Origin of the sequence: Paraburkholderia sp. J11-2 (assembly GCF_905220185.1) — a bacterium.
Classification (GTDB): Bacteria; Pseudomonadota; Gammaproteobacteria; order Burkholderiales; family Burkholderiaceae; genus Paraburkholderia.
This window is the reverse complement of sequence record NZ_CAJMYY010000036.1, coordinates 1-86,376: the sequence shown is the minus strand read 5'-3', so window position 1 is coordinate 86,376 and position 86,376 is coordinate 1. Positions and strand designations below refer to the sequence as shown.

At 65.3% G+C, this 86,376-nt stretch carries 74 protein-coding genes and 1 pseudogene; 35 read left to right on the top strand and 40 right to left on the bottom strand.

Annotated elements, in window-relative coordinates; all coding sequences use genetic code 11:
- Window positions 1-615 precede the first annotated feature (615 nt).
- The gene (locus tag U5A57_RS35780) at window positions 616-1,830 is read left to right on the top strand and encodes a mechanosensitive ion channel family protein (protein ID WP_321916453.1); all 1,215 of its coding nucleotides are present in this window, start codon (window positions 616-618) and stop codon (window positions 1,828-1,830) included.
- A 105-nt stretch (window positions 1,831-1,935) separates the two neighbouring features.
- Here the strand turns inward: U5A57_RS35780 and U5A57_RS35775 are convergent, their stop codons facing one another.
- Entirely contained in the window at window positions 1,936-2,787 is an 852-nt protein-coding gene (locus U5A57_RS35775; RefSeq protein WP_321916451.1) for a 3-hydroxybutyryl-CoA dehydrogenase, read from the bottom strand.
- A gap of 37 nt (window positions 2,788-2,824) precedes the next feature.
- Window positions 2,825-4,012 carry a beta-ketothiolase BktB gene (bktB, locus tag U5A57_RS35770; protein WP_321916449.1) on the bottom strand — a complete coding sequence of 396 codons (1,188 nt, stop codon included), beginning with the start codon at window positions 4,010-4,012 and terminating at the stop codon, window positions 2,825-2,827.
- A gap of 370 nt (window positions 4,013-4,382) precedes the next feature.
- On the opposite strand from bktB, the gene U5A57_RS35765 reads away from it, so the two are divergent.
- A complete protein-coding gene (locus U5A57_RS35765; RefSeq protein ID WP_321916448.1) occupies window positions 4,383-4,985 on the top strand; it encodes a phosphatase PAP2 family protein in 603 nt (200 codons plus the stop codon).
- A 49-nt stretch (window positions 4,986-5,034) separates the two neighbouring features.
- On the opposite strand, the gene U5A57_RS35760 is transcribed toward U5A57_RS35765, so the two are convergent.
- Window positions 5,035-5,781: a carbonic anhydrase family protein gene (locus U5A57_RS35760; protein WP_321916446.1), complete on the bottom strand. Its 747-nt coding sequence runs from the start codon at window positions 5,779-5,781 to the stop codon at window positions 5,035-5,037.
- A gap of 331 nt (window positions 5,782-6,112) precedes the next feature.
- Between U5A57_RS35760 and U5A57_RS35755 the strand changes: the two genes are divergently transcribed.
- Complete coding sequence (locus U5A57_RS35755; protein WP_321916444.1) at window positions 6,113-7,819, top strand: site-specific integrase; 1,707 nt, start codon at window positions 6,113-6,115, stop codon at window positions 7,817-7,819.
- Window positions 7,820-7,843: 24 nt separating this feature from the next.
- Here the strand turns inward: U5A57_RS35755 and bfr are convergent, their stop codons facing one another.
- Entirely contained in the window at window positions 7,844-8,320 is a 477-nt protein-coding gene (bfr, locus tag U5A57_RS35750; RefSeq protein WP_254336224.1) for a bacterioferritin, read from the bottom strand.
- A gap of 282 nt (window positions 8,321-8,602) precedes the next feature.
- On the opposite strand from bfr, the gene chrA reads away from it, so the two are divergent.
- Window positions 8,603-9,838 (top strand): chromate efflux transporter, encoded by a 1,236-nt coding sequence (gene chrA / locus U5A57_RS35745; RefSeq protein WP_321916439.1) that lies wholly within the window; start codon window positions 8,603-8,605, stop codon window positions 9,836-9,838.
- A 10-nt stretch (window positions 9,839-9,848) separates the two neighbouring features.
- Here chrA and U5A57_RS35740 read toward each other — a convergent pair whose 3' ends face one another.
- From U5A57_RS35740 to U5A57_RS35695, 10 genes are all read right to left on the bottom strand, one after another.
- Window positions 9,849-10,472, bottom strand: coding sequence for a DAK2 domain-containing protein (locus U5A57_RS35740; protein ID WP_321916438.1), 624 nt, complete (start codon window positions 10,470-10,472; stop codon window positions 9,849-9,851).
- A complete protein-coding gene (locus U5A57_RS35735) occupies window positions 10,469-11,497 on the bottom strand; it encodes a dihydroxyacetone kinase subunit DhaK (protein ID WP_321916436.1) in 1,029 nt (342 codons plus the stop codon). The genes U5A57_RS35740 and U5A57_RS35735 overlap by 4 nt, the downstream gene beginning before the upstream one ends.
- 57 nt (window positions 11,498-11,554) lie before the next feature.
- The gene (locus U5A57_RS35730; protein WP_233271699.1) at window positions 11,555-12,559 is read right to left on the bottom strand and encodes an ABC transporter permease; all 1,005 of its coding nucleotides are present in this window, start codon (window positions 12,557-12,559) and stop codon (window positions 11,555-11,557) included.
- Window positions 12,556-14,094, bottom strand: a complete 1,539-nt coding sequence (locus tag U5A57_RS35725; RefSeq protein WP_321916461.1) for a sugar ABC transporter ATP-binding protein — start codon at window positions 14,092-14,094, stop codon at window positions 12,556-12,558. The genes U5A57_RS35730 and U5A57_RS35725 overlap by 4 nt, the downstream gene beginning before the upstream one ends.
- Before the next feature lie 91 nt (window positions 14,095-14,185).
- On the bottom strand, window positions 14,186-15,295 hold the full coding sequence (locus tag U5A57_RS35720) for a sugar ABC transporter substrate-binding protein (protein ID WP_321916434.1): 1,110 nt from the start codon (window positions 15,293-15,295) through the stop codon (window positions 14,186-14,188).
- 135 nt (window positions 15,296-15,430) lie between these two features.
- A complete protein-coding gene (locus U5A57_RS35715) occupies window positions 15,431-16,066 on the bottom strand; it encodes a class II aldolase/adducin family protein (protein WP_321916459.1) in 636 nt (211 codons plus the stop codon).
- 71 nt (window positions 16,067-16,137) lie between these two features.
- Window positions 16,138-17,214 carry an S-methyl-5-thioribose-1-phosphate isomerase gene (gene mtnA / locus U5A57_RS35710; protein WP_321916432.1) on the bottom strand — a complete coding sequence of 359 codons (1,077 nt, stop codon included), beginning with the start codon at window positions 17,212-17,214 and terminating at the stop codon, window positions 16,138-16,140.
- 70 nt (window positions 17,215-17,284) lie between these two features.
- On the bottom strand, window positions 17,285-18,544 hold the full coding sequence (gene mtnK, locus U5A57_RS35705; protein ID WP_321916430.1) for an S-methyl-5-thioribose kinase: 1,260 nt from the start codon (window positions 18,542-18,544) through the stop codon (window positions 17,285-17,287).
- A 35-nt stretch (window positions 18,545-18,579) separates the two neighbouring features.
- A complete protein-coding gene (locus U5A57_RS35700; RefSeq protein WP_321916428.1) occupies window positions 18,580-19,293 on the bottom strand; it encodes a GntR family transcriptional regulator in 714 nt (237 codons plus the stop codon).
- 126 nt (window positions 19,294-19,419) lie between these two features.
- Window positions 19,420-20,100, bottom strand: a complete 681-nt coding sequence (locus tag U5A57_RS35695) for a MarC family protein (RefSeq protein ID WP_321916427.1) — start codon at window positions 20,098-20,100, stop codon at window positions 19,420-19,422.
- 183 nt (window positions 20,101-20,283) lie between these two features.
- Between U5A57_RS35695 and U5A57_RS35690 the strand changes: the two genes are divergently transcribed.
- Window positions 20,284-21,387: a serine hydrolase gene (locus tag U5A57_RS35690; RefSeq protein ID WP_415774699.1), complete on the top strand. Its 1,104-nt coding sequence runs from the start codon at window positions 20,284-20,286 to the stop codon at window positions 21,385-21,387.
- 20 nt (window positions 21,388-21,407) lie between these two features.
- Here the strand turns inward: U5A57_RS35690 and U5A57_RS35685 are convergent, their stop codons facing one another.
- The 6 genes from U5A57_RS35685 to cyoA all read right to left on the bottom strand — a co-directional run bounded on the left by U5A57_RS35685 (window position 21,408) and on the right by cyoA (window position 26,499).
- Entirely contained in the window at window positions 21,408-22,025 is a 618-nt protein-coding gene (locus U5A57_RS35685) for a histidine phosphatase family protein (protein ID WP_321916425.1), read from the bottom strand.
- Window positions 22,026-22,292: 267 nt separating this feature from the next.
- The gene (locus U5A57_RS35680) at window positions 22,293-22,490 is read right to left on the bottom strand and encodes a CsbD family protein (protein ID WP_321916424.1); all 198 of its coding nucleotides are present in this window, start codon (window positions 22,488-22,490) and stop codon (window positions 22,293-22,295) included.
- A 136-nt stretch (window positions 22,491-22,626) separates the two neighbouring features.
- Window positions 22,627-23,001 carry a cytochrome o ubiquinol oxidase subunit IV gene (gene cyoD, locus U5A57_RS35675; protein ID WP_321916422.1) on the bottom strand — a complete coding sequence of 125 codons (375 nt, stop codon included), beginning with the start codon at window positions 22,999-23,001 and terminating at the stop codon, window positions 22,627-22,629.
- A complete protein-coding gene (gene cyoC / locus U5A57_RS35670; protein ID WP_321916420.1) occupies window positions 22,998-23,597 on the bottom strand; it encodes a cytochrome o ubiquinol oxidase subunit III in 600 nt (199 codons plus the stop codon). Before cyoC ends, cyoD begins: the two co-directional genes overlap by 4 nt.
- Before the next feature lie 3 nt (window positions 23,598-23,600).
- Window positions 23,601-25,610 carry a cytochrome o ubiquinol oxidase subunit I gene (gene cyoB / locus U5A57_RS35665; protein ID WP_321916419.1) on the bottom strand — a complete coding sequence of 670 codons (2,010 nt, stop codon included), beginning with the start codon at window positions 25,608-25,610 and terminating at the stop codon, window positions 23,601-23,603.
- A gap of 7 nt (window positions 25,611-25,617) precedes the next feature.
- Window positions 25,618-26,499 carry a ubiquinol oxidase subunit II gene (gene cyoA / locus U5A57_RS35660; RefSeq protein WP_415764732.1) on the bottom strand — a complete coding sequence of 294 codons (882 nt, stop codon included), beginning with the start codon at window positions 26,497-26,499 and terminating at the stop codon, window positions 25,618-25,620.
- A gap of 316 nt (window positions 26,500-26,815) precedes the next feature.
- Here cyoA and U5A57_RS35655 point away from each other — a divergent pair, with 316 nt between their 5' ends.
- The 4 genes from U5A57_RS35655 to U5A57_RS35640 all read left to right on the top strand — a co-directional run bounded on the left by U5A57_RS35655 (window position 26,816) and on the right by U5A57_RS35640 (window position 31,517).
- A complete protein-coding gene (locus tag U5A57_RS35655) occupies window positions 26,816-28,210 on the top strand; it encodes a PLP-dependent aminotransferase family protein (protein ID WP_321916417.1) in 1,395 nt (464 codons plus the stop codon).
- Window positions 28,211-28,343: 133 nt separating this feature from the next.
- A complete protein-coding gene (locus tag U5A57_RS35650; protein WP_321916415.1) occupies window positions 28,344-29,462 on the top strand; it encodes a porin in 1,119 nt (372 codons plus the stop codon).
- Window positions 29,463-29,754: 292 nt separating this feature from the next.
- Window positions 29,755-30,651 (top strand): fructose bisphosphate aldolase, encoded by an 897-nt coding sequence (locus U5A57_RS35645; protein WP_321916413.1) that lies wholly within the window; start codon window positions 29,755-29,757, stop codon window positions 30,649-30,651.
- A gap of 161 nt (window positions 30,652-30,812) precedes the next feature.
- Window positions 30,813-31,517: a transglycosylase SLT domain-containing protein gene (locus U5A57_RS35640; protein ID WP_321916412.1), complete on the top strand. Its 705-nt coding sequence runs from the start codon at window positions 30,813-30,815 to the stop codon at window positions 31,515-31,517.
- A 23-nt stretch (window positions 31,518-31,540) separates the two neighbouring features.
- On the opposite strand, the gene U5A57_RS35635 is transcribed toward U5A57_RS35640, so the two are convergent.
- The 6 genes from U5A57_RS35635 to U5A57_RS35610 all read right to left on the bottom strand — a co-directional run bounded on the left by U5A57_RS35635 (window position 31,541) and on the right by U5A57_RS35610 (window position 40,051).
- Window positions 31,541-32,902, bottom strand: coding sequence for a DUF1254 domain-containing protein (locus U5A57_RS35635; protein ID WP_321916411.1), 1,362 nt, complete (start codon window positions 32,900-32,902; stop codon window positions 31,541-31,543).
- Between the two features lie 56 nt (window positions 32,903-32,958).
- Window positions 32,959-34,263, bottom strand: coding sequence for a DUF1254 domain-containing protein (locus tag U5A57_RS35630; protein ID WP_321916410.1), 1,305 nt, complete (start codon window positions 34,261-34,263; stop codon window positions 32,959-32,961).
- Window positions 34,264-34,329: 66 nt separating this feature from the next.
- Window positions 34,330-36,444 (bottom strand): acetate--CoA ligase family protein, encoded by a 2,115-nt coding sequence (locus tag U5A57_RS35625; protein ID WP_321916408.1) that lies wholly within the window; start codon window positions 36,442-36,444, stop codon window positions 34,330-34,332.
- Between the two features lie 32 nt (window positions 36,445-36,476).
- On the bottom strand, window positions 36,477-37,817 hold the full coding sequence (locus tag U5A57_RS35620; RefSeq protein WP_321916407.1) for an MFS transporter: 1,341 nt from the start codon (window positions 37,815-37,817) through the stop codon (window positions 36,477-36,479).
- 136 nt (window positions 37,818-37,953) lie between these two features.
- A complete protein-coding gene (locus tag U5A57_RS35615) occupies window positions 37,954-38,871 on the bottom strand; it encodes a LysR family transcriptional regulator (RefSeq protein WP_321916405.1) in 918 nt (305 codons plus the stop codon).
- 232 nt (window positions 38,872-39,103) lie between these two features.
- Window positions 39,104-40,051 (bottom strand): ProQ/FINO family protein, encoded by a 948-nt coding sequence (locus U5A57_RS35610; RefSeq protein ID WP_321916403.1) that lies wholly within the window; start codon window positions 40,049-40,051, stop codon window positions 39,104-39,106.
- A gap of 211 nt (window positions 40,052-40,262) precedes the next feature.
- Between U5A57_RS35610 and U5A57_RS35605 the strand changes: the two genes are divergently transcribed.
- On the top strand, window positions 40,263-41,039 hold the full coding sequence (locus tag U5A57_RS35605) for an SDR family oxidoreductase (protein WP_321916401.1): 777 nt from the start codon (window positions 40,263-40,265) through the stop codon (window positions 41,037-41,039).
- Window positions 41,040-41,109: 70 nt separating this feature from the next.
- On the opposite strand, the gene U5A57_RS35600 is transcribed toward U5A57_RS35605, so the two are convergent.
- A complete protein-coding gene (locus tag U5A57_RS35600; protein ID WP_321916400.1) occupies window positions 41,110-42,198 on the bottom strand; it encodes an OpgC domain-containing protein in 1,089 nt (362 codons plus the stop codon).
- A gap of 539 nt (window positions 42,199-42,737) precedes the next feature.
- Between U5A57_RS35600 and U5A57_RS35595 the strand changes: the two genes are divergently transcribed.
- The 9 genes from U5A57_RS35595 to U5A57_RS35555 all read left to right on the top strand — a co-directional run bounded on the left by U5A57_RS35595 (window position 42,738) and on the right by U5A57_RS35555 (window position 52,386).
- The gene (locus U5A57_RS35595) at window positions 42,738-45,098 is read left to right on the top strand and encodes a bifunctional salicylyl-CoA 5-hydroxylase/oxidoreductase (RefSeq protein ID WP_321916398.1); all 2,361 of its coding nucleotides are present in this window, start codon (window positions 42,738-42,740) and stop codon (window positions 45,096-45,098) included.
- A 2-nt stretch (window positions 45,099-45,100) separates the two neighbouring features.
- Window positions 45,101-45,880, top strand: coding sequence for an SDR family NAD(P)-dependent oxidoreductase (locus U5A57_RS35590; RefSeq protein ID WP_321916396.1), 780 nt, complete (start codon window positions 45,101-45,103; stop codon window positions 45,878-45,880).
- Entirely contained in the window at window positions 45,877-46,440 is a 564-nt protein-coding gene (locus U5A57_RS35585; RefSeq protein WP_321916394.1) for a MarR family transcriptional regulator, read from the top strand. The genes U5A57_RS35590 and U5A57_RS35585 overlap by 4 nt, the downstream gene beginning before the upstream one ends.
- 35 nt (window positions 46,441-46,475) lie before the next feature.
- Window positions 46,476-47,330, top strand: coding sequence for an enoyl-CoA hydratase family protein (locus U5A57_RS35580; RefSeq protein ID WP_321916392.1), 855 nt, complete (start codon window positions 46,476-46,478; stop codon window positions 47,328-47,330).
- A gap of 1 nt (window position 47,331) precedes the next feature.
- Window positions 47,332-48,519 (top strand): acyl-CoA dehydrogenase family protein, encoded by a 1,188-nt coding sequence (locus U5A57_RS35575; protein ID WP_321916390.1) that lies wholly within the window; start codon window positions 47,332-47,334, stop codon window positions 48,517-48,519.
- Window positions 48,520-48,559: 40 nt separating this feature from the next.
- Entirely contained in the window at window positions 48,560-48,976 is a 417-nt protein-coding gene (locus U5A57_RS35570) for a RidA family protein (protein ID WP_321916388.1), read from the top strand.
- Window positions 48,977-49,025: 49 nt separating this feature from the next.
- Entirely contained in the window at window positions 49,026-50,663 is a 1,638-nt protein-coding gene (locus U5A57_RS35565; protein ID WP_321916387.1) for an AMP-binding protein, read from the top strand.
- A gap of 107 nt (window positions 50,664-50,770) precedes the next feature.
- Window positions 50,771-51,154: a helix-turn-helix domain-containing protein gene (locus U5A57_RS35560; protein ID WP_321916386.1), complete on the top strand. Its 384-nt coding sequence runs from the start codon at window positions 50,771-50,773 to the stop codon at window positions 51,152-51,154.
- A complete protein-coding gene (locus U5A57_RS35555) occupies window positions 51,151-52,386 on the top strand; it encodes a type II toxin-antitoxin system HipA family toxin (protein WP_321916384.1) in 1,236 nt (411 codons plus the stop codon). Before U5A57_RS35560 ends, U5A57_RS35555 begins: the two co-directional genes overlap by 4 nt.
- Window positions 52,387-52,424: 38 nt before the next feature.
- Here U5A57_RS35555 and U5A57_RS35550 read toward each other — a convergent pair whose 3' ends face one another.
- Window positions 52,425-55,115, bottom strand: coding sequence for an ATP-dependent Clp protease ATP-binding subunit (locus U5A57_RS35550; RefSeq protein WP_321916383.1), 2,691 nt, complete (start codon window positions 55,113-55,115; stop codon window positions 52,425-52,427).
- Between the two features lie 198 nt (window positions 55,116-55,313).
- The gene (gene ydiK / locus U5A57_RS35545) at window positions 55,314-56,396 is read right to left on the bottom strand and encodes an AI-2E family transporter YdiK (RefSeq protein ID WP_321916458.1); all 1,083 of its coding nucleotides are present in this window, start codon (window positions 56,394-56,396) and stop codon (window positions 55,314-55,316) included.
- A 174-nt stretch (window positions 56,397-56,570) separates the two neighbouring features.
- On the opposite strand from ydiK, the gene surE reads away from it, so the two are divergent.
- On the top strand, window positions 56,571-57,359 hold the full coding sequence (surE, locus tag U5A57_RS35540; RefSeq protein ID WP_321916381.1) for a 5'/3'-nucleotidase SurE: 789 nt from the start codon (window positions 56,571-56,573) through the stop codon (window positions 57,357-57,359).
- Between the two features lie 23 nt (window positions 57,360-57,382).
- Here the strand turns inward: surE and U5A57_RS35535 are convergent, their stop codons facing one another.
- Window positions 57,383-57,820: a thioesterase family protein gene (locus U5A57_RS35535; protein WP_321916379.1), complete on the bottom strand. Its 438-nt coding sequence runs from the start codon at window positions 57,818-57,820 to the stop codon at window positions 57,383-57,385.
- 35 nt (window positions 57,821-57,855) lie between these two features.
- Window positions 57,856-58,446: a YSC84-related protein gene (locus U5A57_RS35530; RefSeq protein WP_321916377.1), complete on the bottom strand. Its 591-nt coding sequence runs from the start codon at window positions 58,444-58,446 to the stop codon at window positions 57,856-57,858.
- A 445-nt stretch (window positions 58,447-58,891) separates the two neighbouring features.
- On the opposite strand from U5A57_RS35530, the gene U5A57_RS35525 reads away from it, so the two are divergent.
- The 3 genes from U5A57_RS35525 to U5A57_RS35515 all read left to right on the top strand — a co-directional run bounded on the left by U5A57_RS35525 (window position 58,892) and on the right by U5A57_RS35515 (window position 63,477).
- Window positions 58,892-59,290: a hypothetical protein gene (locus tag U5A57_RS35525; protein WP_321916376.1), complete on the top strand. Its 399-nt coding sequence runs from the start codon at window positions 58,892-58,894 to the stop codon at window positions 59,288-59,290.
- Window positions 59,291-59,473: 183 nt separating this feature from the next.
- Entirely contained in the window at window positions 59,474-60,136 is a 663-nt protein-coding gene (locus U5A57_RS35520; RefSeq protein ID WP_321916374.1) for a response regulator transcription factor, read from the top strand.
- Window positions 60,136-63,477, top strand: a complete 3,342-nt coding sequence (locus U5A57_RS35515) for a hybrid sensor histidine kinase/response regulator (protein WP_321916373.1) — start codon at window positions 60,136-60,138, stop codon at window positions 63,475-63,477. Before U5A57_RS35520 ends, U5A57_RS35515 begins: the two co-directional genes overlap by 1 nt.
- A gap of 23 nt (window positions 63,478-63,500) precedes the next feature.
- On the opposite strand, the gene U5A57_RS35510 is transcribed toward U5A57_RS35515, so the two are convergent.
- Window positions 63,501-63,755, bottom strand: coding sequence for a hypothetical protein (locus U5A57_RS35510; RefSeq protein WP_321916372.1), 255 nt, complete (start codon window positions 63,753-63,755; stop codon window positions 63,501-63,503).
- A 279-nt stretch (window positions 63,756-64,034) separates the two neighbouring features.
- On the opposite strand from U5A57_RS35510, the gene U5A57_RS35505 reads away from it, so the two are divergent.
- The 4 genes from U5A57_RS35505 (at window position 64,035) to U5A57_RS35490 (ending at window position 68,942) form a co-directional block, all read left to right on the top strand.
- Window positions 64,035-64,406: a DUF2946 domain-containing protein gene (locus U5A57_RS35505; RefSeq protein ID WP_321916370.1), complete on the top strand. Its 372-nt coding sequence runs from the start codon at window positions 64,035-64,037 to the stop codon at window positions 64,404-64,406.
- 194 nt (window positions 64,407-64,600) lie between these two features.
- Window positions 64,601-66,901, top strand: coding sequence for a TonB-dependent receptor (locus tag U5A57_RS35500; protein WP_321916456.1), 2,301 nt, complete (start codon window positions 64,601-64,603; stop codon window positions 66,899-66,901).
- Window positions 66,902-66,968: 67 nt separating this feature from the next.
- Window positions 66,969-68,492: a PepSY domain-containing protein gene (locus U5A57_RS35495; RefSeq protein ID WP_321916369.1), complete on the top strand. Its 1,524-nt coding sequence runs from the start codon at window positions 66,969-66,971 to the stop codon at window positions 68,490-68,492.
- Between the two features lie 102 nt (window positions 68,493-68,594).
- Window positions 68,595-68,942 carry a hypothetical protein gene (locus U5A57_RS35490; protein WP_321916367.1) on the top strand — a complete coding sequence of 116 codons (348 nt, stop codon included), beginning with the start codon at window positions 68,595-68,597 and terminating at the stop codon, window positions 68,940-68,942.
- A gap of 61 nt (window positions 68,943-69,003) precedes the next feature.
- On the opposite strand, the gene U5A57_RS35485 is transcribed toward U5A57_RS35490, so the two are convergent.
- On the bottom strand, window positions 69,004-69,714 hold the full coding sequence (locus tag U5A57_RS35485; RefSeq protein WP_321916365.1) for an SDR family NAD(P)-dependent oxidoreductase: 711 nt from the start codon (window positions 69,712-69,714) through the stop codon (window positions 69,004-69,006).
- Window positions 69,715-69,830: 116 nt separating this feature from the next.
- Window positions 69,831-70,757, bottom strand: a complete 927-nt coding sequence (locus tag U5A57_RS35480) for a sterol desaturase family protein (RefSeq protein WP_321916364.1) — start codon at window positions 70,755-70,757, stop codon at window positions 69,831-69,833.
- Window positions 70,758-71,091: 334 nt separating this feature from the next.
- Here U5A57_RS35480 and U5A57_RS35475 point away from each other — a divergent pair, with 334 nt between their 5' ends.
- The 5 genes from U5A57_RS35475 (at window position 71,092) to U5A57_RS35455 (ending at window position 75,617) form a co-directional block, all read left to right on the top strand.
- Entirely contained in the window at window positions 71,092-72,096 is a 1,005-nt protein-coding gene (locus U5A57_RS35475) for a hypothetical protein (protein WP_321916362.1), read from the top strand.
- Between the two features lie 114 nt (window positions 72,097-72,210).
- The gene (locus U5A57_RS35470; RefSeq protein ID WP_321916360.1) at window positions 72,211-72,534 is read left to right on the top strand and encodes an EF-hand domain-containing protein; all 324 of its coding nucleotides are present in this window, start codon (window positions 72,211-72,213) and stop codon (window positions 72,532-72,534) included.
- A 16-nt stretch (window positions 72,535-72,550) separates the two neighbouring features.
- Window positions 72,551-73,264, top strand: coding sequence for a response regulator (locus U5A57_RS35465; RefSeq protein WP_321916358.1), 714 nt, complete (start codon window positions 72,551-72,553; stop codon window positions 73,262-73,264).
- On the top strand, window positions 73,264-74,661 hold the full coding sequence (locus tag U5A57_RS35460) for an ATP-binding protein (RefSeq protein WP_321916356.1): 1,398 nt from the start codon (window positions 73,264-73,266) through the stop codon (window positions 74,659-74,661). The genes U5A57_RS35465 and U5A57_RS35460 overlap by 1 nt, the downstream gene beginning before the upstream one ends.
- A 188-nt stretch (window positions 74,662-74,849) precedes the next feature.
- A complete protein-coding gene (locus tag U5A57_RS35455; protein WP_321916355.1) occupies window positions 74,850-75,617 on the top strand; it encodes a DUF4410 domain-containing protein in 768 nt (255 codons plus the stop codon).
- Window positions 75,618-75,699: 82 nt separating this feature from the next.
- Here U5A57_RS35455 and dld read toward each other — a convergent pair whose 3' ends face one another.
- The 5 genes from dld to U5A57_RS35430 all read right to left on the bottom strand — a co-directional run bounded on the left by dld (window position 75,700) and on the right by U5A57_RS35430 (window position 82,727).
- Window positions 75,700-77,442 carry a D-lactate dehydrogenase gene (dld, locus tag U5A57_RS35450; RefSeq protein ID WP_321916354.1) on the bottom strand — a complete coding sequence of 581 codons (1,743 nt, stop codon included), beginning with the start codon at window positions 77,440-77,442 and terminating at the stop codon, window positions 75,700-75,702.
- A 125-nt stretch (window positions 77,443-77,567) separates the two neighbouring features.
- On the bottom strand, window positions 77,568-78,467 hold the full coding sequence (locus U5A57_RS35445) for a LysR family transcriptional regulator (protein ID WP_321916352.1): 900 nt from the start codon (window positions 78,465-78,467) through the stop codon (window positions 77,568-77,570).
- Window positions 78,468-78,545: 78 nt separating this feature from the next.
- Window positions 78,546-80,090, bottom strand: coding sequence for a hopanoid C-3 methylase HpnR (gene hpnR, locus U5A57_RS35440; RefSeq protein WP_321916350.1), 1,545 nt, complete (start codon window positions 80,088-80,090; stop codon window positions 78,546-78,548).
- Window positions 80,091-80,181: 91 nt separating this feature from the next.
- A complete protein-coding gene (locus U5A57_RS35435) occupies window positions 80,182-81,672 on the bottom strand; it encodes a GntP family permease (protein ID WP_321916349.1) in 1,491 nt (496 codons plus the stop codon).
- Window positions 81,669-82,727, bottom strand: coding sequence for a patatin-like phospholipase family protein (locus U5A57_RS35430; protein WP_321916347.1), 1,059 nt, complete (start codon window positions 82,725-82,727; stop codon window positions 81,669-81,671). Before U5A57_RS35430 ends, U5A57_RS35435 begins: the two co-directional genes overlap by 4 nt.
- Before the next feature lie 249 nt (window positions 82,728-82,976).
- On the opposite strand from U5A57_RS35430, the pseudogene U5A57_RS35425 reads away from it, so the two are divergent.
- Window positions 82,977-83,558: pseudogene (locus U5A57_RS35425) on the top strand (uracil-DNA glycosylase family protein); the annotation flags it as partial.
- Between the two features lie 42 nt (window positions 83,559-83,600).
- Window positions 83,601-83,966 carry a DUF488 domain-containing protein gene (locus U5A57_RS35420; RefSeq protein WP_321916455.1) on the top strand — a complete coding sequence of 122 codons (366 nt, stop codon included), beginning with the start codon at window positions 83,601-83,603 and terminating at the stop codon, window positions 83,964-83,966.
- A 33-nt stretch (window positions 83,967-83,999) separates the two neighbouring features.
- On the opposite strand, the gene U5A57_RS35415 is transcribed toward U5A57_RS35420, so the two are convergent.
- Entirely contained in the window at window positions 84,000-85,322 is a 1,323-nt protein-coding gene (locus tag U5A57_RS35415; protein WP_321916345.1) for a TIGR00366 family protein, read from the bottom strand.
- A gap of 271 nt (window positions 85,323-85,593) precedes the next feature.
- On the opposite strand from U5A57_RS35415, the gene U5A57_RS35410 reads away from it, so the two are divergent.
- On the top strand, window positions 85,594-86,376 hold a 783-nt coding region (locus U5A57_RS35410; protein ID WP_321916343.1), incomplete at its 3' end, for an SH3 domain-containing protein.

Genomic DNA, 86,376 nt, shown 5'->3' with positions numbered 1-86,376 from the left:
CTTATCGGCTGTAAATTTTTAAAGAGCAATTCGTCTTAATCGCTTCGTTTTCGTTCGCAGCGATCAGCGAAGGAGGCGAATTATGCAGGCCCAAGAACCACTCGTCAAGAGAATCTGGAATATTTATTTCTGGGGCCGCTACACTGATTATTCGACGCGAAGTCAGCGAGTGGTTTCCCTCTACAGAAATAGCGTTGTCGATCTCGTCCCGGTGCAGCCCGCCTGCGCTGATTTTGCAACGCAAGCGCTGCTCGCCAGCTTCCTGCTGCAATCACGAAAAACCCGCGAGCGGAAACGCGAGATGCCGGCATCCGGACGTCGGGATACGAAAGCGCCCTTGTCGGCCGACGCTGCCACAGGTGATGGCGACGGTCTGCCAAGGGGATCCGGGCCATGCCGGTGGATCGTACAAACCATGAAATGTATGATGCCGCTTAGCACGACAAGGCGACGTCACTACATTGACGCTCGGACAACGCGCTAGCCGAGCCAGACCGCGTACGCACTGGACCCTCCCCTCCGGCAGGCTTCGCGCCGCAGCCGCTGTGTCGTCCTGTATTACCGGTTTGAACGGGGCTTGTCCGCAGAAACGGCTTACCGGCACTGGAGGGATCCATGTTCGACAAGGCGCTACGTATCGAGGGCGGTCCGGACTGGCATCACTTCCACATTTACACCGACAGCACGCTTGTGGCGGTGCTGCTAATCGCAGCCTTGCTGCTCGCGATCCTGCTGGCGAGCGCGATCTGCTACTACGTCACGCGCTCGATCATGCTGATGATCGTTGGCCGCCTTGCGCGCGAGCCGCAGCGCAAGTGGCTCCGTGCCGCCGAATCCCACAAGGTATTCCATCGGCTCGCGCCGCTAGTGCCCGCCTTGATCCTCTATGTTTCCGCCCCGCTGATCTCGGGGCTCACGTTCCCGCTGGTTGCGGCGCTCGGCCATCCGCTGGCCGTGCTCGCGGCGTGCTTCATGGTGTATACGCTCCTGCGCGCCGCGCTCGCGTTCCTCGAAAGCGTGGGTGAGCGCTACAGTCACTTCCCATCCGCAAGCGAGCGCCCGATCAAAAGCTTTTTGCAGACCGCAACCATCGCGCTCTACGTGATCGCGTTGATCGCGGGGATTTCGGTTTTGCTGGAACGCTCACCGGCCTACTTCCTCACCGGCCTCAGCGCAATGACGGCGCTTCTGATCATCATTTTCCGCGACTCGCTGCTCGGCTTCGTGGCCAGCATCCAGCTCACCGTCTACGACATGGTGCGGGTGGGAGACTGGATTGAAGTGCCCGGCTTCGTCGCCGATGGCACCGTGATCGACATTGCACTGAACACGATCAAAGTCCAGAACTTCGACAATTCGATCGTCATGCTGCCAAGCTACGTCCTTCTCACGAACAGCGTGAAGAACTGGCGTGGGATGACCGAGTCCGGCGCTCGGCGCGTCAGGCATGCGATACATTTCGATGCCGACACCGTCTGCTTTCCAGGCGAGGCACTGCTCGCCCGGCTAGGCAACGCCCCCGAAGGGCCACTTGTGCGAGTGGCGCCCGGCCACACCCAGCGCCGCACGAACCTCGGCCTGTACCGCCTCTATCTGGACGCGTATTTTCGCGATCATCCGTCGGTCCACAAGGACATGCCGATCGTTATCCGGCAGGTGCAGTCGAGCCAGCCCGTCATCGCACTTGAAATATTTCTCTATGTCGACGAAACGCGCTGGGAACCGTACGAAAACCTGCAGTCGGACATGCTCGATCATGCCTACGGGGTCGTGTCGCAGTTCGGCTTGCGCTGCTGGCAGGAGCAGCGCGCGTCACCGCGGCAACTGTAATCTGCCCGACGCGACCTGCCGCTCCTGACCGTGCATTGGAATCCGGCGACACCGGTCATCGACTGTCTTGATGCCGACCGCGACGCCGATTCCTTCAATGCCCTCCTAGTCGTAACTGTAAACGCCGCGCCCAGTCTTGCGGCCCAGACGTCCGGCGGACACCAGTTCGCGAAGCAGCGGGCACGCGCGGTATTTCGAATCGCCGAAGTCCTTGTAAAACACGTCCAAGACCGAAAGGACCACGTCGAGCCCGACGAGGTCGGCCAGCGCCAGCGGGCCAATTGGCTGATTCGCGCCAAGACGCATGCCGGTGTCGATATCCTCGGCTGGCGCGACACCTTCGGCCAACAGGAAGAAAGCCTCGTTGATCATCGGCACGAGAATGCGATTGACCACGAAACCCGGCGAATTGCGCACACTGATTGGCGACTTGCCGAGCCGCAATGTCAGTTCGCGAACCGCCTCCGCGGCGGCGCTACCGGTTTCGAGGCCCTCGATGATTTCAACAAGCGGCATCAGCGGCACTGGATTGAAGAAGTGCATGCCGACGAGGCGCGACGGGTCGGCGAGCGCCGCGCCAAGCGTGGTGATCGAGATTGACGACGTATTGGAAGCGAGAAAGGCGCCGGGGCGCGCAACCGCTTCGATCTGCTTCAAGATGCGCAACTTCAGATCGAGGCTTTCGGTGGCCGCTTCGATAATGAGCCCGGCAGCACCGAGCCGCTGATAGTCCGTAGACGTCTCGATGCGCGCAAGCGCGGCGTTGCCCGCCGCTGCGTCCAGCTTGTCTTTCGCTACGAGCCGATCGAGGCTTCCCCTCACCGCGGTGAGGCCTCTGTCGAGCGCCGCGTCGCTAACGTCGACCACGATCACGCGCAGGCCAGCGAGTGCGGCGACCTGCGCGATGCCGGAGCCCATCGTCCCGGCGCCGACGATTCCCAATGTTTCGATTTGCATTGCGTTTTTTTCGCGCGACCGAAGTCGCTTTCAACGATTACTGCAAGTTTTCGAAAATGGCGGCGATACCCTGCCCGCCTCCAATACACATCGTGACGAGCGCATAGCGGCCACCAATGCGCTTGAGTTCGTGCAGCGCCTTCACGGCAATCAGTGCGCCCGTCGCGCCAATGGGATGGCCGAGTGAAATACCCGAACCATTCGGGTTGACCTTTTCAGGATCGAGGCCCAGTTCCTGCGTGACCGCGCACGCCTGAGCGGCGAAGGCCTCGTTCGACTCGATCACGTCCAGGTCCGCGACGGTCAATCCCGCGCGCTGCAACGCAAGACGCGTAGCCGGCACCGGGCCAATGCCCATGTAGAGCGGATCGACGCCTGCGTGCGCGTACGCGACGAGTTTCGCCATCGGCGCGAGGCCGCGCGCCTCGGCCGCTGCGCGCGACATCAGCAGGACGGCTGCGGCCGCGTCGTTGATGCCCGAAGCGTTGCCCGCCGTGACCGTACCGTTCTCTTTCGCAAATACGGGCTTGAGTTTCGCGAAGTCGTCGATCGTTACATCGTGGCGCAAGTGTTCGTCGGTGTCGAAAACGCTCTCGCGCCCCTTCACCGTGCGCTTGACCGGCACGATCTGGCTGGCGAACCGGCCTTCGGCGATAGCGCGCGCAGCACGGCGATGCGACTCGAGCGCGAGGTTGTCCTGGTGTTCACGCGTAATGCCATAACGGCCCGCGACATTTTCGGCGGTGACACCCATCGGCACCGTGTGGAACGGGTCGTTGAGCGCACCCAGCATCATGTCGATGAGCCGTGCATCGCCCATCCGTGCGCCGAAGCGCGCCTCGGTCGTGATGTAGGGCGCGCGGCTCATGTTCTCGGCGCCGGCGCCGATCGCTACCTCAGCGTCGCCTAGCAAAATGGTTTGCGCCGCGGAAACGATCGCCTGCAAACCCGACCCGCACAGCCGGTTGACGTTGAACGCAGGCGTCGATTCCGGAATGCCGGCGTTGATCGCGGCGACGCGAGACAGGTAGAAGTCCCGCGGCTCTGTGGCGATCACATTGCCGAACACCACGTGCCCCACGTCCTTTGCTTCGACGTGGCTGCGCGCGAGCAGTTCACGCACGACGATTGCACCGAGTTCGGTTGGCGGCACATCTTTCAGGCTGCCGCCGAATTTTCCGATCGCGGTCCGCACACCGCCCACCACCACGACTTCCCTGCTCATATGGATTCCTTAGTGATCTGTTAGCTGCCCGTGAAGCGGCGGCGTAGCGCGTTGCTACGCCTCGCCCCGACCTGTTTTGCAGGTATTCAAGGCACGGCACGCGAATCGTAGCGCCAACAGAAGCTGGACAGACTGATGAAACCGGCCGACATACTGACAAAACTGGCCATGTCATACCGTCAACGGCGGCCACGCGATGGACCTCGGGCGCGCCTGTCTGTTAGAGCACTCGTGGAGCGCGTGATTTCGTCAAGGCCGATCCGGCACCGGTTAAGGTTTCGTTAAGCGGCCCGTGCGTAGAATCGATTTCGCCAACCGGAACCGCTCTCCAGCGGTGAGACAACAACGCACGTGTAAGCAAAGGGCTCTTATGGATGCAGTCGAAACATTGAACCGAACCCTCTTTCTCATACTCAATGCCACACCCGCGACGCCGCACTGGCTTGTCGTTTCGGGCATCCTGATTGCCGACTATGCGATCCTGCTTGTCCCCGCCATGCTCGTGGCACTATGGCTGACAGGCGCAGACGAGCGTCGCGCGTTGGCCGTGCGCGCTTGCCTAGCAGGCTTGCTTGCCCTCGGCGTCAACCAGTTGATCGGTCTGACGTGGTACCATCCGCGCCCTTTCGCAAGCGCAACGGGTCATACGTTCCTCGCCCATGCGCCAGATTCTTCGTTTCCTAGCGATCATGTGACGTTGCTGTCCGCCGTTGCGTTCACGTTCCTGTATGGCCGAAAGCGAGGAATCGGCTTGCTTGCCGTGTTCGTCGATATCGCCGTTGCCTGGGCTCGCATATTCGTCGGGGTGCACTGGCCGCTCGACATGATCGGTGCGGCGATCGTTGCGTGGTCGACCTACGTCGTTAGCAGTCCCCTCTGGCGACTCGGGGGCATGGCACTGACCCGCGCGCTGATCGCGCTCTACAGGAAGGTTCTCGCCGTGCCGATTGAGCTGCGGTGGTTACGGCCGTAGCGAGACGCACTGGCCGCGAGCGCGGCCATCGACGTGCCCGTTCGAATTCTCACAGGAAGGTTAGCTTGCCGTTCTTGATGTCATACATCGAGCCCGCCATCTTTACGCTCCCTTTGTTTTCCAGATCAGACAGAATCTGGCTTCCGCTGCGGATTGCGGCTATCGCACCCTGAACATTCGATCGCGCGACGGCATCGACAAACGCCTCGTTTTTACTGGTTCGTTCTCCAGAATATTGTGTTGCCGTGATCGCCGGCTGAATCTTCTGGAGCAAACCCGTCAAATTTCCTAGCTGAACGTTATCGATTGCCCCCTTTATCGCTCCGCACGCGGTGTGCCCCATCACCAGAATCACCTTTGCGCCAGCGACGGCACAAGCGAACTCCATACTCCCGAGTATGTCCTGGTTTGCGATGTTTCCCGCGATCCTGGCATTGAAGGTGTCGCCGATTCCCATATCCAGAATGATCTCGGCTGGCGCGCGCGAGTCGATGCAACTGAGGACGATCGCAGCAGGATACTGCCCGGCCGCGCTCGCTCGTTTCTGCGCGAGAAAATCCTGTTTTTTCATCTTGCCGGTGCGAAACCGCTCGTTGCCGGCCTTCATCATTTCGATGATTTGATCTGGAGTCAGCGCGTTGCGCTGCGATTCGGACAGCGCCGCCGCCTGCACATCGCCCGCGGCGAACTGGGCACCTGCAACGAGCGTAGCCACACTGATGCCGGCCTTGATCCACTTGCGCCTGCCGCCATCCTCCGGGTCGTCCGGGACATCAATCGCCGTGTTTGCAGACATTGGAAATCTCCTTCATTTGCGGGGCTCGAGCCGTGGCTCGGGGAGAAGTCTGGGCCGATGTTCGCTAACAGCCTGAAATCAGCACGTAGGCAATGTGAAGACGGCTGGTCAGCAGTATAGGCGGCACGTGAAATCGTGATAGTTGGCTGCGCCTGCGCCGGGAGGGTTGCGCTTCCTTCCAGCGCCCGATTTCAGCGGCCGCGAAACGCCCCCCGTAATCGACGTCGGCCCGGAACACCCCCCGTTTTCCGTGAAAAATTGCCATGGTTTGCAGCTATAAAGATAATCCTTCTTATCATAAGGTGCTAATTTTTACGCTAAACTACGAGACATGAAAACGCGCCACACGCCCTTGCCAAACCCCGCACCCAGCGCACCGCCCGGGTTCCCCGACGCCGACGAACTCGCCATGCTGCGCGCGTGGTACGCGGGCCTCGCCGTGCGCCCGGCCGTAGAGCGCTATCTGCCCTCGGCACTCGGCGACGGAAAATCGGCACGTGGCGTGCTCGGGCGCATCCGGCGCAGGCTGGTCGCCATCGCGCGCGCAGCGCATCGCGACGATCTGGTGGCGCTGTTCGAGCATCCGGTTGAAGAGCGCGAGCGCCACGCCAAGGCTGTCGCGCAGGCAATCGACAGCCTGCGCACCGCCCGCCCCCCCGAACCCCAGATCGCCGACGACATCGCACAGTGGTTCGCCCCGCGCGCCGTGCGGGTGCTGTACGCGCAAGGCATTACCACGCTCGCCGACCTTACCGTGCGCATTCCGCGCCGCCGCCAGTGGTGGAAGGCCGTGGCAGGACTCGGCATGGCGAGCGCCCGCGCAATCGAAGCGTTCTTTGCGGCGTGGCCCTCACTCACGGAAAAGGCGCGCGCGCTCATCGTGGCGAGCCAGCGCGGCGACATCGCGCCATGGGAAACCCTGAAGCTGCCGCACGAAGTCGATGGCTCCGAAGGCGCGTTCCGTGCGCCGCGCGCGACCTGCACGCTGGACGCCTCGAACGACTATGAAGCCGTGCAGACCTGGCTTGCGTTGCATGAATCGCCCGCCACGCAGCGCACCTACAAGAAGGAAGCCGAACGCCTGATCCTCTGGGCGATCGTCGAGCGCGGCCGCGCGCTCTCTTCGCTCACGACCGAAGACGCCATCGCCTACCGCGCGTTCCTGCGTCATCCCTCGCCGCGCGGCCGCTGGGTCGGCCCCGTGCGTGCGCGCACCTCGCCAGACTGGCGGCCTTTCAACGGCAGCCTCTCGGCGCGCTCGGTCGCGCATGCGCTGTCGATCCTTGGCGCGCTGTTTCGCTGGCTCATCGAGCAGCGCTACGTGCTCGCCAATCCGTTTTCCGGCGTGAAAGTGCGCGGCGCGAGCGGCGCGCAGGTTCTCGACACCTCACACGCATTCAGCGAAGGGGAATGGGCGCTCACGCGCACGATCGCGGACGGCCTGGAGTGGTCATACGGCTGGTCGGCGCCGGCGGCGCAGCGGCTGCGCTTCCTGCTGGATTTCGGTTATGCGACCGGCCTGCGCGCGAGCGAGCTGGTTGGGGCCACGCTCGGGCACGTCGAGACGGATGCGCGCGGCGATCACTGGCTGCGCGTCACGGGCAAGGGGAAAAAGCTCGCACGCGTCGCCTTGCCGCCGCTCGCCTGGGATGCGCTCGCGCGCTATCTGGCCGAACGTGACCTGCCGGTCGTGCCCCAGCGCTGGAATCCGGCCACGCCAGTCATCGGCAGTCTGGAGGCCGACAGCGACGCCACGATCAGTAGCGCGCGCTTGTGGGGCGTGCTTCGGCGTTTCTTCGTGCTGGCCGCAAAAGCCATCGAGGCCGATCACGCGCCGCTCGCGGACAAACTGCGCCGCGCGAGTCCGCACTGGATGCGCCACACGCATGCGACGCACGCGCTCGGGCGCGGCGCGGAACTCACGACGGTGCGCGACAACCTGCGGCACGCTTCTGTCTCGACCACCTCGATCTATCTGCACAGCGACGAGGTCAAGCGTGCACGGCAAATCGCAGACGCATTCGCCAAGCCAAAGTAAGCACGATCCACGCAAGCTTGCGTATCAGCTGACTGACCCCATTGCCGACTGTTGATAGTTTTCAAGGCCGATCTTGTCGATCAACCCAAGCTGGATTTCGAGCCAGTCGATGTGGTCCTCCGTGTCGTCCAGGATCTCGACGAAAATCTCTCTCGACACGAAATCCCGCACAGATTCGCAGTACGCAACGGCTTCCTTGCACTGTGCCTGCGCGGTACGTTCGAGCTTGAGGTCGCACTCGAGCACCTCGCGTACGTCCTCGCCAATCAAAAGTTTGCTAAGGTCCTGCAGATTAGGCAGGCCGTCGAGCATGAGAATGCGCTCGATCAGTTTGTCGGCATGCTTCATTTCCTCGATCGACTCGTCGTATTCGTGTTTGCCGAGTCCTGCGAGGCCCCAATGGCCGTACAGCCGCGCGTGCAGAAAATACTGATTAATCGCCGTCAGCTCGTTCTTGAGTTCCGCATTGAGATATTCGATAACTTTTGGATCTGCTTGCATGACTCCCTCCTGGGTGCTGCGCCGCTGCCGCGTCGACACAATTAGAACGAGCATAGACATTCGGCGCGCGCGACGCACGAACGAGAGTGTCAATGAGAAGGATTCCGCGTTTTATCGGCCCGATTTAAGCAGAGGAATGACGTTTTGAACCTCGTCCTCAATCGGAGATCATGTTTGCGAACAACGGGATCAGCGCGGGACTTTCTCGACGCGGCCTGGTCGCTGTCGGCACGATCGGCGGCGGCATCGAATACTATTCGTATTCCTTATAAATAAATTGCCATGGAAACAAGGATGTCGACGTCACAGCCGGCCCGTGCGGGATCCGCGTTTGAAGTCCTGCGAGTCTTTCTGATACTCGGCCTGACGTCCTTTGGCGGCCCCATCGCCCATATCGGCTATTTTCGTCGTGAGTTCGTCGAGCGGCGGCGTTGGCTCGACGACGAAACCTTCACGGATCTGGTCGGCCTCTGCCAATTTCTCCCGGGTCCGGCCAGCAGCCAGACCGGATTCTCAATCGGTCTGCTGCGCGCCGGCTGGCTCGGCGGCCTCGCAGCCTGGTGCGGATTCACGTTGCCATCCGCCGCGCTGCTGATCGCCTTTGCCGTCGTGGCGCCCGAACTCGGTGGCCCTGCGGGAAGCGGGCTCATTCATGGGCTGAAACTCGTTGCCGTTGCCGTCGTCGCGCAAGCCGTCTGGGACATGGCGCGGCGCTTATGCTCCGACTACCGCCGCGCCGGCATTGCACTCGTTGCGCTCGTGCTTCTCGCTGTGATGACGACGGCCTATGCGCAGTTGATCGTTATCGTGCTTGGCGCGGTGCTCGGTATCGTGCTGTGCCGGTCCACGCCCTCGGGAACCGTCGTCGGCACGCGTGGGCATACGCAGGAATTTCATGTTTCGCGTACCACAGGTCTGTTCGCGCTTGCCCTCTTTTGCGCGCTGCTTTTCGGGCTTCCGGCGCTTGCCGCATTCGACACGACTCACACCATCCGCGTGTTCGACGCCTTCTACCGCTCGGGCGCTCTCGTCTTCGGCGGCGGTCACGTCGTACTGCCGCTGCTGCAGCGTGAGACCGTAGCGACCGGCTGGGTATCGCCTACCGATTTTCTTGCTGGCTACGGCGCTGCGCAAGCTGTGCCTGGTCCGCTTTTCACGTTTGCCGCTTTCCTTGGATGGATCATGAGCGGCCCATCCACTCACGCGCTGGGTGCGACGGTGGCCCTGGCAGGCATCTTTCTGCCAGGCCTGCTTCTCGTGCTCGCCGCGCTGCCATACTGGCTAGCGCTGCGCGCCCACCCGTCGATGGCGGCCATGCTTGCGGGCGTCAACGCAGCCGTGGTCGGCCTGCTTGCCATGGCGCTCTACTCGCCCGTCTGGACGAGCGCCGTCCAGACGCGAATCGACTTTGCGATCGCGGCCATCGGCTTCTTGTTGCTCACACGCTGGAAAGTGCCGCCACTCGCTGTCGTGGTGCTTTCAGCAGTGGCTGGCGTCGCTGAGACGCTGTTGCGGTAAGCGGCAAACCTCAACCTCGCCAGGCTTGAAGAAACCTGAGCCACGCGGTCGCGCCAGGATCGGCGTGACCGATACTGCGTTCCTGCACCCACGCCGCGCGCCCCTTCTTCGACTGCAACGCGGCAGTCGCACGAACCTGTCGATCAGCCGTGTCGATCATCGCGTCGAGGAGCGCGCGCTCGTCAACACTGCCTGATTCAAACGCTTCAAGCGTATCGAGGCTCGGGACGAGTGCGTCGAGCAGCGTCTTGTCACCGAGCTGCGACTTGCCCCGCTCGGCAATGCGCGCGGCCACCGCGCGCCCCATGGCGAGCGCTTCGGCCCTGCCCGCCTCCTGCCGGCCCGCCACGGTCTTCGCAGCCGCGAGCAGCCCGCCGCCCACGAGCGCGCCGAACGTCGACGGGTTCGCCGTAGAGAACGCCTTGCCCACGGCCATCAGCACGTCGCCCAGCGCGGCGTCGGGGGGCAGCTTCGCGATGGCATCGGCCGCCGCGAGCGAGCCCGCCTTCACGGTCACGCCCAGGTCGCCGTCACCGAGTGCGGCGTCGAGTTCGCGCAATTCGTCCGCGCTCGCAGGCATGGCGTTCAATGCGCCAATGAGCCGCGCCTTGATTTCGCTTACCGAAAGAGTCATCGCTGACCTCCCTCGTCAACGCGCCATCCTTCGCGCCAGAACGGCGAACACACCGGTGCGTCGAGCAGCGTGTCGAGTTCTTCGTCGAGTTGCATCACGGAGATCGAGGCGCCCGCCATTTCGAGGCTCGTGACGTACTCGCCCACGTAAGCGCGCGCCACGCGCAGCCCTGCTGCGGCAACGGCCTGTTCGGCGCGCCGATACAGCAGATACAGTTCTTCGAGCGGTGTCGCACCGAGTCCGTTGACGAGCAGCGCCACGCTCGCGCCCGCCTCGGCCCGCAGGTCGCCCAGGATCGCCCCCGCGAGCCGCTCGGCTATGGCATTTGCGCTCTCGAGCTTGCCGCGATGCGTACCCGGCTCACCATGAATGCCAATGCCGATCTCCATCTCGCCATCGGGCAGCGTGAAGGTGGGCTTGCCTGCCGCCGGCAGGATCGTTGGCGAGAGGCCCACGCCCATGGTGCGCGTCGCGCCGTTCGCCTTCGCGGCAATGCGCGCGACTTCGTCGAGCGTGTCGCCGCGTTCGGCCGCCGCGCCCGCGCACTTGAAGCCGAACACCATACCCGCCACACCGCGGCGATCCGAGGCCCGTTCGGGCGGCGCAGACGCCACATCGTCGGCCACGAGCACAGTGCGGGTCTCGATGCCGTCTGCGTCTGCAAGATCCGCGGCGAGATCGAAGTTGAAGACGTCGCCACCGTAGTTGCCGTACAGATAGAGCACGCCCGCGCCGCCGTGAACAGCCTTGGTGGCTTCGTAGATCTGCTCCGACGATGGCGAGGAAAACACGTTGCCCACGGCCACGCCGCTTGCGAGCCCCTTGCCTACGTAGCCCAGAAAGGCCGGCAGGTGCCCGGACCCGCCGCCCGTCACAATCCCGACCTTGCCGGCGTTCGGCGCATCGGCGCGCACGAGCGCGCGCCGGTCTGCGGTGACCGGCTTGAGCCAGCCCGGATGGGCGAGCAGCAAGGCGTCGATCATCTCGTCGACAAAATGATCAGGATGATTAATGATTTTTTTCACGTGTCGCGTCTCCTGTATGGATGGCCTTCGCACCACCGCTAACGTTGACTTCTGCGTTCAAAGCTTGCGCCGTTGGCTCAGCGCGTCGAGCAAAACGGCTGCGAGAATCACGCCGCCCTGGATGAACTGCGTCCAGAACGGATTGACGCCAAGCAGCGAGAGCCCGACATTGATCACGCCGATCAGCACGACGCCGATGAAGGTGCCGACGATCGAGCCGCGGCCGCCCGCGAGCGAGGTTCCGCCAATCACCACGCCTGCGATCACCTGCAGCTCCAGCCCGTTGGCGGCCGACGGCAACGCCGAATTGAGGCGCCCCGCGAGCACGATGCCCGCAATCGCGGCGGTCACGCCCGCGAACATGTAGGTCAGAAAGATCACGCGGCTGACCGGAATACCCGCGAGCCGCGCCGCTTCCTTGTTGCCGCCCACAGCGAACACCTGGTGACCAAATTCGGTTTTTCGCAGCAATACGTGCCCAATGACGAATACGGCCAGCATCACGAGCATCGGCGCGGGCAAGCCTGCAAACGTCTTGGCGCCGAACGCGGTAAACACATTGGGGAAGTCGAATTTCGTGCGGCCGTCCGAAATGGCAAGCGTGAGGCCGCGCCCCATCGCCATCATCGCGAGCGTGACGATGAACGGCACGAGCCGTAGCCACGCAATGCCGAAGCCGTTGAGTGCGCCCACGGCCGCACCGGTTACGAGCGCGATGACGAGGCCCGCCACGCCAAGGCCAACGGCGTCGGGGCTCGCCCCGGCCATCACCGTCGCCGCCACCATGCCGCTCAGCGCGACGAGCGAGCCCACGGAAAGATCGATGCCCGACGTGATGATCACGAACGTGCCGCCCACGGCAGCGATGCCGACCACGGACACCTGCACCATGATGTTGGTGAGCGTGCTCGTGGTGAGAAACTCCGGCGAGGCCAGCGAGAGCGCAACGCAGATCAGTACGAGCGCCGCAATGAGCGGTCCGAGGCCGCTGCGCATCTGGCGCAGCACGCGCTGTTGCAGGGTGGGTGTTTCTTCACGCGGTCGAACCGTGGTGGACGTCATGCTGCAACTCCGGTGGTAGCCCATTGAATGATCGTCTCCGAGCTGGCGTGCTCGCGCGCGACCTCGCCGACGATGCTGCCGCGATACATCACGAGCACGCGGTCCGACATGCCGAGCAGTTCGGGCAGTTCGGAGCTGACGAGCACGACGGCTGCGCCCGCGCGCGCCATCGCGACGATATGCGCATAGATCTCGGTCTTCGCGCCGACGTCGATGCCGCGGGTGGGCTCGTCGAGCAGGATGACTGCCGGCGACGTGGCGCTCGCGCGCCCGAGAATCACTTTCTGCTGATTGCCGCCCGAAAGATTGCCCGTGAGCGACGTGACCGACGGCGCGCGCACCGCGAAGCGCTCGACCGCCTCGCGCGCGAGCCGGCGCTTTTTCGCGGCGCTAACAAAGCCGCCGCGCACCAGCGCGCGCAAGCTCGAAAGCGCGACGTTTTCCTCGATGCTCGCTTCGAGCACGAGTCCTTCGAGCTTGCGGTCCTCGGCGGTGTAGACAATGCCTGCGCGCATGCCTTGCGCGGGCGAGCGCAGCGCGATCCTGCGCCCGCGCAGCCGCAGTTCGCCACCGGTGAGCGGCAGCGCGCCGCATAACGTTTTCAGAAGCTCGGTGCGTCCCGCGCCCGCAATGCCGCCTATGCCCACGATCTCGCCCGCGCGAATGCTGAAACTCGCGTCGCGAAGAACAGGCGCGCTCGCCAAGTTGTGCGCTTCCAGCACCACGTCCCCATAGGGACGCGCCTCCCATGGATAGAACGAGTCGAGATTGCGCGCGACCATGGCCTGCACGAGCGCCGGTTCGTTCCAGTCGGACATCGGCCGTGCGCCGACCGTTGCGCCGTCACGCATCACCACGGCCGAATCGGCGAGTTCGAACACCTCTTCGAGATGGTGCGAAATGAAGATGATGCCCATGCCCGACGCGCGCAGGCGCCGCACCACGGCGTAGAGATGTTCGATATCGTGATGCTGGAGCGCGGCCGTGGGCTCGTCCATCACGAGAATGCGCGCCTCGCGCGCGAGCGCCTTCGCCACCTCCACGAGCTGACGCTTGTTGAGCGGCAGATCGCCCAGGCGCATGGTCGGCGGCACGCCTTCCAGCCCCACCTGGGCGAGCGCTTCGCGCGCCATGGCGTTCGCGCGGCGATGATCGACGAGGCCATGGCGCCGCGGCATGCGGCCAAGAAAGAGGTTTTCGGCCACCGTCATGTCGTTGACGAGCGAAAGCTCCTGATAGATCACGGCCACGCCGGCGTCGATCGCGGCCTGTGTGCCGCGCGCGAGACGCACGCCGTCGATCTCGATCGTGCCTTCGTCCGGCTCGTAAGCGCCGGAAAGCGTCTTGATGAGCGATGACTTGCCCGCGCCGTTCTCGCCGACGATCGCCATCACGTGCCCCGCATGCAGTTCGAGGCTCACGCCTCGCAGCGCCTTCACGCCGGGAAAACTCTTGACGATGCCGCTCATGCGCAAAAGCGGCGGCGCGCCTGTCCTGCCGTCCGCGCGAGTGTTCTCTTGCTGCGATACGTGCATTGCGTGCATTGCCGAACCTGATTCGCGTTTCATCCGTTCATCCCGGGCGCCGGCGCACGCAACGCATGCGGCCGGCGCTTAAGACCGCCCGTTACTGCTTGACTTCGAGCGCCCACAAGCCGTATTGCTTCACGCCATCCGAATCGATATTCGACTTGTCGATCAGATAGGTCGGCCACGCGTAGTTCGCGGGCACGTCCTTCTTCGTCTCGTAGTCGGTGATGAACGTCATCGCCTTGGCGGACATGCCGATCGGGTTCTGCGAAATCGTCGCGTCCTGCTTGCCCGCACGGATCGCCGAAAGCGCCTGCGCCGTGCCGTCCGCACCGATCACCATGATGTGGCCCGGGTCGCCGAGCGGCTTGTAGCGGCCCGCATTGTCGATGGCTTTTTCCGCGCCCACCGTGTTGTCGTCGTTCGCGCCGAATACCGCATCGATCTGCGGATATTTCTGCAGGATGCTCGTCATCGCGTTGAGCGACTTCTCCTGGTCAAAGCCGCCTTCCTGGCGCGCGACGACCTTGATGTCGGGATACTTCGCGATCTCTTCCGAGAAGCCCTTTTCGCGATCCGTCGCCGCCGTCGTGCCGATGAGGCCGATCAGGTCCACCACATTGCCCTTGGGCGAGCCGTAGCGCTTGCTCAACTGGTCGGCGATCCACTTCGCGCCGGTGGCGCCAAGCGCTACGTTATCCGAAGCGACGAACGAGGTGACCTTCCCGCCGTCCGAGCCCCGGTCGAGCATGAAGACTGGCACGTTCATCGAATTGGCTTTCTCGACGGCCGGGATAATCGCCTTCGAATCGATCGGATTGAGCACGATCGCCTGCACGCCCTGGCTCAGCAGGTTGAGCGTGTCGTTGACCTGCTGCTGGGCGTCGCCGTTTGCGTTGGTCTGCACGAGATCGAAGCCCTGCTTTTCCGCGCCACGCTCCACGCCATTCTTCAGGCCTACGAAGAATGCGTTATTGAGCGTGGCGATCGAGAAGCCCACCTTGATCTTCGTGACCGGCGCCGCCGCGGCTTGCGCCGGTGCGCTCGCGGCAGCGGCGTCGCTTGCCGCCGCCGTGGTCGAAAGCGACTCGCTCTTCGAGCAGCCTGCCAGCATTGCGGCGGCGGCGAACATTGTCACGCCGGCCGTTGCCCCCATGCGCGCGCTGCGCGCCACCCATCTATCGAACCCTGCTGAACTCCACGCCATCACCGTCTCCTGTTTTTGATCTGCTGGTTTTTGACTGACCTGCGAACCGCCAACCGACTGCGTAATCGTTTTTACCGCGTGTGTATCGCGTGTGTTGCATCGCCGCGACTGCACGGGCGCGCGAGCGCCCGCGCATTACTTGCGCGGGCCGTAGCCCTTGAACTTCTCGATGACTTCCTCCATTTGCGCATCCGAAAGCAGCGGCGGCTCGCCCAGTTGGCACGCCAGCAAATACTGCTTCGCGAGCACTTCCACTTCGTGGGCGAGCCACAGCGCCCGCGCGAGATCGCGCCCAAGCGCAATGACCCCGTGATGCGCGAGCAGGCATGCGAGCCGCTCGTGCAGCGCTTCGAGCGCGTGGTCGGAGAGCGCCTGACTGCCGAAGGTCGCATACGGTGCGCAGCGAATCGAATTGCCGCCCGCCGCGGCCACCATGTAGTGATGCGCGGGAATGCCCCGGCTGTGAATTGCAAGCGCCGTGGCGGCTTGCGAATGCGTATGGACCACGGCGTTCACGTCGGCGCGCGCGCGCAGAATGTCGCGATGAAAACGCCACTCCGAAGAAGGGCGTTGTGCTTCGAACAGCAGATCGTCGTCGCGCACATCGAGCGGCATCCACACGATGCGCTCGCGCGTAAGCGCGGCGCTCGGCACGCCACTCGGGGTAATCAGGAGGCCGTCATGCCAGCGCGCGCTCACGTTGCCCGACGTGCCCTGATTGATGCCGAGACGCTCCATCTCGCGCGAGGTGTCGACGATCTGCTGGCGCATTTCGGTCTCCGCCCGCACATCGCGCGCGCGTTGCGCCGTCTCGCCCGCACGGCGCGCTTCGCTCGCGCCGCTCACGCTGCCGCTCCGGTCGCGAAAAGCGCCGCCAGATTCGCCTCGAATGGTGCGCGTACGATGCCGCGCTCCGTCACGATGCCGGTCACGAGCGCATGCGGCGTCACGTCGAACGCCGGGTTGCGCACCTGGATGCCCTCGGGCGCGGTGCGTTGCCCCGCGAGATGCGTCACCTCCGCGGCGCCGCGCTCCTCGATCACGATGTCCGCGCCGCTTGCGGTACGCAGATCGAGCGTGGACGAAGGACATGCCACGTAGAAGGGAATGCCGAAATGCTTCGCAGCGATCGCCACGCCAAGCGTGCCGATCTTGTTCGCGACGTCGCCGTTCGCGGCAACGCGGTCGGTACCGACGATCACGAGGTCGATAAGCCCCTGGGCCATCAATGTGGGCGCCATGCTATCGGTGATCAACGTCACGTCGAGCCCCGCCTGCTGCAGCTCGTAGGCGGTGAGCCGCGCACCTTGCAGGAGCGGTCGCGTTTCGTCCGCATAGACACGAAACGCCACGCCGTCCCGATGCGCGCAGTAGAGTGGCGCGGTCGCCGTGCCGATGCCGGCCGTGGCCAGCGCACCGGCGTTGCAGTGCGTGAGCACGCCGCTGCCGGGTGTAATCAGCGCGCGCCCCGCTTCGCCGATCTGCGCGCACAACTCGATATCCTCTTGATGAATGCGCTTGGCCTCGGCAACGAGCGCTTCGTACTGCGCTGTTCCCGTCGCGCCCGGCGTGGCGCGTGCGCGCGAAAGCATCCGCTCTAGCGCCCAGCGCAGATTCACCGCTGTCGGCCGCGCGCTGTCCAGATACGCGGCGTGCGCTTCGAGCCGCGCGAGAAAAGCATCGCGTGAATCGGCCGGCTCGCGCCGCATCGCCACGCACAGCCCGTAGGCGGCGGCGACACCGATCGCGGGTGCGCCGCGAACGCGCAGTTCGTGTATCGCGCGCCAGACCGCCTCGACCGTGTCCACGGTTTCGACCACGCACTCGCGTGGCAAACGTGTCTGGTCGAGCAGATAAAGGGTGCCGTCGCGCCACTCGATGGTGGGGGGAAGACTCGATTGTTGCGCCTGCAACGTCATACTTTCTCCGTCGATGCGGGTTGTCCGGACTGTTCGGGCTCCGCCGCTCATTGTGGCAGCCGATTTTCGCTTACGCCGATTCCGCGAGTACCTGAGCGGCCAGTGCGGTGACCGCCTCGATCGAAGCCAGCTCGCGACGCCGCACCAGCAGCGCTTCGGCAAGTTTCAGGCAACGCACTTCGATCTGCGCACGCACTGTGTCGTCCTTGATACTGGTAATCTCCGCCACCTTCGCCATGCCCACGATGCGGCGGATCATCTTGCAGCCCGCAAAGCCGAGCGTATCGGCGAAGAGCCGCCTGATAAAAACGTCGCGGAAGGCCTCCGCCGCAGGCGTGCCTGCCGGACCGCCAATGTACGCCTGGCCCGTCTCGCGCTCGTGCGTGCGCCAGATCTGCCCGAACTTCTGCGCGAAAGCGTTCCATACCGCCTCGACTTGTTCGAGCAGCCAGCCCTGGTATGCGGCGGGCTCACGCCCTGCCTTGCGGTCGTGCCAGTCGCGCGCGTAATACGCGAGCAGCAGGTTCGCAATGAACGCGCCGGTATCGAAGCCCATCGGCCCATAAAAAGCGAACTCGGGGTCGATCACATAGGTCTCGTGCTCGTTCGCCATGATCGAGCCCGTATGCAGATCGCCGTGCACGAGCGTTTCCGCATGGTTCATGAAGGCCCACTTCATTTCGGCCGCCGCAATGCGCAACGGCTCGTGCGTGCGCAGCCGTTCGATCGCCGCCGCGGGCAGCGCGGGGCTGTAGACGTTCGAAGGATGATCTTCGAACGGGAACGTGAAGACGAGTTCCTCGGTGATCTTGCACAATTCCGTATTGATGTCGCCGCCCACCGCCGCTTTCTTTGCATCCGGCGCAAGATAGAGGTCGGAGCCATGGAACAGCGTGCGCGCGAGATACGTGGAAATGTGCTCGGCGAGCCGCGGATACACGACGCCGTCGATCAGCCCCCCACGCAGCACGCGATGCGAATCGAGCCGCTGCATGACCATGAGGAACTTCTCGTTGTCCGCGTGAAAAACGCGTGGCACGTGCTCCGGGCACAGTGCGCCGAAGCGCCGCAACGCCGCCACTTCGCGCTCCATGCGCTCGCGCGGCAAGGGCCACGCTTCGCCAACCAGCCGCAGGTACGGCGGCGCCTGCTTCACAACGACGCTCAGGCGCGGGTCGCGCGCGCTGCTCACGAAGTAGACGTAGTTGAGGTTGCCGTCGCCCACTTCGACGACCTGCAATTCGCTGTCGTCGCCAAGCCTTGCGCAAACGGCCGGAATACCCAGCAGGTATTCGGTCAGTTCGGAAGAGCTGAAAGCTTCGAAGTGCATACGTTTCCTGTCGGGAAAATGGGCCGCTGGCCCGCCTAACGTCGCTTGCGCACGAGATCGAACTTGAAAATGCTGGCGTTGTAATAGTCGTTGCTGTAGCAGACCGCGCGACCGGTCTCATCGAAATCAACTTCGTCGATCAGCAGAAACATGCCGATGTTCTCCTGCAATTCCGGCAAATCGCGCGGGGTGAGAATGGTCGGCTGGATCGAACTATGGGTGTGGGAAAGCCGCACGCCCGCGCGCTCCAGCGTGCCGAACAGCGACTCGCCCAGTTCATGCCCTTCCAGCAACGCCTTCGGCACGATATCGATGCAGTACGCGGCAATCGCGTCGTCGGCGCGACGCACGCGCTCGAACCGCACGCAGGGATCGCCTTCGGCGAGGCCGAGTTTTAGCGCGAGACTGCCGGAAGCCGCGATCGTCCTCACCTGCAAGCGGCTCGTGGAAGGCACCGCCCCGACACTGCGTATCATGTCCGTCACAGACATCAGATCATCCAGACCGCCTTGCAGCTTGAGCGTAATTTGTCTGACGAAGGTCCCCTTGCCGTGCACACGCGTGAGAAGACCGTGGGAAATCATCTGCGCGACCGCCTCCCGCAGGCTGGAGCGGCCCACGCCCAACAGCTCGCAAAGTTCGGGCTCCGGCGGGATTTGATCGCCCGGCTTGAGCGAGCGCTCGCGGATCATTTCCAGCAGCGAATCCTGGATTCGCTCGCACATCGACTGATCGACGCTCAGGCGCATGTTTGCCGCATCGTTGCGTGGGTTGGGTACATAGGGCTCCAATCTACATCAGACGTCTGATGTCTTGGCTCGTGGTTTTCCCTCTCATGCGGCGCAACATGACGATGGCCGCGGCGGCGCGCGGCGTTATTTGATACTGACCGAAAGCGCCGCGGACTCGAGCAGTTCTTCGAGCCCGAGCCACAAAATCTGCAGGCCGATGCACAGCAGCACGAATGCGAGCAGCCGCATCAGCACTTCGGTGCCAACCGGCCCGAGCCGCTTGCCCACGTGCCCCGCGAAACGCACGCACAGATAAATGCAGCCGCAAAGCACGATCAGCGCGAGCAACACGCCCACGACATTGACGAGTTGCACGTGACCGCGCGGCCGGCCGGTGCCCAGCGCAATCGCGACCGCAATCGACCCCGGCCCAACGGTGACCGGCAGCGTGAGCGGATAAAACGCCGTGGCGCGCAGCGTCGCTCTGCGCACCGGGTCCGGCGGCGCCTGCGAGGCCGAGCTATCCCCGCCATCGGACGACTTGTGAAGCAGATTCCAGCCCGCGAACGCAATGACCAACCCGCCCGCGACCCGCAAAACCGGTATCGATATGCCGAAAAACGAGAGCACATAGGCCCCCATGATCAGCGAGCCGAGCAGGATGAACAGGCTGTTGATGGCGATGATGCGCGCGAGAAATGCGCGGTCGCTGGCGCTCGCATGCGGCAGCATGCTCAGCACGATGAACCCCGCCGCCGGCGGATTGAGCACAGGAAAGAGCCCGGCGAAGACGAGGAGGAACGTGTCGGAGAGTTGATTGAGCATCTCTGCGCTCCCTTGGCTTCGCGAAGTATATGGGCCCGCTCGAGGCCCGTTCCATACGACGATGGTCCCACTGAACGATCATTATGGAGCCGGAATGGAACTTCATCGTCCAATGTGGCTCGAACAAAGCCGCCAAAATCCCAAAGCACGCTGCGCAAAGCCGGCGTTCAAGCCCATTTGTCGATGCCTCTCGTTTCCCGACTTCGGTTGCTGCCCAGTCTGCTCGTGCTGATTGCCGCAGGCCTCGCGGCTGGCGCGTCTCCCGCTTCGGCTCGCGCTACCGTTCATCACACGGCGGCCGAAGGAACTGCCCACGCACCGTCCAAAAAGAAAAAGAGAGTCGCGCACAAGACGAAACCGGCACATCGCTCGATGCCTGCCGATGCGCCCGCCACCAGACTCTCGGGACCGAAGCGCCGTACCAAACGTGCGAAACCGAAGCTCAGCTCGCCGCCGGTTCCTCAACACACGGCATACGCGAGCGCCAAGAACGCGCACACCCCTCGCCTGCTCGCGCGCTGCGGCTTCACGCCGGCGTCGCGCAAGCAGCTCTTTTCGCATGCGATCTACGTTGTCGACGAAAACACCCACACGCCGCTCTACGCGCGCAACGCCGACGCAGTCGCGCCGATCGCGTCGGTGTCGAAACTCATGACGGCGATCGTCTGGCTCGACAGCGCGCATGCGCCGCTGCAACAACAACTCTCGGTCACGACCGCCGATCTCGACACGCTCAAATTCACGCATTCGCGCCTTGACGTCGGAGCCTCACTCACGCGTGCCAACATGCTGCACGTCGCGCTGATGTCCTCGGAGAACCGTGCGGCTGCGGCGCTCAGCCGCGACTATCCGGGTGGGCGGCCTGCGTTCATCGCGGCGATGAACGCAAAAGCACAGCGTCTGGGCATGACGCACACGCATTTCGTCAACGGGACCGGGCTTTCGCCGCAGAACGTTTCAACCGCGCGCGAGTTGGCGAGCCTCGTGCGGGCGGCCAATGGCTATCCACTCATTCGCCGCTATTCGATCGACCATGAGGAACGCGTGCCCACAGGCCACGGACAATTGCAGTACGTGAACAGCAATCGGCTGGTGCGCTACGGTCAGGTGCGCGCGAGCGTGCAGAAAACCGGCTTCATCAACGAGTCCGGCCACAATATGGTGATGCGCGTGATGGTGCACGGGCGGCGGCCCGTGATCGTCACACTCCTCGGGAGCGCCACGCCGGAGGGTTCGCGCCTGGACGGCGTGCGTGTTGCGCATTGGCTGTCGTGTTCCTTGCGCTGAGCAAACGCGCCAGGGCTACTTCACATCAACGCCCTGCGTTCGCCGAGCGCATTCCAGCGGCGTATGGCGCGGCTTTCGTGGTCGAAGCCGAGAATGCTCACCGAAGCCGTGTCGAGATACAGATGCTCGCCTAGCGCCGCCGAACCCGAAATCCAGCAGCCCCCCAATGCGCGCAGGAAATGCGCGTGCGAAAACAAGGCCACGCGGCCATGCATGGCCAGCAAGCCGTCGATCACCGCCGCGGCGCGCGCCTGAACGCGCGCGAGATCCTCGCCCTGCGCGATGGGCGAATGCCACACGCTCCAGTCCGGTTCGGTCTTGCGGATGTCGGCGGTCTTGAGGCCTTCGTAGATCCCGTAGTCCCATTCGTGCAGGTCGGCCGAAATTCTCATCTCGCCGCCAAGGCCCGCGAGCTGGCACGTCTCGATGGCCCGTGCCATCGGGCTGCAAAGCACCGCGTCGAAGCGCTGCGTGGCGAGCGACGGCGTCAGCGAGCGCGCCTGCTCGCGTCCGTGCTCGGTGAGCGCAATATCGGTGCGCCCGGTGTGCTGCCCAGATAGGCTCCACTGCGTTTCGCCATGACGGATCAGCCAGACTTCGCGCAGTCCGGAGGACACGCTGGCAGGATTGGCAGACATCGAAAACTCCACGTTCGCGCCCCGCGCGGGACACACGGGATGCCTGCAGCATACCTGTTTCGAGGACATTTCGCCGCGCCGCGCGCCGCGCCGCGGCCACCGTGTTTCACACGGAATAATGAAGGCATATCGAAAGCGGCGAGGCCACCGTGCCGCGCCGTCGCACCATCGATTGGCACTCCGTATCGATTCGCTTTCGCCGCATGCGCACAGCATGACGCCGCCGCCTCTTGCGAGACGGCGGCGCCGTGGGTTAGCCATCGTTCATCAGTGATGGCGCTTGATGTCCTTCGCCATGTCCTTTGCGGCCTCCTTCATGTCACCGACGTTCTTGCGTGCCTGGCCGGCTTCCTGCTGGAGGTCGCCCTTCAATTCACGCGCCGGGTTGTCGGTTGCGCGGCCCACGGCCTCGTTGATCTTGCCCTTCACCTTTTCAGCCGTGCCCTTCACCTGGTCCTTGTTCATGGTCCCACTCCACGTAAAAGCGACGGTGTGTCGCGACGCTTCGTATAGCGCATGCACTGTGCCCGAGGTGCCCGGTGGCCGCGCGCTGTCGTATTCCGCAGCGCGCTGATTCAGGGACGCAACGTCAGGTCGGCCGTCAATCGTGCGCCATGGCCCGGTCGATCGAGATCTGCGTGGGCATCATGTTGACGTTCGCGTTGTGCATGACCCACAGCGAAAGCCCGACGATCACCGCAATCAGAAACGCCGTGCAGATAAAGATCGCCGTATTCGAACGCTGCTCGCGCGACGCGCCGATGTGCAGGAAATACACGAGTTGCACGACAAGCTGCGCAATACAGAGCACGACGATGGCGGCCAGCCCGAAGCCCGGCGAAACGACTCGAAACATCACGACGCCGAACGATGCCAGCGTGAGCACGAGCGAGAGCACGGTGCCGATCATGTAGCCCTTGAGGCTGCCGTGCGACGCGTCATGCACGGCGTGATGAGTGGCATGAGATTGGCTCACAGGAAACCTCGCAGATAAACGAACGTAAACACACAGATCCACACGAGATCGAGAAAGTGCCAAAAGAGGCTCAGGCACGCGAGGCGGCGGCGGACCGTGCCGGTCAGGCCGAACTTGAAGGTCTGGTGCATCATGATCGCGATCCACAGCAGACCCGCGGTGACATGCAGTCCGTGCGTGCCGACCAGCGTGAAATACGCCGAAAGGTACGCGCTCGTGCCGGGCCCCGCGCCATCGGCGATGAGTTTGGCGAACTCGTTCAACTCCATCGCGACAAAGCCCGCACCGAACAGGAACGTCACCGCGAGCCACGCAATCACCTGGCCGCGCCGCTGCGCGTAGAGACCCAGCATGGCCATGCCGAACGTGACGCTGCTCGCCAGCAGCAGCAGTGTTTCGCCCAATACGTACGGCAGTTCGAACAGATCCTTCGCACCCGGACCGCCTGCCGTCGCATTCGCGAGCACGCCGAAGGTGGCGAAGAGCGTCGCGAAGATGAGGCAGTCGCTCATCAGGTAGATCCAGAAGCCTAGTGTGGTCTTGGCGCTGTCGTCGTGACCATGACCATGGGCGTGAGTAATAGCAGCGTGAGCCATGGTTTAAGCCATCTCCTCGAGTTGCTCGGATTGATCGAAACGCCGGATGCCGAGTTGCCTGAAGCGCGCATTCTCGATGCGCTCGACCTCGGCGGCCGGGACCCAGTAGTCCACATCCTGGTTGTAGGTGCGCGCGATGAACGTGGCGATCATGCCGACGAGCCCCACCGCCGCGAACAGCCACATGTGCCACACGATCGCGAAGCCGAACAGCAGGCTGAATGCGGCGATGATGAAGCCCGCGCCCGTGTTGCGCGGCATGTGGATGTCTTCGTACTTGCGCGGCTGCACGTAGGCGCGGCCAGCTTCCTTGTTGTCCCAGTGCTGCTCCATCGAGGTGATCTCCGGCAGCACGGCGAAGTTGTAGAACGGCGCAGGCGAAGCGGTCGACCATTCGAGGCTGCGGCCGTCCCACGGGTCGCCGGTCACATCGCGGTTCGCTTCGCGATCGCGCAGGCTCACCACGATCTGCACGATGAACGCAAGAATGCCGAGGCCCACGAACACTGCGCCCACGAGCGCCACCACGAGCCACGGATGCCACTCGGCCACTTCGTAGTGGTTCATGCGGCGCGTCATGCCCTCGAAGCCGAGGATGTAGAGCGGCGTGAACGCGAGCCAGTAGCCGATCAGCCAGCACCAGAACGACACCTTGCCCCAGAACTCATTGAGCGTGAAACCGAACACCTTGGGGAACCAGAAGCTCACGCCTGCGAGGCAGCCGAACACCACGCCGCCGATGATCACGTTGTGAAAGTGCGCAACGAGAAAGAGCGAGTTGTGCAGCACGAAGTCCGCGCCCGGCACGGCCAGCAGCACGCCGGTCATGCCGCCCACCGCGAACGTCACCATGAAGCCGATGGTCCACAGCGTGGCGCTGTGATAGCGAATGCGGCCGCGATACATCGTGAAGAGCCAGTTGAAGAGCTTCACGCCGGTCGGGATCGAAATGACCGTGGTCATGATGCCGAAGAACGCGTTGACGTTCGCGCCCGAGCCCATCGTGAAGAAGTGGTGCAGCCAGACGAAGAACGAGAGAATGCCGATCGACGACGTGGCATAGACCATCGACTTGTAGCCGAATAGCGGCTTGCCCGAAAACGTCGCGATGATTTCCGAGTACGCACCGAACGCAGGCAAGATCAGGATGTACACCTCCGGGTGACCCCAGACCCAGATCAGGTTGATGTACATCATCGCGTTGCCGCCCAGCTCGTTCGTGAAGAAATGCATGTCGAAGTAGCGGTCCATCGTGAGCAGCGCGAGCGTGCCGGTGAGCACCGGGAACACGGCGACGATCAGGATGTTGGTGATGAACGCCGTCCACACGAACACCGGCATCTTCATCATGTCCATGCCCGGCGCGCGCATGCGCAGGATCGTGACGATGAAGTTGATGCCCGAGAGCGTGGTGCCGAGACCCGATAGCTGCAGCGACCATATGTAGTAATCCATACCAACGGTCGGACTATAACCAAGCTCCGATAGCGGTGGATACGCCACCCACCCCGTGGCCGCGAAATCGCCCACGAACATCGAGACCATCACGAGCACCGCGCCCACCACGGAGAGCCAGAAGCTCAGCGAGTTGACGAACGGATAAGCCACGTCGCGCGCGCCGATCTGCAGCGGCACGACCACGTTCATCAAACCGAGAATGAGCGGCGTGGCCACGAAGAAGATCATGATGACGCCATGCGCCGTGAAGATCTGGTCGTAGTGATGCGGCGGCAGATAGCCCGCCGAGTCGCCGTAGGCAATAGCTTGTTGCGCGCGCATCATGATCGCGTCGGCGAAACCGCGCAGCAGCATGACGACCGCAAGAATGATGTACATGACGCCAATGCGCTTGTGATCGACCGAGGTGATCCACTCGCGCCACAAATAGCCCCACTTGCCAGCGATCGTGATCGCGGCGAGCAAGGCGAGGCCGCCGAGCGCGACGACAGCGCCCGTGCCCATGATGATCGGCTCGTGCCAGGGAACGGCGTCGAGCGTGAGTTTTCCGAACATGGTGTGATTACTCCGCTGCCAGGATGGCGCTACGGTTGAGCTTGAGCGCCGAGGCGCTCGCGCCAGGGGGCGCGCTGTGAGCCGCGCTGGGGACCGTGCCGCAAATCGGGTTGCCGTGCACGTCGCGCATGTATTTGCCGACCACGCCGTCGAACAGGCCAGGCGCGACATTCGAATAGAGCGTCACGGGCGTCTTTTCGCCAGGTTGCGCGAGCTGTTCGTAGGCTGCGCGGCTCAGCATCGTGGGCGACGCCTTGGCTTGCGCGATCCACGCGTCGAAATCGGCGCGGCTCTTGGCTAGCGTGTCGAAATGCATGTCGGAGAAGCCCGGGCCGCTGAAGGCCGCCGAGCGGCCCGCATACACACCGGGCTCGTTCGCGATGAGGTGCAGCTTCGTCTGCATGGCCGGCATCGCATACACCTGGCTGCCCAGTTGCGGAATGAAGAACGAATTCATCAGCGACTCGGCGGTGAGGTTGAACTCAACGGGCGTGTCCACGGGAATCGCGAGCTGGTTCACGGAAGCCACACCGTAATCCGGGTAGATGAACAGCCACTTCCAGTTGAGCGCGACCACGTCCACGCGCACCGGCTTCGTTTGCGATTCGATCGGGCGATACGGGTCGAGCGAGTGTGTGGTGCGCCAGATGAGCACGGCGAGCGTGAGCACGATCACGCAGGGAATCGTCCACACCACCACTTCAATGGCCGTGGAATGCGACCAGCGCGGCGCGTAGGTCGCACTCGTATTGGAAGCCCGGTAGCGCCACGCGAACCACAGCGTGAGCGCGATCACGGGAATCACGACGAGCAGCATCAGCCCGAGCGCGATCAGAATCAGATTCTTTTCCTGCACGCCGATATCGCCCTTCGGGGCGAGCAGCGCCATGTTGCAGCCGCTGAGCAGCACGAGCGGCGCGGCCACCGCGACTAGAGCGGCGCGGCGCAGGAAGCGGGCAATCAAGGGGGGACGTGATGAAGAAGGCGGGCCGGCCGTAGCGGCCCGCCCTGAGCGAGGGTCTGGATTGCGCATGTCTGGTTCCAAGGTTGACGTTCGCGCAAACCCATCCATACGTGCTCACTCTGCTGCCGCACGAGCGGCCCCGCAGGGCCGTCACAGAAGCCATACATAGCCTATATGTATGGATTTACGCGCTTCATGCACGCATGCTAGAGTAAGACATGACGCATACATCCGCGACACAATGACACACAACCAACCTGCCGAAGGCGCTGGCGAGATCAATGTATGGGCCACGGCAATGCAGTCCAGCAATGGCCCGCGCTATCTGCGGCTCGCCGAATTCATCGAAGGTGCGGTGGCGCAAGGCACGCTGCGCCCCGGCGAACGCGTGCCCGCGCAACGCAGCCTCGCCACTCTGCTTTCAGTCGATCTGACCACCGTCACGCGCGGCTTCAACGAAGCGCGGCGACGCGGGCTGATCGAGGCGCGCGGGCCACTTGGTACGTTCATCGCCGCGCCACGCGCCGAGTGGCTGCAGCGCGTGGACCTCAGCATGAACATTCCGCCCGCACCCGCTGGCCTCGACATGAACGCGCTGCTGCGCGAAGGCATGGCGCGCGTGCTGGTACGCAGCGACGCCGATCTGCTGATGACCTACCACATGGGCGGCGGCGGCCGCGCCGACTGGCAAGCGGGCGCGAAGTGGCTGCAGCCCATGCTCGGCCCCGTTGCGCCGGAGCGCGTGGTGGTCTGCCCAGGCGCACAAGCGGCGCTCGCCGCGCTCATCCTCGCCTTCACGCAGCCTGGCGACGTCATCCTCGCCGAGCCGCTGCTCTACCCGGGCCTGCCGCACGCGGCGGCGCAACTGGGCCGCCGTATCGAGCCCATTGCCGTCGATGCCCACGGCATGCGGCCCGACGCGCTGGAAGCAGCTTGCCGCGAGCACGCGGCGCGGCTCATCTACCTGAACCCCACGCTGCAGAACCCGACCACGGCGACCATGCCAGAGGCGCGCCGCCTCGAGATCGTGCAGGTCGCGCAGCGCTGCGGCGCGCGCATCGTCGAAGACGATCCTTATTGGCGCTTCGCGCCCGATGCGCCCGCGCCGCTCGCGCGCATCGCGCCCGCTCAGGTCTGCTATCTCGCAACGCTGTCCAAAACGCTCTCGCCTGGTTTGCGCACGGCCTATCTCGCGCTGCCCGATGAAGAGGCACATACGCGCCTCGTGAGCGCGCTGCGCACGTTCTCGCTCATGGCCGCACCGCTTACCAACTCGCTCGCCACGCACTGGATCGAAGAAGGCATGGCCGAGCAAATCTTTGCCGATGTGAAGACCGAGGCGCGCGAGCGCCAGCGCGTCGCGGCGCACACGTTGGGATCGTCGGCGGGCGTGGGAATTCATCTCTGGTACACGCTGCCGCGCTACTGGCAGGCGCGCGAACTGGCCGTCGCCGCGAGCAGCGAAGGCCTCGCCGTCGCGCCCTCCACGGCCTTCCAGCAAGGCCCGGAAACCGCGAACGCGATCCGCATTTCACTAGGCGCGACGGGCGGCCGCGAACCATTGCAGGCCGCGCTGCGCAAGCTCTCGGCACTGCTTGCGAACGACCGCGGCACGCAGACGCAAGTGATCGTGTGACGGCCATGATTCATGCAAAAACTGCAATTTCGCCATGAAAACAATGCAGTAGACAGCTAGTTTTGGTGCCCCTCTAATTAGCACGGCCATGCTTTTTTGATGACTTTTCACACAATTAGAGGAGGAGACTTTCATGCGGGCACGCGTGCATGGAATGTGTGGCATCGCGCTGGCGCTGGCCGCCGGCGGCGCAGCGGCAGCCGATTCGAGCGTCACGTTGTACGGCGTCGCCGACACGTATCTGCAATACCTTGGCAACGGCGGCAGCCATACGTTCGCCATGAAAAGCGGCGGCTCGACGGGCTCGCTGTTCGGCCTGAAGGGCGTGGAGGATCTGGGCGGCGGCCTCACGGCGCAGTTCACCGTGGAGTCGGGCTTCAATATCAACAACGGCGGCCTGTTCGCCGACACCAGCACGCTCTTTTATCGCCAGTCGTGGGTGGGCCTCAAGGACGAGCGCTACGGCTCGCTCACGTTCGGCCGGCAGTACGACGCGAGCTTTCGCGTGGTGTATCCGACCGATCCGTTCAAGGTCGACGAAACGCTCTCGCCGTTCGCCGCTTTCGTGCTCACGCCCGAGCGCAACACGCTCTCCACGCAGTACGACGGCGGCCGCCTGAGCAACTCCGTTCTGTATCAAACGCCCAAATTCTACGGCGTGCAGGCCTACGCCATGTACGCGTTCCCGGCCACGGTTACGCAGCCCGTGACGGCGACGACGGGCAACGTGCTGAACCTCGGCATCAACTATTCGGGCGCGGGTCTTTATGCCGGGTTCGCCTACCTGTATCAGCATCCCGGCCAGGAGACGATCACGGGGCTGCCGGGGCCGCTCACCCTGCTCGGCACCGAGCATTTCATCGGCGCGCTCGCCTATCGCATCGGCATCGTCAATCTTCAGGCGAACTACTCGTACCAGCGCGCGAACGATCCCGCGCCGCACACGCTCGCCGCAGTGCTCGGCACGGCGCATTCGCTGAGCATCGCCGAGGTCGGCGCGACGATCCAGGCCACGTCAGTCGACGAGATCCAGCTCGCGGCGCTGTATCGCAACGTGCGCGGCGCGCATGACAACACGCCGGGCTTCCAGATCGGCGCCGACCACTGGATCTCGAAGCGCACGAGCTTCTACGTGCGGGCGGGCTACTTCAAGAACAATGGCAGCGCCACCGTGAGTTGGCCCGGCGTGAGCGTGACCCAGGCGGGCACGAAGCAGTACATGGCGGCGCTCGGCATGACGCATCGGTTCTGAGGGGCACGGCGGCGCGAGCCACGTCGCGCACTCGCGTGCACCAGCACGCGCCGGCAGGAATCGACACGCGCAAGCGCGGCTCTCACGGCCCGCGCTTGCGCTTTTTTGTGGCTTGCCCTGGCATCGCAATTGCTACGGCCTACCGTTTCGCTTCTTCGGTGCGGCTGCGCGGCCGCACCCACATAATGGCAAAGACGCAGCTTTACGGCGCAAGTACACTCGGCGGAGGAGCCGACGGCCGGATTCGAGTAACCGCGCCCGCAAGGGCGCTCCAATTGCGGGAGAGACGAGAATGGCAAACGAGCAAATGCTTGCGCAGATGCGCGACAAACCGGGCTTCATCGCGGCGCTGGACCAGAGCGGCGGCTCGACGCCTGGCGCGCTGCTTCAGTACGGCATCCCCGAAAGCGCGTATAGCGGCGACGCCGAAATGTTCCGCCTGATGCACGAGATGCGCGTGCGCATCATCAGCGCCCCCGCCTTCACGGGCGAGAAGGTGATTGGTGCGATCCTCTTCGAAGCGACCATGGATGGCAAGGCGCAAGGCAAGCCCGTGCCCGACTTTCTCTGGAACGAGCGCAGCGTCGTGCCGTTCCTCAAAGTCGACAAGGGTCTGGAGGCCGAAGCCGACGGCGTGCGCCTCATGAAGCCGATTCCGGGCCTCGACGCCTTGCTCGAGCGCGCGGTGAAGGCAGGGATTTTCGGCACCAAGATGCGCTCCGTGATCGAGCATGCCTCGGCTTCGGGCATTGCTTCGATTGCCGCGCAGCAATTCGCCTTCGGTGCGCAGATATCCGCTCACGGGCTCGTGCCGATTCTCGAGCCCGAAGTCTCGATCAAGGCCCCCGACAAGGCCAAGGCCGAGAAGCTCCTGCGCGACGAACTGCTCAAGGGTCTCGACGCACTGCCCGCCTCGCAGAACGTGATGATCAAGCTCACGATTCCCGATACGCCCGACTTCTATCTGCCGCTCATCGAACATCCTCGCGTGGTGCGCGTCGTGGCGCTGTCCGGCGGCTATTCGCGCACCGACGCGTGTGCGCGCCTCGCGAAGAACCATCGAATGATTGCAAGCTTTTCGCGCGCGCTCATCAACGACCTCACGAAATCGATGAGCGACGCCGAGTTCGACGCCACGCTCGCCGCGAGCATCGACGAAATCTGGAAGGCATCCGTGCAGAAGGACTGAACCCGGGCTGAACCCGGCCTGAACGCGGCCCGAAGCCACGCCGGGCGCGACGCCCGGCCCTGACGCCGATCGGGTACGTAAAAACGCGATGACACGCAGCCGGCCTCATTAATCGGGGCCGGTTATACTTGCGCCTTCGTTTTTCTTCTTATGCACCGGCCATGAGGCAGTTACTCTGCCTGCTCGCCCTGTTGCCGGCCCTCGTGCAAACCGCGGCCGCGCAGGCGCAGCAGCAGGCGCCCGCTAGCGACACCGTCAGCGCATCGGCGGCGAGCGCGGTTGATGCCGCAAGCTCGCCCGCCGCTTCCAGCGCCGTTTCGAAATACCTCACGCAAAAGTTCGGTCTCGCGAAAGAAAAGGCCGCGCAGATTTCGCTCGCCGTGACCGGCGCCGCCGAGAAGTATTCGCTGCCGCCTGCGGTATTGCTCGCCATCATCTCGATCGAGTCGCGCTTTCGCGAAAAGGCGCATGGGGCGAACGGCGCAACCGGACTCATGCAGGTCGTGCCGTCAGCGCATCGCAATATCCTGCATAACAAGGACCTCACCGACCCCGAGGTCAACATCGACGTCGGCTCGTCGATCCTCTATGGCTACGAGCGGGCCGCGGGCGGCGACCTCAACGCCGCGATGAAGAACTACGGCGGCTCGAAAGCCTATGCGGAAAAGATCCGCACGCGCGCCATCGAGTTCAGCCGGGTACTCGACACGGCGAGCGCCCCTGCCGCAAGCGATGCACCCGTAAGCGCCGGGCTCGCGGCTTCGGCGGCCGGGGCCGCCTCCGCGCCTGTGGCGGCGCCCGCGCCGGTGTCGGCGGCATCGGCTCAGGCTGCCGTGCCCGGCACCGCTTCCGGCAGCGCGCGCTAACACCGCCGCGCGCGCCGCCTGGATCACACGCCCTCGGCCGCACGCTGGATCGCCGGATAGACGAAGGTGCGCGCGAGATGCGTTTCGCGCGGCACATACAAGCGCAGTGCGAGATAGAAGCGCTCCGCCGGCGCAGGCAGCCAGTTGCGGCGCAAGGTCGGCTCGTCCGGCACGCGCGCCGAGATGGCAATGCGCAGGCCGCCGTCGGCGTCGTATTCCAGGCCGCTCGTGCGGTCGCCGATCGAGTAACGCCCAATGGCATTTTCGGCCAGCATGTACGTCGCCTTTTCGTAGGCGGTCAGCGACCAGAAAGCGTCGACTGCTGGCAGGTTGCCCGGCGCGAAGTGCAGTACATACGATGCGTTGCCGTCGAGCACGGCGCCCTGTGCGTCGGTATCGGCGGTGATGTACATCGCCTCCTGAGCCCCTAGCACGCCGATATAGCAAAGCGCCGCCTGGGCGCGCGTGCGGTAGTCCTCGCCAAACGTTGCGCGCACATCCACCGGCAACGCCCACCCTCCGCCCAAGGCGAGTGGTGGCTCGCCGGCAAGCTCATGCGTGACGTGCGCAAGCGCCCTTTCGAGCAACGCGCGCTGTTCTTCATCGAGCGTCTTGTCAACGCAGGCAGCGCCGATTCCGCATGCCTCGAAGCGCGCGACATGCGCGCGCGCCTCACGTGGCGGCGGCTCAACAGCAAGCAGGCGATTCACGACCTGCGCAAAACGGTTCACATCTCCGAGCTTTTCGCCTGGCTGCATAGCGGCGTCGATCAGCTTGGGCACCTGCGCCGCGCTGCCGGGCGCCGGTTCGACCGTGAGCTGGTCCTGCAAGTGGTTGGCCGCCTCGAGATCCGCTTCACCGTCCACCAGAATGCGGCCGATCAGCCACACCGTGCCGGTGGGACACGCTATCGCTTGCATGCCCTCGGGCACGTCTGCGCTCCAGTCCGGTCCATGCAGAAAGAATGCACCCGCGTCGCTGCCGGTGGTGCGCGTGCCGATATAACCAAACGGATTGGTATAGAGGTCGAGCAGGCCCAGCACGTAGTAGCGCGCTTGCATGGCGGGCACGCGGATGACGATTGGCCCGTCGCTCAGATCGAACCACGCACAGGAATAGAGCGTGTCGTTATTGGGCGTCACCACGCGGCGGTTCTGAGGGCCCTGCAGCACACGCGTATGAAACCATTCGTTAGCCCAGCGGTTGGGCGATTCCGGCGACTCGCCCGCGGGGCGCCCCGTGCGATCCACGCGCGGGCCGGTGGCAGAACGCATGCGCGCCATTTCATAAAGCGGAAGCGCGTACTGGACCGCCTCGACGGCCAGATCGAAGCGGGACTGATCGGATGAAAGCGCGGTAATTTCGGGGGATTCGAGTGAAGACATGATATTTCGTATGGCGAATTAATGTGAATCGATGGAAGTGAGCTTTCGGGCCCGAGTCAGGCCGCGACGGCGCGCACCGGCGCAATGGCATAGCGTCCTTCGAGAAACGATGCCTGCGGATGGTAGAACCGCAGGATCAGATAAAAGCCCCCTGCCGGCGCGGGAAGCCAGTTCGACTGCGAGCTCGGCGCTTCATGCTGGATCTGGATGCGCAGGCCTCCGTCCGCGTCGTATTGCAGGCCGGGCGTGCGATCGCCTATTGCGTAGCGGCGTATCGCGTTGTCGGCAAAGTAGCGGTCCGCGCCATAAAGCGAGAGCGACCAGAGCGCGTCGACGGGCGGCAATTCGCCAGGCGGAAAATAGAGTTCATAGCGGCGGCGGCCGGTTAGCCGCTCGCCGGCTTCGTCGAAATCGGCCGTTGCATAGACTGCCTCGTCGGCCGCAAGCGCGCCCAGCCCCTTCATGGCGATGCAGGCGCGCAGCACGTGGGCGTGGCCGTAGCGGCCAAGTCCGAGGCTGTATGTCCAGCTGCGCCGCGCGCGGCTTTCCGTGAAGGCGAGAATCAACCGCTGGGCGTCGGCGTAGGCAAGCCGCAGGCCTTGCTGCACGGTCTCGGGCAACGCCGCCGCGCCGCGCCCGTTCAATGCGCGCACGCCCGCGCGTTCGAGTGCACTGAGCATCGCGGCTTCGTCGTCTTGCGGCGGAAAATCCGCGACCGACTCAAGAACGTTGTCGAAGAAGTCGAGCGCGGCGTCACCGCTTTCGTGCCATTGCCGCACGCAGGCCGGGCCCGCGCCCTGCGCGCCAGCGAGCCGGAAAGCCGCAGCCACATGCTGCGCTCGCGCGAGATCGTCGTCGCCTTGCACGAGTACGCGGCCCAGCATCCACACGAGTTTCGAGGGGCACACGAGCGGGGCTCCGTCGCCAGTCGGGCGCTGTTCCGGCGTGTGCAGAACGAAGCGGCTCCCTCGCGTGCCGGCATTGCGCGGGCTGAGGTTCGTGAAGTTGTTCGTGAAGGCGTCGAGCAGTTCGACCACGTAATAGCGGTCGTCCTCTACGGCTGGAATGTCGAGCACCACCGGCCCGCCGGAAAGATCGATCCACGCATTCAGATAGAGAAAATCGTTGGCGGGCGTCACGATGTCACGGTCTTCATGCGTCCAGCGCTGCATGCTCGCGTGAATCACGTTGAAGGGCCGGCGCAGCGGGCTGGTGGACTGCGCCAGCGTATGCAGCGCACAGGTGCGCATGACCTCGACGACAGGATAACGTGCGATGGCGAGCGGCCCCGCGTACATACGCACCAGTGCGGCGACAGGGTCTTCATGCAGTTTTTCTGGGTTCGCTTCTACAACACTCATTGTTTGGTTGTACATATCAAGATGCCTTGCAAGGATGCTCGCGGAATAAAAATGGCTGCGATTTGTCTACACTGCGCGCGCTAATGTGATGACAGCATCGGCCGCAACGAGGCCCTGCGGCGTCACGATGAGCGGATTGATTTCGAGCGTTTCGAGCGCATCGCCAATTGCCGCGGCGAGGCGTGTGAGCGCGACCAGCGTGGCCGCGGCTGCGTCGAGCGGCAGAACAGGGTTGCCGCGATGGCCGCGAAAGAGCGCGGCCACGCCGCTCGTTTCAAGCATCGCCATGGCGCGCTCGCATGTGAGCGGCGCAAGCCCGAAGGCCACCTTGCGGCACAATTCGACGCCGGTGCCGCCCAACCCGGCCATGGCAACGAGACCGAACACGGGGTCTCGCTTCACGCCGACGATGATCTCGCCCCATCCCTTCACCATGCGCGCGACCACCACGTCGTCGAAGCCGCCCGGCACATCCGCTTGCGCAGCGGCATGCGCAATGGCTTCGAATGCATGACGCACGGCCGCCGCGTCGCGCAGATCGAGCCGCACCCCGCCGATATCGCTCTTGTGCAGCACATGGCGCGAGCGCAGCTTGAGCGCGACGGGAAAACCCAAAGCCTGCGCCGCTTCGACGGCTTCGCTCGCCGTGCGTGCCACGCGATGCGGTGCGACCGCCACGCCGGCTTCACCGAGCAGCGCCATGGCTTCGGCCTCGTCCAGTGAGACGGCGTTCGGCGGCACGCTCGCGGGGAGCGCGACATGCGCCGGCTCGGCCTCGACATGGGTGGATTCGCGTGCGGCGTCATTCTGTTGCGCACGCAACAATGTAGCGATGGCCTCCATGGCATGCGCAGGCTCGCGATAGACGAGCACGCCGCGCGCTTCGAGCCACTGCCGTTTGGCGTCGTCGACAAGGCCCGCGAGGACGAGCGGCGCGCTCGCGCTGCCTTCGGCTGCACGCTCGACCGCCCGCTCGATCGCGGCCCATGTCGCGGGCACGTTTCCCGCGCCGGCGATGAACGCGGCCACGCTGCCGAATGCGCCGCAGGCGGCGGCATCGACGAGCGTGTCGGCAAGCACCTCGGGCTGGGCGACGATCTGGCCGGTCACGTCGATGGGATTAGTCGCGGAAGCGAACGCAATACGCTCGCGCAGCCGCGCGCCGTTCGCTTCGGGCAGCGGCGGCAGTTCGAGGCCGAGCGCTTCGGCGCGGTCGGCCATCATGATGCCAACGCCGCCCGAGACGGTGACAATGGCGCTGGCGGCCGACTGCGGCCGACGGCCTTTCGAGAGCGCGTAGCCGAGACGGAAGAAGGCCTCGAGCGTATCGGCACGGAACACGCCGTATTCGTCGAACACGGCTTGATAAACGGCGTCCTCGCCCGCGAGACTCGCAGTGTGCGACTGCGCGGCGCGCGCGCCCGTCGCCGTGGTGCCGACCTTGGCAACGACCACGGGCTTGCCCGCCGCGCGCGCGGCGGCGAAGGCCCGGCGCAGCTTCGCGCCGTCCGTGCAGCCTTCGAGGTAAGCGAGAATGACCTTCGTATCCGGATCGGCGGCGAGCCACGCAATGGCGTCCGCCACCTGCACACCGGCCTCGTTGCCCGTCGTGATCCAGTGGCTCAGGCCGAGCCCCGCCTCGCGGGCAAGCGCAAACGCGTAGGCGCCGAACGCCCCGCTCTGGCTCACGAGCGCGACGTCGCCTCTGGGCGGCGCGCCTGCGAGCGCCACGGGCGAAAACGTTGCGTAGACCCGCTCGCGCAGATTCATCAACCCGAGGCAATTGGGGCCGAGCAGCGTCACCCCGCCCTGGGCCGCCGTGTGGGCGAGGTCGCGCTGCGCCGCGCGTCCCGCCTCGCCCGTTTCGGCAAAGCCCGCCGTGAACAGGACGGCCGAGCGCGCTCGCCGCCGCACGAGCTGCGCCATCACTTCCGGTACCGCGTGCGCGGGCACTGCGACGATCGCGAGATCGACAGGCTCCGGCACACTGTCGAGCGTGGCGTGGGCGGGTACGCCCTGCACGTGCGCCGCCTTCGCGTTGATCGCGTAGATGCGGCCTGCATAGCCGTGCTCGTGCAGCAGCCGCAAAGGCATGCCGCCAACCTTGGCGGCATCGGCCGAGGCGCCGACGATGGCAATCGATGCGGGACGCATGAGTGGCGTGAAATCGGCGTTTTTCATTGACGTTAGCATTCCTTTCTATTTCAGCAGGTTCATTGCTCGCCCGAAGCCAGCGACCGGGCAACGCAAGCGTCCTCGGTGACATCTGCGAGCGCCGCAAAGCGACGGCGATCGGAAGCGGGATCGATCAGGCAGGCCGCGATCACACCCGCCACGACCGAGAACACGCCGGCCAGCATCATGCCCGTGCGATAGCCGTCGACCTGTGCCGCCGCATGGTCGATCACCTGCCCCATTACCGCCGGCGTCACGAGCCCGGCCAACGTAGTGATGCAGATGTTGATGCCGAGCACGCCGCCGCGCTGGGCGGGCGGCACGATCTCGCCGGCCAGCGTCACGCCGCTCACGAACGTGAACGAGGCGAGCGAGAATGCGATCGACACCGCAACGATGAGGAGCGGCCCCGCCGGCAGCAGCGGCATGACCGCGAGCGCCGCGCCCGATGCCACGACCGACGCCGCCCCAAGCGTGCCGCGCGCATGTCGGCTCGACACGCCGCGCGCCATCAGCCGCTGCGACCACCAGCTGAAAAGCGGCGAAACCACCATCTGCCCAAATGCAGGCAGCACGACAATCCAGCCGACTTCCGTGAGCGAATAGCCCGCCACGCGCACGAGATAGCTCGGCAGCCAGATCGTCGACATCGTGAGGATCACGTAGGCCGCGAAGCCGCTGAGATCGCTCCCGACGCAGGTGCGCGAGAGCAGCAGTGCGCCGAGGGGAATCTTGTGCGGCAACGCAAGCGCAGATGGGTGAGCGCGCAACGAACCCGTATCGCCCACGGTGTGCGTACCAAGCGGCCCCTCCTTGCCGATTAGCAGCCAGATCACGCTCCAGATCATGCCGACCACGGCCAGCATGACGAACGCCGCATGCCAGCCGAAATGCACAATCACGCCGGTAATGACCGGCGCGATCAGGCCGGCGCCGAACGATGCCCCAATAGTGAGCACGGCGGAAGGCACCGCGCGCTCGTGGTCGGGGAACCACTTGTAAAGCGCATGCACGGCCACGGGATACGCGGGCCCTTCGCTCGCACCGAGCAGCACGCGCGAGACGATCAGCGTAAGCGGCGTTGCAAATACGAGCAGCGGCACCTGCGAAACCGACCACGTGATCGCCATCGCCAGCAGCAGCCAGCGCGCCTTCACGCGGTTGGCGAGCAGGCCAACAAGCAGCGCGGAAATGGAAAAAAACGTGAAGAAGCTGGCCGCGATGCGCCCGAACTGGGTGTGCGTGAGCCCAAGCTCGCGCATGATCGGCTCGGCGGCGAGTCCGATGAGCGCCTTATCGGCGAAATTGATCGCGAGAAAGAAAAACAGGCCGACGACGATTACCCATCGCTGGCGCTTGCTGCGTGTCCCTGGTGTCATTGTGTCTCCGTGCGCGGCTATACGTTGGGCGCCGCTACGTGCGGGGCGCCGAAAGCTGCCGCGTTCGGGACATTGAACGACGCAGAAATCAATAAGACAACTGCATAATTTGCATCGAATCGATGCAATCAGCACATCAATCGATTTGCGGCTGAATGGCTTCGGCCGCGTCTTGCACGGCGCGAATGGCTTGTTCCGCCGCCGGCGACAGCGTGCGGCCCGCGAGATGGACGATGCAGAACTGCAGCCAGAGCGGTGAGTGCGCGGGTAGCGAAAGCGGCACGAGACCGGCCATGCGTGCCGGATTCCAGAACGCGTGGCTCGTGAGCAGCAACAGCGCGTCGGTCTTGCGCGCGTACTCCTGCAGCACGTTCACGTCGTTGCAGACGAGATGAAACTCGAGTTCGTGGCCGGGCGCGTAGCGCAGCCATTTGCGCAGCGCGTTGCGCATGGTGTCGGGCAACGGCACGGCGATGATCGGAAACGCCTGCAACTGGCGCGCCTCCAGCGTTTCGAGCTGCGCGAGCGGATGGCCTTCGCGCACATACCAGGCCACGCGATGCCTGGGCAGCGGGATCACGCTGATTTCACTCACGGGCGGCGCGCCGCGAATGTCGACGATCAAAAAATCGAGCGTCTCGCTGGACAGCGCGTCGAGCAAATTTTTCCAGTTGTCGATTCGGGCATCGATGCGCAACTGAGGATGGCGCTGCGCGAGCATATCGAGCACGGCCGGCAAGAGCATGGCCGCGGGATACGGCCCCGCCCCGAAACTCACCGAGCCGATGCAGTGATTGCGCAACAGGTCCACGTCGCGCACGAGGCAGCGGGCCTCGAACAACACCTTCTTCGCCCGGCGCACGACGGTCTCTCCCGCTGGCGTGATCTGCACTTCGCGGGTCGTGCGGTCGAAGAGCACCATGTCGAGCTTTTCCTCGATGGCCTGGATGCTTCGGCTCAGGGCAGGCTGGCTCAGGTGCACGCGCTGGGCCGCGCGGGCGAAACTGCCCTCTTCCGCGAGGGCGACCACGTGTTCGAGTTGGCGTAGGTTCATGGCGGGCGCGCCTGGCGCGACAGGCGCAAAGTGTGCAGATTGCCTGGGGTTCGGCGCAGGAAGACGCTGCGCGGCAACACAGCATAGCCTGGCCCGGCAGGCCGGCAGCGCGCGCAGTCATCGCCCGGCCCTCACCAGGCGGACGCCCTACGCACGCCAGACGTGCAACAACCCTCGCGCGGCGGCACCGCGAGAGGGTTGTTTCTGGCCGGATCGCTCCGGCGCGCGGGCTTCAGGCGCCGGCTGCGGGCGTCTCGCCGCTTTCCGGTTGCTGTACCGCTGCTTCCGGCACGTTGGACGAGGCCTGCGTTTCTGCGCTCTGGGCTTCGGGTTGGGGCGCGGTTTCGGTCTTCGCCTCAGCCTTCACTTCGGGCTTGGCCTCCGGCTGCGCCTTGCCCTCTTCACGCGCCTTGGCTTGCGCTTCGGCCTTGGCCTTTTGACGCGCAAGCGCCGCATTGGCGCGGCCGACGTGCGACGGATCGATGCCCGGGCCTTCCGAGGCCGTGCCGTCGAGTTCGTAGCGCGAGCCGCCCGCTGCCACACGCTCGTGATAGCGCGGATGATTCACGTGGCGCTTGAGCACGGCGACGATCATCGTGCGTTCGTACTCGGGGTGACGCGCAACGAGATCCTCGGCCACGCCGATCTTGAGCGGCAAACGGTCGCGGAAAGCCGGATAGTGCTTCGCGAACACATTCCACACCGTGTTGAGCTGGCGGTTGCGCTCGATGCGCGCCTTTTCGGCCTCGCTCAGATTCGCTGCCGGCGGCTGCTGGGGACGCGCCGGACGGCGCCGCTGCTGCCCCGAACGCTCGCCTGCCTCCGGACCGCGAGCCGGCTTCGGCTGTTGCGGCCGGCGCGGCTGCTGGGCGCGCTGCCCCGGCTCCCCCGGGTTCTGCTCCTGCGCTCTCGCGCCCTGAGGGCGGCCGTGGCGCGAGCGCGAGCGCTCGTCCTTGCCGCCGGCCGCGCCCGCAGCCGCCGAACCGTCTTTCGGAGCACGCGGGCCCTTCGGGGCGTGCGAGCCACCATGGCCCTTCGCGCCCTTGTGAGCGGGCTTGCCTTGCGATTTTTGCGCCTGTTCTTCGGCGGGCTGGCCTGCGCCGCCCCCCATGGACTTCTTGATCTCAAGAAGACCTTCCTTGAAGCTCAGGGTACGGCGTTGTTGCGATGCGGCTTTCACGTCCAGATCTCTTCCATATGGAACCGGACGCTATGATACCGAAAACGCGGCCGACCCAACCGGGCAATCAATTGCCACGGCCGATTTTGAGTCCAATTTCGCACGCCGCGCCGCGCTGCAAATCCATGCGGCGTGCGGCAAAATCCCTCGAATTTCACGCGTCAACCCCTTGCGTGCGCAAGGATCGCATCCCTTTTTTCATCACGACACCATGACGATTTCGACATCCGCCCCCCGTTCTGCCATTCGCGCCATCGTCACCGGCCATACGCGCGGATTGGGTGCGGCGCTCGCGCAATCGCTGCTGCAACGGAACATCGAGGTGCTCGGCCTTGGCCGCGGCGCGCACGAGGAACTGGCCGGCCTCCATCCTGAGCGGTTCTCGCAAGCTGTCGTGGATCTCGCCGATCCCGCCGCGCTCGAGCGCTGGCTGGCCGGCGACACGCTGAATGCGTTTGCGCGCGGCGCGCAATGTGTGCTGCTCTTCAACAACGCGGGCACCGTAGAGCCCATCGCGCCGCTCGGCGAACAGGACGCGCTCGCCATTGCCCGAGCCGTCACGCTCAATGTCGCCGCACCGTTGATGCTTGCAAACGCGCTCGCCGCCACGCAAGCCCTGAGCGCGAATGCGTCGCGCCGCATCGTGCACGTTTCGAGTGGCGCTGCGCGCAACGCGTATCCGGGCTGGAGCGTGTACTGCGCGACCAAGGCCGCGCTCGACCACCACGCGCGCGCCGTCGCACTCGATGCGCCAGCCGGCCTACGCATTTGCAGCGTCGCGCCGGGCGTGATCGACACCGGCATGCAGGAAACGATCCGCGCGACGAGCCTCGACCAGTTCCCGATGCGCGAGCGCTTCGAACAACTCAAGCAGAACGGTCTGCTGTCCACGCCCGAAGCCGCGGCACAGCAATTGGTCGACTATGCGTTGAGCGATGCATTCGGATCGGTGCCTGCGACCGACGTGCGCGAACTCGTCAAGGCATGAGCGCATCGCGCAACGCATGCGTTCATAGGCCTCCCGCAAACCCTCACCTTTGAATGTACGCCGTCGCGCTTCACGTGAGCGCGACGCGCGGCCGTACCGCTTTCAGGCGCCGCACGCTACCCGCGAGCATGAGCAGCGCACCGACCGCAAGCACGTCGCCTGCAAGCCGTGCCGGCAGTGAATCCGTGACATGCGTGGCACGCAGCAGCGTGTCGATGACATTCGAAGCCACCGCGCCACCCACGAAACAAACGAGGCCCTGCTGCCCCACGGTGACGACGGCGGGCAGCCGCTGCGCGAGCCACGCTATCCAGCCTTTGCGCACCGCCTGCGCGGCGAGCCAGGCCACGGCAGCGAAATTCACGATGCGCACGCTCGCGAGGTTCTGCTTCATGTAGCCCGGCTGAGGGTCCAGATCGGCGAACAACTGGATGAACGCGAACGTGGCAACGAGCACCAGCGCGAACGCTGTCACGGTGCGGCCGGCAAACGAAACCTGAAACGCGCGCGACACAGGATAGAGGCGACACAGCAGGCCCAGCATGAACATGGCCTGCCAGGCAAACGGGTTGAAGGGCCATATGGCGCCGGGTGCGGCAGGCAGATACCCCACGAGCCAGCACCCGCCGAACCACAGCACGAAGCTGCCCACGAGCACGAGATCGGGCGAGCGGCGCGCAAACGGCATCACGAACGGCAAGGCCATCACGAGCACGATGTACATGGGCAGCACGCCGGCCAGATAGGGCTGATCGCGAAACACGGCGATATTCGCAAGCATCGTGAACGGATGTGCGGCAAAGCGCAGATAGCCCGACTCGGCAACCAGTGGCGAATCCACACGCAGCATGACCGCTGCGGCGCCCGAAAGCAGCATGAGCGCTGCCGTGCATAGATAGGCCGCGTAGATCTCGCGCCCGCGACGCCAGAAACGGTGGTTGGCCGCGCCCGCTCCGTTGCGCCCGGCGATGGCAAGCCAGCTCGCCGCGCACACATAGCCGCTCACGAACACGAACACCTCCGCTGAGTCACAGAACGCGAAGTTGTGCAGCATCGCATGCGAGAGCACGCTGGACGGAATGTGATCGAGCGCGATGGAAATCAATGCGAAACCCCGGAAAAAGTCGATTTCGATCGATCGCTTCGCTGTTTGATTCATTGGTGACGACTCCCGTTCGTGTCGAAGATTACGATTGAAGGGATACGCGACCTCGACTCGATGAAGCTGTCAGCTTTATCGACCTTTTTGTAAGGATAACTGATCGATTCGTGGCCACACGCGCTACGCATGAAAGGGTTCCGTAAAAGGCTGCGCCCGAGCGCCGCCTCCATAAGCGACTTTAATGCCAGTTCAATACGAAATGGGCCTGCGTAACCCATGGTAAGCAATTCGCGCGCTTGACGCGTTCACGCAGTCGCACGCGCACGCCCGGACGGTGCGCGCCATGCACATCTAGCCAGCGCCCGCCCTTTTCTGGTGCCACATCGCGGAAAGCCGCGCGAAAGCCTGCGCGGTCACTTTTCTTGCGTCATGGCCAGTTGACGCGTGGGGGCGCCAAGGGTTCCGGAAAAATTCAGATGTTTCGCGCTCGCGCGCTGGATGATCCCGGCTTCATCGGCAAAACGCAGCGGCAAATTACTTGACACCTAAAGTAATTAGACCTACATTGCCCTTGCAGACCGAACGAAGGAGCGAGCATGCGCATTGTTTGCATTGGCGGCGGGCCGGCAGGCCTCTATTTCGCCCTCTTGATGAAGCGCCGTCACCCTGACTACGAAATCACCGTGATCGAACGGAACCGGCCGTACGACACGTTCGGCTGGGGCGTGGTGTTCTCGGACCAGACGCTCGGCAACCTGCGCGCGGCCGACCCCGAAAGCGCAGACGAAATTCTCGACGCCTTCAATCATTGGGACGACATCGAGATTCACTTCCGCGGCAGTGCGATCCGCTCGTCGGGCCATGGCTTCTGCGGCATTGGCCGCAAGCGTCTGCTCAACATCCTGCAGGCGCGCTGCGAAGCGCTCGGCGTAAAGCTCGTGTTCGAATCGCAGATCACCGACGACGACGTGACCCACGCCGACCTCATCATCGCGAGCGACGGCCTGAACAGCGCCACGCGCCAGAAGTACGCCGCTACCTATCAACCCGATATCGACTTGCGCAATTGCCGCTTCGTGTGGCTCGGCACGTCGAAACTCTTCAACGCCTTCACGTTCGCGTTCGAAGAAACCGAATGGGGCTGGTTCCAGGCGCACGCCTACCGCTTCGACGACAACACGTCGACGTTCATCATCGAAACGCCCGATCACGTGTGGCGCGCGGCTGGCCTCGACACCATGAGCAAGGAAGACAGCATCGCGTTCTGCGAGAAGCTGTTTGCGCGCTATCTCGACGGCCACGCGCTGCGCTCGAACGCGTCGCATCTGCGCGGCTCGTCGCAATGGATCCGCTTTCCGCGCGTGGTCAATCGCGAATGGGTGCACTGGAAAACCGCGGCCGACGGCAAGGAAATTCCCGTCGTGCTGATGGGCGACGCGGCGCACACCGCGCACTTCTCGATCGGCTCGGGCACGAAGCTCGCACTCGAAGACGCGATCGAACTCGCCAACAGCATGGAAGAACACCCCGCCGATCTGCGCGCGGCGCTCACGCACTACACGAACGTGCGCAGCGTGGATGTCCTGCGTATTCAAAACGCCGCGCGCAATTCCACCGAGTGGTTCGAGCACGTGGACCGTTACGCAAAGTTCGATCCAGAGCAGTTTGCTTATTCCCTGCTCACGCGCTCGCAGCGCATTTCGCATGAAAATCTGCGCGAGCGCGACGCGGGCTATCTGTCCGGTTTCGAAGCATGGCTCGCGCAGCGCGCGGGTGGCGAGGCACGTGCAGTGCCGCCCATGTTCACGCCTTATACAGTGCGTGGCGTGACGTTGAAAAATCGCGTGGTCGTCTCGCCGATGGCCCAGTACTCCGCGCATGACGGCGTAGCCGGAGACTATCACCTCATGCATCTCGGCGCGCGAGCAATGGGTGGCGCCGCGCTCGTCATGACCGAGATGACCTGCGTCTCGCCCGAGGCGCGCATTACGCCCGCCTGCCCCGGCATGTATGCGCCCGAGCATGTGCAGGCGTGGAAGCGTATCGTCGATTTCGTGCATACGAACTCGGACGCGAAAATCGGCATGCAGCTCGGCCATTCCGGCGCCAAGGGCTCGACGCGCGTGGCATGGGAAGGCATCGACCAGCCGCTCGACGATGGCAACTGGCCGCTCGTCTCCGCTTCGCCACAGCAATATCTGCGCGGCGTGAGCCAGTGGTCGCACGAAGCGAGCGCGGAGGAACTGCGCGAGATCCAGGCGCAATTCGTGCACGCCACGCAAATGGCGAACGATGCGGGCTTCGACTGGCTCGAATTGCACTGCGCACACGGCTATCTGCTTTCGAGCTTCCTCTCGCCGCTCACGAACCAGCGTACTGACGAATACGGCGGCTCGCTTGAAAAGCGCCTGCGTTATCCGCTCGAGGTTTTCAAGGCGATTCGCGAGGTGTGGCCCGAGGACAAACCGATTTCGGTGCGCGTCTCGGCACACGACTGGGTGGAAGGCGGCAACACGCCCGACGACGCCATCGAGATCGCGCGCGCCTTCAAGGCGGCCGGCGCGGACATGATCGACGTCTCGTCGGGTCAGGTCAGCAAGGAGGAAAGGCCCGTTTTCGGCCGCATGTTCCAGACACCGTTCGCCGACCGCATCCGCAATGAAGCAGGCATCGCGACGATCGCCGTGGGCGCGATTTCCGAAGCGGATCACGTGAACGGCATCATCGCGGCCGGGCGTGCCGACCTGTGCGCCGTTGCGCGGCCGCATCTGGCCAATCCGTCGTGGACGCTCACCGAAGCCGCACGCATCGGCTACCTCGACATCAAGTGGCCGAATCAGTACACAGCCGCCAAAACGCAACTCGAACGCAATATCGAGCGTGAGCGCGCGGCCGCAGCAGCGGCGGCAGGTCTCTCGCCGCTGGAGCGCGCGCAACGCGCCGAAGGAACCGTGTAAGCATGAACCAGGCAATCCTCAACGATCGTCACGCCGTCGTGACCGGCGGCGGCAGCGGCATTGGCGCGGCGACCGCCGCTGCGCTCCTGCAGGCCGGCGCACGCGTCACGCTGATGGGACGCGACGCCGCGCGGCTCGTGGCGCAGCGCACCGCGCTCGGCGGCGGCGAAAACGTGGCCTGCGTGAGCGTGGACATCACCGACGAAGACGCCGTGAATGCCGCGTTCGCACGTGCAGCCGAAACGCTCGGCGCCATCGATATCCTCGTGAACAATGCAGGCCAGGCCCAAGCCGCACCATTCGCGCAAACCGACCTCGCGCTCTGGAAACGCATGCTCGACGTGAATCTCACGGGCGCCTTCCTCTGCACGCGCGCAGTACTGGCCGCCATGATCGCACGCAAGAGCGGGCGTATCGTCAACGTCGCGAGTACGGCAGGCCAGGTGGGCTACCCGTACGTCGCCGCCTATTGCGCCTCGAAGCACGGCGTGATCGGCATGACGCGCGCGCTCGCGCTCGAAGTCGCCACGCAAGGCGTGACCGTAAACGCCGTGTGCCCCGGCTACACGGAAACGGAGCTGCTGCAGGCGTCGCTCGAGCAGATTACGCGCAAGACCTCGCGCAGCGAAGCCGAGGCACGCAGCATTCTCGTGCGCCACAACCCGCAGCAGCGCTTCGTCACGCCGGATGAAGTCGCGAACGCGGTGCTGTGGCTTTGCGCGCCTGGATCGTCTGCGATCACGGGCCAGTCCATCTCCGTTTCCGGTGGAGAAATCACATGACATCGCCAGCATCCACGCGCAAGAGCGCCACCACGAAAGCCGCAACGAAAGCGCCGCGCAAAGGCGTTGAAAAGCCAGCCGAGAACGTCGTCGACATGGAAATGAGCACGGGCGCCGACAGCCACATGGGCCTGCGCCTCTGGCTGCGCCTGCTCACCACGACGAACCTCGTGCAAGCCGAGCTGCGCCGCCGCCTGCGTGTGGAGTTCGATACGACGCTGCCGCGCTTCGACCTGATGGCGCAGCTCGAGCGCCACCCTGAAGGCCTGCGCATGACGGAGCTCTCGCGCCGCCTCATGGTGACGGGCGGCAACGTCACGGGCATTACCGATCAGCTCGAAAAGGAAGGCCTCGTCGTGCGCGACGTCGCCCCCGACGACCGGCGCGCCTTTGTGGTGCGCCTCACGGCCGAGGGCCGCGCCCTCTTCGACCGCATGGCGGCCGCCCACGAGCAATGGGTAGTCGAATTGTTTGGCGGCCTCTCGCTCGACGAGAAGTCGAAGATGCACGAGCGGCTCGGCAAGCTCAAACAACATCTGCGCAACGGCCTGGAAGGCTGATACCACTGAAATTGCAGAGATCCGGGAGACATATCTTGACGACACGTTCCAGCGCCGAAGCGCTCTTCGCGGGCAACCGCGTGACGCTCGCCGGTTATGAGGCACAACACTTCGGCTGGTCGGTACAAGGCCGCGTGGCGACCATCACGCTCAATCGCCCCGAGCGCAAGAATCCGCTCACGTTCGAATCGTATGCAGAACTACGCGATCTGTTTCGCCAGCTTGCCTACGCGACCGATGTGAAGGCCATCGTGCTGCATGGCGCGGGCGAGAACTTCTGCTCGGGCGGCGACGTGCACGACATCATCGCGCCGCTCATCGATCTGCCGATGCCCGAACTGCTGATGTTCACGCGCATGACCGGCGACCTCGTGAAAGCCATGCGGCACTGCCCGCAGCCGATCATCGCCGCCGTGGATGGCGTATGTGCCGGCGCGGGCGCCATTCTCGCTATGGCCTCCGACATGCGCTACGCCACGGCACGCAGCAAGCTCGCATTTTTGTTCACACGCGTGGGGCTCGCGGGCTGCGACATGGGCGCGTGCGCGATCCTGCCGCGCATCATCGGTCAGGGCCGCGCGGCCGAGCTGCTCTATACGGGGCGCTCCGCGAGCGGAGAAGAAGGCCACGCGTGGGGCTTCTACAACCGCATTTGCGAGCCCGAAGCGCTGCTCGCCGATGCGCAGAAGCTCGCCGCCGATCTCGCTTCCGGCCCGACCTTTGCGCACGGCATCACCAAGACGATGCTGCATCAGGAATGGACCATGAGCATCGACGAGGCCATCGAGTCTGAAGCGCAGGCACAGGCGATCTGCATGGCCACGCGCGACTTCGGCCGTGCCTATGAAGCGTTCGCGGGCAAGACGCGTCCGGTTTTCGAAGGGGACTGAATTGAACGCTGCCGTTGAAACCCATCTCCACGACGCGCTTGCGTGGCCGTTCTTCGAAGATCGCCATCGTGCGCTTGCCGCGGGAATCGAAGCGTGGTCGCGCGAGCATCTCGCGCACGTGCCGCACGATGATGTCGATGCAACCTGCCGCGCGCTCGTGCGCCAACTGGGCGAAGCCGGCTGGCTGCGCTACGGCGTGGGCGGCACCGCTTACGGCGGTCACGGCGACACTATCGATACGCGCGCCGTCTGCCTGCTGCGAGAAACGCTCGCCAAGCACTCCGGCCTCGCCGATTTTGCGCTCGCCATGCAGGGCCTGGGCTCCGGCGCCATCTCGCTGGCTGGCAACGACGCGCAGAAGTCGCGCTATCTGCCGCGCGTGGCGCGCGGCGAAGCAATCGCCGCGTTCGCGCTCTCCGAGCCGGAAGCGGGCTCCGACGTCGCCGCGATGGCGCTCGCCGCTCGCGCCGAGGGCGACGATTACGTGCTCGACGGCGAAAAAACCTGGATCTCGAACGGCGGCATCGCCGACTTCTACGTGGTGTTCGCCCGCACCGGCGAAGCGCCGGGCGCACGCGGCATCAGCGCGTTCGTGGTCGATGCCGGCACGCCCGGGCTCGAAATCGCCGAACGCATCGACGTGATTGCGCCGCACCCGCTCGCGCGCCTGCGCTTCACCGGCGCGCGCGTGAAGCGCAGCCAGATGCTTGGCGCCCCCGGCGAGGGCTTCAAGATCGCCATGCGCACGCTCGATATTTTCCGCACGTCGGTCGCGGCGGCTTCGCTGGGCTTCGCGCGCCGCGCGATGGCCGAAGGGCTCGCACGCGCCGCTTCGCGCAAGATGTTCGGCCAGACGCTAGGCGATTTTCAGTTGACCCAGGCAAAGCTCGCGCAAATGGCGCTCACCATCGACAGCAGCGCCCTGCTCGTCTATCGCGCCGCGTGGCTGCGCGACCAGGGCGAAAGCGTGACGCGCGAAGCCGCCATGGCGAAGTGGCACGCAAGCGAAGGCGCGCAACAGGTGATCGACGCGGCCGTGCAGCTGTGGGGCGGCATGGGCGTGCAAAGCGGCAATATCGTCGAATCGCTCTACCGGGAGATTCGCTCGCTGCGCATTTACGAAGGCGCGACGGAAGTGCAACAGCTGATCGTCGGGCGCGACTTGCTCAAGGCATACCACGCCGCGTAAGCGACTGCTGCGCGACGCTCTCTACGGAACCGGACGAAACATGAAACAAGCCCTTCTTCCCGCAGGCTGGGTCAAGCCGCGCGGTTATGCCAACGGCGTCGCCGCTTCCGGCACGCAGGTCTATATCGCCGGGCAGATCGGCTGGGACGAGAACGCGCGTTTCACGAGCCGCGAATTCGGCGCGCAGGCCGTGCAGGCGCTGCGCAATATCGTCGCCGTGCTCGAAACGGCGGGCGGCAAGCCCGAGCACCTCGTGCGCATGACCTGGTACGTGACCGACAAGAAGGAGTACCTGGCATCGCTAAAGGAAATCGGCGCGGCGTTTCGCGAGCTGATCGGCGACTACGACATCGCGATGAGCGCGGTTCAGGTGGTGGCGCTCATGGAAGACGACGCAAAAGTGGAAATCGAAGCGACGGCCGTGATTCCCGACGGCGCACGCCTCACGCGCCAATAATCCGCCCACGCAACGGAACGATCAGCTCATCTAGCCAGCCGGAGACGCCATGCAACCCACCGCCCATGTCGATACGTTCGCACGCGATCATCTGCCGCCCGAGTCGCAGTGGCCCGACATGCTGCTCGACAATCCCGACGTCGCCTACCCCGCGCGCATGAATTGCGCCGTCGAGTTGCTCGACCGTGCGATCGAGGCCGGTCACGGCGAGCGCCCGGCCATCTGGTCGGATGTCGACGGCAAGCCGCAACCGACCACCTATGCCAAGTTGCTCGCGCTCGTCAATCGCAGCGCGCGCGTGCTGGTGGAAGACATGGGGCTGCAGCCGGGAAATCGTGTGCTGTTGCGCGGACCGAACACGCTGCAGATGGCGGTGGCGTTTCTCGCGTCGCTCAAGGCAGGCCTCGTGGTGATTCCCACCATGCCGCTGCTGCGCGCGAAGGAGCTCAAGCAGATTGCAGCCAAGGCGCAGGTTTGCGCGGCTTTGTGCGACGTGCGGCTCACCGAAGAACTCGCGCGCTGCATGGACCCCGCCGACGAATTCTTTTACCAAGGCATCAAACAGGTCTGCTATTTCCACGACGACTCGCCTGGCACCCTGGAGGCGCTTGCTGCAGGCAAGCCGGCGGACTTCACGGCCTGCGACACGGCCAGCGACGACGTCTGCCTGATCGCCTTCACGAGCGGCACAACGGGCATGCCCAAGGGCTGCATGCACTTTCACCGCGACGTGATCGCAATGTGCGACCTGTTCCCGCGTTATGTGCTGAAGCCCACGGCCGAGGACGTGTTCTGTGGCACGCCGCCGCTCGCGTTCACGTTCGGGCTGGGCGGCCTGCTGTGTTTTCCGCTGCGCGCCGGCGCGTCGACCGTGCTGATCGAAAAGCTCACGCCGGCGCTGCTGCTCGACACGATCCAGCGCTTTCACGCGACGATCGCCTTCACCGCGCCCACGTTCTACCGGCAGATGGCGCCGCTCGTCACGCAGTATGACCTTGCCAGCCTGCGCAAGACGGTATCCGCCGGCGAGGCGCTGCCGCAGGCCACGCGCAACCTGTGGCGCGACGCGACGGGTATCGAGATGATCGACGGCATTGGCGGCACCGAACTGATCCATATCTTCGTCTCGTCCGCGGGGGCCGATGTGCGTCCCGGCTCGATCGGCCGCGCGGTGCCCGGCTACGTCGTGCAGGCGCTGGACAACGACCTGCAGCCTGTGCCGCCCGGCGTGACGGGCAATCTCGCCGTGCGTGGCCCGACCGGCTGCCGCTACCTCGCCGACGAACGCCAGACGGTGTTCGTGCGCGGCGGCTGGAACCTGCCCGGCGACGCGGTTTCTATCGACGCCGACGGCTATGTGTTCTATCAGGCCCGCTCCGACGACATGATCGTTTCGTCGGGCTACAACATCGCGGGGCCCGAAATCGAGACGGTACTCATGCAGCACCCTGCCGTGGCCGAGTGCGGCGTAACGGGCGTGCCCGACGAAGTGCGTGGGCAGGTGGTGAAGGCGTTCGTCGTCTTGCGCCCCGGCTTCAGCGCTGGCGACGCGCTGGTTGCCGAATTGCAGGAGTTCGTGAAGAACGCCGTGGCGGCGTACAAGTACCCGCGCCTGATCGCGTTTATCGACGCGCTGCCGCGCACCGAGACCGGCAAGCTCAAGCGCTCGGCGTTGCGGTCGATGTGAGGCGGCATTGGACCAAAGAAATACTACGTAAACCGTCAATTTCTTAACATCTTTGATCTGTCGCTCGCTCTCAATATGTGCGTTATTTTGCTCATATTGAGAGACGATTGCAGTTTTGCGCAAAATTGCGCGCATTCTTCCTGGTGGACGGCTGCCGTTTCGATGCGCAAAATTATGCGCAAAGAGTCCAGTCCCAACCTATAATGCGCACCATGATGCGCAAAAAAACCACAAATCTCTCGATTTCCAACGTCGAGCGCTTGTCAGAAGGCCTGCGCGCGACGCGCCGCGAGCGCAAGCTGACCCAGCAGGCCCTGGCGGAGCAGGCGGGCGTTGCCCGCCGTACCGTCACGAACGCTGAGCACGCAGGCAACGTCGGCATACGTGAACTCTGCCGTCTCGTCAACGCGCTCGGCTATGAAGTCGTGCTCCGCCCCATGGACACCGTGATCCTCGAGGACCTGAACGACATCTTCAAGGACGACGAATGACCGCCGACGCATCATTCGACCTCGAGCGGCTCCTGCGCGAAATCCGCAGTCTGGAAGTCCATACGCCGCAGGGCCCGAGCGGTCTGCTCGCGCGCGAAAGCCGCTTCGTCTTCAATTACGGCGACGTCGCGGACGTGGCCGCGGTGTCGCTCACCATGCCGGTGCGGCGCCAGAGCTATGCGAGCGGCGACCTGATGGGCGTCTTCGCGATGAACCGGCCAGAGGGCTACCTGCGCTTCGTCATCGAGGAGCGGCTCGCGCGCTACGGCGCGCCAGGCGACATGTTTCTGCTCTTTCTCGCTGGCACCAACCAGATCGGCCGGCTCACCTATTCCGTGCCGGGCGAGCGTGTGCCGCACAGCGACGGCGAGCGTCTGGACGAATTGCTGTCGTCGCCCTCGGGCCGGCTGTTCGAGCGCCTGATCGACCGCTATGCGCTCGGCTCGGGCATCTCCGGCGTGCAGCCAAAGGCCGTTGTGCCGCTCGCCGCCGAGGCCGCCTCGCGCCCCGCGGAACACACGGCACTGCCCCTGCCCACAGTGATCGTGAAGGCCGAAGGCGATGACTTTCCCGGGCTCGCGCGCAACGAATACTTCTGCATGTCGGTGGCGAAGGAGGCGGCGCTGGAAGTCCCCGACTTCTGGCTTTCCGACGACGGCAAGCTCTTCGTGATGTCGCGCTTCGACCGCACGGCGAACGGTACGCCCCTCGGATTCGAGGACATGAGCGTGCTCACCGGCAAGGCGAAGTACGAGGGCAGCTACGAGATGATCGCGAAGGCCGTGGACATCTATACGCGTTCGGACCCGGCGCAAAAGCGGCGCCTGTTCGAGCGCATCGCTCTCTCGTGCCTGTTACGCGACGGCGATGCTCATATGAAGAACCTGGGAATCCTCTATATCGATCCGACCGGGCCGCGCCGTCTTGCTCCGGTGTTCGACGTGGTCTGCACGGACATCTATCCGGATCTCGACGGGCGCATGGCGCTGAGCCTGAACCGCAGCAAGACTTTTCCGCTGCCGGCGGAACTCCATGCCTTCGCCCGGCGCCTCGATCTGCGGCAGACCGAAAGCGAGGAGATCATGAAGCGCCTGCACGACGCCTATCGCACAGTCGCCGAGCGCCTCTCAGACGACCCGCGATTCCACGAGGGCGATCTGCTCGCGAGGATCCGGCGAGCCGTCGAGCGGCCGGGCGTGAAACCCATCTCACGCCCGAAGCTCGTGCGTTAGGCGCGCGAACACGGACATCGACGCGCCGGCCGCCCGCATCAGCTCTTGCCCGCCTCCTGCACCGCGAACGCCATGCGTTTGTCCACGGCGTCGTAGCGGCACACGACTTTGGCGCCCTCCTTCACGCCGCCCTTGAGCATTTCCTTCGCCAGCTCGTTCTCCACCGCCTGCTGCATCTTACGCTTCAACTCGCGTGCACCGAATTCCGGCCGATATCCCTCCGATGCAAGGTGATCGATCACGCTGTCGTCGAACGTCAGGTCGATATCCTGGCTACGCGCCATGCGCCGGACCTGCTCGAGCTGCAGCCGCACGATCGAGCGCAGCTCGTCGCTGTTGAGCGGCTGGAACACGATGATTTCGTCGATGCGATTCAGGAACTCGGGCCGGAAGTGCTGGCGCAGCTCGCCCATCACGGCACTCTGCATCGACCCTTCGGCGCTGGAGAGGAAACCGGGCCCCGAGCGCTTTTGCCCCGAGACCACGTCGGAGCCAAGATTGCTCGTCGCGATCACGACCGTATTGCTGAAGTCGACCACGCGTCCCTTGCCGTCGGTGAGCCGCCCGTCGTCGAACACCTGCAGCAGCACGTTGTAGACGTCGGAGTGGGCCTTTTCGATCTCGTCGAGCAGGATCACGCAATAGGGGCGGCGGCGCACCTTCTCGGTCAACTGGCCGCCTTCGTCATAGCCGACATAACCCGGCGGCGAGCCGATCAGCCGCGACACCGCATGGCGCTCCATGTACTCGCTCATGTCGATGCGCACGATGGCGTCTTCGTCGCCGAACACCACTTCGGCCAGCGCCTTCGCAAGCTCGGTCTTGCCGACGCCCGTCGGCCCGAGGAACAGGAACACCGCCGTGGGCCGCCGCCCGCGCCGCAGCCCGGCGCGCGAGCGGCGCACCGCATCGCTTACCGCGACAATGGCCTGCTCCTGGCCGATCACGCGCTCATGCAGCCGCTGTTCCATTTCGAGCAGTCGCGTGCGCTCCTCGGCGGTCAGCTGCGTGACCGGCACGCCCGTGAGCTTCGAGACGATCTCCGCGACATCTTCGCTCGTCACGTCGGAAGTCACGGTGCCGAGCTGACCTTTCCAGTCATTGGTGGCCTGCGCGAGCGCCTTTTCCTTGTCGGCGATCGGCTCGTCGAGCGTATGCGCCCGCTCGAAATTCTTGCGCGTCGCCGCGTAATCCTGCTCGCGCCGCAACTGCGCCAGTTCGGCTTCGAGCTCGAGAATCGCCGCGGGCCGCGAGGTGGCCGAAAGATGCACGCGCGCCGCCGCCTGGTCGACCAGATCGATCGCCTTGTCGGGCAGGAAGCGCCCCATCACGTAGCGGTCCGACAGCTCGGCCGCCGACACGAGCGCGTCGTCGCGAATGGTGACGTGGTGATGCACCTCGAGCTTGTCGCGCAAACCGCGCAGGATGTTGATCGTCTGATCGACGCTCGGCTCGGAGACGAACACCGGCTGAAAGCGCCGCTCGAGCGCCGCGTCCTTCTCGATGTACTTCTGGTACTCCGAGAGCGTCGTCGCGCCGATCAGGTTCAGTTCGCCGCGCGCCATGGCCGGCTTGAAGACGTTGGCGATGTCGAGGCCGCCTTCGCCGCCGCCCTGGCCCGCGCCGACGATCATGTGCACTTCGTCGATGAAGAGCACGAGGCTCTCGCGCTGCGCCGCGATTTCCTCCATCACGCCTTTCACGCGCTCTTCGAATTCGCCGCGGTATTTCGCGCCCGCAATCAGACCGTTGACGTTCAGCTCGACGAGCCGCCGCCCGCGCAGCGATTCGGGCACGTCGCCGTTGAGCATGCGTTGAGCGAGGCCTTCGGCGATCGCCGTCTTGCCCACGCCCGGCTCGCCGATCAGCACCGGGTTGTTCTTGCGCCGGCGCGCGAGCACTTCCACCACGGTCTCGATCTCGCTCGAACGGCCGATCACCGGGTCGAGCTTGCCCTCGCTCGCGAGCGCCGTGAGGTCGCGGCTGTATTGATCGAGCTGCGGCGTCGCGCTCGGGCCTTTCGCGGCGGGCCGCTCGCGCTTGTCGCCCTGGGCCTCCACGAGCCGCTGCAGCACCTTTTGCGGCGTGACGCCATAGCGGCCCAGCAGATGGCCCGCAAAACTCTCCGGCACCTGCGTGAGGCCGAAGAGCAAATGCTCGGGCGCGACGTAGCTGTGACCCAGTTCGCGCGAAACAAGAAATGCGCGGTCGAGCGCGCCCTTCAGGCGTGGCGAGACGCCGATGCGGCCGTCCTCGGGAACACCCGCGCCTTCGCGCTTTTGCGCATTGGCGTCGATGAACGCGCGCACGTCGTCGGGCTGAATGCCCAGACGCTTGAGGATCGCCGCGCCGGCGTCGTTGCCCGCGAGTTCGTAAAGCAGATGCTCCGTGTCGACCTCGCGCCGCCCGAACTGCACCGCCCGCTCCGCCGCGCGCTGCAGCAATTCGCGCGCCACGTCACTGAAATAGCGCTCGACGATGGCGCCGTCGCCGGCTTCCATCGCCTGCGGCGCGGGTTCGCCCGCCGCCTCGCCGGCGTCGCCTGTGCCGTCGGCCTGCTGCGAGGCGCGAAACAACGCCTCCAGCGGGCTCAAGGTGCGTTGATGCCGTGTCAGTTGCGCGTAGTGATAGTCGCAGACATCGAGAAAACGCCGCCTGCCGTCCTGCAATACGGCGACCCGCACCGTCGCGGGGCGCACGCCGCAGATATCGCAGTTGAACTGAGCCATTTCGTCTCCTTGGAAGCCGTGCGCAGCGCGCGCGGATGCGCCGCCCGCGACCAGAAATGGCACGAGGCATGCCCACGCGAGCGCTGCATAAATGCTCTAACGAATGCCGAAGCGAAGTTCAGACGTCATCGTAACGTCGAATCGAACTGCGCGTCGTCAAGGAGACGTTTGCGAATCGATGAAAGGACTTGCGCCGCCTCAACCGTCCTGGCGGGCTGAGGAGTTGGCCGCATCGCGGGCTTGCGCCGCCGGGTCGCGTATCCATGCGCTCAGCAGGGTGGACGAAACGGCGAGGATCACCGGCCCGATGAAGAGCCCGACGATCCCGAAGGCGAACAAGCCGCCGAGCACGCCGGAGAGAATCAGCAGCATCGACAGATTGACGCCGCGCCGGATCAGCACCGGACGCACGAGGTTGTCGAGCATGGCGACCATCACGGACCACACCGCGAGCAGGATGGCCGCAACATGCGCGTCATGCACGAACAGCCAGATCACGCCGCCGAGCAGCGGCAGCGTCGGGCCGATCTGCGCGAGGCAAAACATGAGCATCACGGCGGTGAGCACGCCCGCTCCCGGCACCCCGGCCACCCACAGGCCAATGCCGCCGAGCGCCGACTGCAGGATCGCCGTCACGACGATGCCCAGCGCCACCGCGCGAACCGAAGCGCCCGCGAGCTTGACGGCCTGCTCGCCATAAGCGGGCGCCACGCGAATGGCGAAGCGCGTGACATAGTCGGCGGCCTGCTCGCCGCTGCTGTACAGAATGCCCGTGATGATGATCGTGATGAACATGTGCATGACGAACACGCCCACCGATGCGGCATGCCCGATCAACCAGTGCGCTGCGATCGAAACGTACGGTTCGAGCTGCGCGAGCAGGCCGCCAGGACCGGCGTCCGAAAACTCCTGCCACTTGCTGGCAATGCGGCCGCCCACCACGGGAATGTCACTAACCCACTGCGGCGGCGCCGTCAACGCGTAGTCGGGCAGCTTGCGGATCAGCTCCATGATCTCGCCGCCGTGCAACGCGAGCGTCGAGATGGCTTCATAGAGCGGCAGCACGATCACGACCAGCAGAATGAGCAGCATCACAAGGGTGGCGAGCCAGCGGCGGTTGCCGCAGCGCCGCTCGATCGCTCTCATGGCGGGCCAGGTCGCGACGACGATCGTCGTCGCCCAGATCAGGCCCGGAAGGAACGGGCGCATGACGTAGAGGCTGCCGGTCGTCAGCGCGCAGAGTATGGCAACAACGAACAGGATGCGTGCCAGGTCAGGCATGGCTTGCGGCTTCACGTACTTCTCCTCACAGCAGGGCGCGCCTCATGGCGCCGACGCGCTAGTCTATATCGGATACGCTACGAATCCCTTTTAAAAGTGCCGCAGCGCTGCCGCCCGGAATGCACTCTGGAATAATGGCCCTTTCCCCGACCTTGCAACGAAGAAGAGCCAGCCATGACCGCAACCGATAGCAAACTGCCCTGCGTGCTCCTGACCAACGACGACGGCATCGACGCGCCCGGCCTCGCCGTGCTCGAAGCCGTGGCCGCCGAACTCGCGCACGAGGTCTGGGTCGTCGCGCCCGAACACGACCAGAGCGGCACCTCGCACTCGATCAGCCTGCATACGCCGCTGCGCGTCTCCCGGCACGGCGAACGGCGCTTCGGCGTGCTCGGCACGCCCGGCGACTGCGTGGTGATGGCCGTGCGCCAGCTCATGGGCGACGTGCGCCCTTCGCTCGTACTCTCGGGCATCAACCGCGGCGGCAACCTCGGCGTGGAGACGATGTTCTCCGGCACGGTAGGCGCAGCCATGACGGGCCTGCTGCTCGGCCTGCCGTCCATCGCGTTGAGCCAGACCTTCCGCGACCGCGAGCGGGTGCGCTGGGACACCGCCCGCGCGCTCGCACCGGACGTGATTCGCCGCCTCGCCGCCGTCGCGCACGATGCGCCGGTCTGCCTGAACGTGAATTTCCCCGATATCGACGCGAGTGCGGCGGGACCGCTCACGGTCACGCGCCAGGGCGTGGGGCTCGTGCAAGGCATCGACGTCGTGCCGCAGATCGACCCGCGCGGCATGGACTACCACTGGCTGCGCTTCAATCGCGGCCCGCGCGAGAACGGCCCCGACAGCGAAACGGCCGTGGTGAACTCAGGCCGCGTTTCGGTCACGCCGCTGCATTTCGAGCGCACCGACGAAAAAACCTTTGTCACGTTGCAGGCGGCGCTCGGCGCTGCCGCCTGAACATGGCTCGATCATCGTGACGATCATGCGCGCGCGGCGGACTCCATCGCCCGCGCGATGGCGTCGCGCATGTCCTCAGGAATGCCAATCGACTTGTGGGTGTCGAGCGAGGTCGTCACGATGGTCTGGCGCGCCGCCATGCGCAGCACGCCGTCCACGCCCGTGCACGCCCACGCGAGCGTGAGCGACGCCCCGCCGAGACGCTCGACGTCGAGCGAAAGCCAGACCTCGTCGCCCATCTTGCTCACCGCCTTGAAATCCACTTCGAGCCGCACGGTCGGCATGCCCACGCGGCGAGCGCCGATCACACCGTGATAACCCTCTTGCGGCAGCAACTCGTCGATCCACGACTCGACGAGATCGTTGAAGAGGACGAAATACTGCGGATAGAACACGATACCGGCGGGATCGCACTCCGAGAAGTGAATCTTGTGTTTGCGGCGGTACGTGGGCGTCGCCATGCGTGGGTCTCCTGTCATGCCTGCTCGCCGCAGCGTCAAATCACGAGCCGCGACACTTTCACGCCTTCCAGCGACACCCCGGCCATGAGGCCTGCATTGGTCAGCACGAACGCCTCCACGGGGCTCGTGGCGGTCGAGGTATCGACGTTGCCGTTCGCGCCTACCGTGACGAGCGCAACCGTGGCGTCCGCGCCGGCCGACCAGCCCTGGCTGCTCGTGAAATCGTTGAGCGCGACCGGGTTCATGAACGCGAAGATGATGGCCTTGGACTGCGCGCCGATCTGCAGACCGAACGAACCCGCAATGGTGCTGTAGTAGCCCGTCGTGCGGCCATCCACGCGCAGCGCGCCGGTGCCGTATTGCCCGCCGATCCAGAAGCCTGCCGACAGCACCTGCGGAAAGACGAGCACGCCGCTCGACTTCGAAATCAGTTCCTGCGACCCGCTCACCGTGTTGTAGAGGCGCGTGAGCGTGGCGTCGACGCCCGCGTCGATCGAATTGCGCTTCGCGGTGTTCTGCGCTGCGCTGCTCTGCGAGCCCGGCGGCGTTGTCGTGCAACCGGCAAGCGCAAGGCCGCTGGCGGCGAGAGCGGCACTGGAGCTGAGAAGAAATTGACGTCGGCGCATGAGAGGGTTCCTGTGCAAATGGGACTTCGAATGTCCGCGCCGGCCCGATCGTGGATATACGTGCCGCGCGCAAAGCGCTACAGGATAGCGCGCATGGCCGTCGCCGGGGCAAACCCGCAATCCGGTGCGTGGACACCCGATCTCCCGGGCGCCCGGCCGGCTGCGGCGGCCATGACCGCTCATCCTTGGGGGTATAGGACCATGCAGCGGGCATCGAGTTCGCACAGAGATGTAAGGAAATGCTCAGCCGCAGGCGTTTCGATGCAACGCAACATCGTCGGGCTTTTCGAATCCGTTCGATATCGGCAGGGCGGCCGCGTCGCTAAATTGTGGACATACCAGGGCGCAAGTTGCGATTCCCCACGCAGCGGCGCCCCGCCTGATCAGAAAGAGTTTCGCCATGCTCCCCACCACGCCAGATCGATCGCCACAACCGCGCACCCCAATGCTCACGCGTGCCTGCGACCGCCTGAGCGGCGCCGGCGTCTATCTGCTGCCGCCGCTGTATGTGGGCTTCGTCGCCATGCTGTTCCTGCTCTGCCGGGCGCCGGTCGGCGCCTTCTGGCTGCTGGCCGCGGCCGGCGCGCTCGCGGGGGCCATGGGCATCTGCGCGCTGGTCTTCTATGCGGCCAGCGCCCTGCACGTCGCCCCGCCCCAGCCGGCGACCACACGCGCCGCCGTTTCCCGCGGCACGGCCCGCCCGATGCCGCAGCGTTTCGTGCAGATGACCACGCGCACGTGCAGCCAGCACTGCGCCGGGACCGATGGCGCTCGCACGCGGTTCACGGTGTCGTGCTTTCACGCACATTGCCACTCAGGCAGCGCAAGCAAAGAGACCCACTGAGCGGTGAATTGAGCGGCGAACTGCGCGGCCACGCCCGACTTCACGGTCAGGCAAACTCCGACAACCATAAGTAATCCCTGACTTATAATGGCCAAAACCATGACAGAGCAACGCGCGCGCTAAATCCGGCTCTGCATGTCTCGCCCTCCGGCTCATCCGATTTCAGGCGACACGCTCACGACCATGACGAAAGCAACGCAAGATGTGCGGATCGTGGTGGCCGACGACCATCCCGTCGTGCTGACGGCGATCAGCGATTATCTCAACACCACGCCGGGCTTCAGGGTAGTCGCGAAAGCCGCCACCGGCGCGGGACTCATCGACGCCTTGCGCGACACCGAGTGCGAGCTGATCATCACCGACTTCTCGATGCAGGGCGACGTCGAAGACGAAGACGGCCTGCGGCTCGTCAGCCGCTTGCGGCGGCTCTATCCCGATACGCCCGTGATCGTGTTCACGATGGTCACCAACGGCGGCATCCTGCACCAGCTTGCGCAGCTCGGCGTGGCGGGACTCATCGGCAAGGATGAGCCGATTCCCGCGCTCGGCGAGGTCTGCCGGCGCGCGCTCGCGGAACCGGGCACGGCGCTTTCCGCGCGGATTGCCGAACGCCTTGCGAAAGAAGGCTCGACCGTCGGCGAATTTCAGCGCAACCAGCCGCTGTCGCCGCGCGAACTCGAAGTGGTGAGGCTCTTCGCACTCGGCCTGAGCGTCACCGAAATCTCGAAGCGCTTGAACCGCTCGGTCACCACCGTCGCCACCCAAAAACGCGCGGCCATGCGCAAGCTCCACCTCGAATCGAATGCCGATCTGATTCGTTACGCCGGCGAACACGGATTCGCGTAATGCCACGCGCCTCCCGCAGGGACGCTTTCACGCAGGCCTCGCCTTATGAAGCGCTCAGGGCGCTCGAGCGCAACCTGAAGCGGGAAAGACGCGTCTTCGCAATGCTCACAGGCCTGCTGATCTTCGCGGCGCTGTGCATGGCGGCCGTCGCGATCGGCAGCCTGGGGTTCGCCGCGCTGCGTGTGCAGGCGCTAGAGGCGATCGCCTTGAGTGCGAACGCCAACGCGCGGCTCGAACGGCAGGTCACGATACTCGGAAGCGCGGCGGTTCTCCTTGTGAGCGCAGACTCGTCCACACTCGCCCAGCCCACGAACGCCACAGCAATGCAGCACTGCTCCCCGGTGTTCAGCAACGGCATGGATGACGCATCGGATCTGAGTGCGGCCTGCGATCGCTTCGTGGCAGCCGCCACGACCGTTGCGCCAGTCGTCCCGGTCATATTGTTGAAGGTCGACGGCAGTGCCGCGTACGGGCACGACATCGCGCCGAAGGGTTTCCAGTTGCCTTCGGGCGACGCCACGCGCCTGCTGGCCGACACGGTGCTCCTGCGCATCGCGGCGCGCGGGCAGGATGTCACCGCCCTGGCCCGCGCGGTAAAAGTCGTCTGGTTCCGGCCGCCGACGACACTCGGTTTTGCTCCCAATCTCGCACTCGGTGCGCTGCCGGTGCTAAGGGACGGCAAGCCCTACGCGTTCGTCATCACGAGCGTGGATGTCGATACGCTCAACCGAACGCCCGCAGGCGCTCCCCCCTTGATTGCCGCCACGCTGTTCAACGTGGACGGCGACGTACTCACCGGCCCGCTGACACCCGCTGCGGCACAGTATCTCGACCGGATCGTCGCGCCACTGCCGCGCAGCACCTTCCACGTCCTGCCGCGCTTCGGCTACGTATGGCGCGAGCCGCCGCTCGCGCATGCCTTCGGGCACTACACCGTGGCCCTCTCGTGGCGCGACTTCTTCACGCTGATCCGCACGCCCGCCCTGATTGTTCTCGCGCTCACGGCGGCACTCATCGCCATGCTCTTCGCGCTCTCGCGCTACTGGAATCGGCGCGTGCTCACGCGCAACTACGACGAAGCCACCCGCGCGCTAGAAGGCGAGCTGCTCAACCATTTGCTCGTTCACGCCACGCCGGTTGGCCTGTGCATCGTCAGGCGCAGCAACTTCGAGATCGTCGTGGCGAATCAGATCGTGCGCAACGTGCTCGGACTCGACGAGCATGCCACGCGTCTGCCGAGCGCCCTGTGCGCGGAATTCGAGAAGCACTCGCCGTGGCCAGAAGCCGCGAGTCACATTGAAAAGACGCCGATGTACGAGTTGCCTTACTCGCTCGAGCGCCCCGATGGAGAGGGCCTGCATCTCGCCATCACCTACGCGCCCGCCACCATGAACCGCGAAGACGTGATGTTCTGCGCAGTCGCCGACATGTCCAAGCACTATGAAGTCGAGCGGCTGCTGCGCGAAGCGAAGCGCCTGAGCGACGAAGCCGCGCGCGCGAAAGTCAGCTTCTTTGCGGCGATGAGCCACGAGATCCGCACGCCGCTCGGCTCGCTCGTCGGCAATATCGAGTTGATGGCGCGCGGTCCGCTCGCGCCGGAACAAGGCGCGCGCGTGCAGGCCATGCAGATTTCCGCGGCCGAACTGCTGCAGATCGTGAGCGACGTGCTCGACTTTTCGAAGATCGATGTCGGCCAGATGAAGCTGGTCGAAGAAGCCGGGTCGATTGCAGGACTGCTCGTGCGTATCGCGCTCGCCCACGCCCCGCTCGCCGTGCGTCAGCGTTTGCCGTTCTATCTCGTGATGGACCGCGCCATTCCGGCTCAGCTTCACTTCGACGCCATGCGGCTCGCGCAGATCGTCAACAACCTGCTCAGCAACGCGTTCAAGTTCACGCGCTCCGGCAAGATCGTGCTGCGGGCGCACTGGCGCGAAAGCGCCCTGGAGATCAGCGTGAGCGACTCCGGCGGCGGCATTGCCGAAGACCTCAAACCGCTCCTGTTCCAGCCCTTCACGCAGGGCGACGCCCACAAGCTCACGCAGGCGCGTGGCACCGGGCTCGGGCTTTCCATCTGCGCGCGCCTGACCGAGTTGATGCACGGACGCATCGCGCTCGACAGCGCGCTCGGCGTGGGCACGCGCGTCACGGTCACGCTGCCGTTGCACCCCGAGGGCCAGGCCACGGCAGGCGAAGCATGGACGCTGCCCGAAGCGCATCCCGCCATCTTGTGCCGTGCGCCCGAAAACCACGAATGGCTCGCCAACCTGTTCGATGTGCGTGTGAGCACGCCGACCTTCCTGAGCCTCGACGAACCGCAGCGCGAGGGCACGTTCGACTATGTGCTCGTGACCGACGAGTTCTCGCGTGACGATGTTGCGCGGCTCCGGCCCGCCGGCATGAAAATCGTGTGGCTGCGCCAGGACGGCCCACTCGTGCCTCTCGAACTCGCCGACGGCGCCGTCGAAGTGAGCCTGTACAGTTTGAGCGGCATCCGCGCGGCGACACAGTTGCTGGGGCGCGGCGCGGCGGCGGCTGAGGCGGCAGCCGTTGAGACGCCGCGCCCCAGCCCCGCCAACAGTGAACGCTTCGCAACCCTGAATGTTCTGATCGCCGAAGACAACCTGCTCAATCGCGGCCTGCTGCGCGACCAGCTGCGCACGCTCGGCGCAAGCGTGGTTGAAGCGAAAGATGGCGAGGAAGCTCTCGTGCGGCTGGGCGAGCATCAAGTGGATCTCGTGCTGACCGACCTGAACATGCCGGGCATGAACGGCAGCGCGCTGCTCAAGGCGACGCGCGCGAAGTTCCCTTCGCTGCCGGTCTACGCGCTGAGCGCCGACGCGCTGCCCGAGCAGATTGCCCAAGGGCGCGCGCTGGGCTTCACCGATTACCTCACCAAGCCGCTCGCGCTCGCGGAACTCGCGCGCGTGCTGGCCACCGTGTCAGAGCAAAGCCGCGCCAACGAGGCCGCAGCAGGAACTGGACGACCCAGCCATGCAGCTGAAGAGGATACCGAAGTACCTGAAGACGAAGAGCCGCCTCGCTTCCCGACACTCGCTCCGGCGTTCGCCGACCTCTTCATCGAGCAGGCCGACCGCGACATCGCCGAGTACGCCCACATCGCGCAGCAGCGCGATTTCAATCGCCTGCGCGAGTGGGCGCACCGCGTGTCGGGCGGCCTTGCGGTGCTGGGCCCCTCGATGCTCAACGAAGCCTGCCTTGAATTGCGCGCAACGCTGCGCGATGCAGGCGAATGGACCGGCGACGTGAGCGAGCTGTCGGCGGCCGTCGTGGAGGAACTCGAAGCCATGCGCGCGCTCGCGGCGCACCGCGACGCCGTGTGACCGCCAAAGGATTCGCGTCGCGCTCAGCGCGTGCGTTGCAGGAATACGGGGGCTTCAGCGGGCGCATCCATCGGGCAAGCTTCGTTTTGCAGACGTACGCACCACTGACGCAACGCGGTGTCCTCGAGCGGGCAGCACACCGGGTTGCGCGGCGTGACGTGCCGGTGCGCACCAAGACGCAGCGCGAAGCTCTCCGGAAGCACAAGGCCGCAAGACGTTTCGCTCGTGCCACGCGCAAGCGGCGCGAACCCGGAAGCCGCATGCGGTTCATCCTCCATGGATTGATGCTGGGGCAGTCGCGGTGCCCAGCGCATGCCGGGCGCACGTCGGAAAGAAAATGCAGACATGGACGTTTCCGCCCTTCGCGGGCGGCTCCTGGGTCATATCGGACAGCTTCGATATTCGTCCGAGTCTTGCGCCCGATCCATAGAATCCCTTCTAAATGCGCCCAAGACCGCGACATCGCGCCGCGCTTATGACCGCCCTCAGATCTGCGGGCTCCCTGCGCAAACGTGAAATGCCGTGTTAGACTCCGCCGCGCAATCATTCTCATTCTCATGAATTCACGCAAGCATTCACTGCTGACCGCATGGCTTGGCCTCGTCGCCATGTGGCTCATCGTGCTTGCACCGCTCGTGAGCCAGCTCGTCGCCGCGCAGCACGCGCACGAGCCGGACGCCACGCTCTGCTCGGCCATGCAACCGGCCGGGGCCGGGAGCACGCCGCATCTTTCGCACGACGATGCATTCGGCGCATGCGGCTACTGCCACCTGCTCGAGCATCATGTGGCGATGCCTTCGGTTGCCGCGCCCGGGCCGCTGGGCGCACTCGCTCTCGCGCGCGACACGATCGCGCCGCCCGTCACGCACGACCTCCCCTTAGGCGCCTTCCCGTCGGGCAGGCCGCGCGCTCCCCCCGTCCTCTCCTGAATTACGTCGCCATCGTCCCGCCGATCGTGATCTGATTGCGTGCGCAACGAGCACGCATGACGCGCGCGGCGGCTCGTTTCCCGTTTTCAGGAAAGCATCTCATGTCCACGCTCGCCACGCGTGGCGCTGGCGTTCGCTTGCGCGAACGCGCAACGCCGCGCGCGCTTCGGCACGCCGGGCGCCTCGCGCTCGCCATGCTGCCGCGCGTCTTGCCGCTGCCTCTCATTGCGCCCATCGCCGTTCAGGCAGCCCATGCCGCCGAGGCGCAAACCGACGCCGCCTCGGCCGCCACGCTGCCCGCGGTCACAGTCAGCGCCACCGCTAGTACCGCCGCAGCGCCCGCCGTCGACCCGAACCTGCCCGCAACGGTGGAAACCGTCACGCCCGCGCAATTCGGCAACTGGAACGTCGTCAACACCGAGGACGTGCTCAAGTACCTGCCCAATCTCGCCGTGCGCAAGCGCTACGTGGGGGACTTGAACTCGATCATCGCCGTGCGCGGCACGAGCAATGCACAGAGCGCGCGCGGCCTCGTCTATGCCGACGGTCTGCTGCTCTCCAATCTGCTCGGCAACAGTTACAGTTTTCCGCCACGCTGGTCGATGGTGTTCCCCGACCAGATCCAGCAAGTGGATGTGATCTACGGACCATATTCCGCGCTCTATCCGGGCAACTCGCTCGGCGCCACCGTGCTCATCACTACCCGCATGCCGAAAACGTTCGAAGCGAACGCGGACGTGAAGGCGTTCACCCAGCATTTCAGCCTTTACGGCGTGAACCAGAACTTCAACGGCAGCGAGACAAGCGCCTCGATCGGCGACCGTATCGGCAAGTTCTCGTATTTGCTTGGCGTGAACCATCTGGAGAACACGAGCCAGCCGCTGCAATTCGCCACGCTCGCGCAGTCGACGAAACCCGCTCAGCCGGGCGACGTGCCCGTGCATGGCGCGTACTTCTACAACAACCAGACGAACACGCCCACGGTCGTGCTCGGCGTGAACGGCGAAGGCATGCAGCATACGGTGCAGGACCAGTTCAAGCTGCGCATGCAGTACGATTTCACGCCCACCGTGCAAGGCGGCGTGACGCTCGGCTACTGGCACCAGACCTACAACAACGCCACTTCGACCTTCCTTTACGACGCGAACGGCAACCCCGTGTATAGCGGCAAGGTGTCGATCAACGGCTACGAATACACGATACCCGCCGCCGCGTTCGCACCGAGCCGCGGCTGGAGCGAAAACTGGCTGTATGGCGCGACGCTGCGCACCCACCAGGCCACCGGCTGGAACGCGCAAGCCATTGCTTCGTACTACGACGTGAGCAACAGCGTGGCGCGCACGGCAAACGCGGGGGGGCCAGGCAACGGCCCCGGTGTCATGACGCTCGGCGACGGCACCGGCTGGAAGACGCTCGACCTCAAGACGACGTGGACGCCCGCCACGCGCGATGCCGGCCTCGCCGCGCACTGGCTCACGTTCGGCTATCACTACGACGACTACGCGCTCGACAACCGCACATACAACACGCTCGCTTGGCGCGACGGCGGCGCGAACAGCTTTGCCAATGCCTTCGCGGGCAAGACCGAAACCCAGGCGGTCTACGCACAGGACGCCTGGCGGTTTCTCCCGCGCTGGAAGTTCGTGTACGGCGTGCGCTACGAGAACTGGCGCGCGTACGACGGCTATCAGGCGCTCGGCAGCGTGAATGTGCCTTACGCGAACGTGGGCGACCATCACTTCTCGCCGAAAGCTTCGCTCTCGTTCGACGTGACCGACGACCTCACGCTGCGTGCTTCGATTGCGCGCGCCTACCGCTTCCCGAGCGTGAGCGAGTTGTTCCAGGGGCAGGTAAATGGCTCCTCCATCGTCAACAACAACCCGAACCTGCGCCCCGAGGACGATCTCTCGAAGGAACTGAGCGCCGAATGGGCGCACTGGAACGGCCTCTTTCGCTTGACGCTCTTTCAGGACGACGTAAAAAACACGATCTTCAGCCAGACCGATACGACGGTCATTCCGAACGTCACGAACTTCCAGAACATCGGCAAGGTGCGCTCGCGCGGCGTGGAAACGAGCTACCAGGGTGAAGACGTCATGCTGCACGGGCTCGATCTTGCGGCGAGCGTGGCGTACACGCAGTCGAAAATTCTGGAGAACGCGCAGAACCCAGCGAGCGTGGGCAAGTACTTCTATCGCATTCCGCTGTGGCGCGCGAATCTCGTCGCGACGTACCGCTTCGACGCGCGCTCGGCGCTCACGCTCGCCGCGCGCTACTCGGGGCGCCAGTACAACACGCTCACCAACACGGACACGAACCCGAACGTGTTCGGCGGCACGAGCACGTACACGGTCGCCGACGTGAAGTACACCTTCCGGCCGACGAAAAAGAGCGAGATCGGCGTGGGCGTCGACAACCTGTTCGACGCGCGCTACTTCGTCTATCACCCGTATCCCGGCCGCACGTACTACCTCGAAGCGAAGCTCGGCATTTGATCGCCTCCGCGTTTTCGTTTGAATCATCCATGCATTCGAGCCGCGCTGGCTCGACAAGGAGTCCCCGATGTCCACGATATCCGACCCGGTGAGCGCGCCGCCTGTCCGCGCAGCCCAGCCCGGCTACCGCACGCTGTGGCGCTGGCATTTTTACGCAGGCCTATTCGTCATGCCCCTGCTGCTCGTGCTCGCCATCACGGGCACGATCTACTGCTTCCAGCCGCAGATCGAACCGCTGCTCTACCCGCAACGGCTGGTGGTCGCACCGGCGGCAACACCGCGCCTGCCCGTGGATGCGCTGCTGGCCCGCGCGCGCGCCGCGATGCCAGCGGATGCGCGTGCGTTGCGCGCGCACGTCGAATCGAACCCCGCGCGCAGCGCCGAGTTCGTTTTCGCGCTGCCTGGCGGGACCAAAGAGAGCGTGTACGTGAATCCGTACGATGGCGCGGTGCTCGGTACGCTCGACGTCGATCGCCGCTTCATGCAGGTCGTCCGCATGCTGCATCGCAAGCTCCTGCTCGGCAAGCCCGGCGAGTTGCTCATGGAACTGGCCGCCTGCTGGACGCTCGTGATGATCGCCACCGGCATTGCGCTCTGGTGGCCGCGCGCGGGCGCTTCGTGGCGCACTGCGCTGCTGCCTCGCTTTCGCGCGAGCGGAAGGCCATTCTGGAAGAGCGTGCACGCGAGCGTCGGCATCTGGCTCGCCGTGGGCGCGCTCGCGTTCGTGTTGAGCGGCTTGCCGTGGACGGGCTCGTGGGGCAAGCAGTTCAAGGCCCTCGCCACGCGCGCGAGTCTCGGCGCGCCGCGCGGCGCGTGGGGCGGCGGCCTCGCGCTGAAGTCTGCGCTGCCCGGTGTGCCGGCCGCCGTCGCGTCCGCCGCTAGCGCAGCCGCGGCGCAGCCTCGCGCAAGCCGCGCCGATCGTCAGGAACAGGGAGAGCACGCGGGCCACGACATGGCGTCGATGCCTGGCATGGTGATGGACGACATGCCGCTGCCGCTCGTGCCCTGGGCGGTCGGCGCGGTTCCCGTGCCGCACTCGCCAGAAGCGCCCGGCGCGCCCGGCGCACCGCAGCACTGGACGCTCGCTCAGGTGGTCGCCCAGATGCGCGATCTCGGCGTGCGCGACGGCTACGACATCGTGCTGCCCGCCGCGCCCGATGGCGTCTACACGGTCTCGTACTTCCCGGCCGATCCGAAAGCGGAGCGCACTGTGTATATCGACCAGTACAGCGGCGCCGTGCTGAAGGACATCCGCTATGAGGATTACGGCGCAGTCTCGCAAGCCATTTCGTACGGGACGTCGCTGCACATGGGCCGCTACTTTGGCCTCGCTAACCAGCTGATCTGCGCGGCGATCTCACTGGGCCTCGGCGCGCTTGCGGCAACCGGCTTCGCGATGTGGTGGATGCGCCGTCCCGCGCGCAAGATGGGGGTATCTGGCACGCTGGCTGCGCCACCGCGCGAGCACGCCGCGCCGCCGTTGCGTGCCTGGAAAACCGCTCTCGTGCTGCTCGGCATCGTGTTTCCGCTGATGGGCGCGACGCTCGTGGCGGTCTGGCTGTTCGACCGCGCCGCCTTCCGGCGTCCGTAGAGGCAACGGCACCGTGAACGGCCCCGCGGTAATCTGCGGACACAATTGCGTCTGAACCTGGCTGCCCCAAACGGTTTCAAACGTATATATGCGGAGATCATTGTGTTGCGCCTAATTTCGGCTCTTGGCGCGGCCGCGGTGCTTGCGGGCTGCGCGGTCGCGCCTTATCCGGCTTACCCCGGCTACTACGGCTATGGCTACCCCTACTATTCAGGCTATCCGTACGCCTACGGTTACGACTACTACCCCGGTTATTTCGGCGGCGGCTATGGCGGCATCACCATCTGGGGCGGTGGCGGCGGATGCTGCTATCACCACGGCTGGCACGGCGGCCATGGTGGGGGCTGGCACGGCGGCGGTGGACACGGCGGCGGGTGGCATGGAGGCGGTGGCGGCACGTGGCAAGGCGGCGGCGGTGGCATGGGGGCGGGCGGCGGCCACGGCCACTAACCGCTCACACCGGAACCGGCCTCTTCAACCGGCCCCTGCGCCCCACGCGCGGCCGTAGCGCCTACACGCGCCCGTTCACGGGAATCAGCGCGCCCGTCACTGCCTGTGCGTCGGCGCTCAGCAAAAACGCAATCACCGTCGCGATCTCGCGCGGCTGCACCCAGCGCGTGAAATCGGCGTCCGGCATGTCGGCGCGGTTTTGCGGCGTGTCGATGATGCTCGGCAAAATCGCATTCACCGTCACGCCCTTGTCCTTCAGCTCTTCCGCGAGCGCTTCCGTCAGGCGCGCCACACCCGCCTTCGACGCCGAATACGCGCCCATTCCGAGTCCTGCCTTGAGCCCCGCGCCCGCGCCGATGTTGACCACCCGCCCCGCGCCGCTCTTCACGAGATCAGGCAGCGCGGCCTTCGAGGCATTGAGCGCCGTCTTCACGTTCAGATCGAACATCAGATCCCACGTGCGCGGGTCGCCGTCGCCGATGGTTTCCCACCGGAACGCGCCCGCCACATTGACGAGCGCGTCGAGGCCGCCGAGCTTCTCATGCAGCGTGCCGAACGCCGCCTGGGCCGCCTGCGCGTCGACGAGATCGACGCCGCCCATGCACAGCGCGCCCGCGAGCGCGGCGGACAGCGCTGCCGCGTCGGGCGCTGCGCCGCGGCCGATCAGCGCCACGCGCGCGCCGCGTTCGGCCAGCAATTGCGCCGTCGCCAGACCCAGGCTGCCAAAACCGCCCGTTACCGCGACCACCTTGCCGTTCAAACCGTTTTCCATGTGCTTGTTCCTTTCGTTGCTTCACTAACCTGAATTCGATGCCGTCCGCGCGATCCGTGCGGGCGCCGCTCGCGCCACGTTACGCGAGGCGCGGCCTTCCATCAACCCGTGCGCATTCATCCGTGGCGCGCATCCGTGCGCACCGTGGCGAGCGCGCGCTGCTTGCGCAGGTTCTCCGTGGTTTCGCCGCCGCCGTCCGCGCGCCAGCCCGGCGGCAGGAACACGTAGCGCACGGCGGTCCAGAGGGTCTTCGCCGTCACGACATCGCGTGCGAGCGTCGCCCAGTGTTCGAGTTCGACGACGAACGGATTGCGCGAGCGCACGGGCGTCACGAGGCCGTAGCGGCACGGCTCTTCGGCGCGCTCTTGCACATATGTGCCGAACAGCCGGTCGAAAACGATCAGGACTCCGCCATAGTTCGCATCGAGGTAGTCGACGTTCGAAGCATGATGCACGCGATGGTTCGACGGCGTGTTGAACACGTACTCGAGCCAGCCGAGCTTCGGAATCCACGTGTTGTGCAGCCAGAACTGATAGAGCAGGTTCAACGAGAGGATGGCGAGCACGACTTCGGGACGCACGCCGAGCCATACGAGCGGCGTGAAGAACATGGCCGGCCCGGTGAGCTTGCCGGTCCACCCGAGCCGGTACGCCGAAGAAAGCGTCAACTGGTTCGGCGAATGGTGCACGGCGTGCGTTGCCCAGAAGAAGCGGATGCGGTGCGACGCGCGGTGATACCAGTAATAGCAGAACTCCTGACCGATGAAGACCAGCAGCGCAAGCGCAACGGTGTCGATATTCAGCGTGAAGAGGCGGTGCTCCCAGGCGAAGTCGAAGATGGGCGTGGCGAGCGAGAGCGGCAAGAGCGCGAAGAGCTTGCGGCCCGCTAGATCGGCGAGCGAGAGCCAAACTTCAGACCAATCGAAGGGAGCCTCTCCTTTCGCTTCGCGGCGCTTCCTGAAGGTGAGCACGCATGCCTCGATCAGCGAGACAGCGACGACGAACAGCGTGACATAGAACGCGAGTTTTCCTGTGGTGAGCATGATGGATCGTGTGCAATAGGCGCGTCTTGCGCGGTGAAGAAAGACGCGTTTTGCACGGGAAACAGCACCTGCAGCGCGTCGGATGAAGGGCACTGTAGTGGCGCTCGCGGGGAAAGACCACGCGCAAAGTATGTCGGGATATGTCACGCGCGCGGCGCGCGAAACCCGCCGGCACGCCCGCCGCCCCGCGTGCGCGGGATGACGCCGGCGAGAGCCTCGCGACGTGTAACACCGCGACATGGTTTATGACGCGACTTCAAAAGAGCGCAGCCCTATAGTTCGTTCCGCTGACACGCCACAGCGTGCCCTACGAAACGAACCGCAAGGACCTCTGATGAAAACGCTCCCTCTCGTCGTCGCCGCAATCATCGGCTTCGCCAGCGCCCCCGCTTTCGCCGGCTGGTCCGGCCACGGCACGGCGTACACGCCCCACGGCACGTACAACGGCGCGCACTACGGGTCCTGCGGCGGCGGCACCTGCTCGCATGCGGGCGGCGTGGCCGGTCCCTGGGGCGGCGTCGCCACCAACAGCGGCTCCGTAACCCGCACCGCGCCCGGCCAGTTCAGCAACAGCGGCACGGCCTACGGTCCGAACGGCCGCTCGGTCCAGCATTCGGGCGATACGAGCTGCGCGAGCGGCACCTGCTCGCACACCGGCTCGCTCGACGGCTCGGACGGCCGCAGCGCGAACACCTCGGGCAGCGTGACGCGCACAGCGCCGGGCCAGTACTCGTCGACGGGCACGGTGACGACCGGCAACGGCAACACCTACGGGCACACGGCGTCCACCTCCTGCGCGGGCAGCACGTGCAATCGCTCGGGCACTGTAACGGGCACGCAGGGCGGCAGCGTCTATCACTCGGGCAGCGCCACGGGCGTCGGCACCGGCGTCGTCACGACGGGCGGCGGCACGACCGTCGTTCACGGCGGCACGGTGACCACGAGCGGCACGACGGTGGTGCATGGCACGGTCGCGACAACCGGCACGACGGTCGCCGTCGTGGGCGCCCCGGCTCCCGCCCCCGTGCCGGTGGTCGTGACGCCGCCGCCGCCCAGCACCACGGTGTACGTCGCTCCGCCGCCGCCCGCGCCCAAGACGGTGGTTGTCGCACCCGCGCCGGCACCTGCGCCGCAGACGGTTTATGTCGCGCCGCCCGCACCGAAACCCGTCTATGTCGCGCCGCCCGCTCCGAAGGTCGTCTATGTGGCCCCGCCGGCACCGAAGGTCGTCTACGTGGGCCAGCCGCTGCCGCGCGCCGTGTACATCGCGCCGCGCCCCGCCGTGTGGATTCCTGGCCACTGGGTCGGCCGCGTGTGGATTCCCGGCCACTGGGCCTGAATCGCCACGGGCGGCTGCGCGCTCGCTTGACCGGCAGCCGCTGCTCGTTTCACCGGTTTCATTCGCTTTATCAACCGGCCGGCAAGCTACGTCGGCCACCTCACGGAGAACACCATGAAGAAGATGATCGCTGCCCTCGTTTTGTGTATCGTTTCAGCAGCGGTTTGCGTGCCGGCATCGGCTCAGGCCTTGCCAGGCGGTACAGGCGCGCCGACCAGTGCGGCAAACAGCGCGCGAGTCGAACGCATGATGGCGCAGTTGCAAGGGCGCTTTGCCGCCGCGAACACGACGCACGACGGCAAGCTCACGCGCGAACAAGCGCAGGCGGGCATGCCGATGGTCGCGCAGCACTTCGACGAAATCGACGCGCAAAAGGCCGGCTTCGTCACCCTCGCGCAGATCGAGGACTTCATGCGAGCGCGCGCAGCAGCCCGATGAACGCCGGAGGCGTCAGATGGAGCAGGCAAACAGGATCATCGTGCTCGACGACGAGGCCGAACTGCGCAACATGCTGCAGCGCTTTCTCACGAGCCAGGGTTTCGAGGTGCGCGCCGTTGCCGACGGCAAGCGCCTCGACCGCCTGCTCCAGCGCGAGCCCTATGACCTGCTCGTGCTCGATCTCATGATGGAGCCAGAAGACGGCCTCACGGTCTGCCGCCGCCTGCGCGCCGAAGGTCAGACGTTACCGATCCTCATGCTCACGGCAAAGGGCGACGCCGCCGACAAGGTAATCGGCCTGGAAACGGGCGCCGACGACTACCTCGCGAAGCCCTTCCTTCCCGACGAACTGGTCGCGCGCATTCGCGCCCTGCTGCGCCGCCAGAAGATGGCCGCAGGCGAGCCCACGGTCACCTCGCAGATGCTGCGCTTCGGCGACTTTCAGTTCGACGTTGGCAAACAAACGCTCTACCGCGGCGGCGCGCCAGTCGAAGTCCATTCCGCGCAAATGTTGCTGCTTCACGCGCTCGGCTCGTCGCCGAACCGCGCCGTGAGCCGCGAGATACTGCTCGCGCGCGCACGCGGGCGCGACCACAACGCGCTCGACCGCAGCGTGGACGTGCAGATCCTGCGCCTGCGCCAGATCGTCGAGGACGATCCCGCCAAGCCGCGCTTCATCAAGACCGTCTGGGGCATCGGCTACATGCTGGTGGCCGGCGTCGAATCGTAATGCGCTTGCGGCTGCCGCGCTCCCTCCTCTCGCGCAACATCGCGCTGCTGGTGGCGCTCGTCGCGCTGTCGCAAGTCTGCTCGCTCGCCGTGCTTCTGCACTTCGTGCAGCGCCCGCGCATCGAGCGCGCGTCGATCATCTTCGCCGATTACGTGAAGCTGCTCGATACCACGCTCGCCGCCATGCCGCCCGCTGAGGGGCGCGCGGCGGCCGCTCGGCTCGAGACACGCAATACGGCGCCGCCGCAGGCGCCCGCTGAAACGCACCCGAGTCTCGTCGACTTTTTCCGCACCTGGCAGCGCGATGTGTTCGTCGAAGCGCTGCAACGGCATCTGCCGCCCGACCTGCTGGTGCGCTGGGAGGCGAGCGACGACGACGCCGAACCCGCGGCGGATGGCAAAGGCGCGCAGGAACGGCTGTGGATCCGCCTTCACGCGGCGGGCGAGCCGGTATGGGTCGCGCTTCCCATGACGGCAGACGCGCGCGCGAGCGGCATTACCACGGCGCTGGTCCTCTCCGCCGCGCTCGCGCTGCTCGCGGTGCTCACGGGCTATCTGTTGCAGCGCCACATCAACCAGCCGCTGCGCAAGCTCGCGCGCGCGGCGCGGCGCGTGAGCGCCGGCGAAACGCCTCCGCCGCTGCCGACCAACGGCCCCACCGAAATCGCCCAAGTCAGCCGCGCCTTCAACCAGATGACCGAAGCGCTGAAGCAGGCCGAGGCCACGCGCGCGCTGATGCTGGCCGGCGTGTCGCACGACATCCGCACGCCGCTCACGAAACTGCGCCTCGCGATTGCGATGGCACTGCCGCGTGGCAGCAACGACGCGCTCGTGGCCTCGTCCGAGAGCTATCTGGACCAGATCGACACGATCCTCCAGCAGTTCATGGACTACGCGGGCAGCGGCGAGCGCGAAGCGCCGCAGCCGGGCGACCTCAATGCGCTCGCCGGGCAGCTCGTTGCCGACTTCGCCGGGCTCGGCCATGAGTTCGATTTCGACGAAGGCGAACTGCCGGTGTTCGCGTTTCGGCCCATCGCCGTTATGCGTCTGCTGATGAATCTCATGCAAAACGCCGTGAACTATGGGCGCACAGGTCTGACGATTCGCACCTGGCGCGACGGCGACGCCGCCTGCGTGATCGTTGCCGATCGCGGCAACGGCATCCGCGCCGAAGAGCTGGAGCGCCTCAAATCCCCCTTCAGCCGCGGCGCGAACGCCCGCACGCACTCGGGCGGCTCGGGCCTGGGCCTTGCCATCGTCGAGCGGATCGCACGGCTGCACGGCGGTTCGCTCACCTTCCGCGACCGCGAAGGCGGCGGCCTCGAAGCCGTCGTGCGCCTGCCGCTGAACCGTCCCTCAGCGGGGCAGAACGGCGCGCCGCACGCCACGCGCGCATGACATGACTCGACATAATTTGCGCGTGGATTTCGCGCGCCCTTCCCCCCATACTTGCGCCTGAGCCTGAGCAACGGAACGAAGCAAACCGGAGCCCAGACGCCGAAGCACCAAGGTCGATAGTTCGCCATCCTGAATGATTTGCGAGTATCGGCAGACACGAGACACGCTTTCACGCAAAGGACATCGACATGCAATCGCTCATCAACTTTCTCGTCAACAAGGCCAAGCGCATCGTGGGCGCCACGTTCCTCGCGGGTTCGCTGTTCGCTAGCGGCTGCGCATCGGCGGCGCCTGTCGTGCAAACGAACGGGCCGCTCCCGCAACTGCACGCCGACGTCGTCTACGTCTACACGTTCGACGCCGCCGCGGACCAGGTGCAACTGGACAACACCGGCATGCTGCACAAGCTCAAGACGATGGCGAGCGGCGAGTCGTCGGCGCAGCAGCAACAGCAGGCCGCGCTGCAAACGCGCGAGCATCTCGCCGATCAACTCGTGAGCGAACTCCAGAAAATGGGCCTGCCCGCCGTGCGCATGGACGGCCCCGCACCCGCCGGCCGCAACGCGCTGATCGTGCAAGGCCGCATCGACACGATGGACGCGGGCAGCCGCCGCCGCCGCATGCTGATCGGTCTCGGCGCGGGCAAGAGCGAAGTGGGCGCGACGATTGCGGTACTGTTCCAGCCGGCCAACGGCGGCGAGCCGCAGCCGCTCCTGAGCTTCCAGACGACGGCGAATAGCGGTTATATGCCCGGCATGGCCGAAACGGCGGGCGTGGGCGCGGCGGCGGGCCACGTCGCGACGGCGGCGGTGGTGGGCGGCGGCCTGCACGGCGCATCGGAGGCGAAGCGCGACACGCTCTCGTCGGATGCCGGCAAGCTGGCCCGCTCGATCGCGAAAGCAGTCACACAGATCAGCACGCAGAACGGCTGGATGGCAACGACGACGAAGAGCTGATACGGGGGAAGCGCGCAGAGCAACGTAGCGCGAGGGCTCACGCCCTTTAAGGCGGCGGTTCGATACCGCCGCCGTTTTTTGCTTACTGCGCGAGCGGCTCGCCCTGTGCCTGCGGCTCTCGATAATGCGCGAACTTCGACGTGTGTCCGATACCCGGATTGAAGCAGTTGCACGGATCGAGCGTTTCGTAGAACGACTTCAGCGCAGGCTTCGCATCGTAGAGATGGCCCACATTGTGTTCGGCGGGATATTCGGCGCCACGCGCGTCGAGCAGCTTCCACATCTCGTGTTCGAGCGCGAGGCAATCATTGCCCTTGCGAACGATGTAGTCCTGATGAAACACATGGCAAAAGAAATGCCCGTAATACAGCTTGATCGCGATGGGCTTTTCCACCGCCTCGGGCAAATGCTCGAACCAGTCGCGATCGTTGCGCCGAAGCGCGATATCGAGCGCGACGATGTCCTCCACTTCGTCGGCATGCACCGCGCGATAGCGCACCGCCGCGCCCGCCGCCGCGAAGCGATGGAGAAACGCCTTGCTGCCCTCTTCATCGGTACACTCGAAATAATCGCCGCTCGCCGTGCCGAAAAACGTGCTCAGGTAAGCACGCGTTTCGTCCACCATATCGGCCGATACCTTGAGCATCAAATGATGCTCGTAGCGCTGCCGGTAGTCCTTGAGCCGTGCGGGCAGATGGGCTGGAAAGCACTGGCTCACCGCCTGCGCCACGCGGTCGGTGAAATGCGCAGGCAAGAACGGCAGCCGTTCGAAAAACGCGTCGCAGCGGCTCTTGAACGCAAACAGCGCGGGCAGGCGCCGCGTGCCGAGATGCTGGATCAGGAGAAACATGTCCTTGCCGTAGCGTTCGGCAATATCGAAAGCGTCTCGATGCAGGTATTCGCCCGCGACAGGCAGCTTCGAGAACTTGCCGAGTATGTCGCGGCGCAGGTCGGTCAGTTCGGCCGTTTCATTCGTGCCGATGTAGAACACTTTCGCGCCCCGCTCCATGGGAAACGTGTCGAGCCGCACCGCGAACACCATCACCTTGCCAGCCGACCCCGCCGCTTCGTGCAGTCGCAGCGGGTCGGCGTTATAACGCGCGGGCGTGTGAGCGTCGATGTCGCGCACGTGATCCGCGTAATCGTGGTCGGAAGCCGCGCCCGCGTCGTGCAGGATATCGGCTTCGGGCAGCTCGCCGCGATCGAGGCGGCCGAGCACGTCTTCCGGTGTTTCGCCAAGCCGGATGCCGAGATGATTCACGAGCGCGAGACGCCCTGCCGCGTCCACCCGCGCGAACACGGTCATTTCCGTATAGGCCGGGCCGCGCCGCACGAGCGAGCCACCCGAGTTGTTGCACACACCGCCGACGACCGAAGCGCCCAGGCATGAGGAGCCAATGACCGAATGCGGCTCGCGCCCGAGCGGCTTGAGCGTCTGCTCCAGCTGATCGAGCGTCGAGCCCGGCAGACAGACCACCTGCTTGCCGCCGTCGATCACATAGACCTTGCGCATGCGCGTCATGCTCACGATCACGACCTCGCGGTCGTAGTCGTCGCCGTCGGGCGTGGAGCCGCCCGTGAGGCCCGTATTCGAAGCCTGCGAGATGACGATTGCATTCGCGGCCACGCACGCCTCCAGCACCCGCCACTGTTCGACGAGCGTGCCGGGCCGCACGACCGCCGCCACGCTCCCCTCGCCGAAGCGAAAGCCCTTGCGGTAACGCCGCGTGGCTTCGTCGCCGGTCAGTACGTGCTGGCGGCCGACGACGGCGCGCAACGACGCGACAAGCGGCCCGCGCCCCGCGCTCCGGTTCGTGGTGGACATGCGAACGGCTCCTGCAGAGAACGATGATCGCGCAAGGATAAAACCCGCGACCCACGGCGTCCAATATCGCAACCACGCTCGATCAAGACGAAAAAGATATCGATCGTCTTCGGTGCCAGGCAGGATCAGCCCTGCGGCACATGCCGCGGCGCATCGCGCACGATGCGCACGAAGTTCTGCACCGTGGGCGCCGTTTCGCGCGGACGGTGCACGAGTGCGATGGTCGTGTGCAGCGTGCCGCCCTTGAGATCGTGATACGTCACGCCTTTGGCCTGGATCTGGCGCATCGAAGCAGGAATGAGCGTGACGCCGAAGCCCGCTGCCGCCATGTTGACCGTCGAGGAAATCTGCGGCGACTCCATGCTGATCACCGGATTGAAGCCCGCTGCGTGGCACGCGCTGATGATCGAGTCGTAGAGATCGGGGCCGATCGGGCGTGGAAACAGAATGAGCGGGTCACCCGCCAGGTCGCCGAGGTCGAGGCTGCGGCGGCGTGCGAGACGATGGCGCGGCGGCAGCACGGCGAGCACGTCCTCTTCCACGAGCGCCTGGGTGGCGAGGCCGCGGCAATCGAGCGGCAGGCGCACGAACGCGGCATCGACCTTCGCCTCGCTCACGCGCTCCAGCAGCACCGAGCTATTGCTCTCCTCGCACCCGATCGCGACACCCGGATACGCGCTGCGAAAGCGTTGCAGCACGGTCGCGACGAGCGGATGAAACACCGTGGAACCCGCGAAGCCGAGCACGAGCCTCCCAGACTCGCCACGCCCCGCGTTTTGCGCCTCCGCGAGCGCCAGATCGGCGTCGTCGACAATGCGTTGCGCGCGCTCGCGAAAGAGCCGCCCGGCCTCGGTCAACTCCACGCGCCGGGAGTGGCGGATAAAGAGCCGCGTGCCGATTTCCTTTTCGAGCTTGAGGATCTGCTGGCTGAGCGGCGGCTGCGCAATGCCGAGAGAGGCGGCAGCCTCACTGAAATGCAGATGCTCCGCGACGGCGAGAAAGTAGCGTAGTTGCCGGAATTCCATATCTTTTTCGTCTTGATGCAACCGGTGGATTGTGAACCGGCTACCGGTATGCATCAAGACGGCGCGCACACCCAGATCTCACCCAAGCCCCATGCGCGTCTCGTCGACAAACTTCTCCGTGGCATCGTCGATCTTGCGGCCCTTGCGGCCGGCGGGCCCATGAATGTAGACGGTCTTCATGTCGGCCTGCGGCGCGCCAGTCATGCCAGGCGGCGGCGTCATCTCGTAGCGGACCTCCCGCGCATGATCGGCCATTTGCAGGCGCGGATCGAACACCGAGTTGAAGCGCCACAGCATGCGCACGAAATTGGTCTGGCCGCGCAACAGCAGGTGCGTGGCCTGCCCGGCCGCGCCGCGCAGCGCGGTCCAGCCCATGTGCTTGCGATTGAGCACCTGCTGCGTTTTCACGAGTTCCGCGTAGAACTCGGGCAGCGGCAGCTTCGTCGGCACCACGGCGTGCTGGATGTCGTAGAGCCGGTAATCGAGGCTCGTGAGGCGCCGTGCTTCGCGTTGCCAGTTCTCCGTGCCCGGATACGGCGTATTCACGCTGATATTGACGATCTCGGGAATGTCCAGGCACCACTGACGGATCGTCTCGAAGCGTTCTCGGTCCCAGTCCGGATCGGCAATCAGGTTGATCGCGACGGTAATCCCGAGCGAACGCGCGAACTCGAGCGCCTCGAAGTTCCGGTCGAGGCTGATCCGCTTGCGAAACGCCTTGAGCCCCTCCTCGTCGATCGCCTCCAGACCGAGGAACATGTACTTCAGCCCAATGGACTCCCACAGGCGGAACACGTCCTTGTTGCGTAGAAGCACGTCGCCGCGCGTTTCCAGGTAGTAGCGCTTCTTGATGCCGCGCCGCTTGATCGCCTCGCCGATCGCCATGCCGTGTTCGGCATGCACGAACGCCACGTCGTCGACGATGAACACGCCCGGTTCGCGCAGCGCGGCCAGTTCGTCCACGACGACTTCGGGGCTGCGCGTGCGATAGCTGCGTCCATAGAACGTCCACGCGCTGCAGAACGTGCAGTCCCATGGGCAGCCACGTGCGAATTCAATGGAGGCACAAGGATCGAGCGTGCCGATGAAGTACTTGCGGCGATGGCGCAGCAGGTCGCGCGCGGGCCGCACAGGATCGAGATTCTCGACGAAACGTGGCGGCGGTCCCGACCCGTGGCTCGTCAAGACACCGGGCACGGCGAGCAGATCGGTGCCGTGCGTCACCGCTTCGAGCAGTTCGTTGACCGAAGCTTCGCCCTCGCCGCGCAGCACGCAGTCGATCGCGCCTTCGGCATGGCGCAGCAGATCGGGCGCAGTGAACGACACACTGTGCCCGCCCACGAACACGAAACACGAGGGCAGCGCGGCTTTCACGGCCTTCGACAGGTCGATGATCTCGGGAATGTTGGCGAGATAGTTGCCCGAGAAGCACAGCGCCTCGGGCCGCCAGTCGCGCACCATGCGCATGAGGTCGCGGTGCGTCTGAACCTGCAGATCGAGAAGCCGCACATCGTGGCCCGCGTCGCGCGCCGTGCCGGCCACGGATTCGAGGCCCAGCGGCTCGAGCCGCAGGAACACGCGCGTGTACATCAGTCCGCTCGGGTGGACCGCAAGCAATTTCATGAAGCCTCCTTGCGAAGGACCGCTGCTTCGCGAGAGTCTACGCGCGTTGGCGGATCGCTGCCGCGCGGCGTGTCGCCCGCAGGAACAACGCTCAGAAACTGCCGAACAGCGAGCCGAGCACGATCACCACAGCGAGCGCAATGATCGCGCCGACGATGCTCACCACCACGAGGTCGCGGTAGCTTTCGCGATGCGTCGAACCGCACACGGCCAGCAGTGTGACCACGGCGCCGTTGTGCGGCAGGCTGTCGAGCGTGCCCGACGACATCACGGCAACGCGATGCAGCAAAGCGGGATCGATACCGTGCTGCGCGGCGAGTTGCATGTAGGTGCCGCCGAGCGCGTCGAGCGCGATGGTCAAGCCGCCCGAAGCCGAGCCCGTGAGCCCGGCGAGCAGGTTCGTGGCTACGGCGAGCGAAACGAGCGGGCCGCCGCCGATGCCGAGCACCCAGTCGCGCACGGCCTCGAACGCCGGCAAGGCGGCAATCACGGCGCCGTAGCCCACGAGACTGCCCACGCTCAGCACCGGCAGCACCGAGGCGTTGGCGCCCGCGTCGACGCTTTCGCGCAGCGCGGCGAGCCGCCCGCGATTCAACGCCACCAGCACGATAATGCCGAGCGTGAGCGCAACGCACACGCCCCATACCCCCGCCACCGCCGAAAGCGTGGTCGAGCCCCAGCGCGGTTCGGCGAGATAAGACGCGTCGATGCGCGGGAACACCACGACGTTCATCACGAAGTTCATCGCCACGACGACCACGAGCGGCGCGAGCGCGGCGAACGGCGACGGCGGCCCGGCATGGCCCGGTGCCGCTGCGCCATTGCCGATCTCGGCGGGGTCGAAGGCTTGCGCGAGGCTCGCGCGCTCACGCACGAGCGAGGACTTGCCGCGTTCTTCGTCATCGGCGCCGCCGTTGTCGGGCTCGACGAAACCTTCGCCGTTGCGCCGCGCCGCCGCCGCCGCGCGCCCGAGCCACCAGAGGCCGAAGGCCGCCATCACGACACTCGCGATCACGCCAAGCCCCGGCGCGGCAAACGGCGTCGTGCCGAAAAACGGCATGGGAATGGCGTTTTGCAGCGCGGGCGTGCCGGGCAGCGCCGACATCGTGAAGGTCGCCGTGCCGAGCATGATCGCGGCGGGCATCAGGCGGCGCGGGATATCGGCGGAGCGAAAGAGCGCCTGCGCCATTGGCGCGAGCACGAAGAACGCAACGAAGAGGCTCACGCCGCCATAGGTGACGAGCGCGCCGCCCAGCACCACGGCCACGAGCGCGTGACGCGTGCCGAGTTTGTCGATCATGAGGCGCGCCACGGCGTCCACCGAGCCGCTGTCCTCCATCAGCTTGCCGAACAGCGAGCCGAGCAGGAAAAGCGGAAAGAACTGGGCGAGAAAGCGGCCCGTGCTCGCCATGAATGTTTGCGTCCAATGCGCGAGCACCGGCTCGCCCGAAATGAGCGCGGCCAGCATGGCGCACAGCGGCGCGAGCAGCAGCACGCTCCAGCCTCGATATGCGAGCCAGATCAGCAGCGAGAGGCTCGCGAGCATGCCCGCGAGGCCGATAACCAGCGTGCCCGCGCTCATTGCAGCACCCCTTCGAGCAGCGCCTCGAAATCGAACGTCGACGCCTCGCCGAGCTGCGCGCCGTGCTGCGCGAGGAATTCGTCGGCGGTGCGGCGGCCTTCGTCGCGCAGCATCGTGATGAACGACCACTCGGCGTTCAGTTTCGACGACGAGCCCAGCGTGACGAGCTTCGCGCTATGCACGCGATGCAGGCGCATATGCGCCCAACGGCGGCCCTCCTCGCTGCCCGCATCGGCAACCTTGTGCAGCAGCGCCATCATGCGCAGCTCCTTGATTAGCGGCGAATTGAACGCGATCTCGTTCACGCGGTTGATGATGTCGCGCGCCGAGCGCGGCGTGCCCGCGCGCTCCACGGGGTTCACCTGCACGAGGATCGTGTCGATCGAATCGGTTTCGCGGATCAGCGGCGTCATGGTGGGATTGCCCGCGTAACCGCCGTCCCAGTAAGCTTCGCCGTCGATCTCGACGGCCTGGAAGAGCGTAGGCAGGCAAGCCGAGGCGAGCAGCGCGTCGGGCGTGACGTCGGCATTGCGGAACACGCGCGCCTGACCGTTGGACACGCGCGTGGCCGTGACGAAGAGCTTGATGCGCGACTGGCGCAATGCCTCGAAGTCGATGGTGTCGGCAAGGATCGTGCGCAAAGGGTTCACGCTCCCCGGATTCAGATCGTACGGGGAGACGACGCGCGCCATCATGTCGAGCGCGACGAACATGGGCGAATGATCGAGCGTCCAGCGGCCGAGCAGGATGTCGACGGGGCCGCGCCGGAACGGGCTGAAGCGCGCGGCGTCGGACACGCGGCGCCAGAAGCGCTCGAGCGCCTCGCGCGCGCCGGCCGCGCCCCCGCGCGCATGGCCGCTCGCGAGCACGGCGGCGTTCATCGCGCCCGCCGAGGTGCCCGAAATCCCTTCGATCTGCAACCACGGCTCCTCGAGCAGGCGGTCGAGCACGCCCCATGTGTAAGCGCCATGGGAGCCGCCGCCTTGCAGTGCGAGATCGACGAGCAAGGGCTCGGCGCGGGTCGTGCGGGTTGACGTCTCGGCTTCGGCGGGCATTGCGGCTCCGTTCCAGATCGACCACGGGCGAGATTACAGGAAAAGTTCAAATGGCCGCGCGAGAATGACGCAGCGCGCAATGAGGTTTCAGAAGCGGGTTTCAGGCACGCGTTTCAGGCGCGCTTTGCGCGGGCTCGAATCGTGCAGGGCGCGCCGGCGCGTCGCGGGGGCGTTTGGTAGACTGGATCTTCTGTCACGCTTTCCAGCCTTGCCGTGCCGAATGCCCATTCGCTTCATGGGCCGCTTTCGCTGTCGGGTCCGCTTCCCGCCCTGCTCGCCGAAATCCGCGCCTGCCATGCCTGCGCCGACGCGCTGCCGCTCGGCCCGCGCCCCGTGCTGCAGGCGAGCGAAACGGCAAGCCTGCTGATCGTTGGCCAGGCGCCCGGCGCGAAGGTCCATGCCTCGGGCGTGCCGTGGGACGACGCGAGCGGCAAACGCCTGCGCGCGTGGCTCGGCATCGACAGCGAAACGTTCTACGACGCCGCCCAGGTCGCGCTCGTGCCGATGGGCTTTTGCTACCCCGGCCGCGGCAGCGGCGGGGACAACCCGCCGCGCCCGGAATGCGCCCCGCTATGGCACGCGCGCCTCGTCAAACAGCTGCGCGGCGTGCGGCTCACGCTGCTTGTCGGCCAGTATGCCCAGCGCTATTTTCTGGGCAGCGAGCGTCGCAGCTCGCTCACTGAAACCGTGGCGGCCTGGCGCGACTACGCACCCAATTTCGTGCCGCTCCCGCACCCGTCGCCACGCAATCAGGCTTGGTTCAAGCGCCACCCGTGGTTCGAACACGATGTCCTGCCGGCGCTGCAAGCACGCGTGCAGGCGTTGCTGGCGCCTGGGCGCAGCCGCCCTCCATCCGCAACCGGAGAACCGACAATGACGAAACCGGCAATCGATATCCAGCGCGTCTACGAGCCGCTGCCCGAGGGCGGGCACCACTGCTTTCTGGTGGACCGGCTGTGGCCGCGCGGCATGAGCAAGGAAAAACTCGCGAATGTGGAATGGGCGAAGGAGGCGGCGCCGAGCACCGAACTGCGCCAATGGTTCCACAAGGACCCGGACCAGTGGGACGAATTCAAGAAGCGCTATCTGGCCGAACTGAACGCCAATCCTGAAGCCTGGCATCCGCTCGCCGAAGCGGCCGGGAAGGGGCACATCACCCTGCTCTACGGCTCTCACGACACGCAGCGCAATCATGCAATCGTGCTGCGCGACTATCTGGCGAAGCACGCGATCAAATAAGCGGGCGGCGCTCAGGCGCCGCCCTTGTCACGCTCAAAAGAGATACATCCCCGCGACGAACACCACACCCGAGAACAGCAGCGTGGTCACGCAGTAACCCATGATGTCGCGCACGCCAAGGCCTGCGATCGCGAGCGCGGGCAGCGCCCAGAACGGCTGCGCCATGTTGGTCCACGCCTCGCCATAGGCAATTGCCATCGCGGACTTGCCGAGGTCCGCGCCGAGCGCCTGCGCCGCCGGCATCACGAACGGCCCCTGCACGACCCAGTGGCCGCCGCCCGAAGGCACCGCGAAGTTGATCACCGCCGAGCTGAGAAACACGAGCAGCGGGAACGTATGCACGTTCGCGATATCGACGAACCACTTCGTGATGACGCCCGCGAGACCCGAGTGGTCCATCAGCGCCTGAATGCCCGCGTAGAACGGAAACTGGATCATGATGCCCGAGGCGCCCCTCGCCGCGCCGGCCACGGCACGCGCGTAGGCCATCGGCGTTTTATGCAGCACGAGACCCGCCGCGAGGAACACGAGATTGACCGTGTCGATGTCGAGCGCGAAGCCTTTCGTGTGAAAGCGGATACCGAGGAACACGAAACACAGTGCCGCCACCAGCAGCGAGAGCGCGCGGCTTTCCTCGATGCGCTCGGCGAAGGTCGCGTCCGGGCCGAGCTTGCGCTCGACGCTCGGCGGATCTTCGAGCAGCGCGGGGTCGACCGAGACGACGTCTTCGGGCTTCGGCATCATGAGACGCACGAGAATCGGCAGCAGCACGATCAGTCCGAGCGTGATGAACGCGTTATAGCCCGTGAAGATGGTTTGCGAGACCGGGATCAGGCCCACGGCCTTTTCCATCGGGTTGCCCTTTGTGGCCGCCACGAGCGGCACCGAGCCGGAAAGGCCGCCGTGCCACGTGAGAAAGCCCATGTACGCGGCGGCAACGAGCAGCCGGTAGTCCGCGCCGCGCACCCGCCGCGCCACTTCGCGCGAGAACATCGCGCCGAGCACGAGGCCGAAGCCCCAGTTGATCGCGCAGGCAATCGCGCCCACGAACGCAACCAGCATCACGCCCTGGCCCGGCGTGCGCGCGCAACTTGCCAGCGCAACCAGCATGCGCTTGACCGGGCCGGAGCTGGCGAGCGCGTGGCCGGTCACGAGAATCAGGACCATCTGCATCGCGAACGCGAGCAGGTTCCAGAAGCCCGAACCCCACATCATGACGAGCGCTTCGGGCGGCTGCGGCGTGAGCGCGAACGCCAGCACGAAGGTCACGACGGTGAGGAGAATGGCGAAGATGAGCGGGTCCGGCAAGATCCGATGCACCACGCCGGTAAAGAAATGGGAAATACGCTGAATCACGTTGGTCTGCTCCTCGTCTGCTGATACGGAATCGGCCGCCTGTTTTCTTGGATGCGAACCGAGGCCGCGATTTTTGCACAGCGCGGCACAATGCGTGCGCCTCGCCGGCAAATCGCTCTACGCGCGCCCGACGTCCTGCCTGGCCCGTGATTGTGCGTCCGCACGAAATAAGCCGTTACATGCTCAAAGGCGCCCTAAAAGTCTTATCTGCTACCGTTAACGTCGCTATCTCAATAAACGTCCGGGTGGCTCCACCCAGCGGGAGGCAGGAATGCGCAAGCAGTTTCTTGGTGTCGTGCTCGCCGCGCTAGCCGGCATATTCGTGGCTTCACCGCCCGCGCACGCCCAGTCGCAGGCATTCACGAATCAGACCGTCAATATCTACGCAGGACCCGCAGCCGACTTTCCTATCGTCGCCCAGATTCCGGGTGGCGTGGCCGTGACGGTGTGGGGCTGCGTCGCCGGCTTCAGCTGGTGCGATATCGGCTTTCCGGGCCTGCGCGGCTGGGTCTACGGCACCTTCATCAGCTATCCATGGCAAGGGCAGCGCGTGCCGGTGATGAGCTATGGCCCGCGAATCGGTCTTCCCATCGTGACGTTCTCGCTCGGCGCGTACTGGGGCTCCCATTACCGCGACCGTCCGTGGTACTCGAATCAATCGCGCTGGGCGCGCCATCCGGGCCCGCGGCCCGTAGCGCCGCCGCCCGTGCGCCCGCGTCCGCCGAGTAGCCGTCCGCCTGGCGGCGCCCGGCCGCCCAACCAGGGCGGCGGGAATCGTCCGCCCCACAACAACGCAGGACCGGGAAACCGGCCACCCGGCGCGGGCTCCGGCAATAACAACGCGCGGCCACCGGGGCAAGGCAATGCCCGGCCACCCGGCCAGGGCGGCGGACGGCCGCCGGGACAAGGCGGCGGGCGACCACCCGGTGGTGGAAATAATCGACCGCCGGGTGGTGGCGCAAGCGGAGGCGGTGGTGGACCGGGCGGCAGCGGCGGCGGTGGCGGCCCTGGCGGCGGCGGCGGCGGCGGCGGCGGCGGCGGCGGTGGCGGTGGC

Excerpts from the sequence above, each read along its gene's own strand:
- hpnR (WP_321916350.1), bottom strand. The coding sequence starts at position 80,090 with ATGAAATTGCTTGCGGTCCACCCGAGCGGACTGATGTACACGCGCGTG.
- U5A57_RS35780 (WP_321916453.1), top strand. The coding sequence starts at position 616 with ATGTTCGACAAGGCGCTACGTATCGAGGGCGGTCCGGACTGGCATCAC.
- U5A57_RS35565 (WP_321916387.1), top strand. The coding sequence starts at position 49,026 with ATGCAACCCACCGCCCATGTCGATACGTTCGCACGCGATCATCTGCCG.
- U5A57_RS35760 (WP_321916446.1), bottom strand. The coding sequence starts at position 5,781 with ATGTCTGCAAACACGGCGATTGATGTCCCGGACGACCCGGAGGATGGC.
- bfr (WP_254336224.1), bottom strand. The coding sequence starts at position 8,320 with ATGCAAGCAGATCCAAAAGTTATCGAATATCTCAATGCGGAACTCAAG.
- chrA (WP_321916439.1), top strand. The coding sequence starts at position 8,603 with ATGGAAACAAGGATGTCGACGTCACAGCCGGCCCGTGCGGGATCCGCG.
- U5A57_RS35680 (WP_321916424.1), bottom strand. The coding sequence starts at position 22,490 with ATGAACAAGGACCAGGTGAAGGGCACGGCTGAAAAGGTGAAGGGCAAG.
- U5A57_RS35700 (WP_321916428.1), bottom strand. The coding sequence starts at position 19,293 with ATGCGCCTGAGCGTCGATCAGTCGATGTGCGAGCGAATCCAGGATTCG.
- U5A57_RS35625 (WP_321916408.1), bottom strand. The coding sequence starts at position 36,444 with ATGAAAAACGCCGATTTCACGCCACTCATGCGTCCCGCATCGATTGCC.
- U5A57_RS35500 (WP_321916456.1), top strand. The coding sequence starts at position 64,601 with ATGCTGCCGCGCGTCTTGCCGCTGCCTCTCATTGCGCCCATCGCCGTT.
- U5A57_RS35695 (WP_321916427.1), bottom strand. The coding sequence starts at position 20,100 with ATGCTCAATCAACTCTCCGACACGTTCCTCCTCGTCTTCGCCGGGCTC.
- U5A57_RS35615 (WP_321916405.1), bottom strand. The coding sequence starts at position 38,871 with ATGAACCTACGCCAACTCGAACACGTGGTCGCCCTCGCGGAAGAGGGC.
- U5A57_RS35485 (WP_321916365.1), bottom strand. The coding sequence starts at position 69,714 with ATGGAAAACGGTTTGAACGGCAAGGTGGTCGCGGTAACGGGCGGTTTT.
- U5A57_RS35755 (WP_321916444.1), top strand. The coding sequence starts at position 6,113 with ATGAAAACGCGCCACACGCCCTTGCCAAACCCCGCACCCAGCGCACCG.
- ydiK (WP_321916458.1), bottom strand. The coding sequence starts at position 56,396 with ATGCCTGACCTGGCACGCATCCTGTTCGTTGTTGCCATACTCTGCGCG.
- U5A57_RS35510 (WP_321916372.1), bottom strand. The coding sequence starts at position 63,755 with ATGGAGGATGAACCGCATGCGGCTTCCGGGTTCGCGCCGCTTGCGCGT.
- U5A57_RS35635 (WP_321916411.1), bottom strand. The coding sequence starts at position 32,902 with ATGTCTTCACTCGAATCCCCCGAAATTACCGCGCTTTCATCCGATCAG.
- U5A57_RS35765 (WP_321916448.1), top strand. The coding sequence starts at position 4,383 with ATGGATGCAGTCGAAACATTGAACCGAACCCTCTTTCTCATACTCAAT.
- U5A57_RS35685 (WP_321916425.1), bottom strand. The coding sequence starts at position 22,025 with ATGTCTGCCAATCCTGCCAGCGTGTCCTCCGGACTGCGCGAAGTCTGG.
- mtnK (WP_321916430.1), bottom strand. The coding sequence starts at position 18,544 with ATGCACTTCGAAGCTTTCAGCTCTTCCGAACTGACCGAATACCTGCTG.
- U5A57_RS35570 (WP_321916388.1), top strand. The coding sequence starts at position 48,560 with ATGAAACAAGCCCTTCTTCCCGCAGGCTGGGTCAAGCCGCGCGGTTAT.
- U5A57_RS35430 (WP_321916347.1), bottom strand. The coding sequence starts at position 82,727 with ATGCCCGCCGAAGCCGAGACGTCAACCCGCACGACCCGCGCCGAGCCC.
- U5A57_RS35590 (WP_321916396.1), top strand. The coding sequence starts at position 45,101 with ATGAACCAGGCAATCCTCAACGATCGTCACGCCGTCGTGACCGGCGGC.
- U5A57_RS35505 (WP_321916370.1), top strand. The coding sequence starts at position 64,035 with ATGAATTCACGCAAGCATTCACTGCTGACCGCATGGCTTGGCCTCGTC.
- U5A57_RS35605 (WP_321916401.1), top strand. The coding sequence starts at position 40,263 with ATGACGATTTCGACATCCGCCCCCCGTTCTGCCATTCGCGCCATCGTC.
- U5A57_RS35515 (WP_321916373.1), top strand. The coding sequence starts at position 60,136 with ATGCCACGCGCCTCCCGCAGGGACGCTTTCACGCAGGCCTCGCCTTAT.
- U5A57_RS35525 (WP_321916376.1), top strand. The coding sequence starts at position 58,892 with ATGCTCACGCGTGCCTGCGACCGCCTGAGCGGCGCCGGCGTCTATCTG.
- U5A57_RS35690 (WP_415774699.1), top strand. The coding sequence starts at position 20,284 with ATGCCTCTCGTTTCCCGACTTCGGTTGCTGCCCAGTCTGCTCGTGCTG.
- U5A57_RS35650 (WP_321916415.1), top strand. The coding sequence starts at position 28,344 with ATGCGGGCACGCGTGCATGGAATGTGTGGCATCGCGCTGGCGCTGGCC.
- U5A57_RS35715 (WP_321916459.1), bottom strand. The coding sequence starts at position 16,066 with ATGCGCCAGCAGATCGTCGACACCTCGCGCGAGATGGAGCGTCTCGGC.
- U5A57_RS35550 (WP_321916383.1), bottom strand. The coding sequence starts at position 55,115 with ATGGCTCAGTTCAACTGCGATATCTGCGGCGTGCGCCCCGCGACGGTG.
- U5A57_RS35420 (WP_321916455.1), top strand. The coding sequence starts at position 83,601 with ATGACGAAACCGGCAATCGATATCCAGCGCGTCTACGAGCCGCTGCCC.
- U5A57_RS35600 (WP_321916400.1), bottom strand. The coding sequence starts at position 42,198 with ATGAATCAAACAGCGAAGCGATCGATCGAAATCGACTTTTTCCGGGGT.
- U5A57_RS35725 (WP_321916461.1), bottom strand. The coding sequence starts at position 14,094 with ATGCACGTATCGCAGCAAGAGAACACTCGCGCGGACGGCAGGACAGGC.
- U5A57_RS35455 (WP_321916355.1), top strand. The coding sequence starts at position 74,850 with ATGCAATCGCTCATCAACTTTCTCGTCAACAAGGCCAAGCGCATCGTG.
- U5A57_RS35555 (WP_321916384.1), top strand. The coding sequence starts at position 51,151 with ATGACCGCCGACGCATCATTCGACCTCGAGCGGCTCCTGCGCGAAATC.
- U5A57_RS35445 (WP_321916352.1), bottom strand. The coding sequence starts at position 78,467 with ATGGAATTCCGGCAACTACGCTACTTTCTCGCCGTCGCGGAGCATCTG.
- mtnA (WP_321916432.1), bottom strand. The coding sequence starts at position 17,214 with ATGACGTTGCAGGCGCAACAATCGAGTCTTCCCCCCACCATCGAGTGG.
- U5A57_RS35585 (WP_321916394.1), top strand. The coding sequence starts at position 45,877 with ATGACATCGCCAGCATCCACGCGCAAGAGCGCCACCACGAAAGCCGCA.
- U5A57_RS35520 (WP_321916374.1), top strand. The coding sequence starts at position 59,474 with ATGACGAAAGCAACGCAAGATGTGCGGATCGTGGTGGCCGACGACCAT.
- U5A57_RS35595 (WP_321916398.1), top strand. The coding sequence starts at position 42,738 with ATGCGCATTGTTTGCATTGGCGGCGGGCCGGCAGGCCTCTATTTCGCC.
- U5A57_RS35630 (WP_321916410.1), bottom strand. The coding sequence starts at position 34,263 with ATGAGTGTTGTAGAAGCGAACCCAGAAAAACTGCATGAAGACCCTGTC.
- U5A57_RS35740 (WP_321916438.1), bottom strand. The coding sequence starts at position 10,472 with ATGACTCTTTCGGTAAGCGAAATCAAGGCGCGGCTCATTGGCGCATTG.
- surE (WP_321916381.1), top strand. The coding sequence starts at position 56,571 with ATGACCGCAACCGATAGCAAACTGCCCTGCGTGCTCCTGACCAACGAC.
- U5A57_RS35470 (WP_321916360.1), top strand. The coding sequence starts at position 72,211 with ATGAAGAAGATGATCGCTGCCCTCGTTTTGTGTATCGTTTCAGCAGCG.
- dld (WP_321916354.1), bottom strand. The coding sequence starts at position 77,442 with ATGTCCACCACGAACCGGAGCGCGGGGCGCGGGCCGCTTGTCGCGTCG.
- U5A57_RS35775 (WP_321916451.1), bottom strand. The coding sequence starts at position 2,787 with ATGCAAATCGAAACATTGGGAATCGTCGGCGCCGGGACGATGGGCTCC.
- U5A57_RS35730 (WP_233271699.1), bottom strand. The coding sequence starts at position 12,559 with ATGACGTCCACCACGGTTCGACCGCGTGAAGAAACACCCACCCTGCAA.
- U5A57_RS35465 (WP_321916358.1), top strand. The coding sequence starts at position 72,551 with ATGGAGCAGGCAAACAGGATCATCGTGCTCGACGACGAGGCCGAACTG.
- U5A57_RS35460 (WP_321916356.1), top strand. The coding sequence starts at position 73,264 with ATGCGCTTGCGGCTGCCGCGCTCCCTCCTCTCGCGCAACATCGCGCTG.
- U5A57_RS35535 (WP_321916379.1), bottom strand. The coding sequence starts at position 57,820 with ATGGCGACGCCCACGTACCGCCGCAAACACAAGATTCACTTCTCGGAG.
- U5A57_RS35640 (WP_321916412.1), top strand. The coding sequence starts at position 30,813 with ATGAGGCAGTTACTCTGCCTGCTCGCCCTGTTGCCGGCCCTCGTGCAA.
- U5A57_RS35655 (WP_321916417.1), top strand. The coding sequence starts at position 26,816 with ATGACACACAACCAACCTGCCGAAGGCGCTGGCGAGATCAATGTATGG.
- U5A57_RS35495 (WP_321916369.1), top strand. The coding sequence starts at position 66,969 with ATGTCCACGATATCCGACCCGGTGAGCGCGCCGCCTGTCCGCGCAGCC.
- cyoA (WP_415764732.1), bottom strand. The coding sequence starts at position 26,499 with ATGGCGCTGCTCGCCCCGAAGGGCGATATCGGCGTGCAGGAAAAGAAT.
- cyoC (WP_321916420.1), bottom strand. The coding sequence starts at position 23,597 with ATGGCTCACGCTGCTATTACTCACGCCCATGGTCATGGTCACGACGAC.
- U5A57_RS35475 (WP_321916362.1), top strand. The coding sequence starts at position 71,092 with ATGAAAACGCTCCCTCTCGTCGTCGCCGCAATCATCGGCTTCGCCAGC.
- cyoB (WP_321916419.1), bottom strand. The coding sequence starts at position 25,610 with ATGTTCGGAAAACTCACGCTCGACGCCGTTCCCTGGCACGAGCCGATC.
- U5A57_RS35530 (WP_321916377.1), bottom strand. The coding sequence starts at position 58,446 with ATGCGCCGACGTCAATTTCTTCTCAGCTCCAGTGCCGCTCTCGCCGCC.
- U5A57_RS35480 (WP_321916364.1), bottom strand. The coding sequence starts at position 70,757 with ATGCTCACCACAGGAAAACTCGCGTTCTATGTCACGCTGTTCGTCGTC.
- U5A57_RS35435 (WP_321916349.1), bottom strand. The coding sequence starts at position 81,672 with ATGAGCGCGGGCACGCTGGTTATCGGCCTCGCGGGCATGCTCGCGAGC.
- bktB (WP_321916449.1), bottom strand. The coding sequence starts at position 4,012 with ATGAGCAGGGAAGTCGTGGTGGTGGGCGGTGTGCGGACCGCGATCGGA.
- U5A57_RS35720 (WP_321916434.1), bottom strand. The coding sequence starts at position 15,295 with ATGGCGTGGAGTTCAGCAGGGTTCGATAGATGGGTGGCGCGCAGCGCG.
- U5A57_RS35620 (WP_321916407.1), bottom strand. The coding sequence starts at position 37,817 with ATGACACCAGGGACACGCAGCAAGCGCCAGCGATGGGTAATCGTCGTC.
- U5A57_RS35645 (WP_321916413.1), top strand. The coding sequence starts at position 29,755 with ATGGCAAACGAGCAAATGCTTGCGCAGATGCGCGACAAACCGGGCTTC.